General features: G+C 72.2%; 119 protein-coding genes, 1 tRNA gene and 3 pseudogenes (1 of these 123 running past the window's edge). 57 read left to right on the top strand and 66 right to left on the bottom strand.

Features of this window, described 5'->3' with window-relative positions:
* The first annotated feature begins 84 nt into the window (after positions 1-84).
* The 3 genes from AB0M93_RS28725 (at position 85) to AB0M93_RS28715 (ending at position 2614) form a co-directional block, all read left to right on the top strand.
* Complete coding sequence (locus tag AB0M93_RS28725) at positions 85-450, top strand: VOC family protein (protein ID WP_364278485.1); 366 nt, start codon at positions 85-87, stop codon at positions 448-450.
* A gap of 76 nt (positions 451-526) precedes the next feature.
* The gene (locus tag AB0M93_RS28720; protein ID WP_364278482.1) at positions 527-2197 is read left to right on the top strand and encodes a hypothetical protein; all 1671 of its coding nucleotides are present in this window, start codon (positions 527-529) and stop codon (positions 2195-2197) included.
* Positions 2198-2212: 15 nt separating this feature from the next.
* Complete coding sequence (locus AB0M93_RS28715) at positions 2213-2614, top strand: NUDIX hydrolase (protein WP_364278479.1); 402 nt, start codon at positions 2213-2215, stop codon at positions 2612-2614.
* Positions 2615-2813: 199 nt separating this feature from the next.
* On the opposite strand, the gene AB0M93_RS28710 is transcribed toward AB0M93_RS28715, so the two are convergent.
* The 3 genes from AB0M93_RS28710 to AB0M93_RS28700 all read right to left on the bottom strand — a co-directional run bounded on the left by AB0M93_RS28710 (position 2814) and on the right by AB0M93_RS28700 (position 4608).
* Positions 2814-3551, bottom strand: a complete 738-nt coding sequence (locus AB0M93_RS28710; protein WP_364278878.1) for a dihydrofolate reductase family protein — start codon at positions 3549-3551, stop codon at positions 2814-2816.
* Complete coding sequence (locus AB0M93_RS28705; protein ID WP_364278476.1) at positions 3548-4135, bottom strand: dihydropteroate synthase; 588 nt, start codon at positions 4133-4135, stop codon at positions 3548-3550. The genes AB0M93_RS28710 and AB0M93_RS28705 overlap by 4 nt, the downstream gene beginning before the upstream one ends.
* Before the next feature lie 173 nt (positions 4136-4308).
* Positions 4309-4608 (bottom strand): hypothetical protein, encoded by a 300-nt coding sequence (locus AB0M93_RS28700; RefSeq protein WP_364278473.1) that lies wholly within the window; start codon positions 4606-4608, stop codon positions 4309-4311.
* Between the two features lie 211 nt (positions 4609-4819).
* Between AB0M93_RS28700 and AB0M93_RS28695 the strand changes: the two genes are divergently transcribed.
* The 4 genes from AB0M93_RS28695 (at position 4820) to AB0M93_RS28680 (ending at position 8383) form a co-directional block, all read left to right on the top strand.
* Positions 4820-5728, top strand: coding sequence for a hypothetical protein (locus tag AB0M93_RS28695; protein ID WP_364278470.1), 909 nt, complete (start codon positions 4820-4822; stop codon positions 5726-5728).
* A gap of 128 nt (positions 5729-5856) precedes the next feature.
* On the top strand, positions 5857-6792 hold the full coding sequence (locus tag AB0M93_RS28690) for a phosphotransferase (protein ID WP_364278467.1): 936 nt from the start codon (positions 5857-5859) through the stop codon (positions 6790-6792).
* A gap of 20 nt (positions 6793-6812) precedes the next feature.
* Entirely contained in the window at positions 6813-7502 is a 690-nt protein-coding gene (locus AB0M93_RS28685) for a TetR/AcrR family transcriptional regulator (protein ID WP_364278464.1), read from the top strand.
* Between the two features lie 32 nt (positions 7503-7534).
* The gene (locus AB0M93_RS28680) at positions 7535-8383 is read left to right on the top strand and encodes an LLM class F420-dependent oxidoreductase (protein ID WP_364278461.1); all 849 of its coding nucleotides are present in this window, start codon (positions 7535-7537) and stop codon (positions 8381-8383) included.
* On the opposite strand, the pseudogene AB0M93_RS28675 reads toward AB0M93_RS28680, so the two are convergent.
* Together AB0M93_RS28675 and AB0M93_RS28670 are read right to left on the bottom strand one after the other, a co-directional pair.
* Positions 8384-9115, bottom strand: a pseudogene (locus AB0M93_RS28675) (nitroreductase/quinone reductase family protein); the annotation flags it as partial.
* 193 nt (positions 9116-9308) lie between these two features.
* On the bottom strand, positions 9309-10127 hold the full coding sequence (locus AB0M93_RS28670; protein WP_364278458.1) for a hypothetical protein: 819 nt from the start codon (positions 10125-10127) through the stop codon (positions 9309-9311).
* Between the two features lie 60 nt (positions 10128-10187).
* Here AB0M93_RS28670 and AB0M93_RS28665 point away from each other — a divergent pair, with 60 nt between their 5' ends.
* Positions 10188-11711: an AMP-binding protein gene (locus AB0M93_RS28665; protein WP_364278455.1), complete on the top strand. Its 1524-nt coding sequence runs from the start codon at positions 10188-10190 to the stop codon at positions 11709-11711.
* A gap of 1 nt (position 11712) precedes the next feature.
* On the top strand, positions 11713-12048 hold the full coding sequence (locus tag AB0M93_RS28660) for a hypothetical protein (protein WP_364278452.1): 336 nt from the start codon (positions 11713-11715) through the stop codon (positions 12046-12048).
* 14 nt (positions 12049-12062) lie between these two features.
* On the opposite strand, the gene AB0M93_RS28655 is transcribed toward AB0M93_RS28660, so the two are convergent.
* The 6 genes from AB0M93_RS28655 to AB0M93_RS28630 form a co-directional block, all read right to left on the bottom strand.
* Entirely contained in the window at positions 12063-12608 is a 546-nt protein-coding gene (locus AB0M93_RS28655; protein ID WP_364278449.1) for a dihydrofolate reductase family protein, read from the bottom strand.
* A 50-nt stretch (positions 12609-12658) separates the two neighbouring features.
* Entirely contained in the window at positions 12659-14971 is a 2313-nt protein-coding gene (locus AB0M93_RS28650) for a molybdopterin-dependent oxidoreductase (RefSeq protein WP_364278446.1), read from the bottom strand.
* 10 nt (positions 14972-14981) lie between these two features.
* On the bottom strand, positions 14982-16007 hold the full coding sequence (locus AB0M93_RS28645) for an LLM class flavin-dependent oxidoreductase (protein ID WP_364278443.1): 1026 nt from the start codon (positions 16005-16007) through the stop codon (positions 14982-14984).
* On the bottom strand, positions 16004-16495 hold the full coding sequence (locus AB0M93_RS28640; protein ID WP_364278875.1) for an SRPBCC family protein: 492 nt from the start codon (positions 16493-16495) through the stop codon (positions 16004-16006). Before AB0M93_RS28640 ends, AB0M93_RS28645 begins: the two co-directional genes overlap by 4 nt.
* A gap of 68 nt (positions 16496-16563) precedes the next feature.
* A complete protein-coding gene (locus AB0M93_RS28635; RefSeq protein WP_364278440.1) occupies positions 16564-17067 on the bottom strand; it encodes a helix-turn-helix domain-containing protein in 504 nt (167 codons plus the stop codon).
* A 39-nt stretch (positions 17068-17106) separates the two neighbouring features.
* Entirely contained in the window at positions 17107-17496 is a 390-nt protein-coding gene (locus tag AB0M93_RS28630; RefSeq protein WP_364278437.1) for a cupin domain-containing protein, read from the bottom strand.
* A gap of 43 nt (positions 17497-17539) precedes the next feature.
* Between AB0M93_RS28630 and AB0M93_RS28625 the strand changes: the two genes are divergently transcribed.
* The gene (locus AB0M93_RS28625) at positions 17540-18505 is read left to right on the top strand and encodes a helix-turn-helix domain-containing protein (RefSeq protein WP_364278434.1); all 966 of its coding nucleotides are present in this window, start codon (positions 17540-17542) and stop codon (positions 18503-18505) included.
* Here the strand turns inward: AB0M93_RS28625 and AB0M93_RS28620 are convergent.
* Together AB0M93_RS28620 and AB0M93_RS28615 are read right to left on the bottom strand one after the other, a co-directional pair.
* Positions 18462-23681: an NACHT domain-containing protein gene (locus tag AB0M93_RS28620; RefSeq protein WP_364278432.1), complete on the bottom strand. Its 5220-nt coding sequence runs from the start codon at positions 23679-23681 to the stop codon at positions 18462-18464. The two genes, AB0M93_RS28625 and AB0M93_RS28620, sit on opposite strands and share 44 nt — an antisense overlap.
* Before the next feature lie 36 nt (positions 23682-23717).
* Positions 23718-24311, bottom strand: coding sequence for a TetR/AcrR family transcriptional regulator (locus AB0M93_RS28615; protein WP_364278430.1), 594 nt, complete (start codon positions 24309-24311; stop codon positions 23718-23720).
* Between the two features lie 69 nt (positions 24312-24380).
* Here AB0M93_RS28615 and AB0M93_RS28610 point away from each other — a divergent pair, with 69 nt between their 5' ends.
* Complete coding sequence (locus AB0M93_RS28610; protein WP_364278427.1) at positions 24381-24845, top strand: GNAT family N-acetyltransferase; 465 nt, start codon at positions 24381-24383, stop codon at positions 24843-24845.
* Between the two features lie 7 nt (positions 24846-24852).
* Here the strand turns inward: AB0M93_RS28610 and AB0M93_RS28605 are convergent, their stop codons facing one another.
* Complete coding sequence (locus AB0M93_RS28605) at positions 24853-26004, bottom strand: hypothetical protein (protein ID WP_364278425.1); 1152 nt, start codon at positions 26002-26004, stop codon at positions 24853-24855.
* A gap of 215 nt (positions 26005-26219) precedes the next feature.
* Between AB0M93_RS28605 and AB0M93_RS28600 the strand changes: the two genes are divergently transcribed.
* The 4 genes from AB0M93_RS28600 (at position 26220) to AB0M93_RS28585 (ending at position 30292) form a co-directional block, all read left to right on the top strand.
* Entirely contained in the window at positions 26220-27116 is an 897-nt protein-coding gene (locus tag AB0M93_RS28600) for a hypothetical protein (RefSeq protein WP_364278422.1), read from the top strand.
* A gap of 239 nt (positions 27117-27355) precedes the next feature.
* On the top strand, positions 27356-27691 hold the full coding sequence (locus AB0M93_RS28595; RefSeq protein WP_364278419.1) for a hypothetical protein: 336 nt from the start codon (positions 27356-27358) through the stop codon (positions 27689-27691).
* A 179-nt stretch (positions 27692-27870) separates the two neighbouring features.
* Positions 27871-29361 carry an alpha/beta hydrolase gene (locus tag AB0M93_RS28590; RefSeq protein ID WP_364278416.1) on the top strand — a complete coding sequence of 497 codons (1491 nt, stop codon included), beginning with the start codon at positions 27871-27873 and terminating at the stop codon, positions 29359-29361.
* A 73-nt stretch (positions 29362-29434) separates the two neighbouring features.
* Positions 29435-30292 carry a GDSL-type esterase/lipase family protein gene (locus tag AB0M93_RS28585; protein WP_364278413.1) on the top strand — a complete coding sequence of 286 codons (858 nt, stop codon included), beginning with the start codon at positions 29435-29437 and terminating at the stop codon, positions 30290-30292.
* Positions 30293-30302: 10 nt separating this feature from the next.
* Here the strand turns inward: AB0M93_RS28585 and AB0M93_RS28580 are convergent, their stop codons facing one another.
* Complete coding sequence (locus tag AB0M93_RS28580) at positions 30303-30485, bottom strand: hypothetical protein (RefSeq protein WP_364278411.1); 183 nt, start codon at positions 30483-30485, stop codon at positions 30303-30305.
* 158 nt (positions 30486-30643) lie between these two features.
* Here AB0M93_RS28580 and AB0M93_RS28575 point away from each other — a divergent pair.
* Positions 30644-31084: pseudogene (locus AB0M93_RS28575) on the top strand (GNAT family N-acetyltransferase).
* Positions 31085-31088: 4 nt separating this feature from the next.
* Here AB0M93_RS28575 and AB0M93_RS28570 read toward each other — a convergent pair.
* Entirely contained in the window at positions 31089-31751 is a 663-nt protein-coding gene (locus tag AB0M93_RS28570) for a hypothetical protein (RefSeq protein WP_364278408.1), read from the bottom strand.
* Positions 31752-31851: 100 nt separating this feature from the next.
* Positions 31852-32547, bottom strand: a complete 696-nt coding sequence (locus AB0M93_RS28565; protein ID WP_364278406.1) for an SDR family oxidoreductase — start codon at positions 32545-32547, stop codon at positions 31852-31854.
* Positions 32548-32650: 103 nt separating this feature from the next.
* On the opposite strand from AB0M93_RS28565, the gene AB0M93_RS28560 reads away from it, so the two are divergent.
* The 3 genes from AB0M93_RS28560 (at position 32651) to AB0M93_RS28550 (ending at position 35184) form a co-directional block, all read left to right on the top strand.
* A complete protein-coding gene (locus tag AB0M93_RS28560) occupies positions 32651-33565 on the top strand; it encodes a LysR family transcriptional regulator (RefSeq protein WP_364278404.1) in 915 nt (304 codons plus the stop codon).
* Positions 33566-33760: 195 nt separating this feature from the next.
* Positions 33761-34927 (top strand): lytic murein transglycosylase, encoded by a 1167-nt coding sequence (locus tag AB0M93_RS28555; protein ID WP_364278401.1) that lies wholly within the window; start codon positions 33761-33763, stop codon positions 34925-34927.
* Positions 34928-34932: 5 nt separating this feature from the next.
* Positions 34933-35184, top strand: a complete 252-nt coding sequence (locus AB0M93_RS28550) for a hypothetical protein (protein ID WP_364278398.1) — start codon at positions 34933-34935, stop codon at positions 35182-35184.
* Positions 35185-35191: 7 nt separating this feature from the next.
* Here AB0M93_RS28550 and AB0M93_RS28545 read toward each other — a convergent pair whose 3' ends face one another.
* Positions 35192-35962, bottom strand: a complete 771-nt coding sequence (locus AB0M93_RS28545) for a TetR/AcrR family transcriptional regulator C-terminal domain-containing protein (RefSeq protein ID WP_364278395.1) — start codon at positions 35960-35962, stop codon at positions 35192-35194.
* Between the two features lie 59 nt (positions 35963-36021).
* On the opposite strand from AB0M93_RS28545, the gene AB0M93_RS28540 reads away from it, so the two are divergent.
* The gene (locus AB0M93_RS28540) at positions 36022-36435 is read left to right on the top strand and encodes a DUF1992 domain-containing protein (RefSeq protein ID WP_364278392.1); all 414 of its coding nucleotides are present in this window, start codon (positions 36022-36024) and stop codon (positions 36433-36435) included.
* Here the strand turns inward: AB0M93_RS28540 and yidC are convergent.
* Positions 36418-37062 carry a membrane protein insertase YidC gene (gene yidC / locus AB0M93_RS28535; RefSeq protein WP_364278389.1) on the bottom strand — a complete coding sequence of 215 codons (645 nt, stop codon included), beginning with the start codon at positions 37060-37062 and terminating at the stop codon, positions 36418-36420. The two genes, AB0M93_RS28540 and yidC, sit on opposite strands and share 18 nt — an antisense overlap.
* 61 nt (positions 37063-37123) lie before the next feature.
* Complete coding sequence (locus AB0M93_RS28530; protein WP_364278386.1) at positions 37124-37396, bottom strand: DUF6412 domain-containing protein; 273 nt, start codon at positions 37394-37396, stop codon at positions 37124-37126.
* A 69-nt stretch (positions 37397-37465) separates the two neighbouring features.
* Here AB0M93_RS28530 and AB0M93_RS28525 point away from each other — a divergent pair, with 69 nt between their 5' ends.
* The 4 genes from AB0M93_RS28525 to AB0M93_RS28510 all read left to right on the top strand — a co-directional run bounded on the left by AB0M93_RS28525 (position 37466) and on the right by AB0M93_RS28510 (position 40673).
* Positions 37466-38587: a metallophosphoesterase gene (locus AB0M93_RS28525; RefSeq protein WP_364278383.1), complete on the top strand. Its 1122-nt coding sequence runs from the start codon at positions 37466-37468 to the stop codon at positions 38585-38587.
* An 84-nt stretch (positions 38588-38671) separates the two neighbouring features.
* Positions 38672-39463 (top strand): alpha/beta hydrolase, encoded by a 792-nt coding sequence (locus tag AB0M93_RS28520; RefSeq protein ID WP_364278380.1) that lies wholly within the window; start codon positions 38672-38674, stop codon positions 39461-39463.
* A gap of 15 nt (positions 39464-39478) precedes the next feature.
* Positions 39479-39997: an O-acetyl-ADP-ribose deacetylase gene (locus AB0M93_RS28515; protein ID WP_364278377.1), complete on the top strand. Its 519-nt coding sequence runs from the start codon at positions 39479-39481 to the stop codon at positions 39995-39997.
* 28 nt (positions 39998-40025) lie between these two features.
* Positions 40026-40673: an HAD family hydrolase gene (locus AB0M93_RS28510; protein ID WP_364278374.1), complete on the top strand. Its 648-nt coding sequence runs from the start codon at positions 40026-40028 to the stop codon at positions 40671-40673.
* Here the strand turns inward: AB0M93_RS28510 and AB0M93_RS28505 are convergent.
* Positions 40663-41130, bottom strand: a complete 468-nt coding sequence (locus AB0M93_RS28505) for an NUDIX domain-containing protein (RefSeq protein ID WP_364278371.1) — start codon at positions 41128-41130, stop codon at positions 40663-40665. The two genes, AB0M93_RS28510 and AB0M93_RS28505, sit on opposite strands and share 11 nt — an antisense overlap.
* A 112-nt stretch (positions 41131-41242) precedes the next feature.
* Between AB0M93_RS28505 and AB0M93_RS28500 the strand changes: the two genes are divergently transcribed.
* On the top strand, positions 41243-41677 hold the full coding sequence (locus AB0M93_RS28500; RefSeq protein ID WP_364278368.1) for a DoxX family membrane protein: 435 nt from the start codon (positions 41243-41245) through the stop codon (positions 41675-41677).
* Positions 41678-41698: 21 nt separating this feature from the next.
* On the opposite strand, the gene AB0M93_RS28495 is transcribed toward AB0M93_RS28500, so the two are convergent.
* From AB0M93_RS28495 to AB0M93_RS28475, 5 genes are all read right to left on the bottom strand, one after another.
* The gene (locus AB0M93_RS28495) at positions 41699-42301 is read right to left on the bottom strand and encodes an ATP/GTP-binding protein (protein WP_004561734.1); all 603 of its coding nucleotides are present in this window, start codon (positions 42299-42301) and stop codon (positions 41699-41701) included.
* Positions 42282-42653: a DUF742 domain-containing protein gene (locus AB0M93_RS28490; RefSeq protein ID WP_308672787.1), complete on the bottom strand. Its 372-nt coding sequence runs from the start codon at positions 42651-42653 to the stop codon at positions 42282-42284. Before AB0M93_RS28490 ends, AB0M93_RS28495 begins: the two co-directional genes overlap by 20 nt.
* Complete coding sequence (locus tag AB0M93_RS28485; RefSeq protein WP_020640887.1) at positions 42650-43066, bottom strand: roadblock/LC7 domain-containing protein; 417 nt, start codon at positions 43064-43066, stop codon at positions 42650-42652. The genes AB0M93_RS28490 and AB0M93_RS28485 overlap by 4 nt, the downstream gene beginning before the upstream one ends.
* Positions 43066-45603: a nitrate- and nitrite sensing domain-containing protein gene (locus AB0M93_RS28480; protein WP_364278364.1), complete on the bottom strand. Its 2538-nt coding sequence runs from the start codon at positions 45601-45603 to the stop codon at positions 43066-43068. Before AB0M93_RS28480 ends, AB0M93_RS28485 begins: the two co-directional genes overlap by 1 nt.
* Positions 45604-46201: 598 nt before the next feature.
* Positions 46202-46858: a transcriptional regulator gene (locus AB0M93_RS28475; RefSeq protein WP_364278361.1), complete on the bottom strand. Its 657-nt coding sequence runs from the start codon at positions 46856-46858 to the stop codon at positions 46202-46204.
* A 197-nt stretch (positions 46859-47055) separates the two neighbouring features.
* On the opposite strand from AB0M93_RS28475, the gene AB0M93_RS28470 reads away from it, so the two are divergent.
* Complete coding sequence (locus AB0M93_RS28470) at positions 47056-48912, top strand: AMP-dependent synthetase/ligase (protein WP_364278358.1); 1857 nt, start codon at positions 47056-47058, stop codon at positions 48910-48912.
* On the opposite strand, the gene AB0M93_RS28465 is transcribed toward AB0M93_RS28470, so the two are convergent.
* Positions 48909-49808: an SDR family oxidoreductase gene (locus AB0M93_RS28465; RefSeq protein WP_364278355.1), complete on the bottom strand. Its 900-nt coding sequence runs from the start codon at positions 49806-49808 to the stop codon at positions 48909-48911. The two genes, AB0M93_RS28470 and AB0M93_RS28465, sit on opposite strands and share 4 nt — an antisense overlap.
* 336 nt (positions 49809-50144) lie before the next feature.
* Between AB0M93_RS28465 and AB0M93_RS28460 the strand changes: the two genes are divergently transcribed.
* Both AB0M93_RS28460 and AB0M93_RS28455 read left to right on the top strand, forming a co-directional pair.
* Positions 50145-51359, top strand: a complete 1215-nt coding sequence (locus AB0M93_RS28460) for an MFS transporter (RefSeq protein ID WP_364278353.1) — start codon at positions 50145-50147, stop codon at positions 51357-51359.
* 513 nt (positions 51360-51872) lie between these two features.
* Positions 51873-53090 (top strand): GGDEF domain-containing protein, encoded by a 1218-nt coding sequence (locus tag AB0M93_RS28455; protein WP_364278873.1) that lies wholly within the window; start codon positions 51873-51875, stop codon positions 53088-53090.
* Here AB0M93_RS28455 and AB0M93_RS28450 read toward each other — a convergent pair.
* Entirely contained in the window at positions 53068-54093 is a 1026-nt protein-coding gene (locus AB0M93_RS28450; RefSeq protein WP_364278350.1) for a hypothetical protein, read from the bottom strand. The genes AB0M93_RS28455 and AB0M93_RS28450 overlap by 23 nt on opposite strands.
* Positions 54094-54256: 163 nt before the next feature.
* Between AB0M93_RS28450 and AB0M93_RS28445 the strand changes: the two genes are divergently transcribed.
* The 3 genes from AB0M93_RS28445 (at position 54257) to AB0M93_RS28435 (ending at position 58877) form a co-directional block, all read left to right on the top strand.
* A complete protein-coding gene (locus AB0M93_RS28445; RefSeq protein WP_364278347.1) occupies positions 54257-56410 on the top strand; it encodes a phospholipase in 2154 nt (717 codons plus the stop codon).
* A 145-nt stretch (positions 56411-56555) separates the two neighbouring features.
* Complete coding sequence (locus tag AB0M93_RS28440) at positions 56556-58226, top strand: LCP family protein (RefSeq protein ID WP_364278345.1); 1671 nt, start codon at positions 56556-56558, stop codon at positions 58224-58226.
* Positions 58227-58406: 180 nt separating this feature from the next.
* Positions 58407-58877 (top strand): helix-turn-helix domain-containing protein, encoded by a 471-nt coding sequence (locus AB0M93_RS28435; protein WP_364278343.1) that lies wholly within the window; start codon positions 58407-58409, stop codon positions 58875-58877.
* A gap of 58 nt (positions 58878-58935) precedes the next feature.
* On the opposite strand, the gene AB0M93_RS28430 is transcribed toward AB0M93_RS28435, so the two are convergent.
* Complete coding sequence (locus AB0M93_RS28430; protein ID WP_364278340.1) at positions 58936-60393, bottom strand: NAD(P)/FAD-dependent oxidoreductase; 1458 nt, start codon at positions 60391-60393, stop codon at positions 58936-58938.
* A gap of 113 nt (positions 60394-60506) precedes the next feature.
* Between AB0M93_RS28430 and AB0M93_RS28425 the strand changes: the two genes are divergently transcribed.
* Positions 60507-61064 carry a TetR/AcrR family transcriptional regulator gene (locus tag AB0M93_RS28425; RefSeq protein ID WP_364278870.1) on the top strand — a complete coding sequence of 186 codons (558 nt, stop codon included), beginning with the start codon at positions 60507-60509 and terminating at the stop codon, positions 61062-61064.
* Between the two features lie 206 nt (positions 61065-61270).
* Positions 61271-61696 carry a hypothetical protein gene (locus AB0M93_RS28420; protein WP_364278867.1) on the top strand — a complete coding sequence of 142 codons (426 nt, stop codon included), beginning with the start codon at positions 61271-61273 and terminating at the stop codon, positions 61694-61696.
* Positions 61697-61699: 3 nt separating this feature from the next.
* Here AB0M93_RS28420 and AB0M93_RS28415 read toward each other — a convergent pair whose 3' ends face one another.
* Positions 61700-61921 (bottom strand): DUF3618 domain-containing protein, encoded by a 222-nt coding sequence (locus tag AB0M93_RS28415; RefSeq protein WP_004559246.1) that lies wholly within the window; start codon positions 61919-61921, stop codon positions 61700-61702.
* Between the two features lie 99 nt (positions 61922-62020).
* Between AB0M93_RS28415 and AB0M93_RS28410 the strand changes: the two genes are divergently transcribed.
* Positions 62021-62094: transfer RNA gene (locus AB0M93_RS28410), tRNA-Leu, on the top strand.
* A 115-nt stretch (positions 62095-62209) separates the two neighbouring features.
* Here AB0M93_RS28410 and AB0M93_RS28405 read toward each other — a convergent pair.
* Positions 62210-63049 (bottom strand): NAD(P)H-binding protein, encoded by an 840-nt coding sequence (locus AB0M93_RS28405; RefSeq protein ID WP_364278337.1) that lies wholly within the window; start codon positions 63047-63049, stop codon positions 62210-62212.
* An 84-nt stretch (positions 63050-63133) separates the two neighbouring features.
* Here AB0M93_RS28405 and AB0M93_RS28400 point away from each other — a divergent pair, with 84 nt between their 5' ends.
* A complete protein-coding gene (locus AB0M93_RS28400) occupies positions 63134-64060 on the top strand; it encodes an AraC family transcriptional regulator (protein WP_364278334.1) in 927 nt (308 codons plus the stop codon).
* Here AB0M93_RS28400 and AB0M93_RS28395 read toward each other — a convergent pair.
* Positions 64053-65000, bottom strand: a complete 948-nt coding sequence (locus AB0M93_RS28395) for a saccharopine dehydrogenase NADP-binding domain-containing protein (RefSeq protein WP_364278332.1) — start codon at positions 64998-65000, stop codon at positions 64053-64055. The two genes, AB0M93_RS28400 and AB0M93_RS28395, sit on opposite strands and share 8 nt — an antisense overlap.
* Before the next feature lie 71 nt (positions 65001-65071).
* On the opposite strand from AB0M93_RS28395, the gene AB0M93_RS28390 reads away from it, so the two are divergent.
* On the top strand, positions 65072-65989 hold the full coding sequence (locus AB0M93_RS28390; RefSeq protein ID WP_364278329.1) for a helix-turn-helix domain-containing protein: 918 nt from the start codon (positions 65072-65074) through the stop codon (positions 65987-65989).
* A 15-nt stretch (positions 65990-66004) separates the two neighbouring features.
* Here the strand turns inward: AB0M93_RS28390 and AB0M93_RS28385 are convergent, their stop codons facing one another.
* Positions 66005-67087 carry an aldo/keto reductase gene (locus tag AB0M93_RS28385; RefSeq protein ID WP_364278326.1) on the bottom strand — a complete coding sequence of 361 codons (1083 nt, stop codon included), beginning with the start codon at positions 67085-67087 and terminating at the stop codon, positions 66005-66007.
* A 118-nt stretch (positions 67088-67205) separates the two neighbouring features.
* Between AB0M93_RS28385 and AB0M93_RS28380 the strand changes: the two genes are divergently transcribed.
* From AB0M93_RS28380 to bcp, 5 genes are all read left to right on the top strand, one after another.
* Positions 67206-68084 carry an AraC family transcriptional regulator gene (locus AB0M93_RS28380; RefSeq protein WP_364278323.1) on the top strand — a complete coding sequence of 293 codons (879 nt, stop codon included), beginning with the start codon at positions 67206-67208 and terminating at the stop codon, positions 68082-68084.
* A 50-nt stretch (positions 68085-68134) separates the two neighbouring features.
* Complete coding sequence (locus AB0M93_RS28375; RefSeq protein WP_364278320.1) at positions 68135-69022, top strand: hypothetical protein; 888 nt, start codon at positions 68135-68137, stop codon at positions 69020-69022.
* A gap of 129 nt (positions 69023-69151) precedes the next feature.
* Complete coding sequence (locus AB0M93_RS28370) at positions 69152-69334, top strand: hypothetical protein (RefSeq protein WP_364278317.1); 183 nt, start codon at positions 69152-69154, stop codon at positions 69332-69334.
* 190 nt (positions 69335-69524) lie between these two features.
* Positions 69525-70070, top strand: a complete 546-nt coding sequence (locus tag AB0M93_RS28365; RefSeq protein ID WP_364278314.1) for a hypothetical protein — start codon at positions 69525-69527, stop codon at positions 70068-70070.
* Between the two features lie 23 nt (positions 70071-70093).
* Positions 70094-70567 carry a thioredoxin-dependent thiol peroxidase gene (bcp, locus tag AB0M93_RS28360; RefSeq protein WP_364278311.1) on the top strand — a complete coding sequence of 158 codons (474 nt, stop codon included), beginning with the start codon at positions 70094-70096 and terminating at the stop codon, positions 70565-70567.
* 67 nt (positions 70568-70634) lie between these two features.
* Here bcp and rdgB read toward each other — a convergent pair whose 3' ends face one another.
* The 5 genes from rdgB to AB0M93_RS28335 are packed head-to-tail and all read right to left on the bottom strand — an operon-like array spanning position 70635 to position 74283.
* Positions 70635-71237, bottom strand: coding sequence for an RdgB/HAM1 family non-canonical purine NTP pyrophosphatase (gene rdgB / locus AB0M93_RS28355; RefSeq protein WP_364278308.1), 603 nt, complete (start codon positions 71235-71237; stop codon positions 70635-70637).
* Entirely contained in the window at positions 71234-72010 is a 777-nt protein-coding gene (rph, locus tag AB0M93_RS28350; RefSeq protein ID WP_103348324.1) for a ribonuclease PH, read from the bottom strand. The genes rdgB and rph overlap by 4 nt, the downstream gene beginning before the upstream one ends.
* A 22-nt stretch (positions 72011-72032) precedes the next feature.
* Complete coding sequence (locus AB0M93_RS28345) at positions 72033-72800, bottom strand: MBL fold metallo-hydrolase (RefSeq protein ID WP_364278305.1); 768 nt, start codon at positions 72798-72800, stop codon at positions 72033-72035.
* 29 nt (positions 72801-72829) lie between these two features.
* On the bottom strand, positions 72830-73636 hold the full coding sequence (murI, locus tag AB0M93_RS28340; RefSeq protein WP_364278302.1) for a glutamate racemase: 807 nt from the start codon (positions 73634-73636) through the stop codon (positions 72830-72832).
* The gene (locus AB0M93_RS28335; RefSeq protein WP_364278300.1) at positions 73633-74283 is read right to left on the bottom strand and encodes a rhomboid family intramembrane serine protease; all 651 of its coding nucleotides are present in this window, start codon (positions 74281-74283) and stop codon (positions 73633-73635) included. The genes murI and AB0M93_RS28335 overlap by 4 nt, the downstream gene beginning before the upstream one ends.
* 93 nt (positions 74284-74376) lie before the next feature.
* Between AB0M93_RS28335 and AB0M93_RS28330 the strand changes: the two genes are divergently transcribed.
* Entirely contained in the window at positions 74377-75237 is an 861-nt protein-coding gene (locus AB0M93_RS28330) for an arylamine N-acetyltransferase (protein WP_364278297.1), read from the top strand.
* Here the strand turns inward: AB0M93_RS28330 and AB0M93_RS28325 are convergent.
* Positions 75195-75911: an aspartate/glutamate racemase family protein gene (locus tag AB0M93_RS28325; RefSeq protein ID WP_364278864.1), complete on the bottom strand. Its 717-nt coding sequence runs from the start codon at positions 75909-75911 to the stop codon at positions 75195-75197. The genes AB0M93_RS28330 and AB0M93_RS28325 overlap by 43 nt on opposite strands.
* Between AB0M93_RS28325 and AB0M93_RS28320 the strand changes: the two are divergent.
* Positions 75901-76305: pseudogene (locus tag AB0M93_RS28320) on the top strand (MBL fold metallo-hydrolase); the annotation flags it as partial. The gene AB0M93_RS28325 and the pseudogene AB0M93_RS28320 overlap by 11 nt on opposite strands.
* Before the next feature lie 300 nt (positions 76306-76605).
* Here AB0M93_RS28320 and AB0M93_RS28315 read toward each other — a convergent pair.
* The 3 genes from AB0M93_RS28315 to AB0M93_RS28305 all read right to left on the bottom strand — a co-directional run bounded on the left by AB0M93_RS28315 (position 76606) and on the right by AB0M93_RS28305 (position 78305).
* On the bottom strand, positions 76606-77556 hold the full coding sequence (locus AB0M93_RS28315) for a cysteine synthase (protein ID WP_364278294.1): 951 nt from the start codon (positions 77554-77556) through the stop codon (positions 76606-76608).
* A 3-nt stretch (positions 77557-77559) separates the two neighbouring features.
* On the bottom strand, positions 77560-77832 hold the full coding sequence (locus AB0M93_RS28310; RefSeq protein WP_004559268.1) for a MoaD/ThiS family protein: 273 nt from the start codon (positions 77830-77832) through the stop codon (positions 77560-77562).
* A 65-nt stretch (positions 77833-77897) separates the two neighbouring features.
* Entirely contained in the window at positions 77898-78305 is a 408-nt protein-coding gene (locus AB0M93_RS28305; protein WP_093948156.1) for a M67 family metallopeptidase, read from the bottom strand.
* A gap of 117 nt (positions 78306-78422) precedes the next feature.
* Between AB0M93_RS28305 and AB0M93_RS28300 the strand changes: the two genes are divergently transcribed.
* Entirely contained in the window at positions 78423-78767 is a 345-nt protein-coding gene (locus tag AB0M93_RS28300) for a hypothetical protein (RefSeq protein ID WP_364278290.1), read from the top strand.
* Positions 78768-78773: 6 nt separating this feature from the next.
* Here the strand turns inward: AB0M93_RS28300 and AB0M93_RS28295 are convergent, their stop codons facing one another.
* Genes AB0M93_RS28295 through clpS form a run of 5 tightly spaced genes read right to left on the bottom strand, consistent with a single transcriptional unit; the run spans position 78774 to position 81369 of the window.
* Complete coding sequence (locus tag AB0M93_RS28295) at positions 78774-79268, bottom strand: hypothetical protein (RefSeq protein WP_364278287.1); 495 nt, start codon at positions 79266-79268, stop codon at positions 78774-78776.
* Entirely contained in the window at positions 79265-79507 is a 243-nt protein-coding gene (locus AB0M93_RS28290) for an ATP-dependent Clp protease adaptor ClpS (RefSeq protein ID WP_364278284.1), read from the bottom strand. Before AB0M93_RS28290 ends, AB0M93_RS28295 begins: the two co-directional genes overlap by 4 nt.
* Positions 79508-79538: 31 nt before the next feature.
* Positions 79539-80519: a P1 family peptidase gene (locus tag AB0M93_RS28285; RefSeq protein ID WP_364278281.1), complete on the bottom strand. Its 981-nt coding sequence runs from the start codon at positions 80517-80519 to the stop codon at positions 79539-79541.
* Positions 80516-81073 (bottom strand): DUF2017 domain-containing protein, encoded by a 558-nt coding sequence (locus AB0M93_RS28280; RefSeq protein WP_004560463.1) that lies wholly within the window; start codon positions 81071-81073, stop codon positions 80516-80518. The genes AB0M93_RS28285 and AB0M93_RS28280 overlap by 4 nt, the downstream gene beginning before the upstream one ends.
* Positions 81070-81369 carry an ATP-dependent Clp protease adapter ClpS gene (gene clpS / locus AB0M93_RS28275; protein WP_004560461.1) on the bottom strand — a complete coding sequence of 100 codons (300 nt, stop codon included), beginning with the start codon at positions 81367-81369 and terminating at the stop codon, positions 81070-81072. Before clpS ends, AB0M93_RS28280 begins: the two co-directional genes overlap by 4 nt.
* 74 nt (positions 81370-81443) lie before the next feature.
* Here clpS and AB0M93_RS28270 point away from each other — a divergent pair, with 74 nt between their 5' ends.
* From AB0M93_RS28270 to AB0M93_RS28260, 3 genes are read left to right on the top strand one after another with little or no spacing between them, the layout of a single operon-like run.
* On the top strand, positions 81444-82745 hold the full coding sequence (locus AB0M93_RS28270) for a nicotinate phosphoribosyltransferase (protein WP_364278278.1): 1302 nt from the start codon (positions 81444-81446) through the stop codon (positions 82743-82745).
* A 15-nt stretch (positions 82746-82760) separates the two neighbouring features.
* The gene (locus tag AB0M93_RS28265) at positions 82761-83339 is read left to right on the top strand and encodes an isochorismatase family protein (RefSeq protein ID WP_364278275.1); all 579 of its coding nucleotides are present in this window, start codon (positions 82761-82763) and stop codon (positions 83337-83339) included.
* Entirely contained in the window at positions 83336-83980 is a 645-nt protein-coding gene (locus AB0M93_RS28260; protein WP_364278273.1) for a bifunctional 4-hydroxy-2-oxoglutarate aldolase/2-dehydro-3-deoxy-phosphogluconate aldolase, read from the top strand. The genes AB0M93_RS28265 and AB0M93_RS28260 overlap by 4 nt, the downstream gene beginning before the upstream one ends.
* Positions 83981-83989: 9 nt before the next feature.
* Here AB0M93_RS28260 and AB0M93_RS28255 read toward each other — a convergent pair whose 3' ends face one another.
* Positions 83990-84625, bottom strand: a complete 636-nt coding sequence (locus AB0M93_RS28255) for a choice-of-anchor P family protein (protein WP_364278861.1) — start codon at positions 84623-84625, stop codon at positions 83990-83992.
* 211 nt (positions 84626-84836) lie between these two features.
* On the opposite strand from AB0M93_RS28255, the gene AB0M93_RS28250 reads away from it, so the two are divergent.
* The 3 genes from AB0M93_RS28250 (at position 84837) to AB0M93_RS28240 (ending at position 88273) form a co-directional block, all read left to right on the top strand.
* Complete coding sequence (locus tag AB0M93_RS28250; RefSeq protein WP_364278270.1) at positions 84837-85424, top strand: biotin transporter BioY; 588 nt, start codon at positions 84837-84839, stop codon at positions 85422-85424.
* A 400-nt stretch (positions 85425-85824) separates the two neighbouring features.
* The gene (locus tag AB0M93_RS28245) at positions 85825-87873 is read left to right on the top strand and encodes an ATP-dependent DNA helicase (protein ID WP_364278267.1); all 2049 of its coding nucleotides are present in this window, start codon (positions 85825-85827) and stop codon (positions 87871-87873) included.
* Between the two features lie 58 nt (positions 87874-87931).
* A complete protein-coding gene (locus AB0M93_RS28240; protein ID WP_103348344.1) occupies positions 87932-88273 on the top strand; it encodes a hypothetical protein in 342 nt (113 codons plus the stop codon).
* Here AB0M93_RS28240 and AB0M93_RS28235 read toward each other — a convergent pair.
* The 4 genes from AB0M93_RS28235 to ctaD form a co-directional block, all read right to left on the bottom strand.
* Positions 88270-88674 carry an OsmC family protein gene (locus AB0M93_RS28235; protein ID WP_364278264.1) on the bottom strand — a complete coding sequence of 135 codons (405 nt, stop codon included), beginning with the start codon at positions 88672-88674 and terminating at the stop codon, positions 88270-88272. The two genes, AB0M93_RS28240 and AB0M93_RS28235, sit on opposite strands and share 4 nt — an antisense overlap.
* Before the next feature lie 16 nt (positions 88675-88690).
* The gene (locus AB0M93_RS28230) at positions 88691-89470 is read right to left on the bottom strand and encodes an aminoacyl-tRNA hydrolase (RefSeq protein WP_364278261.1); all 780 of its coding nucleotides are present in this window, start codon (positions 89468-89470) and stop codon (positions 88691-88693) included.
* Entirely contained in the window at positions 89467-90696 is a 1230-nt protein-coding gene (gene serB, locus AB0M93_RS28225; RefSeq protein ID WP_364278258.1) for a phosphoserine phosphatase SerB, read from the bottom strand. The genes AB0M93_RS28230 and serB overlap by 4 nt, the downstream gene beginning before the upstream one ends.
* A 117-nt stretch (positions 90697-90813) precedes the next feature.
* Positions 90814-92601 carry a cytochrome c oxidase subunit I gene (gene ctaD, locus AB0M93_RS28220; protein ID WP_364278256.1) on the bottom strand — a complete coding sequence of 596 codons (1788 nt, stop codon included), beginning with the start codon at positions 92599-92601 and terminating at the stop codon, positions 90814-90816.
* Positions 92602-92735: 134 nt separating this feature from the next.
* Between ctaD and AB0M93_RS28215 the strand changes: the two genes are divergently transcribed.
* On the top strand, positions 92736-93551 hold the full coding sequence (locus AB0M93_RS28215) for an aminoglycoside phosphotransferase family protein (protein WP_364278253.1): 816 nt from the start codon (positions 92736-92738) through the stop codon (positions 93549-93551).
* On the opposite strand, the gene AB0M93_RS28210 is transcribed toward AB0M93_RS28215, so the two are convergent.
* Positions 93539-94300, bottom strand: coding sequence for an alpha/beta hydrolase (locus tag AB0M93_RS28210; RefSeq protein WP_364278250.1), 762 nt, complete (start codon positions 94298-94300; stop codon positions 93539-93541). The genes AB0M93_RS28215 and AB0M93_RS28210 overlap by 13 nt on opposite strands.
* On the opposite strand from AB0M93_RS28210, the gene AB0M93_RS28205 reads away from it, so the two are divergent.
* A complete protein-coding gene (locus AB0M93_RS28205) occupies positions 94299-94838 on the top strand; it encodes a GNAT family N-acetyltransferase (RefSeq protein WP_364278247.1) in 540 nt (179 codons plus the stop codon). The genes AB0M93_RS28210 and AB0M93_RS28205 overlap by 2 nt on opposite strands.
* 163 nt (positions 94839-95001) lie before the next feature.
* On the opposite strand, the gene AB0M93_RS28200 is transcribed toward AB0M93_RS28205, so the two are convergent.
* The 3 genes from AB0M93_RS28200 to AB0M93_RS28190 all read right to left on the bottom strand — a co-directional run bounded on the left by AB0M93_RS28200 (position 95002) and on the right by AB0M93_RS28190 (position 97954).
* A complete protein-coding gene (locus AB0M93_RS28200) occupies positions 95002-95310 on the bottom strand; it encodes a hypothetical protein (RefSeq protein WP_364278243.1) in 309 nt (102 codons plus the stop codon).
* 325 nt (positions 95311-95635) lie between these two features.
* Positions 95636-96736 (bottom strand): NAD/NADP octopine/nopaline dehydrogenase family protein, encoded by a 1101-nt coding sequence (locus AB0M93_RS28195; protein WP_364278240.1) that lies wholly within the window; start codon positions 96734-96736, stop codon positions 95636-95638.
* Positions 96737-96829: 93 nt separating this feature from the next.
* The gene (locus AB0M93_RS28190; RefSeq protein ID WP_364278237.1) at positions 96830-97954 is read right to left on the bottom strand and encodes a nucleotide pyrophosphatase/phosphodiesterase family protein; all 1125 of its coding nucleotides are present in this window, start codon (positions 97952-97954) and stop codon (positions 96830-96832) included.
* Positions 97955-98041: 87 nt separating this feature from the next.
* Between AB0M93_RS28190 and AB0M93_RS28185 the strand changes: the two genes are divergently transcribed.
* Positions 98042-98254, top strand: a complete 213-nt coding sequence (locus tag AB0M93_RS28185) for a zinc ribbon domain-containing protein (RefSeq protein ID WP_310967078.1) — start codon at positions 98042-98044, stop codon at positions 98252-98254.
* Here AB0M93_RS28185 and AB0M93_RS28180 read toward each other — a convergent pair.
* Positions 98251-99369, bottom strand: coding sequence for a PLP-dependent transferase (locus tag AB0M93_RS28180; protein ID WP_364278234.1), 1119 nt, complete (start codon positions 99367-99369; stop codon positions 98251-98253). The genes AB0M93_RS28185 and AB0M93_RS28180 overlap by 4 nt on opposite strands.
* A gap of 58 nt (positions 99370-99427) precedes the next feature.
* On the opposite strand from AB0M93_RS28180, the gene AB0M93_RS28175 reads away from it, so the two are divergent.
* Positions 99428-99904 carry an Lrp/AsnC family transcriptional regulator gene (locus tag AB0M93_RS28175; RefSeq protein ID WP_364278231.1) on the top strand — a complete coding sequence of 159 codons (477 nt, stop codon included), beginning with the start codon at positions 99428-99430 and terminating at the stop codon, positions 99902-99904.
* Between the two features lie 2 nt (positions 99905-99906).
* Here AB0M93_RS28175 and AB0M93_RS28170 read toward each other — a convergent pair whose 3' ends face one another.
* Both AB0M93_RS28170 and AB0M93_RS28165 read right to left on the bottom strand, forming a co-directional pair.
* Positions 99907-100431 (bottom strand): adenylate kinase, encoded by a 525-nt coding sequence (locus tag AB0M93_RS28170; RefSeq protein WP_364278229.1) that lies wholly within the window; start codon positions 100429-100431, stop codon positions 99907-99909.
* Positions 100415-100879 carry an Lrp/AsnC family transcriptional regulator gene (locus AB0M93_RS28165; protein ID WP_364278226.1) on the bottom strand — a complete coding sequence of 155 codons (465 nt, stop codon included), beginning with the start codon at positions 100877-100879 and terminating at the stop codon, positions 100415-100417. The genes AB0M93_RS28170 and AB0M93_RS28165 overlap by 17 nt, the downstream gene beginning before the upstream one ends.
* 94 nt (positions 100880-100973) lie before the next feature.
* Between AB0M93_RS28165 and AB0M93_RS28160 the strand changes: the two genes are divergently transcribed.
* Genes AB0M93_RS28160 through tsaA form a run of 3 tightly spaced genes read left to right on the top strand, consistent with a single transcriptional unit; the run spans position 100974 to position 102645 of the window.
* Complete coding sequence (locus AB0M93_RS28160) at positions 100974-101813, top strand: LLM class flavin-dependent oxidoreductase (RefSeq protein ID WP_364278223.1); 840 nt, start codon at positions 100974-100976, stop codon at positions 101811-101813.
* Positions 101810-102238, top strand: coding sequence for a nucleoside deaminase (locus tag AB0M93_RS28155; RefSeq protein WP_364278220.1), 429 nt, complete (start codon positions 101810-101812; stop codon positions 102236-102238). Before AB0M93_RS28160 ends, AB0M93_RS28155 begins: the two co-directional genes overlap by 4 nt.
* Positions 102235-102645: a tRNA (N6-threonylcarbamoyladenosine(37)-N6)-methyltransferase TrmO gene (gene tsaA / locus AB0M93_RS28150; RefSeq protein ID WP_364278217.1), complete on the top strand. Its 411-nt coding sequence runs from the start codon at positions 102235-102237 to the stop codon at positions 102643-102645. The genes AB0M93_RS28155 and tsaA overlap by 4 nt, the downstream gene beginning before the upstream one ends.
* On the opposite strand, the gene AB0M93_RS28145 is transcribed toward tsaA, so the two are convergent.
* The 7 genes from AB0M93_RS28145 to AB0M93_RS28115 form a co-directional block, all read right to left on the bottom strand.
* Positions 102646-104415: a 3-hydroxybutyryl-CoA dehydrogenase gene (locus tag AB0M93_RS28145; RefSeq protein WP_364278214.1), complete on the bottom strand. Its 1770-nt coding sequence runs from the start codon at positions 104413-104415 to the stop codon at positions 102646-102648.
* 119 nt (positions 104416-104534) lie between these two features.
* Positions 104535-105206, bottom strand: a complete 672-nt coding sequence (gene dhaM, locus AB0M93_RS28140; protein ID WP_364278211.1) for a dihydroxyacetone kinase phosphoryl donor subunit DhaM — start codon at positions 105204-105206, stop codon at positions 104535-104537.
* Complete coding sequence (dhaL, locus tag AB0M93_RS28135; protein WP_364278208.1) at positions 105203-105832, bottom strand: dihydroxyacetone kinase subunit DhaL; 630 nt, start codon at positions 105830-105832, stop codon at positions 105203-105205. The genes dhaM and dhaL overlap by 4 nt, the downstream gene beginning before the upstream one ends.
* Positions 105832-106833: a dihydroxyacetone kinase subunit DhaK gene (dhaK, locus tag AB0M93_RS28130; protein ID WP_364278206.1), complete on the bottom strand. Its 1002-nt coding sequence runs from the start codon at positions 106831-106833 to the stop codon at positions 105832-105834. The genes dhaL and dhaK overlap by 1 nt, the downstream gene beginning before the upstream one ends.
* 67 nt (positions 106834-106900) lie before the next feature.
* Complete coding sequence (locus tag AB0M93_RS28125) at positions 106901-107893, bottom strand: DUF3558 domain-containing protein (protein WP_364278203.1); 993 nt, start codon at positions 107891-107893, stop codon at positions 106901-106903.
* A 47-nt stretch (positions 107894-107940) separates the two neighbouring features.
* The gene (locus AB0M93_RS28120; protein ID WP_364278201.1) at positions 107941-108225 is read right to left on the bottom strand and encodes a hypothetical protein; all 285 of its coding nucleotides are present in this window, start codon (positions 108223-108225) and stop codon (positions 107941-107943) included.
* A 9-nt stretch (positions 108226-108234) separates the two neighbouring features.
* Positions 108235-109146, bottom strand: the 3' portion of a protein-coding gene (locus AB0M93_RS28115; protein ID WP_364278198.1) for a sodium:solute symporter family protein. The gene runs 786 nt beyond the window's last position; 912 of the gene's 1698 nt are visible here — the last part of the coding sequence; the start codon falls outside the window, past its right edge — the gene reads right to left on this strand; its stop codon occupies positions 108235-108237.

Here is a 109146-nt window from a genome sequence, read left to right as displayed (position 1 = left end):
CCGCGCCGGCGCGGTCCTGGCCGTGATCACCTCCTCGCTCACGTGGCCGGGTAGAGGACCCGCCGCCCGGGTACCAGTCCGATCATGAAGCTGACCTCCACCGTGCTCGGCACGCCGGAACCCCGCGCGCTCGCCGAGTTCTACTCGAAGCTCCTCGGCTGGCCGATCCGCACCGACGAACCGGAGTGGGTGACGCTGCGCCCGGACGACGGCAGCGCGGGCCTGTCGTTCCAGCTCGAGACCGGGCACGTCCCGCCGGTGTGGCCGCCGGCCGACGGCGCCCAGCAGATGCAGCTGCACCTCGACATCGAGGTCGACGACCTCCAGGCGGCGACGGCGGCGGCGACCGCGGCGGGTGCGGTCGTCGCCGAGTTCCAGCCGCAGGACGACGTCCGGGTCTGCTTCGACCCGGCCGGGCATCCGTTCTGCCTCTGGACGCGCACAGGGTGACGCCCCGCGTTCGAACGGTCACAGGATCCGCTATGTTCGGCTGAGGTCCTGTTCCCGGCGAACGGAGTTGAGTCCTGTGGGGGTGCACCGGATCTGGCACCACGGACTGGTCCCCACCGAGGGGAAACGCCCCCTGGACGCGTTGCGCAGCAGGCTGATCAGCCGTCAGCGGCAGCACGACGACTACACGGTCAGCGATCTCGGCTCGTCCGACGACGGCGGTTCGCGCCGGTGCGATCTGAAATTCGCGTACGAGGGCGGCGAAGGCCGCTACTCCGTTCAGGTATTGCTTTCGCTGTGCTATCGCGCCGGCGAGGATCGGGTGACGTGGCTGCTGGCCGCGGCGTGCACGCGGCCGTGGCGCAGCTGCCACGACGCACCGGCCGAGCGGATCGGCCTGGAAGAGCTGGGTGCCAGCGGCAGCGACGAAATCCCGATCGAAACGCCGGTGCTGGCGATGCGCGGCTGGTCGCGCAAGGAATGCGACCACCTGGCCGACCTGCTGGGCGAGGCCCTGGTGGCGCCGTGGCGGTCTTCGGCCGTGCTGGTGCTCACCGAGCCACCGACGGTGCCGGTGGAGGGCTGGCCCGGGCTGGTCAACGTCTTCGACGTCGACGACCGCTTCCGCCACACGCTCAACCGCCACCTGCCACTGGGCTGCGCGCTGCCGCAGGGCGCGCGGCTGTACGTGCCACCGTGCGACCAGCTCCCGGATTTCGTCGAGACCGCCAGCCCGGTGTCCGGCGAGGCGCTCGAAGACGCGATCACCCGGCTCATCCAGGCGCGCAGCCGGACGCCGCTGCCCGAGGAGTGGACCGAGGTGCCGAGCGTGCGGGCCTGGTACGAAACGGATCCCTTCGCGTCGCCCGAGCGGGAACCCGACGCGGAACTGGTCGAGAAACTCGGCCGCGCCGAACGGGAACTGGCCGAGGCGCGCGGCGTGATCACGATCCTGCGGAAGAAGGCCAAGGCCCACGCCGAGGAACGGGATCGGCACGCCGGCGAGGTCAAGACCCTCCGCCGGCGCCTCGAGGACGTGTGCGCGACCGACGTCGCCTGCCTGCGGGAGCAGCTCGCGCACCTGCAGGCGGAGGTGGACGACTACGCCCGCGCGTTCGAGGAGACCGAGGCCGAGCGCGACGAGCTCAGACGCGTCAACGGCCTGCTGGCCGGCCGGCTCGCCCGCCACCACGACGCGGACGACGAGGTCGCCGACGCCGAGCGCCCGCCGGAGGATTTCCCCAGTTTCGGCGAGCTGATCGGCGCCGCGGCGACGTCGCTCAAGCACCTGGCCATCACGGCCGAACCGGCGCCGGCCGCGATCCTCGACCACCACCCGAAAGCCGCCGCCTGGCGCCGGAAGGCGTGGGACGCGCTGCGCACCCTCGACGCCTACGCGGGCGCCCGCACGTCGCTGCTGGAGGCCGGTCAGGATCCCGGCCCCGAGCTTTCGGACGTGCTCGCGTTCGCCCGCACCGGCCAGCCGGGTTCGCTGATCAGCGCCAACATCATCGCCCTGGCCGAGTCGGACACGGTGACGACGAACGAGCGCCTCCGCCAGGCCCGCACCTTCCGCGTCGATCCCCGGACCAACCCGGCGGGCCGCGACTACTTCGGCGCCCACATCGCCCTGGAGCGGTTCAAGTCGCCGGCACCGCGCCTGCACTTCCTCGACGACACCGACCGGACGGGCACCGTGTACGTCGGGTACCTCGGTGCCCACCTGCCGACGTCGAAGACCAACTGAGCGAGAATCGCGCGCATGACGGAGATCGCGCAGAAGCACCTGGCCTACTGCTGGATCGCCCGCGGTGACCGGGTGCTGTTCCTGCGCCGCGGGCCCGGCGTGTTCCTCGCGGGCCGCTGGGAACTGCCCGGCGGGACGGCCGAGCCGGGCGAGCCGTTCGAAGCCACAGCGGTGCGCGAAGCGGCGGAGGAGACCGGGCTGACGGTCCGCGTCACGGGCGAGCTGGCTCGCGACGCGTGGCCGGACGTCGCGGGCCGCGCGCTGCGGATCCACGCTTTCGTTTACACGGTGGAAGAAGACGGAGCGGGCGAGGTCGTGCTCAACTCTGAGGAGCACGACGACTTCGCCTGGCTGACGCGGGCGGAGGCTCGGGAGCTGTCGCTGCCGGGCCACTTCCGGCGGCTGCTCGATCGGTAGGCGGTTTCCTTGGCGCAGCACCGGTTTCCGGTGCTGCCGGGGTCTTCGGGCGGTGATCATGTCTTCGACGGTACCCGAACAGAAGTTCGAACATCATCGCTGAACCGGGTGAACTGCGGGCAGGGTTTTTGCTTGCCGCGCAAAGCGAATCGCGCGAGGGAGCCCCCGATTTCCACGCTACCGGAAGGGACCGACAAAACTAGCGCGGAACCAGGTAGCGCAGCAAAACGCTGGCGCCGTCGGTGAGAACCGAAGCCAGCTCCAGCTCGGCCGGATCCACCGCGGCACCGACCGCCGCCCGGCTGGACGTCCCCGCCACGAGAAACGGCGCCACCGTCAACCGGAACTCGTCGACGACGCCCGCCGCGATCAGCGAGCCGAACAACCGCGGGCCGCCCTCGCAGTCGATGCGGCCGAGTCCCTCCGCCACCAGCGTCGACACCACCCCCTCGGCCGACACCTCCGCCTCGCCCACGACGAACACCCGGGCGCCGTTCGACGCCCACGCCTCGCGCAACGCCGGAGGCGCCGCCGCGCACGTGAACACCAGCGTCGGGACCGCCGCCTTCGTGATCACCGGGGCGTCCGCCGGCAGGGAACGGCCCGTCGTCACCACCGCCACCGGGGCGATCGGGGCCAGGCCGAACCGGCGGCGGCGGTCGGCCGTCGCGGCGTCCGGGCGCATGCCCTCGAAACCCTCCGCGATCGCCGTGCCCGCGCCCACCAGGACCACGTCGGCCAGGTCGTTGCCGAGTCGGTAGACGATGCGGTCCGCCGGGGTCGACAGGCCACCCGAGAGGCCGTCGACCGTGATCGCGCCGTCCGTGCTCGACACGAAGTTCACCGCCAGCCAGCGGGGGTCCGCCGGGAAGCGGTACAGCTGCTCCAGGTCGTCGTCGCCGAGGTCGCGCGGCTGCGGCCAGACCTGCCGGATCACTCCCACCGGACCGCCTTCGCCGGCGGGCGGGTGCCCGCGATGCTCGCCGCCATCTCGGCCACGTGCCGCACCTCGCGCACGTGCTTCGTGCGGATGATCGCCACCCCCGCCGACGCCGCGAGCGCCGCCCGCGCCAGGCCACCGGGCGTTCCGTCGCCGGCCACCCCGGCGAGCACGGGGACGCCGGCCGGCACCGGCAGCCGGAACTCCCCGACGTCCAGGACGACGCCCGAAGCGGGCAAACCGGAAGGCACCGACGCAGCGGCGTAACCGGCGCCGAACCGGGCCGCGACCTCGGCCAGGTCCGCGCGGGCCACGATCAGGTCGGCGCCCGCCTCACAGCAGGCCGCAGCGACTGAAGCGTCCTCGGTTTCGACTCCCACGACGAGGCCGGGAAACGTCTCACGCGCCCACTCGACCAGGGGTTCGACGCCGGTCCCGCCGAAACTCACGAGATCGGCACCGTCGGCGACGGCGGCGCGGGTGGCGTCCCTAGCCGACGGGAGCGCCTCGACCGCGGCCAGCACCAGCGCGCGGTCACTGCTCAACCGGCGGCCCCGGAAGACGAGGTCGGGGGTTTTCATCGCACTCTCCCTGCTGGACGTCCTTCGCGATCATAAGCGAGGCGCAGCGGGCGAGTGTTCTTCGCCGTCAGGTGGCGGGGCGTCGTCGCCGGGCCACCCGACTCGGACGGCGGTGACATTCCGGGCTCTGCCCAGGACGGGGCTCCGTCACCCGGATCCCCGAGAACTTCTGCTCAGGAGGCGATGGCCTCGTTGATCGCCAGCAGCTCCTGCGCGGTGCGCGTGGCGGTGAACTCGATGACGTCGTAACGGGCGAGCCTGCGGACCACGAACGGGTCGCTGGCGAGCACGGCGTCGAGCTTGCCGCGCAGCATCGACCGCGTCAGGATCACCTGGTCGGCCGCGCCGTCGCCCTTTCCGGAAACGAGGAAAAGTCCCTTCGTGAATTGTTTGCGCAACCAGTCCGAATGGTCCGGGAGTGCGTAGTCGACTTCGGTTTCGGGCGCCGTGTAGGTCAAGAGTGCGATGTACATGATTGCAGAGTAGAACGCGGCCGACCGGACCGCATCCGCCTGGCGAGTGGCTCCCGACACCCGCCCCGCCAAAATTTCGTCAAGAAAATTCTTATTCCTTTACGCGCGCTTTTTCGACATACTCGCCGATTGCCGTACGCCCGTCGTCGTACGTCGTGGTGTCGCCGCCGGGCCGACGCGGCAGGCCCGCCGCGGGACGAAACTGCGGGGTATGAACGCACTGACCCGGATCTGGCACGACGGCCGGCGAGCCGAGCGAATCGCCTACGCCGTCGGCGCGGTCCTGTTCCTCAGCGGCCTCGTGCACGCGCTCGCGCTCGTCGCGACCGGCGGCTCGTGGCTCGGTCCGCTGTCGCTGCGCAAGGCCGTCACCTTCGGCCTCTCGTTCGGGCTGACGCTCGCGTCGGTCGCCTGGGCGACGTCGTTCCTCACCGTCCGCCCGCGGGTGCGCAGCGCTCTGCTCGGCGCGTTCACCGCGGCGAGCGTCGTCGAAGTCGTGCTGGTCAGCATGCAGGCGTGGCGCGGGGTGCCGTCGCACTTCGACTTCGAGACACCGTTCGACTCCGCCGTCTCGATGACGCTCGCCGGGGGCGGTGCGGTGATCATCGTGACCGTCATCGGCTTCACCGCGGCCGCGCTCGTGGAGCCCGGCCCGGACGCGCCGAGCCTGCGCCTGGCCATCCGCGCGGGCCTGTTCGTGCTGCTGGTCGCGCTGGCGACGGGCGCGGTGATGATCGGCCGCGGCGTCGTCGCCTCCCGTGGCGGAAACCCGGAGCCGGCCTACACGACAGCGGGCTCGCTCAAGCCGCTGCACGCGGTCGCCATGCACGCGATCCTGGTCCTGCCGGCGCTGGCCTGGCTCCTGCGGTTCAGCCGCTGGCCCGAAGCGCACCGGATGCGCGTCGTCGGAGCCGCCGTCGCCGCCGACGCCGTGCTCACCGCCGTCATCGGCTTCGAATCCTTCCGCGGCATCGATCCGCTGGCCGCGCCGCTGCCGCTGACGGCGTTGTCCGCACTCGCCGCCGTCGCGCTGGCGGGTACCGGGCTCTACGCGTTGTCCGGCATTGAACCGGCCGTCCGATTCGCACGTGTCCCCCACGGGAAGGCAGGGGGCCGGTGATGCGGCGGACGGAGACCACGCGTGCGGCACGGTATGACCACGGACTTCTGCGTTCCCGGCGACCCGAACTTCCACCGGAGTGACGCCGCCCGCGAGCCGGAACGGCCGATCAGCTGAGCACCTGGGCGATGGCCGACTTCCAGGCGAACACCCGGCCGTTCGCCGAACTGGACCGCGCCGGCCGCACGCGACGCCTGCGCCGGCTCGCCGAAGCGGCGTTGACCGCCTACGCCGTGCCGGTGGCCCGCCTGACCCCGCTGGCGCACGGGCTCAACACGTCGTTCCGCGTCGACGGCGCGGACGGCCACCGGTACGTGCTGCGGGTGCAGCGGCCGGACGGCCCCGGAGTCGCGCAGGTGCGCGCCGAGATGGCCTGGCTCGCCACCCTGAGCCGCGAGACCGACCTCGTCGTCCCGCGTCCCGTGCCGACGCGCGCGCGGGAGCTGGCCACCGTGGTCGCCGACCCGGCCGTGCCCGAACCGCGCACCTGCGTGCTCTGCCACTGGGTCGACGGCCGGTTCGCCGACGAGCGGCTCGGCGCCCCGCAGCTGTACGCGGTGGGCGCGTTCACCGCGCGGCTGCACCTGCACGGCGCTCGGATGAACGGCCTCGACCGCGGCCGCGTCGACGACCTGACCGAGTTCGGGCGCACGCAGGTGGACGGCTTCTCCGCGGCGGTCGTCGAGCGGGCCGTCGCCTCGGCCGGCGGCGACGAAACCATCCGCGAGGCGGTGGCGCGGGTCCGCGCGGTGCGGGCCGGGCTGGGGTTCGGCGCGGACGTCTTCGGCCTGGTGCACGGCGACCTGCGCCAGGACAACTACCTGTTCGACCGCGGCCGGGTGCGGGCGATCGACTTCGACGGCTGCGGGTACGGGCACTACGCGTACGACCTCGCCGTGACCCAGGCCGCGCTGGCGCACCTGCCGCAGCGCGACGAGCTGCGGGAGGCGCTCGTCGACGGCTACCGGTCGGTCCGCCCGGACGCGGCCACGACGGATCCGGAGGTGCTGGCCGCCTTCGCCGGGCTCCGGCGCGTCCAGCTGCGGCTGCGCCGGGCGCTATAGCCCGACGTTACAATTGCTACATGGCCGGACGATCGAGCAACGCCACCAGTACCCGCGACCGCCTGCTGCTGGCCGCCGGACAGCTCCTGCACGAGGCCGGCGACGGCCCGGTCTCGACGCGGGCGATCTGCGAGCGCGCCGGCGTCCAGGCTCCCACGCTGTACCACCACTTCGGCAGCAAGCAGGGCCTGCTCGACGCCGTCGTCAACTACGGCTTCACCCAGTACGTCCAGGCCCCGTCGCCGGACGGCAATCCGGTCGACCGCATCAGGGCGGGGTGGGACCGGCACGTCGAATACGGTCTCGAACACCCTGCGTTCTACGTGCTGCTCTACGGCCAGATCGAGCCGGGCGTGCCGTGCAACCTCACCTCGAGCGCCGAAGCGATGCTGCTGGAGCTGTTCACGCCGCTGGCGCGCGACGGCCGCCTCCGCGTCGAGGCGGCGGAGGCCGCGCGCCAGTTCGCGGCGGCCAACAGCGGCGTGACGCTCAGCCTGATCGCCCAGCCCGAAGCCGAGCGCGACCTGGCGATGTCCACGCAGGTCAGGGAATCCGTGCTGGCCGGGCTGCTCACCGACCGGCCCGCCGAGGAGTCGTCCGTGAGCGCGCTCGCTGTCGCTTTGTCGACTGCCCTCGAAGACGACACGGAGGCCCTGACCACCACCGAGCGCCAGATGCTGCGCGAGTGGCTGCACCGCCTCGCCGCCTGACACCGATCGCTACATTTGCTACATTGACCTCTATGACAAATGTAGTGAGTCAGTACGGCCTGTTCCTCGCCCCGCACCGCGACGACGCGGCACGGAAGGAGCAGGCGGTCGCGGCGGACGCGCTCGGCTACGGCGCAGTCTGGCTCGGCACCGGCCGCAACTCCGTCGGCGACCTCGCGTTCGCCGAAGACATCCTCGCCTCGACCGAGCGGATCACCGTGGCGACGGCGATCGTCAACATGTGGGTCGACGAGCCGGAAACCCTCGCCGCGTCCTACCACCGGCTCGCGGACCGGTACGGAAAGCGCTTGCTGCTCGGCATCGGCGTCGGGCACCCCGAATCCGTCACCGGATACCGCAGCCCGTACGCCAAGATCGTCGACTACCTCGACCGGCTCGACGCGGCCGGCGTCCCGGCCGGAGCCCGGATCCTCGCCGCGCTCGGCGACCGCGTGCTGGAACTGGCCGCCGAGCGCACGGCGGGCGCGCACCCGTACCTGGTGCCGGCCGGGCACACGCGGCACGCCCGATCGGTCCTGGGCGCGGGCAAACTGCTGGCGCCGGAACAGAAGGTGGTCGTCGACGACGACCCGGCGGCCGCGCGCGCCATCGGCCGCCCGTACGTGCAGCACCCGTACCTGGGCCTGCGCAACTACGTGAACAACCTGCTGCGCCACGGGTACACCGAGGCCGACGTCGCCGGCGGCGGCAGCGACCGCCTGATCGACGACCTCGTCCTGCACGGCACGCCCGAAACCGTGGCCAAGGGCCTGCGGTCCCATGTGGACGCCGGTGCCGACCACGTGGCCGTGCAGGTGCTCGGCCCGTCCCCCGCGGTGGAGCTGGAAAACCAACGGCGGCTGGCCGGAATCCTGTTCTGATCAGCCGGGTGCGGGCAGCAGGGCGTTCAGCGCGGCGACGAGAGTGCGTTCCTCGTAGTCGAAGTGACTGTCCAGTTCGGACCTGAGCCGGTCGAACTCCGCGCGGAGCGCGACCGGGTCGGTCTCCTCGTCGACGAGCCGCTGGATGTCCTCCTGCAGCCGGGCCACGACGACGTGCTCTTCGTCGAGCTTCGCCAGCGTCGGGGCCAGGGCGGGGAACCGCTCGGCCAGCAGGGGGAAGAGGTTCGCGCCCTCCCCGGTGTGGTGCCTGGTGAGCGCCGTGCAGAACCCGGCGCACCGCGTGCTCAGCCGCCGCGGGGTGCCGCAGTCGAGCTCGGCGCGCATCTCCTTCAGTTCGGCGCGCAGCCAGTCGTGCACCTCGACGATCCAGTCGCCCATGCGGCGCGCGGGGTCGAACCGGTGCAGCTCGACGACGGGCAGGACCCGGGTCGTTCGCGCCTGGTAGTCCGCGAACCCCGGTTCCTGCGCGACGACCTTGGCGAACAGCTCGTCGCGGTCGGGCGGGAGGGCGGCCATCGCGTCGAACGTCTCGCTCTCGGTTTCCACCGTGACCAGGGGGTTCTGCCGGATGTTGTGGTACCAGGCCGGGTGCTTCGGCGCGCCCATCGCCGACGCGACGACGACCAGCCGGCCGTCGATGTCCAAAGCGCCCAACGGCACCCGGTGCTTCCGGCCCGTGCGGGCGCCGGTCGTGGTGAGCGTGATCAAGCTGGGTGATCCTTTCCGATGACGGAATCACCGGAGGCCGAGAGCCGACACGAAGGCACAGCTCCGCCCGGGGAAGGCGGAACGTGTCGATCTCAAGGGGGCTGGTTAGCCACTACCTCCGTGTGTCGGCCCATCCGGGGCGCACTGGCACGTTACCAACCCGGACCGGAAGCAGGCCATCCCTCAACCGAATAGCTCAGCCGGCGGCGTCGGCGGCTTTCCGGGCGGCGGCGTCGGCTTCGTCGAAGGCCGCCTTCGCCGTCTCGAACTCCGCCGTCGCCCGCTCCGCGCGTTCCTCGGCTTCGGCCAGCCGCTCGCGCAGGTCTTCGACGCGGGCGGTGGCCTGCTCGGCCGCACGCTCGGTGCGGACGAGGTCGCGCTCGGCCGTCGCGCGCTCTTTCGCCCGTTCGGCGGCTTCCTTGCGCAGGCGGTCGCGTTCCGCACGGGCCTTCGCCCGTTCCTCCTCCTCGCGCCGGTGGTCGCGCTTCGGCTTGGCCGGTTCGGCCTTGTCCACCAGCTTCGCCGGGCGCTTCCCGGTGGCGGGCGGGACGCTCGCGGCGAGGCTGAACCACTGGTCGGTGTCCTGGTGCGCCACCGACGTCAGCCGCCCGGCCAGCGCGAGCGCGGCGGTGTCCGGGTCGGCCGCGACGGCTTCCAGGGTCGCCTCGACCTCGCGGGACACCGAGTCACTCATCGACGACAGCCCGTGCAGGATCCGCCGCACCAGCTCGCCGCGGCGGCGGGTCAGCGCCCGCAGCTCGTCGCCGGCCAGGCGCGTGTGCGCGTCACGCAGCTCGTCCCCGACTTCGGCCAGTTCACGCAGCTGGTCCGGGTCCTCCTGGGACAGGGTGTTGACGATCGCCGCCGCCGTGGTCGGCTTGCGAAGCTGCTGGATCCGCTTCGCGAGCTCGGCGTCCCCTTCGGCCTTCGCCGTCTTCGCGGCCGCGTTGCGCGCGCTGACGAACTCCGCGAGGTCGCCCCCGTAGAGCTCGCCGGCCACCGTGTCGAAGTCCATCGTGGTCCAGCGAACCACATCGGACTGGTGCGAGCACCTGGGAAGAGTCATCATCGGGGGATGTTCTTCGATCTGGGTGTGCGGGACTTCCTCGACCGCGCGGAAACGGTGTACCCGGACCGCGTCGCGGTGGTCGACGAGCCGGCCCAGCCGGCGCCGAGCTGGGGCTCGCTCACCTACCGCGAGGTGGCGCGCCGGGCCCGCGCGCAGGCCGCCAACCTCGACGCGCTCGGCGTGCCGGCCGGCGGCCGGGTCGCGATGGTGTCGCACAACGCCGCGCGGCTGCTCGTGTCGTTCTTCGGCGTGTCCGGCTGGGGCCGGATCCTGGTGCCGGTGAACTTCCGGCTGGCACCGGCCGAGGTCAAGTACATAGTGGAGCATTCGGGCGCGGAGGTGCTGATCGTCGACCCGGAGCTGGCGCACCTGCTGGACACCGTGACGGCGAAGCACGTCTTCGTCCTCGGCCGTGACGACGAGGCCGTCTGGGGCGGCGACGGCACGCCCCGGCCCTGGGCGGGGGACGAGTCGGCCACCGCGACCATCAACTACACGTCCGGGACGACGGCCCGGCCGAAGGGCGTGCAGCTCACCCACCGCAACATCTGGCTGAACGCCGCCGTGTTCGGCCTGCACACGACGTTGAGCGACAACGACGTCCTGCTGCACACCCTGCCGATGTTCCACTGCAACGGCTGGGGCATGCCGTACGCCGTGACCGGCCTCGGCGGCCGGCACATCGTGCTGCGGAAGGTCGACGGCACGGAGATCCTGCGACGCATCGACGAGCACGGCGTCACGATCCTGTGCGCGGCGCCCGCGGTGGTCACGGCGGCGCTGGACGGCGCCGCGAGCTGGGACGGCGAGATCCCCGGCCGCGACCGCGTCCGGATCGTGGTGGCCGGCGCACCGCCGCCGACGCGCACGATCGAGCGCGTCCGGGCCGAGCTGGGCTGGGAGTTCATCCAGATCTACGGGCTCACCGAGACCGCGCCGCTGCTGACGGTGAACCGGATGCGCAGCGAGTGGGCGGACCTCGACCCGCACGAGCAGGCGCGGCTGCTGGGCCGCGCGGGGACCCCGGCACTGGGCGTCCGGATCGCCGTGGACACCGACGGCGAGGTGCTCGCGCAGTCCAACCACAACCTCGACGGCTACTGGGAGAACCCGGCGGAGACGGCGCGGGTCCAGGAAGGCGGCTGGTTCCACACCGGCGACGGCGGATCGTTCGAGGACGGCTACCTCACGATCGCGGACCGCAAGAAGGACGTGATCATTTCCGGCGGCGAGAACGTGTCGTCGATCGAGGTGGAGGACGCGCTGAACTCCCACCCGGCGATCCGGGAGGCCGCGGTGATCGGCATCCCGGACCGGAAGTGGGGCGAGCTCGTGACGGCGCTGGTCGTGGTGGAGGGGGAGGTCACGGCGGAGGAGCTGATCCAGCACTGCCGGGGTTACCTGGCGGGGTACAAGTGCCCGAAGCGGGTCGAGTTCCTGGCCGAGCTCCCGCGGACGGCGACCGGGAAGATCCAGAAGTTCAAGCTGCGGGAGCCGTTCTGGAAGGACCAGTCCCGGCAGGTGAATTGAAGTGCGGTTCTTCTTCGACGCCGGCTCCGGCGCGGCGCTGTGGGCGGAACTCGGCCCGGCGAACCTCGGCGAGCTGCCGATCAGCGCGCAGCTGCGGGCCGAGCTGGAGAGCCTCGCGACGCAGTACGACGAGTCGCTGAACTGGGACTACCCGCCGGACCCCGGTCCGTGGCGGGAGGCGCGGTGCGTCCGGTTCAACGCCGACGCGCGGGCGGCGCTGGCCCGGTTGCGGGCGGAACTGGGCCCGGAGCGGGTCGTCGAGGACGAGTTCGACGAACTGCACGAGGATCCGGACCTGGACCGGTGGCTCGCCGATCCGAAGGGCTTCCGGCGCTAGCCGACCCGGCGTGCTCACGCCGGCGCGTAGGTCAGCTGGACGACGCCGTTGCCGAACGTCGCCGACTTCTGCAGCTCCAGCGGGAACGACGGCCCGTCGGCGGGGAACAGCCGCTTCCCGCGGCCGACGACGACCGGGTACAGCACCAGGTTCAGCTCGTCGACCAAGCCCTCGGCCAGCAGCCACCGCACCGCCGTCGGGCTGCCGCTGGTCATGATGTCCCCGCCGGGCTCGGCTTTCAGCGTCCGGACCGCTTCGGCCGGGTCGCCGGTCAGCAGCGTCGAGTTGTTCCAGGCGACTTCCGGCAACGTCGACGAAAGCACGTACTTGCGGACGTTGTTCATGAACTCGGCGCCTTCGTCGCCTTCGACGGTCCGGCCGGGCCACGCCTCGGCGAACCCTTCGTAGGTGACGCGCCCGAGCAGCATCGCGTCGGCGGCGGCCATCCCGCTGCCGACCGCCTGGCCGATTTCGTCGCTCCAGTACCGCAACGACCACTTGTCCGGTGCTTCGACGACGCCGTCCAGCGAAATGAACAGGTTCGAAACGATCTTGCGCATGGGCTCCCTCCGGTTCGGGGTCCCACTATGGCCGAAAACCGCACCGAGCGCTAAGACCGTCCACTCGCGACAGTCTCCCGCACCCGCGTGCTGGCCGCCTCGGCCGAGGCGGCTTCCGCTTCCGTCGCGGGTTCCAGCCGCGCCGGGACGTCCTTGTGGTGCGGGGTGCCCGCGATCGGGTCGCGGTCCAGGGGGTCGGTCAGGAGGTTGATCCGCGGGCCGCTCACCACGCGACGGCCGTGGGCGTCCGGGTGCGCCATGCCGTAGCCGTGCGGCAGCGCGAGCTGGCCCGGCCGCAGCCCGGGGTCGGCCTCGGCGCGCACGACCACCCGCCCCGACGCCGTCACGACGGCCACCCAGTCGCCCGGGGCGGCGCCGATCGACGCCAGTTCTTCGGGACGCGCACGCAAGGCGCCGTCCGGGTCGGTGCGGCGCCAGCGCGGGTCACGCAGGATCTGGTTCGCGTTGTGCGCCCGCCGCTGCCCGTTGAGCAGCGAATACGGGTACGCCGGGTCCGGCTGTTCGGCCGCCGGGTCCAGCGCGGCCAGCCAGTCCAGCAGTTCCGGCACGGCCAGCCGGACGCGCTCGCGCCGCAGCAGGCTCCACACCTCGTCCTGCTCGTGCGCCGAAAACGGCGTCGGGCCGGCCAGGACCCGTTCGAAGAGCTCTTCGCCGAGCTGCGGACCGGTCGCCGAGCTGCCCAGCGCGCGCTGCACCGGCACGGTCATCGCCTTCGCCGCGCGGTGACACCCCGCCCACAGCGGCGCGATCGACGCCGCGCCGTCCGGCAGCGACGCGCCCAGGGTGCGGTACAGCAGCACCGGCAGGATCGCCGCGCGCTCCGGCATCGCCTGGACGAGGGCACCCAACCCCGCCTGCAGCTCCGAACGCGGCCCCGCGGCCAGCGCGGCGAGGTCGCCGGACGGCGGCAGCACGCCGAGCGCGTCGAACAGGCGCGCGTAGATCTCGGCTTCGACGAGCGTGCCCGGCAGCGGGTCCAGCAGCGGCCGCCGCAGCTGGAAGTAGTTCGTCGGCCATTCGAAGGTGAAGAGCGTGAACTCCCACTTCTCGTGCTGGGACGCCGCCGGCAGCACGTAGTCGGCCAGTGCCGCGGTCTCGGTGTAGGCGACGTCGACGACCACGGACAGCTCCGCGGCCCGCAGAGCGCGTTCGACCTCCCGCGTCCCCGCGAAGGTGTTGGCGGGGTTCGACGACTCCACCCACACCGCGCGGACGTGGTTCGGGTGGTCGCTGAGGACCTCCTCGGCGAGGGTGTTCGCCGGGAGCAGGCCGCCGATGTACTCGAAGCCGGTGATCTCCGAGCGCTGCCCGGTCGCGGCGCCCCACAGCGGCAGCAGCCACGAGTGCAGGTTGTTCGTGCCGCGGCGGCCGAAGTGGCCGGTGAGCAGGTACAGCAGCTTTTCGAGGTAGCTGTTGAGCGTCGAGTGCCGTCCCTGCTGGATGCCCAGCTCGACGCGCACGGTCATGGCGCGGGCCGAAAGGATCAGCCCGGCCGCCCGCTCGACGTCCACACGGGACAGTCCGGCGTGCGCGATCCACTCGTCCACCGGCACTTTCGCGAGCGCCGCGGCCACCTCGTCGAAGCCTTCGGTGCGCTCGGCCAGGAACTCCTCGTCGGCGCCGCCGCGTTCGAGCAGCAGCGCCAGTAGCGCGCCCAGCAGGTAGGCGTCGGTACCCGGGCGCAGCGGCAGGTGCAGGTCGGCCAGCTCGGCGGTCTCGGTGCGCCGCGGATCGATCACGATCATCCGGCGGTCCGGGTCGTTCTTGAGCGTGTTGAGCGCGTGCCGGGCGTTGCTGAACCCGTGGGCCTGCCAGGGGTTGCAGCCGAGCACGACCAGCAGGTCGCAGTGCTCGACGTCCTCGGCGGTGTGCACGATCGTCGAACCGAACAGGTGCCCGTTGACCCAGAAGTCGCCGGTCTTCTCCTGGGACAGCGCGTTGAAGTGCCGCGTCGAGTTCATCCACTTCAGCAGCGAAGTGCCGTACGCGCCGCCGGAGTGGTTGCCCTGGCCACCGCCGCCGACGTAGGCGAACGAGCCGGGCCGCCCGGCCGCGGTGTCGGCGTCCCGGATCTCGCGCAGCTTGGCGGCGATTTCGGTGAGCGCGGTGTCCCAGCCGATCGGCTCGTGGGTCCCGTCCGGCCGGCGGCGCAGCGGAGTCGTCAGGCGGTCTTCGTGGTCGCCGTACCAGGTCAGGCGCTGGGCCTTCTGGCAGAGGTAACCGCCGGAGCGCGGGTGCGCCTTGTCGCCGCGGACGCGGGTGATCTTCCGGCCGTCGAGCTGCACCTCCAGCCCGCAGTTGAGGTAGCAGAGGCTGCACGCGGTGCGCTGCCACTCGCCCATGGCGTTCCCTTCACAGCAGGTCGAGGGCGCGGCCCAAGGTCGTGAGCCGCGCTTCGAGCGTTTCGCCGGCCGGGTACAGCCGGACCGTGTCGATGCCGGTGTCGCGCCAGACGCGCAGGCGGTCACGCACCATCTCTTCGGTGCCGATCAGCGTCGTGCCGAGCACCATTTCGTCGGTGACGAGCGCGGCGGCGCCGTCGCGGTCCCCGCCCTGCCAGCGTTCGCGGACCTCGGCGGCGACGTCGGCCCAGCCCTGGCGGCTGTAGGCGTTGTTGTAGAAGTTCGTGGTGGCCGAGCCCATCCCGCCGAGGCTGAACGCCAGCTCCTTCTTGCGGCTGCCGACCAGGGTGCGCAGTTCGTCTTCGTTGTCCGCGAAGGCGACTTCGGCTCCCTGGCAGACGTCGATGTCCTCGCGCTTGCGGCCCGCCTTCGCGAGTCCCGCGTCGAGGTGCGCGAAGTACGCGTCGGCGCCTTCGGGGACGAAGCTGGTGCCCAGCCAGCCGTCCGCGACTTCGCCGGTGAGCTCCAGCAGCTTCGGCGAGAGTGTGGCGAGGTAGATCGGGATGTCCGGGTTCGGGGCGGTGGACAGCCGCATCGGACGCGCTTCGCCCGGCAGCGGGATCTCGAACGCCCGGCCCGAGAAGGCGATCTTCTCCCCCGCGAACGCCTGGCGGATGATCTCGACGGTTTCGCGCATCCGCGTCAGCGGCTTCGCGAACGGGACGCCGTGCAGCCCCTCGATGACCTGCGGCCCGGACGGCCCGAGCCCGAGCGCGAACCGGCCGCCGGACAGGTCGGCGAGGGTGAGCGCGGCCTGCGCGATCGCGACCGGCGTGCGCGTGCCGAGCTGGATGATGCCGGAGCCGAGCCGGATCCGGCCGGTGCGGGCGGCGAGGTAGCCGAGCGCGGACGGCGCGTCCGAGCCCCACGCCTCGGCCACCCAGCAGACGTCGAGGCCGAGCTTTTCCGCCTCCAGCACGAAGTCGAGCGTCGTGCGGGTGTCCGTGGAGAACTCGACGGTGGTCGCGGTCTTCATCGGCTTTCGATCCGGGCCTTGATCGCGGCGAGGTTGTGCTCCATCGCCGTCTCGAACTCCCGCATGCGGACGAAGACGATCTTCTGTTCCTTCTCCGGCATCCGGTCGATGGCGAACGACAGCCCCGACCGGCCGGGCCCCATCCGCATCCACTGGCTCAGGCGGGTGCCGCCGTCGTCCGGCGCGAGGGTGAACTTCCAGACGGCGCTGGGCTCCTCGGGGTCCTGCACGGCCCACGCGAACACCCGTGGCGCTTCGCACTCCACGACGTAGGAGGTGGTCTCCCACTCGCCGAACGCGTCGTGCTTGCTGCGGCCGAGGAACTTGCGGCCCACTTCGCACCACTCGACGGACTGGAGTTCCGCGCTCAGCTCGGGCATCAGCGAGATGTCCGAAACGACCGGCCAGACGTCCTCGGGCGCGGCGTGGATCCAGGTCGACACCTCGGCCGTCGGCAGGTCGGCGTATCGCGCGCCGGTCCACTCCATCGTGGTCACACCCCTCTCTGAGAGCGCCTGACCACGATAGTTGCGTAGATAGACCTACGCTGTCAACGTCACTCCTGCCGGGCGAAGCGCTCCTCGACGTCCGGGCGCTGCGCCAGCCGGGGCGGGAAGCCGGGGCCGCGGCGCATCCGCGTGTCGTCCGGCGTCATCGGCTCCCGGCACTGCGCGCAGACGATTTCGGCGTGCGTGTCGTGCCCGCAGGCGAGGTGGTGCACGGTGATCGGCGGGCCGGCCTCGGTCGCGAGCCACTTGTCGCCCCAGCGGGTCATCGCGAGCAGCACGGGGTAGAAGTCGCGGCCCTTCTCGGTGAGCACGTAGTCGTGGCGCACCGGCTCGGTCTGGTAGGGCACCTTTTCGAGGAGCCCCTCGTCGACCAGCCGCTTCAGCCGGTCGGCGAGGGTGTTGCGCGCGATGCCGAGCGCCTGCTGGAACTCGTCGAAGCGGCGCACGCCGTAGAAGGCGTCCCGCAGCACCAGCGGGGTCCACCAGTCACCGAGCAGATCCATGGTGCGCGCGATCGAGCACGGCCACTGCGCGAACGATGTCCGTTTCATGCGCCGAGCGTACGCCGTTCCGGAGAAGGACTCAGCAGGTCAGACCAGGTGGCCCGTCGTGACGTCGACGTGGGCGGGGACCTCGTCGTGCTCGTCGCCGACGCTCAGCGTCCCGGCCGGCTCGACCAGCAGCACGCTCGCGCCCGCCTTCGACGACGGCTTGTGGAAGGTGCCCTTGGGGACCACGAAGACCTGCCCGCGGCCGAGCGTGACGACGCGTTCGCCGGGGTCCCGCAGGCCGATCTCGATCTCGCCGTCCAGGACGAGGAAGAACTCGTCGGTGTGTTCGTGGACGTGCCAGACGTGCTCGCCGTCGAACCGGGCGAGCCGGATGTCGTAGTCGTTGACGCGGGTGACGATGCGCGGGCTCCAGGCGGCGTCGAAGCTCGCCAGGACTTCGTTCAGGTCGATCGGGTTCATGCGTCCCATCCTCGACCTGGTGTTTTGCGGACGCGAGTGCTAGGAATCGCACATGCCGCAAGAATTCTCGCACCGGGTGGTCGCGATCGTCACCGAGCAGTCGAACCCGTTCGAGATGGGCGTGGCGACCGAGCTGTTCGGCTTGCGCCGTCCCGAGCTGGACCGCCCGTGGTACGACTTCACGCTCTGCGCGGCGACGCCTTCGGTCGGGATGAACCTGGGCATGTTCACGCTGTCCGACGTTCCCGGCCTCGAGGCGGCGGACACGGCGGACACCCTGATCGTCCCGGCCCGCCCGGACACGAACGTCCCGACGCACCCGGCGATCATCGAGGCGATCCGCCGTGCAGCCGACCGCGGCGCCCGCCTGGTCAGCTTCTGCACGGGAGCACTGGCCCTGGCAGAGGCGGGCGTCCTCGACGGCCGCCGCGCAACAACCCACTGGCAATGGGCAGCTTCGCTGGCGGCCCGGTTCCCGCGGGTGCACTGGGAGCCGGACGTGCTGTTCATCGACGAGGGCGATGTCCTGACGGCGGCTGGCAGTGCGGCTTCCCTGGACCTGGGCTTGCACATCATCCACCGCGACCACGGAGCCGAGGTGGTCAACGCGGTGAGCCGCCGCTTGGTGTTCACCGGCCACCGCGACGGCGGCCAGCGGCAGTTCATCGCGCGCCCGGTTCCGGCGGTCCCCGAGACGTCGTTGGCGCCGGTCCTGGCGTGGGCGTTGGAGCGACTGGACACGCCGCTGACGGTGACGGACTTGGCGACCCGCGCGTCGACGAGCCCGGCGACGTTGCACCGGAAGTTCCGCGCGGAGCTGGGGACGACACCGTTGGCGTGGCTGACGACGGAGCGGGTGACGCTGGCGTGCCGCTTGATCGAGCGAGGCGAGCTGCGGCTGGACCGGGTGGCAGCGTTGAGCGGCTTCGGGACGGCGGCGAACCTGCGGCTGCAGTTACGGCGTCACACGGGACTCAGTCCGAGCGCTTATCGCCGCCGGTTCGGGCCGGCTGCGTGAGGCGGGTTATCACTTCGCGGGCTTCGGCGCGGCAGAGGTCACTGGCCTGGGCGAGCAGTCGGGCGGCAGAAACGCGGATGTGGGTGGGGGCGTGGTCGTCGTGCGCAATTTCGCGGGCGACGATGGCGGCGGCTTCGCGGTGACTGCGGTGCAGGCGAGCGGCGGCCCACGCGGCACGGCAGCGGGCCACTGGGCCGAGGGTCCGGTCGCGGGCCATGTCGAGCAGGCCGAGGGCGGCTTCTTCGGGGCGGAAGTCGCCGATCGCCCGCCAGACCAGGACTCTGCCGTGCGGGTTCGGCTCGGTCAGGAAGCCGCGCAGTACTTGGAGGACCTCACTTCGCAAGTCCGGTCGGTGCATACCCAGCCGGGCGGCCGACTCGCGGCGCGCGGCGGACTGGAGCGTTCCGTCGTTCATGAGCGACTCCAGCGCGGCCGTCCCGAGTTCGTGCCCTCGCGTTCCCAGCTCGGCGAGATCGTCGGCGGCCCACCAGCGCAGCCTCGGGGGGCAGTCCGGGCCGACGGCCATCGCGTGGAGGAGCCCGGCCGCGGCGGCACGGTCTTCCCGGCTGTAGCCGGACAGCGTGAGCGCCGCGGTCCGGCGCAGCGCGGGCGGCTGCCGCTGGTCGTCGCGGACCGCTCGGAGGTCGTCCAGCCGCCGCAGTTCGGACAGGATGCGCAGCCGGAGCGGACTGGCGAGGCGTTCGTCGTCCAACAGGTCCTCCAGGTGCTTCCGGCACGGCCGGGGCAGCTCGGAGACGAGGGCGATCAGAAGCGAGCCGGCCTCGGCCCGCTCGCGGCTGGGCCGCTCGGCATCCGCCAGCACCGCCCGGGCGTCGGCGACCACCCGCCGGTGCCGGCGAGGATCCAGTGCGGCCAGTTCGCGTCGCGCGCGACCGACGGCGATCCGGCCTCGTGCCACCTTCTCGAGTTCTTCGGCTGCTTTCAGTTCCCACGACGGCGAGAGCTTTCCCAGGGCCACCGCCGCATCGATCCGGTTCGCCGGCAGCGATTCCGGGCCGGCCAGCCGGTCGAGCAGTGCTCGTTCGGCGGCCGCGGCCAGTGGTCCTTCCTTCCACCGAGTCACCTCGGCCGACCAGGTCGCGGGCCGGGCCAGGCGATCCGACACCAGCGCGCGTCCGATGGATCGGCGGTCGTCGCCGTCGAGTTCGTTGAGCACCCGCGCACGGACCTTGCCGGAAACCGTCGCCGGGTCGTGGGCCAACGCCAGCAGCAACCGGGTCAGCTGACCGTCGTCGCGGAAATCGCTCAACAGCCATTGCGCCGTACCCCGTTCTTCCGGCGTCAGTCCCGGATCCCCGAGGAACCGCACCAAAGTCCGGCGAGCGTACTGTCCTTCCGATCGGTCGACGGACGCAAGCATGTAAGCGGCGTAGCTGCGCTCCTCGACCGGCAGCCGCTCGTCCTCCATCGTCGCGCGAAGCCGGGCGACGGAGGCGGGTGCGGTGCGCGGATCCGCGGTGGCCAGCCGCTTCATCGCGATGTCCCGCCAGCCGAGGTACAGGAATGTGTCTTCCGTCTGCGAACGCAGTTCGGTGACGACCTCCGGCGCAAGAGCCTGCTGCACCTCCGCGGCGAGAACAGCCGCTTGCTGCCGGCACCGGAAGCCGGTGTCGCGATCGGACATCAAGGCCCGCAGGTCTTCCCCGGGATCCACGCCCAGCAGCACGACGAGGCGGACGCGATCGGCCCAATCGGATTCGTCCACTTCGGCCCGGAGCCCGAGGACGATCCCGGTGGCGTCCGAAAGCGGCACCGCACCGTTTCTCGCCAGCAGGATCACCGCTTGGCACCGCGACAGCGCGTCGGCCGTGCAGTCGATGGCGATCTTGCGCAGCACCGAAAGCACGTCTTCGTCATCGATCGCGTCCAGGGCGTCCATCGCCTCCGCGGCCGCGCAGGCCCGGCCGGGACGGCTTGCCGGGCAGAGCACCACAGCCCGCAGCGCGTCGGCGATCAGGCGCCGCGGTCCGGCGCCGAGCCGGCTGGCCGACCGGCTCACGGGAGCGAGCTCACCGTCCGGGACGACCTCGTCCCGGATCAGCTCGGCGACACCCCGTGCGGCCGTGAGGTGGTAGCGGTGATGCCTCCACGTCAGCAGCGAAGTCGCGTCGGACCGGTGGCGAGCACTGAGCGCACGGTCGGCCATCGTCCGTTCGAGCACGCCGGCGAGCTCGTCGGGATCGGTGACTTCCCAACGGTAGACGGGAAAACCGTCGCCCTGCCCGAGCAACCCGATGAGCGCGGCGGAAGCCTGCTGGTCCAGTTCCGGCTCCAGCCGTCTGACCTGCCGCCAAGCCTCGGCCCGGATCTTCGGGGGGAACGAGGGAGCCGTGAGCCGGATCATCTGCCGGAGCACTTCGGGATGCAGCTCCGGGCCGAGGTAGGCGAGTTCGGCCGCCGCCCGGCACCGCAGCTCCACGGTCGACTCCGGGCTGTTCATCGCCGAACGCAGCTGCGCCACGGCCTGCGCTTTGTGGGGTTCGCCCGTCGTGGCGAGAGACCCGAGAGCGCTCATGGCGAGGGCGTCGGTTCCCAGCGGGTGGCCGGCCGCGTCGAGGAGCACCTGCGCGGCATCCGGCCAGTGGTCCGGACCCAGGCCGGCCAGTTTGGTCCCCGCCGTGAGCCGGTAGCCCGCACCCGCGGCCGGATCGCCCAGCACCGAGCGGACGATTTCCACGACGGGCCCGTGGAAATCGGGCCCGCAGTCGGCGAGCACCGACGCGACGTAGGCCCGGTCGACGGTGCCCCCGGCCGGCCCGGTCGCGAACTCGACGATGAGAGCGCCTGCCCTGGTCCGGTACTGCGGACCCAGCCGGGTCAGCATGCGAGCGCTCTGCAGCCGGTCGGAGTAGTGCAGCCGGGGGTCCGCGAACCGGTGTTCGAGGGCCTGAACGGTTTCCCGGAGGTATTCCGGCCCCAGCGACGCGAGGGCGACCGCGGCCTCCTCGACTCCCTCGACCGACCACGAACGACGGCCCAGCACGCCTCGAAACACCGTCGCACAACGTTCGTGGAGCCGGACGTCGATCTCCAGGAGGCTCACCGCGGCCGCGACGAGGTCCTCGTCCGGCGCGGCGGGATCGTCCAGCAACCCGGTCAGCGCGCCGATCGCGTGCGCGCGAGGCCCGGCGCCCAGCCCGGCGAGGACGACCGCGGCGTCACCGCGCTGCGACGCCGTGACGGACGGGCTGTCCAGCACGGAGATCAGCCCGGACGCCGCTGCCTCGCGCTCGCCGTCACCGCCCTGCGAGAGTGCGTCGGCGGCGTCGAGCCGGGGCTGCACGCCGATGCCAGCATCCCCCACGATCGTCCGGAGCGTCCCCACGGCCTCCGCCCGCGCCTCGTTGTGGAGCCGCGTGCCCAACGCCACCGCTGCTTCGACCCGCGACGACCACGGCATCCCGGCGTCCCGCATGAGCTCCTGCAACCAGCCGACCAGGCCCGGGTGGTGTGCGGCCCGGCTGACCTCGGCGAGGATTTCGCCACCGGGGTACTGCGTGGTCGCGGCCCAGGCACGCGCGGTCGCGAGGAAGGCGGTCACGATTTCCGCGCCCGCCGGCACGTGCCACGCCAGCAACCGCGCGGCCAGCAGGTGCTGCTGCGGCCCGCCCTCGTGGAGGTGCCGGATCAGCCGATCCGCCTCCACCGGGTGCAACCGCGTGTAATGCAGCAACACCCGCCGCGCGTACCGGCCCCGCTCCTCCGGTTCGGCCGTGTGCAGCAGCTCCACGAACTCCGGGTGCGGCGGAGCGAAGGCCTCCGGCAGGAACCGAGCTTTCGCCGTGGCCGCCAGGTGTTCCGCGAAACTGTGGTGCAGGAATCCGAGATCACCCGCCCGGAAGAGGAACGGCCCCACCGCGGCCAGGTACCCGACGAGCTGCTCCCGCCAAAGAGCCTCCGGCCCGAGGCCGGGCAGCCGCTCGCCTACCCACCGGCAAGCGGCGGTGCTCAACGACGTGTCCTCCTCGAGCCGGACCCGGCCGAGGTACTCCAGCAGCTCCCCACCGCATGTGTCGAATGGTCCTGGAGGCAGCGAATGTCCCGACCGCAGATACTCCAGGTACGTCTCGTAAAGCTCGTACTGATTATCCGGCAACGGCCGATCGGCATATCGCTCGAAGATGATCGCCGCGATCGTCGCCAGCAGCGGTACCCGGACCAGCTCGTCCAAATGTGCGTCCCGGATCTGACGCACGAACCGCTGCGCGTCCCCCGCGCTCTCCGAAAACCAGTGCTCGGCGAACAGCCGGAAAGCCTCCTCGTCGAACGGCAGCAGCTCGTACCGCGCCGCACCGATGCGCTGAAACGGCGCGAGCGTCGCCCCCTCGATCGGGCGTGTTGTGAGCACCACCCGGTACGCCGGGTCCGCTGCCCACGTCGCCAGGACCGTCACCAGGCGGTCCCGGACCACCGTGTCCGCTACCTCGTCCAGGCCGTCCACCAGCAGCAACCAGCGGCAGCCCGCCACCCGCCCTGTCAGGTCCTCCGGCCGCAACGGGTGGGCCAGCATCGCGCCGTACTCGGCGCGGATCGTCTCGGCCAGCGCCTCGAAGAACGGCAGCTCCAGCCGCGTTGCCAGCTCGCGGGCCGTCAAGCGCAACGGCACCACCGGCTCGCTCAACGGCGGAGATGCGCCCGCGACCTGCCAGCAGTCCGCCGCCTCGGCCGCCAGACGCAGGGACAACGTCGATTTCCCCTGGCCCGGTCCGCCCGTCACCAGCAGGTGCTCGCCGCCGTCGAGGGCCTCGCGCATGCTCCGGGACGGGGGCCGCACCGTCAGCCTTGCCGCCGGTGGGTGGGGGACGTCGATCAGCCTGCCCTTGCTGTCGAGCACCGGGAGGGGCCGCGCCCCATCGGACGGCTGGAGGTCCGTTCCCGTCGTCACGTCCTGGCGGACGTAGACCGTCGCCAGCGACGGCCTGCGGGCGCCGCGCAGGCGGTACGGCAGCTTCTCCGCGCTCCGGATCTGGGCCCACAGCAGGGAAACGATCTTCGGCGGCAGTTCGGGGAGCGACGACCAGTCCGTGGGCGGCTCAACGAAAACCGGCTCGGCAGGGGGCGCGATGCCGACGTACATGTCGCCGTGGAGCGCGCCGACCTGGACCGCCGATCCGGCCACGTCTCCGGTGATGCGGTTGGCCGGTTGCTCCGTCACGCACTCTCCTCCCGCCGGACCGGCAATCCTAGCGGCTCACCGCGCACATTCGGAGATGACGGACAGCGCCGCCCGCAACGCCGCCTGCTGCAGGTCGGCCGGGTACGTCTGCGGGTCGGCCGCGGCCAGTACGTTCAGGCCCTCCACCAACGCCACCAGGCTCTTCGTCGTCCGCTCGAGGTCCTCGCCCGTCCACTTCGGACAGCAGGCCGCCACCAGGCGGTGGACGCGGGCCAGGAACGAGCGGTTCGCCGCGCGGTGGCGGCCGGCCAGGTCGTCGTCGGCCAGGGCCGCCGCCAGGAAGCCGACCCACACTCGGGACTCGTCGTGGTGGCCGTGTGGGAGGTCGATGGCCTGGCCGAGCACCGCCGCGAGCGCCCCGAACGCGTCGGTGCTCGCCGCTTCGGCCGCGTCTGCGCGGACGGCCGTGCGTTCGTAGAGCAGGTCGCGGGCGTGCAGCAGCAGCGCCTTCTTCGTCGGGAACGCGTGCATGACCAGCCCGGTGGTGCAGCCGGCGCGCTCGGCCACCGCGCGCAGCGTCAACCCCGGCAGGCCGTGCTCCGCCAGCACCTGCCAGGTCGCGTTCGACAGCAGGTCGCGCTGGGCCTCGACGTCACGCTGCTTCGGCATCGCACCTCCTTTCCGGGAAGCGTAACAGCTGCTACGGTAACGGCCGTTACGGAAAGGGAGTGTGGCCTGATGCTCGACTGCACGCTGACGATCACCCCGGTGACCTGGGACGATCCCGACGCCGTCCGGCTGCGCGAAGCCCAGCGGACCGAGCTCGACGCCCGCTACGGCACCGACGACCACGAGCCCGGCGCGGTCCCGACCGCCGACACCGTCGCCGTGTTCCTCGTGGCCCGTGACGCCGGCGGCACCGCCGTGGGCTGCGGCGGCCTGCGGCTGCTCGGCCCCGGGTCGGGCGAGGTCAAGCGCATGTACGTCGAACCGCCGGCGCGTGGCACCGGCGTCGCGGCCGCGCTGCTGCGTGCGCTCGAAGACCACGCCCGGGAGCTCGGCATCGGGCGGCTGCTTCTGGAGACCGGCACCGGCCAGCCGGACGCGATCCGCTTCTACCAGCGCGAAGGCTACGAGCCGATCGAGGCCTACGGGCCTTATCGCGGCGAACCGCTCTCCCGCTGCTTCGCCCGCGACTTGTGAGCCGGCGTCACAGGAGCTTGTAGCGGCTGCCCCGGCAGGGCTTTTCCTGCGGGTTCTTGTGAGCGTGAAGCCTGCCGGTTTTGTTGACCGTCACCCTCTTGCCGCAGTCCTCGCAGATCGCCTCGGCCTTCGCCGCCTTTTTGATGGCCGGCGCCGGGCCGCCGCCCTTGAAGACCGGGGCCGCCGGCTTCTTCGTGAGAACCGCGGGTGCGTTGGTCCCGGTCAGCCACGAGTCCAGCGTGCCCGGCCGCACCGGCGCGGCAGGCACGACCGGCTGTTGAACAGGACCAGCGGGCACCACCGGCTGCTGAACAGGACCGGCAGGCACCACCGGCTGCTGAACAGGACCGGCGAGCACCGGCGGCACGTTCACCGGCACAGGCGGGCGCACCACATCCCGCGCGGCAACAACCTGCCGCCGCCAATCGGCATCGATGTTCGTCGCCGCTTCCATGGCTTTTTTCTCCCCGCCGTGCCGCTCCCACTCGCTGACCGACAGCACCACACTCACGATCGACGACCGCGCTTGACTGACGGCGGCCACCGCATCCGGTGTGGCTGCTTGCCGCCGCAGGGCGTAGAGCTCGGCAAGCAGGATGACTCTGGTGCGCCACAGCGCGTTGGGTATGAACGCCTGCCACCGGGTCGCGCTGTGCGGCGGGGCGGTCCACTGCACGACGACGCCTTCGTGCAGCCGCTCGTACAGCCAATTGGAGCAGGGACCGCACGGCTCCAGTTCGGTGTAAACCCGGACGATCCGCTTCGCCTCGTCGTCCCGCGGGTGGTATTCGAGCCGGGCCCCACCCGCCTGCGCCTGCCGGACGGCGATGCGCTCGGCGTGCACCTCGGGGTCCCGGGTACCACTGCTCCACACCGGCGTTTCCGCTTTCGCCTCCTGCGATCCCTGCTCCGCCACGTACGCGACGGCCAAGTTCTTCTCCGACAATGCATCGTCACCGCCGTGCCGCGTCTGCTCGGCGACGTCGTCGGCAGGCACGTTCTGCGAGCGGTAGCGCTGGATGGGGAGCATCCCGGTGACCGCCCGGTTGCCCGCGGCGCGCTGCAGCCTCAGGACGGCGGCGGGCATCGCGGCGATCGACGTATCCGGTGCCGGTCCCGCCTCGCGCTCCGGACGGCTCGGCTGCATCCGCTTTCGCACGCACTCAGCGTGACAGCACTATCGCAGCCGGTCGAGACGCGCGGCGGGCACACCCGCCTGCACCCGTCGCCGCCCGAAAGGGCAGCCATCGGATTTCCGATGCCGCCGCCAAACCAAATTATTGGCCGCGGCGTGCGCACCGGGCCTACGGTCGAAGGCACGGCGATCTGGGGTTCTTTTCGCCGTTCCCTGTCCCGAACCGAACCGGAGTTCCCTTGCGTATCAAGCAGATCGGCGTCGCGCTGGCCGCGGCCGCCGTCTTCGCCCTGCCGGCCGTGCCCGCCCAGGCGGCGCCGAGGATCGTCCCGCTCGACCTCGCCGCCGGGCAGCAGCCGGAGAACATCGCCCTGGAGCCCGACGGCTCCGCCGACCTCACTTTCGCCTACACCGGCGAAATCGGGCGGGTCACCCCCGGCGGCCGGGTGAGCGTCATCGGCCGGATCCCGGTGCCCGCCGACGGCGACGTGCCGGTCGTGCACAAGAAGCTGTTCCTCGGCGGGATCGTGCGCGCGCCCGGCGGCGACCTGTACGTCGCCGTTTCGACCGGCACCGCGGCGACCGGCGTCTACCGCGTGCGGCCCGGCAGCCCGCCGGTGCAGGTGGCCGCGCTGCCGCCGGCCGGCTTCCAGAACGGCGTCGCCCGCGATCCCGCCAGCGGTGACCTCTTCGTCGCCGACTCGTTCGGCTCGGCCGTCCGGCGCGTCTCCCCGCGCACCGGGCAGGTCACCGACTGGGCCACCGGCGAACTGCTCGCCCCGGTGAGCGGGTTCGGCGCGAACGGCGTCAAGGTCCACGACGGCGCGGTGTGGGTGTCCAATCTGGATCGCGGCACGCTGGTCCGGCTCCCGCTCACCGGCGCACCCGGCCGGGTCGCCGCGTCCGGGCTCGGGCCGGTCGACGACTTCGCGTTCCACGGCGAGACCGTCGTGGCGGCCGTCAACCAGGAAAACCGGGTCATCACGGTCGGCCGCGACGGCACGCGGACGATCCTGTCCACTTCGGATGGTCTGGCCAACCCGACGTCGGTCGCCGTCCGCGGTGACACGCTGTACGTCGCCGACAGCGCGTACTTCGGCGGATCGCCCAACCTGCTGCGCACCCGCCTGCGGTGATCGGCACGTGCATCCGCACACCGGTTGTGCACGCGCTTTCCGGCGTTACCGGAGAACGGTTGCTGTGAACCGAAACCACCGGTAGGTTGGCAAAACCCCGGTGCTCAGCCATCGGTCACCGGGGTTCGCGCTGCTCGGCGGGAGCGGGGAGGCCCCCGCCGGGGAAGCGCTTTCCGGCGGTCAGGGGTCGCCGCCGGGAGGCAGGAGGGAAGAGTGCCTTGGTGTCCCGGGGAACGGTCATGGCCGACCGTGTGACCGAGCCGTACCTGGTCGGGCTGGAAGCCATCGCGGGTGAGCTGTTGCGCGGCAAGTGGTGCGTCTACCTGCACGAATGGCTCGGCGACGACGACGATCTCCCCAGCTGGCAGGCCCGGGTGGCCGAGCACGCCGAACGCGCCGGCGTAGAGGTGTGCTTCGTCGAGATCCCGCGCAAGGACATGACGCTGGTGGCCAACGTGCGCGCGCTGCCGAGTTTCGAGCAGGTGACCGAATCTGTGGCGGCGCTGGAGCACTACCGCGGCCTGGCCGCGGGACGCGGGTGGCGGGGCGCGGCGGTCCGCCGGTCGGCCGGGTGACACCCGCCGGCCGCGGCGCTGTCTCGCTCACCGGGACACCCCGGCGGCGCGATGGCCCAGCCCGGCACGCCCGTCCACAGTGGACGAGAGAGCCCCCTTCACCTGGGAAGCTGGCGCACTCACCGGATCGGTGATTTATTGGAGCCGATCGTGCACTCTCGGTGAGGGGAAGGGCTGGCATGTCGGGGGTCGGCAAACGATGGGTGACGGCCGCGGCCGCCACGGCGGTACTGGGCAGCCTGCTGACGGCCACTCCGGCGTCGGCCGCGGGCAGCATCGACTGGCAGCCCTGCGCCGATGCGCCCGGCGTCGACTGCGGCACGGTGACCGTGCCGATCGACTGGGCCCACCCGGACCGGGGCACCACGACCATCGCGCTCGCCCGGCGCAAGGCCACCGATCCGCAGGCCCGGATCGGTTCGGTCCTGATGGACCCGGGCGGCCCCGGCGGCGCGGGCGCCGGCGAGGTCAAGTCCGGCTGGTCGCTCTCGGCCGAGATCACGAAACGCTTCGACACCGTCGGGTTCGACCCGCGCGGCGTCGGCGACAGCACGCAGATCAGGTGCGGGCTCGCCGAGCTGATCGCCGACCACCCGCAGGTACCGCGCAACCAGGCCGAATTCGAGCAGCTCGCGCAGTACAACCGCAAGCTCGGCGAGAGCTGCGACCGGATCACCGGGCCGCTGGCGCAGTTCGGCGACACGAAGAGCGTCGCGCGGGACATGGACGCCATCCGCGCCGCCCTCGGCGAAGCGAAGCTGACCTACTACGGCGTCTCCTACGGCACGCTGATGGGCCAGCAGTACGCGGAGCTGTTCCCGGACAAGGTCCGCGCGCTCGTGCTGGACAGCAACATGGACCATTCGCAGTTCACGGCGTGGGAGTTCCTCCAGAGCGAGACCCAGTCGGTGCAGGCGGAGTTCCGCGAGTTCGCCGCCTGGTGCGACCGGACGGCGAGCTGCGCGCTGCACGGCCGGGACGTCTCCGAGCTGACGCGTGACCTGCAGAACAAGGCCGCGCGCGGCGAACTGAAGGACGAGGGCGGCGAAGTGGTCACCCCGCTCGCTCTCGCGTCGATCATCCGGGGCAACTTCTACGGCCCGGACTGGGACAGGCTCGCGACGGCGCTCAAGTCCCTGGCGGACGGCACGGCAGCCGCCTCGGCGAAGCTGCGCGACGACATCGGGGTCAACGTCGTCTTCCAGAGCGTGTTCTGCGACGACTGGCGCCTGCCCGTGCACGGTTTCGCCGAGCTCGAGACCTACCGCCGGGCGGCCGCGGCCTTCGCGCCGGACGTCAAGGTGAACCCGCTGGGCTGGGCGGCGATCACCGGCTGCATCGGCTGGCCGGAGCCCGCGAGCAACCCGCAGCACCCGCTGCGGGTGCACGGCGCGCCGCCGCTGCTGATGCTGAGCAGCCGCTACGACCCGGCGACGCCGTACGCGTGGTCGCAGGCCGCCGCCCGGCAGAGCGGCAGCACGCTGCTCACCTACGACGGCTGGGGCCACGGCGCGTACTTCAAGAACAGCCCGTGCGTGACCAAGGCGACCGACGACTACCTGATCACCGGCACGCTCCCGGCCCGGGGCACGCACTGCGCCGCGGTCGAGCCGGGTTCGGCGCAGGCCCGGCTCGCCGGGCCGAAACCGCCGTCGGCGATCGGCTTCTGACGCTTCCGTCGCGTGGCCGGAACAGGGCAGAATCGGTTCCGGCCACGCAAGGGTGCGCGGAAGGGAGCCGGTCATGGCGTTCGGGAGCAGGATTTTCCGCCGGTCCTTCGCCGCCGCGGCGGCCGTTCTCGCGCTGACATCGCTGACGACGGCGCCCGCGGAAGCGACCGGCTACCACGGCCGGTACCTGGCGCTCGGCGATTCCGTCGCGTTCGGTTACCGGCCCGGCGCCGTCACCCCGCCCTCGGACTACCTCAACCCGGCCAACTTCCGCGGCTACGCGGAGAAGTACGCGGCCCTTCGCGGGCTCCGGCTCGCCAACGCGTCCTGCCCCGGTGAGACGACGGCGAGCATGCTGACGGCCGGCGCGCAGAGCAACGGCTGCGAGAACTCCCTCGGCTCCCCGGCCGGCTACCGGACGGCCTTTCCGCTGCACGTCGCCTATCCCGGCACCCAGATCGACTACGCCGTGGCGTTCCTGCGTGCCCACCGGGACACCCGGCTGGTGACGCTGACCATCGGCGCCAACGACCTGTTCCTCTGCCGGGACACCACCCCGGACCACTGCACGAGTTCCCTCCCCGCCGCGCTCGACCGGCTGGGCCGCAACCTCGCGGCGATCCTCGGTGCCGTGCGGGCGAACTACCACGGCGACCTGGTGCTCGTGTCCTACTACTCGCTCGACTACCGGGACGCGGCGCAGGTCAGGCAGGTGAAGGCGCTCGACGCGCTGTTGAGCCAGGTGACCCGGCGCTACCACGGCGCGGTGGCCGACGGCTTCACCGCGTTCCGGCTGGCTTCGCTGCGGTCCGGCGGCGATCCCTGCGCGGCCGGGCTGCTGATCGCGCTGCCCGGCGGCGGCTGTGACGTCCACCCGACCGCGGCCGGGCACCGGGTGCTGGCCGCGGCGCTCGCGGTGGCGGCTCGCTGAACCCGGCCGGCTACCGCGGCTTGCGCCGCCACAGGCCGGTCACGGCGGCCAGCGCGCGGGCGCCGGGCGAGGGCGCCCGGACGACGGGCTCCGGGCCGATCCGGCGGCGCATGCGGTAGGCGAGTTCGAGCACTTCGAGGTCTTCGGGGCGGCGCCGGCCGTGGACGTCCGGCCGCAGCATCAGCTCCCCCACCGTGACGGGTCTGCCACTGGCACGGTGCGCCGTGCGCGCCATCAGGAACCTCCGCTGCATTTCGCCGACCGGGCCCCGATTCTATGAATTCGTTTCGGGTTCGTCACCTTACTGACGAGTTGTGTCCGGCGCGTGTCCCCTCGCGTTAGCCTCGCGCCATGATCACCATCGGGGGCCTCACCGCCGAAGACCGCCCGGCCTGGGAAAACCTGTTCGCCGGCTACAACAGGTTCTACGGCCGGACGCTCGCGCCGGAGCTGATGGACCGAGCCTGGCGCGAACTGGCGAGCGGCGAGCGGATGCACGCCCTCGGCGCGCGGCTCGACGGCGAACTCGTCGGCATCGTCCACTTCCTGACGCACGCCAGCACGACCTCGGCCGACGTCTGCTACCTGCAGGATCTCTTCACCGACGAGAAAGCGCGCGGCCGCGGCGCGGGCCGCGCGCTGATCGAAGCCGTCGCCGGCTGGGCGCGGGCGCAGGGGTGAGTCCGCGTCTACTGGCACACGCAGACGTCGAACACGACCGCCCGGCGGCTCTACGACCAGGTCGCGCTCGACAAGGGGTTCATGCAGTACCAGATCCCGCTCGGCAGCTGAGGTTCTAGCGGCGGTGCCGGCCGCCGCCGCAGCCGTGGTAGCCGCCGCCCGGGAAACCCGCGGGACGGCGGCCGCCCGTCATCATCGCCTGCCAGTCCGGGGTGCCGGGACGGCCGCGCGACCAGAGCGGGACGTCCGGGATTTCGTGGCGCACCGGAGCCGCCTGCGGCGGCAGCTTCGGTTTCGGCGTTTCCTTCACCTTGTCCACGATCTTGACCGCGCGCGCCAGCCTTCCGCGGTGCGCGGCCGGCACCACCGCGGAATTCGACTCCGGCTCGGGCGCCGGAGCCACGTTCCCGCCTGGTTCGACCACCGGCGCCACGGATTTCGGAGCGGGCTTGGCCGGCGGCACGACGACGTCCGCCGGCAGGGGAACCAGGGCCACCGCCGGGGGTTCCAGGCCGACGGGCGGCCAGGCCGCGCCTGCCGCGTGCTCCGGCGGCATCGACACCGCCGCGCTGACCCCGCCGGTCAGCGCCAGCGCCCCGGCGACCACGGAGAACACCCGCAACCGCGTCACCGATCGCAGGACCTGCGGTTTTTCCCGGTGACGCGCCCGCGGGAGGACGAGGGTGTCCTCGTCGCGGTAGCCGTCACGCGGTGCGCCCGACCGGCCCAGCAGCTCGGCGACGGTCACCCGCTCGGGACGTGGAGTCCTCCGTGCCATCAAACCCTCCACCTGGGCCGTCCGGACGGGCGGCAACGCGTCCGGACGGCCGATCATAGGAATCGCCTCCCTTCGTGTAAAGGCTTGTTCACCCACGGTTTCAAGCGAGCCGGCCGCCACCGTCCACATGCAGCACCGAACCCGTGACGAACGGGTTCGCCAGCAGCTGCAGCGCGGCCGCCGAGATGTCCGCGGGCCGGCCCACCCGGCGGGCGGGGTTCGTTTCGGCGGTCCGGCGGAAGAACTCGTCCTTCGCCTCGCCGAGCCGGTCCCACGCGCCCGAGTCGACGATGCCCGGCGAGATCGCGTTGACCCGGACCGGGGTGAGCTCCACCGCAAGCGCTTCCGCGAGGAACGCGACCGCGCCGTTCGTCGTCGCCATGACCGTCCGCCCGGGCACCGGGCGCCACGCGGCGACGCCGGAGAACAGCAGCATGGCGCCGCCCTCCCGGAACCGCGGCGCGAAGTGCTTGGCCAGCAGCAACGGCCCGACCACCTTGGCGTCGAAGGCCCGCGTGACGGCGTCCCGGTCCAGAGTCGCGACCGGCCCGTTCGCCGGCGCGGCCGCCAGCGTGACCAGGAAGTCGATTTCCCCGAGCTGTTCGGCAAGCGCTTTCAGCGACGATTCTTCCCCCAGATCTGCGAATGCGGCCCGGACACCGGGCTCGGCCGGCTGCGCCGGATTCCGGGCCGCCCAGGTGACGTCGGCTCCGGCCGCGTGCGCGTCCGCCACTATCCGCCGGGCGATCCCCGAACCCCCGCCCACGACGACCAGGCGCTTTCCCTCGAACGACATTTCCGTGCTCCTTTCGTCTCGCACACCGGGTTCAGCGCCGGCCGGGCGGCGAACAATCCCGTCGTGATCCGAAGGTTTTCGATGACTGCGATAGAATCGGCGAATGCCTACGCTGCGCGCGCTCGAGTGCCTGGTGGCGGTGGCCGACGCCGGGTCGATCACCGAGGCGGCCGCGCGGCTGCACCTGTCCCAGCCCGCGCTGTCGCACCAGATCGGGGCGCTCGAACGGGAACTGGGAACGCCGGTGCTGGAACGGCTGCCGCGCGGGGTCCGCCCGACCGCCGCGGGGCGGGCGGTGCTCGCGGACGCGCGGGCGGCGCTGGCCGCCGCCGAACGGGTCGTCCGGACCGGCCGCGCGGTGGCCGGCGGCGGCGAAGGCACCCTCCGGATCGCGTGCGCGGAGAGCATGACCGCCGGGCTGCTGGCCCCGGTGCTGCGCGCCTGGCACCGCCACCGCCCGGCGGTGCTGATCACGCTGACCGAGACCACCAGCGCGGACGCGCTGGTCCAGGCCCTGGAGTCGGGCGAATCGGACGTCGCCGCCGGGCCGCGGCCGAGCCACTGGACCGGGCCGGCCGAGCTGGTGGGGCGCGAGGAGATCGTCGTGGCGCTGGCCGCGGACCACCCGCTCGCCGCCCGGGCGGCGGTCCCGATGACCGCCCTCGCGGGCATCCCGGTGGTGCACTACCACCCCGACAATGGTCTCGGCGGCTGGCTCGACCAGGAGGCGGCGCGACGGGGGACGGCGCTGGAGGCGGTGATGCGGACGAAGCAGGCGGCGACGGCGGCCCAGCTGGCCGCGGCCGGGCTCGGCGTGGCGCTGGTCCCGACCACCGCGCTCACGCGGACCTTCGCGGGCGCGCTGCGGCGGCTGAAGCCCGCGCTGCACCGGGACGTCGTGACGTTCACCGCGACCCCGTCGGACCCGCTCGTCCGGCGGTTTTCTGCGGACGTGCGGCACCGCGGGCTCACCGTCCCCGGTGTCCTGCTCGACAAACTGTCCGGAGAGGCACGTTAAGTTTCGGTGAATCTGACAGATTCCCTCCTAACGTTTTGTGCCATCCGGACGAACTTCTTCGTGAGGACCGGTTTTTGCTGCGCCATTCGCCAAAGTTCGGTTCGATCGGATAGCTTGCTCCTACCGGTCAGTACCGGTGGGTGAGGCCGATCGGGTGAGGCGATCAGCGACAGATCGAGGGAAGCGGGGACGACCATGCCCAAGCACCGGCCACGTCGCAGGAGCACGAGCTCGGTCCGCCGGACCGCCGCCGCGCTCGCGGGTGGGGCGCTCGTCGTGCTGCCCACCCTGACCACCGGCCTGCCCGCGCCGGTCGTGGTCGCCGACGCCGGCAACGGCGGTGTCCTCCCGGACCGGGCCGCCCCTGCGCAGCAGCCGAACATCGTGATGCCGCCGATCGCCGTCGACGGCAGCCTGCCCCAGCCCCCGCTGCCCGAGCCCCTGGTCGTGCCGGGCGGGCGCGCCGGGTCCGCGGGTATCTCCGGGTCGCTCGGCATCCCGGCGAGCATGCTCAAGGCGTACCAGAACGCCGCGGAGATCCTGGCCAAGGAGCAGCCGAACTGCCACCTCGACTGGGCGCTGATCGCGAGCATCGGCCGGATCGAGTCGAACCACGCGCGCGGCGGGTACGTCAACGCGGCGGGCGACACGCTCGAACCGATCCTCGGCCCGGTGCTCAACGGCGCCGGCGCGTTCGCCGCGATCCCGGACACCGACGGCGGCAAGTACGACGGCGACACCCAGTGGGACCGCGCGGTCGGCCCGACGCAGTTCATCCCCTCGACGTGGCGCGGGTACGCCTCGGACGGCAACGGCGACGGCGTGTCCAACCCGAACAACATCTACGACGAGGCCCTGGCCACCGCGCGCTACCTGTGCTCGGGCGGGCTGGACCTCTCGACGGACGCGGGACAGCGGATCGCCGTGCGCCGCTACAACAACTCGCAGTCCTATGTGGACACTGTGATGGCGTGGGCCGCGGCCTACCGCGGCGGGGTGGCCAAGCTGCCCGACAGCCAGGTGCCGATCGGCGCGCCGGACGCCCCGGACGCGGCCGCGGCCGGCGCCCCGGTCGGCGTCCCGGCCCCGCCGGCCCCGCCGGTCGTCGCCCAGCCGCCGGGTTCGCTGCCGGCCACGACGACGACACCGTCTTCCCCGGCCTCGAGCTCCACCCCGACGTCCACCACGCCCACGTCGACGACGCCGACGACCTCGGCCTCCTCGACCCCGCCATCGACGCCGACCACGCCCCCGTCGACGACCAGCACCACCCCGACGACGTCGACCACCCCGGCGGCCAACACCCCGGCCGACTCGGCGGGCACCCCGACCGGGACGACCTCGACCAGCGCGCCGGGGTGAGCCGGGTGGAACCGTTCCTGGTGCACATCCGCTGCGACACCGACGGCTACACGCACGCGATCACCGAGGACGAGTTCGCGACGGGCCGTCACGAGGGACGGTTCCGCGCGGTCTGCGGGCACGTGGTGCTGGCGGCCCCGATGATCGAGGAGCCCGGCCGCTTCGACCCGGAGTGCCGGGAGGCGCTGCGCGGCGAAGCGGCGCTGGAGGTGCCGAGGCAGGAACGGCGCCGGTCGCGGTGGCGCAGCCGGCGGTAGCCCGGCGCTAGTCCACCAGCGCCTGGATCCCGTCGAGCATCCGGTTCAGCCCGAACTCGTACGCCGTGTCCCCCTGCGCCTTCGCCCCCTGGTCGAAGCCGCCGCCGAGCCAGATGCGGTTCATCGCCGGGTGGGCGTCCACCACGAAGTAGTTCTCCCAGAACACCGACCGCTGGTGCCACCACGCCTCGGTCGACTGGCCGGTGCTGCGCTCCAGCCGGGTGTTCTCCGCGTCGAGCGCCGCGTTCGCGTCGATGTAGGTGCCGATTCCGTTGGCCGCCGCCACCGCCTGGCGGGGCGGCAAGCCCAGCGCGTCCACGATCGACAGCAGGTACTCCTGGCCCGCCAGCTGACCGGGCCCGAGCGGTGGCCGGACGCGCGAGACCTCGCACAGCCACGGGTGCTCCCGGTACACCTGCCGGGTCCGCTCCGCGTAGAGCGCCACCTGCTCGCGCCAGTCGCCGGGGCGCGGCTCGCCCGGCCCGGGCAGCCGCCGCCCGACGAGCACGTCGTCGACCATCAGGTCCACCAGCTCGGCCTTGCCCGGCACGTACGTGTACAGCGTCATGGTGCCCGCGCCCAGCTCCTTCGCGACGCGGTGCATCGACGCGGCGGCGAGCCCGTCGGCGTCCGCGACCGCGATCGCCGCGGCGACGATCCGCTCGATCGTCAGCGTCGGGCGGCGGCCCCTGGTCGGTTCGCCGGTGCCGCCGCGGCTGCGCCACAGCAGCGCGAGCGTCCGGTCGATGTCCTCGCCACCACTGCGTTCGACGGTCATGCGGTCCCCTCGCTGTCCGTCGGAGATTACCCTGGACGGGGACGGAGGGGGTGTCACCGATGACCGCACGCAAGCCGCCCAAGGTGTCCTTCCGCTGGTGGGTCGACCGGCAGATCGACGAAGCCCGGGAGCGCGGCGAGTTCGACGACCTGCCCGGCACCGGGCAGCCGCTGCCGAAGCCCACCGGCAACGACGCGGCGACCGACTGGGTGCTCCGCGAAGTCCGCCGGGGCGGGCACGACGTGAAGGCGCTGCTGCCGCCGGCCCTCGCGCTCAAACGCGAAGTCCAGGACCTGCCGGCGCGGCTCGCCGCGGAGCGGACCGAGCGGCAGGTGCGGGAGCTCGTCGAGGACCTCAACACCCGGATCCGCCAGGCCTACCTGAACCACCATTCCGGCCCGCCGCTCACGGTGGCGCTGGTGGACGTCGAAGAGGCGGTCGAGGACTGGCGGCGCTCACGAGCCGCGTCGTAGCAGCGCCCGCTCCGCCGCGCTCCACGCGGTGGTGGTGAGCAGGTAGATCCCGGCGGCCTGCGGCACGACCAGCGTCGCCAGCACGGTGCCGTAGGGCAGCAGCCGCAGCAGCTTCCCGCCCGGGACGCCGTCCGCGGCGGGCTGCCGGCGCACCGAGAACCACGCCACGGCGGCGAGCCCGGCCGCGATCACGAACACGAGCGGGCTGCCGGCCAGGCCGTGCGCGCCCAGCGGCGTCCCGAGCAGGGTCGCGCCGAGCAGCGAGTTGGGCTCGCCGCCGATCGAGGCCGTGGTGAACAGCCGGTACATGACCGTGAAGAACGGCAGCTGCAGCAGCATCGGCAGGCAGCCGACGAACAGCGACGTCCCGGACTCCTGCTGCAGCTTCGTCATGTCCGCGGCCAGCCGCTCCCGGTCACGGCCGTGCTTCTCCTGCAGCGCCCGGATCTCCGGCAGCAGGGCGGCCCGGGCACGTTCGCCGCGCGCGGCCGAGCGGGCGAGCGGGTGCAGCAGCAGCCGCACGCCGAGGGTGAAGACGACGATCGCCAAGGCCGGCGACAGCGGGCCGGTGAGCCAGTGGATCAGGTGGTACGCGCCTTCGACGGGCACGTCGAGAAAGCCGAACATGGGCAGCACTCCGCATGAGTGGAAGGAATGGGGTGAGCGGAATGGCTGCGCTGAAGGGTTCCTACGCAGCCGTGCTGCGGGAACCGGGTGCTCGGGGACGGCTTCGGCCCGGTCTGCCCGGGTCGCGGAGCCGGATCGACTCGGCGCGCCGGGCGCGGCGGCGCAACGCCGTGGTGCGGCTGCGCACCGGCGACGACCACAACGCGAGCTCGGCGCGCTGCGTGCTGCCGGCCAGCAGGACGACCAAGAGGCTCGCGGCGGCGAGGGAGGCGAAGGCGACCAGCGCGGTCGGGCTGGTCAGCGCGGGGAACGCCAGCTCCAGCAACGTGTGCACGGCGCCCCCCTCCTTCCACCACCAGCTTAGCGGAAACGCTAAGAGCCCGATGGGCTGTAACCTGGTTCGATGAGAGGGCAACTCGTCGTCGTGCCGATCCTGGCCATGCTCCTGCTGTTCGGCGTGCCGTGGTGGACGCTCGTCCTGGCGCCGGAGTGGGGCCTCGCCGGCACGATCGCCGGCACAGCCGTGCTGGCGTTGGGCCTGGTCACGATGCCGTTCGCGATGTTCCGCGGCCATTCCCGGCACCAGAGCGACGCCGCCGCCCGCCTCGGCGACTCCCTGCTCGCCGTGATCTGGGTGCTGTTCAGCTGGTCGATCCTGAGCCTGGTGCTGCGGGTCGCGCTGCTCGGCGTCGACGACCCGGCGCGGTCGCGGATCGTCGCGGGCGCCACCGTGCTGATCGCCACCGGACTGCTGGTGCACGGCAACCGCGTCGCCATGCGCGTGCCGCCGGTGAAGGCGGTCGACGTCGTCATCCCGCGGCTCGGGCCGGGGCTCGACGGCCTGCGCGTCGCCGTGCTGACCGACACCCACTTCGGCCCGATCGACCGGACGAAGTGGTCGGAGCGGGTCGTCGCGGCGGTCAACGCACTGGAGGCGGACGTCGTCTGCCACGCCGGCGACCTGGCCGACGGCGCGGTGGCCAAGCGCCGCAAGCAGGTCGACCCGCTCGGCGGCGTCCAAGCGGCGCTCGGGCGGTTCTACATCACCGGCAACCACGAATACTTCGGCGAAGCCCAGGCGTGGCTCGACCACATGGAGGGGCTCGGCTGGGACACGCTGCACAACCGCTCGACGCTGCTCGAGCGCGGCGGCGACCGGATCCTGTTCGCCGGCATCGACGACCCGACGGGCGCCGCATCCGGCCTGCCCGGCCACGGCCCCGACCTGCCCGCGGCGCTGGCCGGCCGGCCAGCGGACGTCCCGGTGGTGCTGCTGGCCCACCAGCCGAAGCAGGTCCGCGAGGCCCGCGAGGCCGGCGTCGACCTGCAGATCTCCGGGCACACGCACGGCGGGCAGATCTGGCCGTTCCACCTCCTGGTGCGGTTCGACCAGCCGACGCTGTCCGGCCTGACCCGGCACGGGCCGACCCAGCTGTACAACAGCCGCGGCACGGGCTTCTGGGGTCCGCCGTTCCGGATCTTCGCGCCCAGCGAGATCACGCTCCTCACCCTGCGTTCAGCCTGATTCCCGCCTCGGCCCGCTTCGGCGGCCACCACCGACAACTTTTTTTGTCTTGACAGCTTACCCCTTCGGGTTCAGGCTGTCCGCATGACGACGACAACCTCGGCCGACGGCACGAAGATCGCCTATACCCGCACCGGCTCCGGGCCGGCGCTGGTCCTCGTCGACGGCGCGATGTGCTACCGCGGCTCCTCCCCCAACGACGCGCTGGCGAAGGAACTGGCCGCGCACTTCACGGTGTACACGTACGACCGCCGCGGCCGGGGCGAGAGCACCGACACGGGGCCGTACACGGTCGCCCGCGAGGTCGAGGACCTGGCCGCACTGGTCAAGGAGGCGGGCGGCGAGGCATTCCTGTTCGGCATTTCCTCCGGAGCGGCCCTCGCCCTCGAAGCGGCCCGCAGTCTCGCCGTGTCGAAGCTGGCGCTGTACGAGCCACCGTTCGTGGTGGACAGCTCCCGCCCCCGCGTCCCGGCGGACTACGCGACCCGGCTCGAAGAAGCGCTGAAGCAGGGGAAGCGCGGCAAGGCGGTGAAGATGTTCATGACCGAAGGCGTCGGCCTGAGCGGCGTGACGGTGGCGTTGATGCGGATCATGCCGTTCTGGGGAAAGCTGAAGAGGGTGGCCCACACGATCCCGTACGACACGGCGGTGGTGGGCGACCACCAGTCGGGCCGGCCGCTGCCGGAAGCTTGGCCGGAGGTGAAGGTCCCGACGCTGGCGATCGACGGCGGCCGCAGCCCGGAGTGGATGCGCAACGGAGTGGCGTCGCTGGCGAAGGTCCTGCCGTCGGCGGAGTACCGGACGCTGCCGGGCCAGACGCACATCGTGAAGGCGCCGGCCCTGGCCCCGGTGCTGACGGAGTTCTTCCTGAGCTGAGGAAAGATGACTCCCATGCGCATCCGGATCCTCGACGCCGACATCACCACGCTCGAAGTCGACGTCGTCGTCAACGCCGCCAACTCCTCGCTGCTCGGCGGCGGCGGGGTCGACGGTGCCATCCACCGCCGGGGTGGTCCCGAAATCCTGGCCGCGTGCCGGAAGCTGCGGGCCGGGCACTACGGCAAGGGGCTGAAGACCGGGCAGGCCGTCGCCACCACCGCCGGCAACCTGCCCGCGAAGTGGGTCGTGCACACCGTCGGCCCGGTGTGGTCGGCCACTGAAGACCGTTCCGGGCTCCTCGCCGACTGCCACCGCAACGCCCTCCGAGTGGCGCGGGACCTGGGCGCCCGGACCGTCGCGTTCCCCGCGATCTCCACCGGCGTCTACCGCTGGCCCCTCGAGTCGGCCGCGGAGATCGCGCTCACCGCCGTCTCCGAAGCCGAACCGGGACCCATCGACGAAGTCGTCTTCGCGCTGCGCGGGGAAGCGGCGATGCTCGCCTTTCGGGCTCGTCACAACTCCCTTGCCTGAACGATCACCCACCGGGCATCGTGCAGGCGTGCCCACCCGCGCCCTGGTCTTCGACTTCGACGGCACGCTCGCCGACACCGAGTCCGCCGTTCTGCAGTCCTGGCAGGAGGTCTTCCGGGAGCACGGCACCGAACTGCCGCTCGAGGCCTGGTACGCCGTCATCGGTACCCAGCACACCACGCCCGCCATGTTCGCCCTGCTCGCCGAACACGCTCCCGGCATCGATCCCGAGGCACTGCGGCCGGTCACCAAAGCCCGCGTGCACGCCCTCCTCGAGACCCTCGGCCCGCGCGAAGGCGTCCACGCCTACCTGGAGACGGCCAAGGAACACGGGCTCAAGCTCGCCGTCGCCTCCAGTTCGTCCGGGGGCTGGGTGAACCCGCACCTCGAACGGCTCGGGCTCGCCGGTTACTTCGACGCCGTCCTCACCGGGGACCTCCACAAGGCCAAGCCCGATCCCGACCTCTACCTCGCCGCCCTCGACGCGCTCGGGGCCGGGGCCACCGAGACCATCGCCTTCGAGGACACCCCGCACGGCGTCACCTCGGCCAAGGCCGCCGGGCTGACCTGCGTCGCCGTGCCGAACGCGATCACCGAACGGCTCGACTTCGGGCAGGCCGACGTCGTGCTGCCGTCGTTCACCGCCAAGCCGCTGGAAGCGCTGCTCAGCCGCTGACCAGCGCCAGCAGCCGGTCCAGGAACGGCAGCTGGCCCTTCACCAGCTTCTCCCGGGCGACCGCCAGCGAAAACCACGCCACCCGGTCGACCTCGGGGAACTCCTGCTGACGGCCCGAGCGCGGTGGCCACTCCATGGTGAACGTCCCGGGCACCACCGCCGCCGGGTCGAGGTCGGCTTCCACCGCCCACGCCGTCACGACCTTGCCGCCCGACTGCTTCACCTCGCCCAGCGGGACGTACTCCCCGGACGGCGCGGGTAGCCCCAGCTCCTCCTCGAACTCCCGCCGCGCCGCCGCCTCCGGCAGCTCGTCCGGGTCGAGCTCGCCCTTCGGCAACGACCACGCCGCCGCGTCCTTCTTCGCCCAGAACGGCCCGCCCATGTGCCCGAGCAGCACTTCGACGTCGTCGCCGCGGCCGCGGTGGAGCAGGAGCCCGGCACTCTGTTTGCCCGCCATCGACCCAGTCTGCCGAAACCCGCCGAAGTTTTTTCCGCGGGGTTGTCGATCCGGGGAGAAGTCACTCGACGCGTAGGCAGAAGGCAAGCAAGCCCCCAGGGAGGAACCCGCAATGACCACCACCATCGCCCGCGAAGCCCGCACCACCGCCGCCCCGGCCAAGACCCAGGTCACCGGTCTCGTGATCGGCGCGAGCCGGATCGTGCTCTCGTTCCTGTTCGGCTTCCACGGCCTGCAGGGATTCGGCTTCTTCGGCGGCATCGACGGCCACGGCGGCGGCGTCCCGTTCGGCAGCTTCCCCGGCTGGTGGGGCAGCGTGCTGGAACTCGCCGGCGCGCTGCTGCTGCTCGTCGGGCTCGCCAGCAGGCCGGCCGCGCTCCTGCTCTCCGGCGTGATGGCCTACGCCTACTTCACCGTGCACGCGCCGATGGGCCTGCTGCCGCTGCAGAACATGGGCGAGCCCGCCGCGGTCTACTCGTGGGTCTTCCTGCTGTTCGCCGCGATCGGCCCGGGCCGCCTCGCGCTCGACAACCTCATCAAGCGCTGAGCGGCACAGGGCGCGGTCCGGCTAGTAGCCGCCCTGGGCGGCCGCGAGGTCGGACCGCGCCATCACGTGTTCCATCAGGCTGGTCAGCACCTGCTTCGTCGACTCCCGCTCGCGGGCGTCGCACAGCAGCAGCGGGACGTCCATGCCGACGTCGAGCGCCTGCCGGACCTCCTCGGTGCCGTAGCGGTACGCGCCGTCGAAGCAGTTCACGCCGACCACGAACGGCAGGTTGCGGCGCTCGAAGAAGTCCACCGCGGCGAAGCAGCTGTCGAGCCGCCGCGTGTCGGCCAGCACGACGGCGCCGAGCGCGCCCTCGGCCAGCTCGTCCCACATGAACCAGAACCGGTCCTGCCCGGGCGTGCCGAACAGGTACAGGATCAGGTCGGGGTTGATCGTGATGCGGCCGAAGTCGAGCGCGACCGTCGTGGTGGTCTTCTGCTCGACGCCGGACAGGTCGTCGACACCCTCGGACGCGGTGGTGATGACCTCCTCGGTCCGCAGTGGCGGCACTTCGCTCACCGAACCGACCATCGTGGTCTTGCCGACCCCGAACCCGCCGGCGATGAGTACCTTGACCGCGGTCGCGGTCAGGTTCCGCCGGGGGTCAGAGTTTCCGGATGCCATCAAGAACCGCCTGCAATACGTGTCGGTTGGGGGTTTCCTGTGCCGGTGCCGCGGTACGGAACAGCACCAGGTTCTGCTCGATGAGGTCGCTCAGCATCACCTTCACCACGGGCAGCGGGAGATCGACCCGGGCGGCCACCTCGGCCACCGAGACCGGCCGCTGGCACAAGGCGATGATGCGCGCGTACTCGGGTTCGAGCATGCCCGCTTCGTGCGCGGTGCGCAGGGCGACCACGAGCGTGATGAGGTCGAGCCCGAGCGTGTCCGACCGGGTGCGGCCGCCCGTGACCGCGTAGGACCGGACCAGCGGGCCGGCCTCGTCGTCGAACCAGGCTTCGTGCCGTGCGCTCATGGCGTGGGCTGGACGCCGGCGCCGGTGCGGGGCGCGGAGGTGAGGACCTGACCGACTCGCTTCACCATCAGGTTCATCTCGTACGCGACCAGCCCCATGTCGGCGTCTTCGCGGGCCAGCAGGGCGAGGCAGGCGCCCCGCCCCGCCGCCGTCACGAACAGGAACGCGTGGTCCATCTCGACCATCGTCTGGCGGACGTTGCCACCGCCGAAGTGCCGCCCGGTGCCGCGGGCCAGGCTCTGGAACGCCGAAGCCACCGCGGACAGGTGTTCGGCGTCCTCCTCGGAAAGGTTGCCCGACCGCCCGATGAGCAGGCCGTCCGAGGACAGCACCACCGCCCGGTCCGCCCCGGCGACCCGCTTGACGAGGTCGTCCAGCAGCCAGTCGAGCTCGTGGGCGCCTGAGTTGACCATTACTCGCGCTCTCCGTACCTGTCGTCGTTCTCGGGAAACTCTTCGTCACGGGCCCGCCGGGTGCCCTGCTGGAAGGCGGACAGCCTGCTGCGGGCGACCTCGGGCGAGTCCAGCCGGACCTCTTCCCGTTCCTGTGCGGGCTTATCTTCCCGCAGCTGGGGGACGAGGTTCTGCTGGCGTCGCCGTTGCGGCAGCGGCGGCCGGCCGGGCGCCTCCGGGCGGCGCGGCTGCTGCGGCCGGCCTTCCGGCGTCGCGGACCGCGGCTCCTGCGGCGGCCACACCGGCTGCTGCGCCGCCGGGCGGGCCGGACGCGAGGTCCGGGCGGGCGGGGCGGGCGGCCGGACCGGGACCACCGGCTGGGCCTGGGTCGGCTGGCTGACCGGCTCCGACACGGACCCGGCCGAGACCGGGATCGGCGCCGACGGCGGCTGCGCCGGGGCCGGCGGCGGCACGGTGACCGGCGGGACGGCCGCGGGCGGCGGCGGGGTCACGGCGGCGGGCGCCGTGACGGGCGGCTCGGTGCGGGCGGGCGGCTCGGTGCGGTGCCGGGCCGGGCGGCGGACCGGCCGCTTGAGCGGCGCGACCTCGTCGTGGGCCGTGGTCTCCGGCTCCACCGGGTTCGGGACGAGCTCCGGCTTCGGCGGGGTGATCGGCTGCTCCGGCTCGGACTCCGCCAGCGGGGCCAGCAGGTCGGTGCGCACCAGCACGATGGCCCGGGTGCCGCCGTAGGCCGACTCCCGCAGGTGCACCTGGATGCCGTGCCGCGCGGCCAGCCGCGCGACCACGAACAGGCCGAGGCGGGGCTCGTCCGACAGCGCCATGATCCCGAAGTCCGGCGGGGCGGCCAGCATCGCGTTGATCTCTTCGGTCTGGTCCGGCTCGAGCCCGAGGCCCTGGTCCTCGACCTCGATCACGACACCCTTGCCGACCACGTTGCCGCGGATCTCGACCCGCGACTGCGGCGGCGAGAACGACGTCGCGTTGTCGATCAGCTCGGCGAGCAGGTGCACGAGGTCGCCGACGACCGGGCCGCGGATGGCGATCTGCGGCAGCACCGCCGTCTTGACCCGGGCGAAGTCCTCGGTCTCGGCGGACGCGCCGCGGACCAGCTCGGCCAGCCCGACCGGGTTGCGCCACTGCCGGCCCGGCTGCCCGCCGCCGAGGATGATCAGGTTCTCCGCGTTCCGGCGGGCGCGGGTGGAGAGGTGGTCGAGCTGGAACAGCGTGTCCAGCTGGTCCGGGTCCTCCTGCTTGCGCTCGGCCTGGTCGAGCACCTTGAGCTGGCGGTGCACGATGACCTGGCTGCGGTGGGCGATGTTGAGGAACACCGCCTTGGTGCCCTCCTTGGTCTTCGCCTCGTCGATGGCGGCCGCGATGGCGGTCTGCTGCGCCTTGTTGAACGCGTCGGCGACCTGGCCGATCTCGTCGGTGCCGTGGTCGAGGAAGTGCCCGCCCTCTTCCAGGTCGACGGGCTCGCCCGCCTGGACCCGGGCGACCAGTTCGGGCAGCCGCACCTCGGCCGCGTCGAGGGTGTCCTCGCGCAGCCGGTGCAGCCGGCCGATGAGCCGGTTCGACAGCCGGACGGCGACGAAGACCACGAAGACCGCGAACAGGACGGCGATCACACCGGCGATCAGCGACTCGGTGAACGTCGAGTCCGCGTCGTTGATCGCGGCCTGGCTCGCGTTCGAGCTCTGCGTGACGAAGATGAGCATCAGCGCGTCGCCGACCTGGCGGGCGGCCGCGCGCCACTGGTCCTGCGCCACCGGCAGCTTCGACAGGTCGCCGCGCAGGAACGCCGTCTCGACCTGGTTCACCGTCTGCCACGGCTGGCTGGCCAGCAGCTGGTCGTACTTCGCCTTGACGTCGGGGATCATCTTCGGCGCCGACGCGTCGAGCTGGGCGTGGTAGGCACCGACCTGGCTGACGTAGGCGCGGAAGTCGTCGTTCGTGAGGCCGCCCGCGGCGAGCCCGGCGGCGGCGAGCGCGTCACTGCGCTGCATCGCGTCGGCCGCGGTGAACAGCGGGATGGCGGTCAGCCGGTCGAACGCGTTCTGGGCGCCGCGCGCGTTCTGCGCGAGCCCGGCCACGCCGTCGGTGAACTGGTCGAACAGCTTGTTGTAGTAGCTGAACGCCTGGCTGATCTGCATCTGGCCGCTGTCGACCGCCTGCCGGGTCTGCGGCAGCTGCTGGAACAGCCCGAAGAACGTGGCGATGTTCTTCTGCACGCTCGCCGGGGTGTTGTCGTAATCGGCGAAGTTGTCGCGGAGGTTCTCGATCTCCTTCGCGGCGGTCGCGTCCGTCTTGGGGCGGACGGCCGCGAGCACGGCACGCTGGTTGCTCTGCCCGGCGAGCAGGCTCAGCGTCGCCTGGCGCTCCTGCTGGAGCGCGGCGAAGAACGGGATCGCGGGGGCTTCCGAGTTCCGGATCCGGCTGGTGTAATCGCGAGCGGTGACCGCGTCGTAGATGAGGTAGCCCGCCAGGGCCACCCCGACCAGCAGAAGGGCCACACTGGGGATGAGCGCGATCGTGAGCACGCGCTTCCGAATCGAGGATCCCCGGTTGCGTCGAAGAGAAATCTGCTTCACCTGGGTCCGTTTTCCTTCCGGCAGTACATGGTTTCGGGTCGCCCGAGGTGGTCTGCACCCGGATTCCGACCAGCCGGATCAACATCACCGTGGTCTGCTTCGCCCGCGACGACGTTAGGCAGCCCTCCAGGGCGCGTCAAGTCCGTGGCGAGAACGTGATCTTGGAACCGTGATCCGTCCACAGTCACTGCCTGCGCTTGGAAAGTCCACCACCGCAAGTCGTGACTTTCGTCGCAGGGCGGCTTTCGTTCCCATCCGGATGTGAGCATTGGAAGCGCTCCCGGTTCCGGCGAGGGCGCCGGCCGGCCCCCGCTACGTACGACAGCGCCGGATCGTTCGGTGACAAACATCACGGCCCAGTGTGGACACCCCCGAAGCCCGGCTTCGTCCGGAGTGGACAGCCCCGGAAAAGCGGAATGGGCAAGATTTCCACACCGGGCCACGGATTCACCGGGGAGAAGGTCGGAAATCCCGGTATTCCGCAACCGCAGCCGGTGGATCACGCTGCGTCCGCTCCGGTACCGGTTCCGCGGGACCGGCGGGCGCGTCAGCCCGGGAACTCGTCGGCCAGCGTGTTCCAGAACAGCAGCTCGTAGCTCTGGAACAGCCGGGCGCAGCGGCGCGCCTCGCGCTCGTCGAGCCGGCGCGCGTCGAGCCCGGCCTGGATCGCGGCGAGCGCTTGTTCTTCTATTTCCGGCACGTCCGCAGCAAAGAAGTCGAAGAACGCGCACTGCTCGTCCGTGAAGCCGTAGTGCGCGCGCATGCCCGCCGCGACGTCCCGGCAATACCGGCCGAAGGCGGAGAAGTTGGCGAAGATCCCGGCCGCGGTCGCCGACGACTCCCCGTTGAGCGCCAGCCAGGCGACGTACGCCGGGTACGCCTGGCAGCCCGCGCGCGGGCGTTCCTTCCCATGGTCCGGACCAGTCGCCGCCAGCAAGCTGTCGAGCATCCCGTTCGCCTGCTGCTCGCCCGGGGCGAGCCCGCCGAAGAAGGTGCGCGCGTGCGGTTCGTCGGCCCGCGCGGCCAAGGCGTGGAAGCTCCGCCAGTCGCTGAGCGTGATCAGCTTCTCCTCGGCGGCGAGCGCGGCGAACACCGCGCGCGGCGCCCGGCCCGCGGTGATCAGCGGCACGAGCCGGTTGTCGCCGTCGCGCGGCGCGAGCCGGGCCTGGATCTCTTCGAGCAGCTCGCGCGCCGACCGCGTCATCGGTTCCCCCTGGCGTCCCGTGGTCCCTCCATTGAAGCGCGGTTCCCGCCCGGACGCCCGTGTACACAGTGGACAGTCGTGGGGACCTGACCGGGATGTCCGGTTCGACGGGGGCACCTGACGTGGCCGCGATTCTCTATCCCCCTGCGTCGGGAGCCCCTACAGTGTGGCCATCCGGAGCTCCGAGGAGGCCAGCGTTGACCACCCCGTCCGTCGCCGAGCAGACCGAAGGCCAGACGATCCCGCGGCTGCTGCACCGCAACGCGGTCGACTACCCGGACCTGCCGGCGATCACCTCGCTCGACATCGAAGGCCAACCGACGCTGAGCTGGCTGGAGTTCCGCACGGCCATCGCCGAGGTCTCCCGCGGGCTGGCCGGGCTCGGGCTCGCCCCGCGCGACCGGGTGCTGATCATGGCGCCCGGCTGCCCGGACCACATCATCGCCGACCTCGCCGCGGCGCACCTGTCCACGATCCCGTGCACCGCCTACGCCACCCTCAGCCCGGACCAGATCCGGTTCGTCGCGCGGCACAGCGCGGCGCCGGTCGTGGTGCTCGGCGGGGAGGACGAGCTGGCGCGCTGGCGGCCGGTGCTCGGCGACCTCCCGGCGCTGCGGCACATCGTCGTGCTGGACGCGGCCGCGATCCCCGAGGGCGACGACCGCTTCCTCTCCTTCGCCGACCTGCGCGCCCGGGGCCGGGAAGCGCTTGCCGCCGACCCGGAGGCGTTCGAACGGTCGTGGCGGGAGATCAAGCCGGACGACCCGCTGTCGATGATCTACACCTCCGGCACCACCGGCGACCCGAAGGGCGTCGTGCTTTCGCACCGCAACGCGATCCACCAGGCGTACGCGGTCACCGAGCTGCACCACCCGCCGATGCACGCGACGAACATCGCGTACCTGCCGCTCGCGCACATCGCCGAGCGCGAGCTGTCGATCTACCTGCCGATCGTCTGGGCCGGGCACGTCCACACCCTCGCCGACCCCTCCGGCGTCGTCGGGGCGCTCGGCAAGGTGCACCCGCAGAGCTTCTTCGGCGTCCCGCGCGTCTGGGAGAAGATGGTCGCCGGGCTCAAGAACATGCTCGCCGGCGTCCCGGAGGACCGGCGCACCGCGCTGCTGCAGGCGAACGAACTGCTGCAGCAGGGCTACAAGCTGCGCAGCGCCGGGAAGCCGGTGCCCGCCGAGCTGGCCGAGAAGATCCGGCAGACCGACGAGGCCGCGCTCGCGCCGGTGCGCGCGCTGCTCGGGCTCGACAAGGTGCTCGTCGCCTCCAGCGGCGCGGCCGCCCTCCCGGTGGAGATCATCTACTTCATCGCCGGCCTCGGCATCGAGATCTGCGAGGTCTGGGGCCTGTCGGAGACGACCGGCGCGGCGACGTCCAACTCCGGCTCGGACTTCCGCGCGGGCACCGTCGGCAAGCCGCTCGAAGGCGTCGAGGTGAAGGTCGCCGAGGACGGCGAGCTGCTGGTCCGCGGCCCGATCGTGTTCCTGGGCTACCTCCAGGAGGACGGCACGATCGCCGACGCCACCGACGCCGACGGCTGGTACGCCACCGGCGACATCGGCACGATCGACGAAGACGGCTTCGTGACGATCACCGACCGCAAGAAGGAACTGATCATCACCTCGAGCGGCAAGAACATCGCGCCGACCCGGATCGAGGGCCTGCTCAAGGAGCACCCGCTGATCGGCCAGGCGGTCGCGATCGGCGACGACCGCCCGTACGTGACGGCCCTGATCGTCATCGACGACGAGATCGCCCCCGGCTGGGCCGCGGCGAACGGCGTCGAGGCGGCACCGGAGGAGCTCGCCGACCACCCGGCCGTGCGCGCCGAGCTGGAACGGGCGGTCGAGTCGGCCAACAGCAGGCTGGCCCGGATCGAGCAGATCAAGCGCTACCACGTGCTCCCGAAGACGTGGACGCCCGAATCCGGCGAGCTGACCCCGACGCTCAAGCTCAAGCGCCGGGTCATCAACGACCGCTACTCGGCCGACATCGAAGCCCTCTACGCGGCCACCCGCGACCCGGAGCCGGCCGCCGGTTCCTAAGCCGTGCGGGGCGAGGTCGACTCCGTCCACTTGCGAAGCCGCGGCGGGACGCGCTTCTCCAGGCCGTAGTTCTCCAGGTGGGCGGAGAACACTTCGTCGAACGCCTTCTGCACGGTCTCGGTGTCCCACACCGGCCGCTCGAGGATCGGCTGCTTGAGGAACGGCTGGCCCATGACGTGCAGCTGCGGGCCGTTGCACCGGATCATCTGCCCGGTGATGCCGTGCGAGCCCGCGCCGAGCAGGAACAGCACGACCGGCGCGATCCGCGCCGGCGTGCGGTCCGGCGGGCAGGCGCGCAGGGAGCGTTCGGACTTCCACACCATGCGCGTGTGCGCGAGCGGGCAGACGGCGTTGACGCGGATCCCGACGTCTTCGAGGTCGAGCGCCCAGGAGTAGGTCAGCGACGCGACCGCGCCCTTGCTCGCCGCGTACACGCCGAGCTTGCGCTGCCCGAGCGAAGCGCCCGAGGAGATGTTGACGATCGAGCCGCCGGTGCCCGCGTCGACCATCGCCTTGATCGCGGCCAGCCCCGTGTTCACCACGCCGAGGACGTTGACCTGGACGAGTTCCCGCGCCTGCTCGGCGTCGTCCTCCCAGGGCAGCGCCTCGTAGTTCAGCCCCGCGTTGTTGACGAGCCCGTCGATCCCGCCGAACTCCTTGACGCACAGGTCGACGATCTCCTGCGCCTCGCCCGCCTCGGCCACGCTGTGCCCGCTGGCGACGGCGCGCCCGCCGTGCGCCCGGATGTGCTCCGCCGTCCGCTCCGCCAGCTCCGCGTCGACGTCGTTGACCACCACCGCCCCGCCCGCCCGCGCGACGTGCACCGCGAACGCCTCGCCCAGTCCCCGCCCGGCCCCGGTCACCACGACCGCCTTGCCCTGCATCAACCCGTCCATCGTTCTCCCCGATCTACGGCGCCGGCGGCGCGCGGTCCGTCCACCCCGGCCGGCTCTGTGTCCAGTCTTCGCCCATTCGGTCCAACCCGGCATCGGCGCCACGACGAGCGGCCGCCGCCTTGCGCCGAGCGAGCCTGGTTCGATCAGCCCGGAGGTACTCGCGGGCCGGTCACGAGGGGGTGACTGGCGGCCGTTCCGGTGACACCGCGGCGTGACCGGCGGCATACTGTCAGTGCTTTCCGGTGGTGGACCGTGACTCCGCCGGACGGGGTCGTCACTGGCGAGGCACAATGCGCACGGTCCATCTTCACTCGATCGGGGGACGGCGGTGACGAGGTGACGACGCACGCGACACCCCGGCTCCGGGCCGTCCTGGCCAACCACGAGTTCCGCGCGCTGTGGTTCGCCGAGACGCAGTCGATGCTCGGCGACCAGCTCACGATCGTCGCGCTGGCCATCCTGATCTTCGACCGGACCGGGTCGCCGCTGCTGTCGGCGGTCGTCTACTCCCTGACGTTCCTGCCCGCGCTCGCCGGCGGGCTCGGGCTGTCCCAGCTCGCCGACCGGTACCCGCGGCGCGCGGTGCTCGCGACCGGCTCGTTCGCGCAGGCCGTCCTGATCGGACTGATGGCCGTGCCCGGGATGCCGATGGGCTGGCTGTTCGTCCTCTTCGTCTTCGCCCGGCTGGCGAACGCGCCGTGCAACGCGGCGCAGAACGCGCTCGGCCGCGAGATCTTCGCCGACGACGACGTCTACCTGCAGAGCCAGGACCTGCGCGGGATCACGAACAACACCGCGATGCTGGCCGGCCTGGCCGCCGGCGGCCTGCTCGTGACGGGCATCGGCACGTCGTGGGCGCTGGCGATCGACGCGCTGACGTTCGTGATCGCCACCGTCGCCGTGCGGCTGCTGGTGCTGCGGCGGCCGGCCGCCGGGGCGGGCGGCGCCCCGTGGTTCGGCGCCGTCCGGCAGGTTTTCGGCGACGAACGGCTGCGGGTGCTGCTCTACCTGTCCTGGCTGGTCGGCCTCGCGGTGATCCCGGAGGGCCTGGCCGCGCCGCTCGCGGCGCAGCTGGGCGCGGGTGAGCAGGCGGTCGGCTGGCTGCTGGCCGCCGACCCGCTGGGCTTCGTCGTCGGGACGTTCCTGCTCTCGCGGTTCGTCTCGACGGAACACCGGCGCAAGCTGCTGGGTGTGCTGGCCGCCCTGCCGCTGGCCGCGCTCGCGGCCTTCGCGCTGAAGCCCAACCTGGCGGTCGCGCTGGTCCTGCTGGCGCTGGCCGGGGCGACCGGCGCGTACGTCATCACGGTGACGGCCACGTTCATCACGTGGGTGCCCAACGACATCCGGGGCAGCGCCGGCGGGCTCTACCGGACGGGGCTGCGGGTCGCGCAGGGCGTGGGGGTGGGGATCGGCGGGCTGGTCGCGCAGGGCCTGGGATCGGCGAACGCGACCATTGCGCTCGCGGGGGCGGTGGGACTGCTCGTGGCCGTCCCGGTCGCGTTGTCCTGGCGCCGGGTCGGGAGTGCGGAACCGGGGCCGGGGCCGTCATGAACGGGTTTTCGCGCGGGATTCAGCAGTCACGGTTCGACATCGGTCGCCACCTCTCCGTGCAGGGCAAGATCATGAATGACATTCAGCTGGGGACGGCGAGCAATTCGCGTCCGAGTCAGCCGTCGCGGTTCGACATCGGGTCGCCACCTCCGTCAAGCGAAGCACGAACAAGCGATTGAGCCGCGTTCGACGGTCAGTTCGACCACGAACGCGGGGTTCTGTTGGTGAAGGATGATACCCGGCCACGGAATGCGTCAACACTCTGGCAGGTACCGATGAGATTACTCAAGACCGGAGCTAGGCTGGAAAGGAGGTGACCAATTGCATCCCGGACCAGACGACGACCCGGCCGCCGCCGACGGCGGGGCGGCCGCCCCGCGGGCGCGGGGCCCGGCCGCGCACCCGCCGGTGACCGCGCACGCCGAAGCGGCAGGCCGCCCGGCCGGGCGCGACCACCCGTACCGGCCGCGCAACTGGGCGCTCTGGCGCCGCCCGCCGGTGCTGATCGCGTTCATGCTCGGCCTCGAAGTGCTCGCGATCGCCGTCCTCGCGATTTCCTTCGTCCATTCCGGGGTGCCCGGTAATCGCGACTGGATCAATTTCGGGATCCTCGCGGGCGGCGCGACCGTCCACATCCAACTGACCCAGCGGCAGGAAGAGCGGCGGCGCAACCGGACCAAAAAAGTCCTGATCGACCTGACCGCCGTCTGGACGTTTTCCGCCGCGTTGATCCTGCCGGTACCGCTCACTCTGCTCGTCGTTTTCCTGATCCGGTTGCAGCACTGGTTCATCGCCCGCAGGCCGGCCCACAACTTCATTTTCTCGTCGATCACCCACGGCCTGGCGGGCGCGGTCGCGCACCTGACGTACGGGGCACTCGGGCCGCACCTGCTCGGGCAGCCCGGCTGGGGCGGTTTCTGGCACGAGGCGGGCACCATCGTGCTCACCGGTGTCGTCTACGAAGCGATCCAGATCCTCTACGTCGGTGGCGCACTGGCGCTCGGGCTCTCGTCCGAGCCGACCCTCCGTAACGTCCTGGGCAGCCCGGCCGACAACCTCCTCGAAGCGGTCACCGTCGGCCTCGGCGCGGTGACCGCGATCCTGCTCGCCGTCGTCCCGCCGATGGTCGTCGTGATGGCGGTGGCCACCGTGGTCTTCAATCGCCTCGCGGAACTCGATCAGCTCCAGAACGACGTCCGGACGGACCCGAAAACGGGCATTCTCAACATGCGCGGCTGGTCGGAGTCGGCGGAGCGGGCGCTCGAACGGACCGCCCGATCGGGTGATCAGCTGGCCCTGCTGATGGTCGATCTCGACCACTTCAAGTGGATTAACGACACCTATGGACATCCGGCGGGCGACGACGTGCTCCGCACCGTTGCGCAAACCCTCGACGAAGTGACGAGACCGACCGACTTGGTGGGCCGTTTCGGCGGTGAGGAATTCCTCGTTCTGTTGCCGGACATCGACGAAGAAGCGACGTGGGACGCGGCCGAGCGCATCCGCTCGGCGATCGCCAAGCTGCACATCGTGACCACGGACAAGCGCGGCGACCCGGCGACGATCGCCGACCGCACGACGTCGATCGGCGTGGCCCGCCACCCGCGGCACGGCGACAACCTGGACCGCCTGCTCCAGTCGGCCGACGCGGCGGTCTACCTGGCGAAGGAGAACGGCCGCGACCAGGTCTGCTTCGCCCCGGACAGCCTCACGCCCCCAGCCGGACGGTGAGTTCGAGCTTGACGAGCACCTCGGCGCACGACCCGGCCGAGGACCGGTCGAGCCGCAGCCGCTCCCCGCGGTAGCCGGCGGACTCCAGCCGCAGCACGCGCGCACCGGGCGCGGGCCGGGGATGGCACCAGTGCCGCACGGTCCCGGCGCCGTCGGCGTCCTTGGCGAGGAGGAGGTATTCGTGGCCGAGGTCGTCGGCGACCCGCCCGAGGCCGTTCCACCAGAGGGCCCGGAGGGTGAGGCCGGCGCTGTCGCGCAGGAGCTCGACGGGCGGATCGGCGTGGACGTCGACGCGGAACCCGCGCCGGCCGACGCGGACCGAGCGGACGTCGAGGAAGGCGCTGGAGCCGCCGGCCTCCGAGCGCGGAAGCAGGCCGGCCGGGTCGTCGGTCCGGCCCTCATCGCGGCCAGGACGCCCGGCCGCCCCCGGCGGCGAGCCGGCCCGATCGACGTCTCCGGCGTGCTCGGGCGAACCGCCCGCGCCGGGGGCGTCATCTACCCCCAGCAGCAAGACCTCCCGCCCGCCGTCCCCGGCGTCGGCCGACGGCAGCAGCGCCGCCACGGCCAGCTCCGCCGCCACCCGCCCGTCTTCTTCCCCCGGCGCCACCGGCACCCCGCCCAGCTCACCGGCCAGCATGCGGTGACCGCCGACCTTCGCCCAGCTCAGCGCCGCCGCCCGCAGTCCCGGCTCGCCGCGCAGCCGCTCGCGCACCGGCCCCGCGCCGAAACCGGCCGCCCGGACCAGCCGGGCCGCCGCCGGGCCCGCGGTTCCGAAGAACCCCGTCATCGCCCGCCGCAGCGCCCGCAGCTCCGCGCCCAGCACCACCCGGGCCACCGCCTCGGGATGCCGCGAAGCCAGCGAGGCCGGCGAACAGTCCCGCAACGCCGCCGCCAGCAGCCGCAGCTCCGGCGTCGCCGGCTCGCGCAGGGAGGCGCCGGGCGCGAGCCGCCGCAGGGCGTGCACGGTGTCCTCCACCGGGACCGCCGATCCGCTCGAGCGCACTGCAGCCTCCTGGTCGCCGTGCCCCCTGCGCCAGTCTCGTCCGGGCGTCCGGGCGGCACCAGGGAGAAACGGGCAGCCGTCCGGGCAGCGTGCGGGAAACCGCCGCGCACTCCGGTGGCTATCCCCATGCCGGCCCGGCGGCGGGGCTGGCACCCTTGAACCCATGCCAGCCCCGTCCGAGCCGCCGCGTGTCCGCCGACCCTGGTCGACGTCCGGGTGGCTGCTGCTGGTCCTGCTGGTCGTCTTCGCGTTCGGCCTGATCGCCTCGCGGCCGCCGTCGCCCCCGGACCAGGGGCCGCCCACCGGGGACGTGCTCGCCGCGCAGAACGCCATCGACGCCCTGGTCCACCCCGGCCCGCACCCCGACGCGCTCGCCCGGCTGCCGAAGGACTTCACCGCGCTCAGCGGCGTCACCCCGGGCGCGATGCCGGCCCGCGACGGCACCGTCCGCGCGGTGCACGTCGACGGCGGCTGCTCGACACCCTGGGGCGACGACAACACGAAGTGGGACTACGCCGTGCCGTGCAAGGCGCACGACCTCGGCTACGACCTGCTCCGGTACGCCGACCGCAAGGGGCACCCGCTCGGCCCGGAGGTCCGGGAAGCCCTGGACAGCCGGCTGTCCTACGACATGCACCACGCGTGCGACCTCAACCCGATGAACTCGGCCCTCACCTGCCGGGTCGTCGCCTCCCTCTACTCGGCCGGGCTGGTCGTCAACTCGTGGCACCAGCGCTGGGGGCCGCCGGTCGGCGACCCGATCGGCCCGATGGTCGCCGGCGTGCTCGTCATCGGCTGCCTGCTGGTCTTCCGGCTGCGCGGCTGGCTGCGGGCCCGCCGCGAACCACGCCCGCCCGCGCCCGCCGTCGCACCCGCCGAGGTCAGCCGCTGGGCGCTGCTCGGCGCCGGCGGCGTCGTGGTCCTGCTGCTCGGTGAGTCCGTGACGGCGCTCGCGCACTGGGCCGGGGCGGACGAGACGGCGTGGTGGCCGCTGACCTGGCTCACCCAGCTGGCCCCGCTGATCTTCTTCGCCGGCGGCCACGCCAACGCGGCCGGCTGGCGCGCCGAGCAGGCCGCGGGCGGCGGCTACCGGCACTACCTGGCCGAACGCGCCAGCCCGCTGCTGCGCCCGGCGCTGATCTTCGCGGTCGTCGCGCTGCTGACGCCGCTCGCGCTCGAGCTGCTCGGGATTCCGGCCGGAACGACGGCCACCGTCATGCGGATCGCGTTGCACCCGCTCTGGCTGCTCGGGGTCTACCTGCTGACGATCGTCTGCGCGCCGCCGCTGCTGGCCCTGCACCGCCGGGCCCCGGTCGGCGCGGCCGTGGGACTGTTCGCGCTGGTCGTCGGCGGCGAAGTGACCGCCGACGCCGCCGGCTCGCCGCTGCCCCGCTACGCCGCGACGTTCGCCCTCGCGCTCCTCGCCCAGCAGCTCGCCTTCGCGCACGCGGACGGTGTACGCCCGTCACGACGTCTGCTCGCCGCGGCCGCCGCGACCGGGGTCGCGGGCCTCGCCGTGGCGAGTGTCCTGAAAGGCGGGCCGCCTGTCCTGCTCGGCAGCCCGGGCGCGCCGGCGGCGTTGTCCGCGCCGCCGTGGGGCGTGCTGCTGCTCGGCCTGGTCCAGCTCGGCGTGCTGGGGCTGCTGGCCGTCCCGCTGGCCCGGGCCGGCAGCCGGCCCGGCGTCGCCGCCGCCTCCCGGTTCGTCCTGCGCGCGCCGATGAGCCTGTACCTGGCGTTCCTCGCCGCGATGCTGCTGCTGGTCGCCGTCGTCTACCTGCCGGGCCGGATCGCCGACGGGCTCAGCTGGCTGATCCGGCCCCGCACGCTGGTCGCGGTCGGGCTGCTCGCGGTGCCGGCGACGCTGGTCTTCTGGTGGTTCGAGCGGCACACCCACGGCGTCCGGGAGCCGCGCGCGGCCGACCACCCCGGCCGCCGGACGGCGGTGCTGACCCGCGCCGCGGCCGGGCTCGGGATCGGCTACGCGACGCTCGGCGTGTTCGGCTTCGCGCTGACCCGCTTCGGCGGGGTGGCCGCCGACGCCGACCTGCTGGGCCTGCGGCTGGACCCGATCCAGAGCCTGGTGCACCTGCTGCTCGGGGTGTTCCTGCTGCACACGATCCGGATCGGGGCCGGCGCGGCGACCGGCACCTGGCTGACCACGGCGCTCGCCTGCGCACCTTCGCTGCTGTTCGCCGCCGACGGCAACACCCCCGGGTTCCTCGGCGTCACCCTCCACGCCGTGACGGCCGGCTTCGCCCTGCTCGCCGCCGCGGGGACGCTCCTGCCCGCCCGGCCACCGGCCAATGTGCCGTCCTGACCAGGCGAAACCGTGGGACCTGCGGGAAACTGGGTGGTGCATGACACATTCGTGGGGGGATGTGTAACGCTACGGCAACCCGGGGCAGGCACCATGCGTCCCATTCCGTAGCACCACCCGATCGATGCAGTGAGGAGTCGCCCGCGTGGATCACCCGCCTCGGAACGGGCAAGGCGGCCGCCGCCCCGCCCGGCCCTGGCAGGACGAGCCAGGCCGGGACGCTCCACGGCGCGGCACCCCGCCGTCGCGCCGCCCCGCACCCCGCCGCGACCCGGCGGACGCCCGCCGCCCGTCGCCGGCGCCCCGCCCGCAGCCGCGCCCGGCCCCGCGCGCCCGCCGCAACTCCTTCCGCGGCGCGAAGATCGCGCTGACCGTCGTCTCCCTGCTGGTGATAGGCCTGACCGGGTACGCGTGGGCGGCCATGCAGGGCCTGGTCAACGGGCTCAACTACACGAACGTGCTCAGCGACGGCGGCGGTGGCGACAAGCCCGCCGACGGCGCCCGCGACATCCTCCTGGTCGGCCTCGACAGCCGCACCGACGCCCAGGGCAACCCGCTGCCGCGCGAGGTGCTCGACGAGCTGCGCGCCGGCGACGCCGACGGCGAGCTCAACACCGACTCGCTGATCTTCGTGCACATCCCGAACGACGGCAGCAAGGCCGTCGCGATGTCCCTGCCGCGCGACTCCTACGTCGACATCCCCGGCTACGGCAAGCACAAGATCAACTCGGCCTACGCGCGGGCGATGCTGCAGGCCCGCAAGGACCTGCAGAAGCAGGGCGTCACCGACCCGAAGGAGCTCGACGTCAAGGCCAACCAGGCCGGGGCGCAGGAGCTCATCAAGACCATCGAGAGACTCACCGGGTCGACCATCGACAACTACGCCGCGGTCAACCTGCTCGGCTTCAGCGAGATCACCAAGGCCATCGGCGGCGTCGACGTCTGCCTGAAGAACAACGTCAAGGACGACTACTCCGGCGCGGACTTCACCAAGGGCCAGCACACCATCTCCGGCGTCGAGGCCCTGGAGTTCGTGCGGCAGCGCCACGGCCTGCCCAACGGCGACCTCGACCGGGTCGTCCGCCAGCAGGTGTTCATGGCCGGCATGGCGCGCAAGGTGCTGTCGGCCGGCACACTGACCAACCCGAGCAAGCTGTCGGACCTGATCGACGCCATCAAGAAGTCGGTCGTGCTCAACCAGAACTGGGACATCTTCGGCTTCGCCCAGCAGATGAAGGGCCTGACCGGCGGCCAGCTCGAGTTCCGCACCATCCCGGTGAAGAACATCGAGTACAAGACCCCCGAGGACGGCGTCGCCATCCAGGTCGACCCGGCCGAGGTGAAGCAGTTCGTCCAGAGCCTCGCCGGTCCGCAGCCGGGCCAGTCGGCGCCGCCGGCGGAGCAGGCCGACCCGGCGAACAAGGCGACCACGGTCGACGTCCGCAACGCCTCCGGCAAGACCGGCCTGGCCGCGAGCGTCGCCAAGACCCTCGACGCCAAGGGCTTCACCTCCGGCGACACGGCGAACGCGACCGCGCGCAAGACGACGGTCATCTGGGTACCGCGGGGCGGCAAGGCCAAGGGCCAGGCCGTCGCGGACGCGCTCGGCGCCTCGCCGACCATCCAGGAAGACAAGAGCGTCCAGGCCGGGCACGTGATGGTGTTCCTCGGCGCCGACTACGAGGCCACGACCTCCGCTTCGAGCTCGGGCGCCGGTTCCGCGGGGGCGACGTCGCAGGCCACCGCGCCGCCGCCGGCCGCCGCCGCCGACGAGGACAAGCCGATCACCGCCGAAGGCGTTCCCTGCGTCAACTGACCCGGTAGGCGAGCTGTCGTTCACCCGTTCGGCCTAACTCGCGCAATCGGTATCAAAGACATGCCGGAATTCGCGTAAGGGCCGGGCTCCAGCGCACTTACATACATGTGAGGGTGCACCTGCACGGGAATTATCACGGCCGTGCGGGTGCCGTGGGAGCGCACGGCAGGGGACATTGATGTGCTGATCGACGGTGAGGAGTACCAGCGGATCCTCGGAGACGAGCTCCGCAAGCTCCGGCGCAGCCGAGGCTGGACGCGCAAGGAGCTGAACCAGCACCTGCAGAGCGAGATCTCGCTGCAGACGCTGGCCACCTACGAGCTGGGCACCAGACAGTGCTCCGTCGTGCGCCTGGTCGAGCTGTGCGTCGCGATGGACGAACTGCCCCAGGACCTGCTGGCCAAGGTGCACCGCCGGGTGTTCTTCGACGAGCCGGGCCGCGTCCGCGTCGACCTGCGCAAGGTCCTCGCCGACGCCCCGCCCGACCTGCTGCCGCTGCGCCGCTGGGCCGAGGACCGGCTGCGGCAGACCGGCGAGCACGCCGGCGGCGAGGTCGCCCTCGACCTGCCGGCGCTGGAGCGGATGGCCGAGCTGTGCCGGCTGCCGACCGTCGACCTGATCGCCCGCCTCCGCCGCTACACCTCCCGCTAGCCCACCCGGGTCGTGAGTGTTCGGACGAGTTGGAACTCGTCCGAACACTCACGACCACTCAGCCGACCAGGAAGTCCTCGCGCCGCACCTTCCTCGTGTCGAGCCAGTAGCGCCAGGTGAAGCCGGGCCAGATCGTCCGGTTGACGCCCTTCGCGTCCAGGTACCAGCTCTTGCAGCCACCGCGCGTCCAGATGCCCTTGGCCAGCTTGCGCTGGATCCGCGCGTTGAACCGCTCCTGCACCTCGGGCTTCGGCTCGATCGCCCGGCCGCCGGCCAGCCGCAGCGCTTCGGCGACGTAGGAGATCTGGGCCTCGATCATGAACACGACCGAGTTGTGCCCGAGACCGGTGTTGGGGCCGAGCAGGAAGAACAGGTTCGGGAAGCCGGCGACGGTGATGCCCAGGTGCGTCCGCATGCCTTCGGTCGCCCACTCCTTGCCGAGGTTGCGCCCGTCCCGGCCGACGATCTCGAGGTCGTCGAAGGCGTCGGTGACGTGGAAGCCGGTGCCGTAGACGATGACGTCGGCCTCGTGCTCGACACCCGCGGCGTCGACGACGCTGTGCTCGCGGACCTCCCGGACGCCTTCGGTCACGACGTCGACGTTGTCGCGCGCCAGCGCCGGGTAGTAGTCGTTCGAGATGAGCACCCGCTTGCAGCCCATCGTGTAGTCCGGGGTGACCTTGCGCCGCAGCTGCGGGTCCGTGATCGCGCGGTCGATGTGGCGCTTGGCGATCCGCTGGCCGAGCTTCATCACCCACGACTGGCCGTTGAAGCCGACGGCGCGGGCTTCGAGCAGCCAGTAGAGCAGGGTGCGGTAGGCGCGCTGGACCGGCGGGATCGCCCGGAACAACGCACGGGTGCGCCCGGACATCTCGTGGTCGGCCTTCGGCATGATCCACGGCGGCGTCCGCTGGAACAGCGTCAGCTCCTCGACGTCCGGTGCGATCTTCGGCACGAACTGGACCGCGCTGGCGCCGGTGCCGATCACGGCGACCTTCTTGCCCGTGAGGTCGACGTCGTGGCGCCACTGCGCGGAGTGGAACGCCGGGCCGCCGAACGTCTCGATGCCGGGCAGGTCCGGGATCATCGGCAGGTGCAGCGCGCCGACCCCGGCGACCAGCGCGTGCGCCACGAACTCGTCGCCGCCGCTGGTGGCGACGTGCCAGCGGTTCTCCTCGGCGTCCCAGCGGGCGCCGGTCATCTCCTGGCCGAACCGGACGAACCGGCGCAGGTCGTGCTTGTCGGCGACCTCGCGCAGGTAGCGCCAGATCTCCGGCTGCGGCGAGTAGGCCCGCGACCAGCCCGGGTTCTGCTCGAAGGAGAACGAGTACATGTGCGACGGGATGTCGCAGGCGCACCCGGGGTAGCTGTTGTCGCGCCACGTGCCGCCGACGTCGTGCGCCTTCTCGAGGATGACGAAGTCGTCGCGGCCCTCCTTGCGCAGCTGGACCGCCATGCCGAGACCGGAGAACCCGGTCCCGACGATGACGACCCCGGTCTCCGTGCGGTTGCCCATGACGCCTCCCGGTTCCTGTTACCCGTCGTCCATCTTACTCAGAGTAGGTTACTAGCGGTAGAGTGTGCGGTGTGACCACCGCCAAGCGCAAGCGCATGCCACGGGCCGACCGGATGCGGCAGATGATCGAGGTCGCCGAGCAGGTCTTTTCGGAGCGCGGCTACGCGGCGGCGTCGATGGACGAGATCGCCGAGCTGGTGGGCGTCTCGAAGCCGATGCTCTACGAGTACTTCAACTCCAAGGAAGGCCTGCTGCTGGCCTGCATCCGGGAGTCACGGACGGTGCTGCGCGAGGTCACCGAGCAGGCCACGGTCGGCGCGGCGGACGCCGAGGACGCGCTGCGGCGCGGCCTGCTGGCCTTCTTCGTGTTCATCCGCGAGCGACGCCAGGCGTGGTCGCTGCTGCGGCACGAGATGGCGCTGATCGGCACGCCGGCCGCGGACGAGGTCGAGGAGACCCGCCGCCAGCAGACCGACCTCATCGCCGCGTTGATGAGCGGCTACTTCGACAGCGGCGACGACTTGCGGGCCGAAGCCGCCGCGGAATTCGTGGTCGGAGCGTGCGAACGGCTCGCGATCTGGTGCGAGCGGCACGAGGAAGTGAACCCGGAGACGGCGACCGAATACGCCATGGACGTGCTGTGGACCGGCCTGCGGCAGCGTGCACGTTAGCCTGCGCGTGCACTGGGCCATTTGGTGGTTACTCAGCGCTGTCGTGTCCTGTGACACAGAGTTGCTCTACGGTATCGATGACACGGTAGAAAGTGTGCTGGACTCTCACGACCGGAGGAGGGGCGCCCCACCCGCGTCATGGGAATGCGGTGGCCGCGTCACGGTTGTGTAAAGCATGCTGGTGTGAGGAGAGGGGCGTGAGGCAGATGGTGGAAACGATCACGGCGACGTACGTCCAGGAGGACGCGGACTGGGCGATCACGGTCAGCGGCCGCGGCAAGGAGCTGACCGCACGGGCGCCCGGCATCATCGCCGCCCGCGACCGGGCCGACCAGCTGGTCGAGGAGCTCGCCGGCGACGGCAAGGCGACGGTGGTGCACCTGCTCAACGGCAGCGCACTGGACTTCACCAGCGCCTACATGACCGCGAGGCTGACGCTCCCGAAGCTCCCCCCGCTCGAGGTCCCGCCGCCGGGCAGCGTCCCGAAGCAGCCGACCCCGGCATCGGCGTCGGCGGACATGAAGCCCCAGCTGCCGCCGAGCAAGCAGCTCCCGAAGGCGGTCGAGGACCGCAAGGCCCCGGCCGAGCCGGCGCCCGCCCCGGAGAGCAAGGCGCCGGCGAAGCAGGCCTGAGCGTTACTTGAGGAGCTTGCGCACCAGCAGGACGAGCACGAGGACGCCCGCACCGATCAGCGGGAACTTGACCTTGGGGTTGTCCAGCTTGGCGCGCACGCCGTCCTTGGCCGCGTCGGCGAGCTTCTTCGGGTCGGCCTTGACGGTGAGCTGGTCGAGCGTCGCCGCCAGAGCGGTCCTAGCCTGCTCGATCTCACGCTCGATCGTCTCGGGATCGCGGGCCACGTGTCCTCCTCGCCGCATGGGACTTCCGCGCCCCAACTTAGTCGACCGCCCCGCGGCCGCCGCACGGGCCACGCCGCACGCTAGGCTGCCGAGTGCTGCGGGCCCGTAGCCCAATTGGCAGAGGCACATGGTTTAGGTCCATGCCAGTGAGAGTTCGAGTCTCTCCGGGCCCACGAGCGAGCCGGGCGAGTCCTGCTCGGCGCTTCGCGGGACTCGCTCTTCGTGTTTCCGGGGGTGCCACCCCCGGACGTCGCCCGGCGGGCTTCGCCCCCGGAACCCCCACCGTGGTCACGGCCGCCACACCTCCCGGGCGTACGCCGCCGGCGTGCGCGGCGCCTTCCCGGTCAGCCGCCGGAAATCCTCGGTCACCGGAGCGAACACCCCGGCCCGCACCAGCGCGAACAGGTGCAGCATGTGGTCCACCCACGCCTCGGGGCGGCCCGACCTCGCGAAGTGCGCCCGGTGCTCGTCGATCGTCGCGTCCCGGTGCCGGATCGGGCGGCCCGAAGCCTCGGCCAGCAACGCGGCCATCTCCCCGAACGTCAGCGCCTCCGGCCCGGTGACGGTGTAGCCGCGGCCGTCGTGCCCGTCCTCGGTCAGGACCGTGACAGCGGCGTCGGCCAGATCGCGGGTGTCGGTGAACCCGACCGGGCTGTCGCCACTGCCCGCGTACAGTTCGCCGGTCTCGCGCAGCGCCCGCGCGAACACCCACTCGTCCTCGTCGAAGTTCTGCAGGAACCAGCTCGGCCGCAGGACGGTCCAGCGCTTGCCGGACTCCTGGACCGCCCGTTCGACGGCCCGCCGCGGCGCGTCGTCCGGCGCCCGGTCCACCCCCACCGCGGACATCAGCACGACCCGGCGCGCGGCTGGTGCCGAGCCGATCAGCCGGGCGACGGTCTTCGCGGCGTCGTCGTCGCTGTCCAATCCCTTGACGAACAACGCCTCGGCGTCGCCGAGGGCCGGGGCCCAGGTCCGCTCGTCGGCCCAGTCGAACCGCACCGGCGTCACGGAACCGTGCGCTTCGCCGGGGTGACGGCTCGCCGCCCGCACCGGCACCCCCGCCGCCGTCAACGCGTCCACCACGCGGCGCCCGGCCTTGCCGGTCGCGCCTTCCACCCAAACAGTCATCTCCCCAAGCTAGGCACCACGAGCGAGACGGTGAATGGCTCAAAAGCGCGTTGTATTGTCCAGGCGTCTCGCTAGGCTGAGCCGATGGACGTGCTCGCGGACGTACTGACGGCCCTGCGCGCCGGCACCCCGGTCGCGGCCCACACCGAAGCGCACGCGCCGTGGGGCCTGCGCTTCGACCACACCACCGGGGCCGCGTTCCACGTCGTGCTGGCCGGCACGGCGTGGCTGACCCCGCTGCCCGACGGGCCCGGCTTCGAGCCGGTCGAGCTCGGCCAGGGTGACGTCGTGCTGCTCGGCCGCGGTGTCCCGCACGCGATGACGTCCGAGCCCGGCACGCCGCTCGTCGCCTTCCGGCCCACCCGCCCTTCGGCGGCCACGCCGTTCGGCCGCGTCTCGCTGCCCGGCCCCGGCGCCCGCGCGACGATCGTCTGCGGCGCGTACCGGCTGCGGCGGCACCGGCCGCACCCGCTCCTGCGCGACCTGCCCGAGGTGGCCCACCTGCCCGCCGTGCCGGGACGCCACCCCGGGCTGCGCGCGATGGTCGGGCTCCTCGGCGAGGAGCTCGCGGCGCACCCGCCCGGAGCCGCCGTCGTCGCGCCCTCGCTCGTCGACGCCCTGCTCGTGTACATGCTCCGGGCCTGGCTGGGCGAGACGGCCGGGACAGCCGGGTGGCCGGCGGCACTCGCCGACCCCGTCACGGCCCGGGCGCTGGCCGCCATCCACGGCGATCCCGCGCGGGCGTGGACGGTCGAGCGGCTCGGCGCCGCGGCCGGGCTGTCGCGGGCCGCGTTCGCCCGGCGGTTCACCACCCTCGTCGGCGAACCGCCGCTGACCTACCTGACCCGCTGGCGGATGACGACGGCCGCGCGGCTGCTGCGCGAGACCGACCGGCCGCTGGCGCAGGTGGCTTCGGCCGTCGGCTACGGATCGGCGTTCGCCTTCGCCAAGGCGTTCCGGCGCGAGTACGCGACCACCCCGGGCGGCTACCGCAGCGCCACGCTCAGCTGAACTCGACCGTGATGTGCGGCGCCAGCGCCCGCAGGAAATCGGCCGCGTCGAACATCTCCCCCGCCGCCGCCACGCCCTTCGCGCGGACCCGGCCGGTGAGGATCCGCTCCACCGCTTCGACCGCCAGCGGCGCGCTCACCGCGTAGATGTCCTCGCCGCGCGCCACGATCCGGCGCTCCTCGGCCCCGGCGCGGACGACCACCTCCACCACGAACGTCTCGGCCGAGTCGCGTTCACCCGCCGCCGCCAATCCCTGCGCCGCGTCCACCGTCATGTACGACGTCACCGACGAGACCTTCAGGTGCCGCGGGATGGTGACGATGTCCGCCATCGAGAACTCGCCGAGGACCGGCCGGGTGCCGAGCGGCTCGGGGAACGCCCACTCCAGCGCCGGCAGGGCGTCGTCGCGGTACTCCAGCCGGCCGTTCGCGTACCGGATGCGCCGGCCGTCGCGGCGTTCGCGGGACACCCGGCCCGCCGCCAAGGTCCCGGGCGTCGGGTGCCAGCCGCTGAGGCCGTAGGCGACGTGCACCTCGTCGGCCGCTGCCCAGTCCCCCATGGCCGCCGTGGCCAGGAGGTCGGCCAGGCCGCCGAAGAACGCCATCGCGGGCACCACCGCCGTGTCGGCGGCCAGCGCGAAGGTGTCGAGGTTGGCCTCGATCTCCGCGGCGACGTCCACGTACGGGACGCCGGCGCGGATCGCCGCCTCGGCCACCGGGCGCGCCGTCACCGCGAACGGGCCCGCGCAGTTGATCACGGCCGCCACGCCGTCCAGGGCGCGGTCGAGCGAGGCCGGATCGTCGACCGACGCCGCCCGCCCGCCCGGCAGCCGGGCCGCGTCCCGTCCGGAAAGGACCGGCTCGAAGCCGCGTTTTTCCAGCTCAGCTACCACGAAGCGGCCGGTGTGTCCGTAAGCGCCGTAAACGAGTACCGAAGTCATGCCGATCATCCTGACGACGGCTCGCCGAGGTCACCAGTGTCCGGAACGACGTGCTGCGTACAGTTTCGGACATGCACGCAGTCGCGCTCGCCGCCACCGACGGGATGCTGTCGTTCGAGCTGACCATCGCCACCGAGGTGTTCGGCGACGATCCCCGCTACGGCTTCGCGGTCTGCGGCTCGCACGCGGTGCGGGTCGGCCGGTTCCTGCTGGAACCGGACCACGGCCTCGGCCGGCTGGCGAGCGCGGACACGGTGCTCGTGCCGGGCTGGGCCGACGTCGACGCGGACCCGCCCGCGGACCTGGTCGACGCCGTCCGCGCGGCCCATGCGCGCGGCGCCCGGGTGGCGTCGCTGTGCACGGGCGCGTTCGTGCTGGCGGCCGCCGGTCTGCTGGACGGCCTGCGCGCGACGACGCACTGGGCGCACACCGACGTCCTCGCCGCCCGCTACCCGCGCGTGACGGTGGACCCGGACGTGCTCTACGTCGACAACGGCCAGGTCCTCACCTCGGCGGGCAAGGCGGCGGCGATGGACCTGTGCCTGCACCTGGTCCGCGCCGACCACGGCCCGGCGGCGGCCAACACGATCGCCCGCCGCCTGGTCGTCCCCCCGCACCGGGCGGGCGGCCAGGCCCAGTTCGTCCCGGCCCCGGTCCCCACCCGCGACGACCACCCCCTGGCGGCGCTGCTCCCGTGGATCACGGCCCGCCTCGACCACCCGCTGACGGTGGAAGACCTGGCCCGCCGGGCGAACATGAGTTCCCGCCACCTGGCCCGCCACTTCCGCGCGGCAACGGGCACGACACCGTTGCAGTGGTTGCTGACCCAGCGCATCCGCCGCGCACAGGAGCTGCTGGAGAACACGGACGCGAGCATCGACGCGGTGGCGTCATCGGTCGGCATGGGCACGGCGACGACGTTGCGGCGGCACTTCAACCGGACGGTCGGCGTGCCCCCGGACACCTACCGCCGGACGTTCCGCAGCTGAGTCGCGCGGCTGAGCTCAATAGCGGAAGGCACTCTGCAGCAACGGCGGGTACATAGTGGACGGTTCACCGTCGACGGTCGCGCCCGCGAACTGCAGCATCGCCCGCTGGGCACCGTGCATCGGGGCCGGGTAGTCCAGCGTGGGCGCCGACACCTCGTCCAGCCTCGCCAGCTGCGCGGCCGTGAGCGTCACGTCGAGGCCGGCGAGGTTACCGGTCAGGTGCTCCAGCCGCCGCGCGCCGATGATCGGGACCACCGTTCCGCGCCGGGCCCGCAGCCACGCCAGCGACACCGCCGCGGACGTCGTGCCGGCCTTCTCCGCGATCGCGGCGACCGCGTCGATCACCGCGAACTCCGCTTCGGACGGACCGCCGACGAAGGCCGCGCGGGCGGAATCCGCCACCGGAGCGCCCCGCCGGTACTTGCCGGACAGGAAACCGTTCTTCAGCGGGCTCCACGGCACCAGTGCCAGCCCCTGGTCCAGCGCGAAGGGCGCCAGCTCGCCCTCGACCGTGCGCGCCAGCAGCGAATACTCGACCTGCAGCGCCACCAACGGCGTCCAGCCCCGCAGCAGCGCCGTCGTCTGCGCCTGCGCGGTGACCCACGCCGGGGTGTTCGAGAAGCCGACGTACCGGATCTTGCCCGCGCGCACCAGGTCGTCGAGCGCCCGCAGCGTCTCCTCGACCGGCGTGCTGCGGTCCCAGTTGTGCAGCCAGTACAGGTCGAGGTAGTCCGTCTGCAGCCGCCGGAGGGTCTCGTCGAGCTGGGCGATGACCGACGCGCGGCCGGCGCCGCCGCCGTTGGGGTCGCCGGGGAACATGTTGCCGAAGAACTTCGATGCGAGCACCACCCGCGCCCGCCGGCCCGGGCGGGCGGCGAAGAAGTCGCCGAGGATCTTCTCCGAATGGCCGTTGGTGTAGAAGTTCGCCGTGTCGACGAAGTTCCCGCCGAGGTCGAGGTAGGTCGCGAGGATCTTTTCGGACTCCGGGACGTCGCAGCCGGCGCCACCGGGGTCCTCCCCGAAGGTCATCGCGCCGAGCGCGAACGGGCTGACGCGGAGGCCGGACCGGCCCAGGGTGACGTAGTGGTCGAGTGGCACGAAACTCTCCTTGCCTGACGAGGGGAAGGAACCCAGCAAACCGCGAACACCCAGCTCAGCGGTAGACCGATCATGGCCACCTCTTGCCCAATCCTCTCGATGCCGGTTTCCTGGACGCGTGCTCGCAGAACTCCGCGACCTCATCGCCCGCCACGCGCGGGCCGACCTGCACACCCCGGTGCCCGGCCTCCTGTTGTCCAAAGTGGACACGAGCGAGCCGCACCACTCGCTCGCCGAGCCGCTGCTGGTCGTCATGGCCCAGGGCGGCAAGCGGCTGCTGCTCGGCGAGCAGGTGCACGAGTACCGCGCCGGGCAGTACCTGCTGGTCGGCACCGACCTGCCGGTGACCGGCCACTTCGACGGCGCCACCCCGCGGACGCCCGCGCTGGGCATCGGCCTCGCGCTGCGCCCCGCGGCGATCGCACCGCTGCTGTTCGAAGCGCCGACGCGCACGCCACCGGCGTCCCCCATCGCCATCGGCGACGCCGGCCCGGAGCTGCTCGACGCGGTGCTGCGGTTGCTGCGGCTGCTCGACCACCCGTCCGACGTGCCCGTCCTCGCGCCGCTGATCGAGCGGGAGATCCTCTGGCGGCTGCTGACCGGCCCGCACGGCGGCCTGGTCCGCCGGCTCGGCCTGACCGACAGCGGGGCCGCCCACGTCGGCCGCGCGATCCGGTGGATCCGGCGCAACTACGCCGAACCGGTGCGGATCGAGGAGCTCGCCCGGCTGAGCGGGCTGAGCGCGTCGGCGTTCCACCGCCACTTCCGGGCGACGACCGCGATGAGCCCGCTGCAGTTCCAGAAGCGCATCCGCCTGCAGGAGGCCCGTTCGCTGCTGCTGGCCGACGCGGGCGACGTCGCCGGCGTCGGGCACCTCGTCGGCTACGACAGCCCGTCGCAGTTCAACCGGGAGTACCGCCGCCTGTTCGGCGCGCCGCCCGGCCAGGACGCGGTGCGGCTGCGCGAAGCCGCCACCGCCGGGCCGCAGCTGCCCTGAGGGTCCGATCCGTTCAAGACGGCCGGGGGCACGGGTGCGACGCTGACCGCATGTCCGTGAACCTGTCCGCGGCAGCGTCCTTCATGGCGACGCACGCCCGCCTCCTCGACCGCCGCCGCTTCGAACTGCTCGCCGGCGCGGCGAACGCCGACGCCGTGCTCGCCGCGGTCGACGGCTACCGCAATCCCGACGGCGGCTACGGCTGGGGCCTCGAACCCGACCTGCGGGCCCCGGAAAGCCAGCCCGGCGGGGCCCTGCACGCCTTCGAGGTGTTCGAGGAGATCGCCCCGGACACGACGCCGCACGCGGCGAAGCTCTGCGACTGGCTGGCGACGGCGTCCCGACCGGACGGTGGCCTGCCGTTCGCCCTGCCGGTGGCCGACCCGGCCGGCTGCGCGCCCTTCTGGGTCCAGGCCGATCCGGCCGTGGCCACCCTGCAGAGCACCGCCTTCGCCGCCGGCACGGCCCTGCGCGTCGCCCGCCACGACGCGGCCGTGCGCGAACACCCGTGGCTGGCCGCGGCGACGCAGTACTGCTTCCGCGCGATCCGGGAGCTTTCCTCGGCACCGCACGCGATCGCGTTGTCCTTCGCGGTGCAGTTCGCCGACGCCGCGCACGAACTCCACGCGGAGGCGCCGGCGCTGCTGGAGCACCTGGCCGCGTTCGTCCCGGCCGACGGTCTGGCCCCGGTGGACGGCGGCTCGGACGGCGAAACCCTGCGGGCCCTGGACTTCGCGCCGCTGCCGGACCGTCCGGCCCGCGCGTTGTTCGACGGCGACGTCATCGACGCCGAACTGCGGCGGCTCGCGGACCGGCAGCAGGACGACGGCGGCTGGCGGGTCGACTTCGCGAGTTACTCACCCGCCGCGGCGCTCGAGTGGCGCGGTTACGCGACTGTCCGAGCGGTGTCGGTGCTGCGGCGTCACGGCCTCGTCTGATCTTCTACAGGGGAGTCACCGAGGTTCACCCGACCGTGGGGTGTCGGGTGTGGACGGCCGCCGGTGCCTTCCGGGACACCCGGCCGAACCCGTACTGTAACCGGCGGAACCGGTTTCCGGAGGTGCAGCATGTCGTCGCGCAACCCGTTGCACTGGTTCGCCCGCTGGGCGGACTGGTTCGAGGAGCGCGGCGTCTACGTGCCCGGCGAAGAGAGCCGCGCGGTCGACCCGGTCCGGGATTTCGGCTGGCTGATGGCCGCGTGGGTGGCCGGCGTCGCGATCTTCATCCTGTTGTTCGCGCTCGCGGTTTAAGTGGCATGTGGGCAAAGATTGTCACGAGCCGTGCCGTTCCGGTCACGGATTGGCCACGGGGCGGCACCAGGTGCGCGACAACCCCCGGTCGCGCCTCGTAACCACACGCGATCACGGCCAGAGTGGAGCGGGTTCGCCCGGCATCCCCGTTGCCGAACGGCACCCCGACCCGCCGACTGGAGTACCCGCGATGGCGCTCGCGCGCACGTGCAAGATCATGTTCACCTCAGGACTGCTCGGCCTGGCGGTGGCGTGCGGGGTCCCTTCGACGCACGACGGCACCGCGGCCCTCGGCGCGGGCGGCTCCCCGGCAGGCGCCGGCGCATCGGCCTCGCAGGCGGGCAACGACCTCAAGTTCGGCGCCGACCACCGGTTCCCCAGCGGCCTCACGATCTCGGTCGGCGCGCCGACGTCGTTCCGGCCCAGCCCGTCGGCGTACCCGCAGAGCCCGCGCGGCGCGGCCTTCGACGTCGAGCTGACCAACGGCGGTTCGACGACGTACAAGCTGTCGGGGCTCACGGTGACCGCCACCGCGGCGGGCACCCCGGTCAAGCAGGTCGTGGACACGACGCAGGGCTTCACCGGCATCACCGACGCGGGCAAGGACGTCCTGCCGGGCCGTTCGGTGCACCTCACGCTGGCGTTCGCGGTGCCGCAGGACCAGACGCAGCTGCGCCTCCAGCTCCGCCCGAGCGCGACGGAACCCACGGCGGTCACCTATTGTGGCCCGGCCTGACGGTCCGCCGTTAGGCTCGGGGCATGACCGAGCGCCTTTCCCCCGGTGACGAAGCCCCGGACTTCACCCTGCCCGACAGCACGGGCAAGGAGGTCTCGCTGAGCGACTTCCGCGGCCGGTCCGTGGTCGTGTACTTCTACCCGGCGGCGAGCACCCCGGGCTGCACGAAGCAGGCTTGCGACTTCCGCGACAACCTCGCCGAGCTGAACGGCGCGGGCTACCAGGTCGTCGGCATCTCGCCGGACACGCAGGCAAAGCTGGCGAAGTTCGCGGACACCGAAGAGCTGACGTTCCCCCTGCTGGGCGACCCGGAGAAGTCCGTGATCGAAGCATGGGGCGCGTACGGCGAGAAGAAGAACTACGGCAAGACGTACCTGGGCGTGATCCGCTCGACGTTCGTGGTGGACCCGGAGGGCAAGATCGCCAACGCCTGGTACAACGTCCGGGCGACCGGCCACGTGGCCAAGCTGATCCGGGACCTCGGCCTGGCCTCCTGACGCCCAGAGCTGCTTCCCCCGGGTCGGCGACCTCCACGATGGAGGTCGCCGACCCGTGGGAGCAGAGCTAAGCCAGATCCCGCAAAGCCGGCAGCAGCGCCCGCAAAGCCAGCCCCCGGTGCGAAGCGGCATCCTTCTCCGCCGGCTCCATCTCCGCCGACGTCCGGCTCTCCCCATCGGGCTGGAAGATCGGGTCGTACCCGAACCCGTTGACCCCACGCCGCTCGCGAACCAGCGTCCCCCGCCACTCGCCGCGAACCACCGTCTCCTCCCCGGACGGCAGCACCAAGGCAGCAGCACAAACGAACTGCGCCCCCCGCCGCTCATCCGGCACGTCAGACAGCTGGCCCAGCACGAGATCCAGGTTCGCTTCGTCATCCCCGTGACGTCCGGACCACCGCGCCGAAAGCACCCCGGGCATCCCGTTCAACGCATCGACAGCCAGCCCCGAGTCATCGGCAATCGCCGCCAACCCGGTCGCAGCAACAGCATCACGAGCCTTCGCCACGGCGTTGCCCTCGAAGTCCGGCGCCGTCTCGGGCGCCTCGGGGAACGAAGGCACATCCGCAAGACCGACGACCTCAATGCCGGAAAGACCTTCAGCAGCAACGATCCGCCGCAGCTCGCCGAGCTTCTTCGCGTTGCGCGTGGCCAGGAGCAGCTTCGTCACTTCGCGCCCTTCTTCTTGTCCGGGCGCGGCTCCGGCAGCTCGCCCGGGTACGGCAGCGCCAGCGCCTCGTTCTGCAGGCGGGTCAGTTCCGCGCAGCCCGCCAGTGCCATGTCCAGCATCGTGTCCAAAGTGGACCGGGCGAAGGTCGCGCCCTCGCCCGTGCCCTGGACCTCGATCAGCGTGCCCGCGTCCGTGGCCACCACGTTCATGTCGACCTCCGCGCGGGAGTCCTCCTCGTACGGCAGGTCCAGCCTGACCCGGCCGTCGACCACGCCGACGCTCACCGCCGCCACCGAGGACGACAGCGGCTGCGGGTCGTTGAGGCGGTTCGCCGCGCCCAGCCACGTGATCGCGTCCGCCAGAGCCACGTAACCGCCCGTCACCGCCGCCGTGCGGGTGCCGCCGTCGGCCTGGATCACGTCGCAGTCGATGACGATCGTGTTCTCGCCCAGGGCCGCCAGGTCGATGCACGCCCGCAGGGACCGGCCGATCAGGCGGGAGATCTCGTGCGTGCGGCCGCCGATGCGGCCCTTCACCGACTCGCGGTCGCCGCGGGTGTTGGTCGCCGACGGCAGCATCGCGTACTCGGCCGTCACCCAGCCGAGGCCGGAACCGGCGCGCCAGCGCGGCACCCCTTCGGTCACGCTCGCCGCGCACAGCACCCGCGTGTTGCCGAATTCGATCAGCACCGACCCGGCCGGCCACTGCTGGAACCCCCGGGTGATCTTGATGTCGCGGAGCTGGTCGTCGGTCCTGCCATCTTTACGAGCCACCAGTGCACTCTATGACCGGCGCTCAGACGTCGTAGACGGCACCCTGCTTGACGACCTCGGCCCCCGGGAACCCGGCCGACGCCTCGGCCAGGACCGCGCCGGCGTCGGTCCACGGCGCGATGTGCGTCAGCAGCAGCCGGCCGACACCGGCGTCGCGCGCCAGCTCGCCCGCCTGCTTGCCCGACAGGTGCACCCCGGCCGGCCGCTCCGCCGAGTCCGTCCAGGACGCTTCCGCGAGCAGCAGGTCGACACCGTCGGCGAGCTCGTTCAGCGCCGCGCAGGGCCCGGTGTCGCCGGTGAACGCCAGGATCCGGCCGCCGTAGGAAATCCGGAGGCCGTACGCCGGCGTCGGGTGGTGGACCTCGACCGCGACCACCTCGAACGGCCCGATGCGGAACGGCTCGGACCGCAGCGGGTGGAAGGCGTAGACGTCGGAGAGGTCCGTCGTGGCCCGCTCCTCCTCGTTGGGCGCGTACGCGTTCGCCAGCCGCACCGGGGCGTCCGGCGGGGCGTACAGCGGCAGCAGCCGCGGCCGCGCCGGGTACGGCGGCGCCGGGTGGTAGCGCCGCAAGACGGTGAGCGCGCTGACGTCGGCGCAGTGGTCCGGGTGCAGGTGGGTGAGGACGAGGGCGTCGAGGTCGAACGGGTCGGCCACGGCCTGCAGCTGCGCGAGCGTGCCGTTGCCGAGTTCGAGGCCGAGCAGGAAGCCCTCCGCCTCGATCAGGTAACCGGACGCGGCGGCGTTCGGCCCGGGGATGCTGCCGGAGCACCCGAGGATGGTCAGTCGCACGACGACACCCTAAGCGTCCGCACGGCGGTTCACGCGGAGGTGGGAGCGAGGACACCCGGGGCGAAGCCCATGAAGCGCTGCGCGAGCCGGGTGAACGGCTCCGCCGAGCCGGTGGCGAGGAACTCGTGCCGCGGCGCGGTCTCCCGCGTGGCCAGCAGGTCCCGCTCGGTGAGCACGCGGACGAGATCCTTGGCGGTCTCCTCCGCGCTGCTCACCAGGGTGACCTCCTGGCCCATCACGATCTGCAGCACACCCTGCAGGAGCGGGTAGTGGGTGCAGCCGAGCACGAGCGTGTCCACCTCGGCGTCGAGCAGCGGCTGCAGGTAGCCCTGCGCGAGCCCGAGCACCTGCCGCCCGGTCGTGATGCCCCGCTCGACGAAGTCCACGAACCGCGGGCAGGCGACGCTGGTCAGGGTGATGCCGGGCGCCGCGGCGAAGGCGTCTTCGTAGGCTCGCGACCGCACGGTGCCTTCGGTGCCGATCACGCCGACGCGGCCGGTGTGGGTCGCGACGACGGCGCGGCGCGCGGCGGGCAGGACGACCTCGATCACCGGGACGTCGTAGCGCTCGCGCGCGTCGCGCAAGCAGGCCGCGGACGCCGTGTTGCAGGCGATCACCAGTGCCTTCACGCCGCTTTCCACCAGCTCGTCGAGCGCCGCGAGCGCGTAGCTGCGGGCGGTGGCGATCGGGAGCGGGCCGTACGGGTTGTGCGCCGTGTCACCGACGTAGCGGAGCTGCTCGGCGGGGAGCTGCTCGAGGATCGCGCGGGCGACCGTCAGCCCGCCGACGCCGGAATCGAACACGCCGATCGGGGCATCAGCGGGCGAAGGTGTCACCCTTCGAGGTTACCTGCAGGCGCCGGGACGGCCTTGCCGGACCGGCGGGTGGTCAGCCAGGCCGCGAGGACGCCGGCCAGCGCGCCGAAGAGGTGTCCCTGCCAGGAGACGCCGGGGTTGCCCGGCAGCAGCCCGGCCAGCATGCCGCTCCACACGCCGAGCAGCACGACGGCGACCAGGATCTGCCCCGCCGCGCGGTTGAAGAGGCCGCGGACCAGCAGGTAGGCGAGCCAGCCGAAGGCCAGCCCGGACGCGCCGACGGTGACGCCGTCCGACGGCCCGATCAGCCACACGCCGAGCCCGGAGACCACCCAGATGATGGCCGTGACCAGCGCGAACCGGCCGAACCCGGCAGCCATCGCGAGGAAGGACAGCACGAGCACGGGGACGGTGTTCGCGAACAGGTGCGACCAGCCGGCGTGCAGCACCGGCGCGAACAGCACGCCGTCGAGGCCGGACAGCGCGCGGGAGTGGATGCCGCCCTGGTCCAGGTCGCCGGGCAGGATCACGTCCACCAGCTCGACCAGGTAGAGCAGCAGGGTGAACGACAGCGCGACGATCGCGGCCGCCATCGGTTTCGGCGGCAGCACGCGCTTGGCGGCGTCGGTGGCGGCGCCGGCTTCCGGGGCGGGGTTCAGTGTGTTCACGTCTTCGAGGCTACGACGGGTCCCGGGCCGTCCACCTCGGGTGAAATCCCTGATCCGGCGGTTTTGTCGGTGGTGGCCGCTAGCGTGCCGGGCATGGGGAACTTCGACGTCACCGGATACCTGCAGCGGCTCGGCCTCGGCGCGGAACCGCCGAGCCTGGCCGCGCTGCGGCGCCTGCACGCGGCCCACGTGGAGCGCGTGCCGTACGAGCCGCTGGAGATCCAGCTCGGGCGGCCGACGCCGCTCGAGCCATCGGCGTCGCTGGCGCGGATCCTGCGCGGCCGCGGCGGGTACTGCTACCACCTCAACGGCGCTTTTTCGGCTCTGCTGCACGAACTCGGCTACCAGGTCACGCGGCACCTCGGCGGGGTGCAGGGCGGCGCGGCGGACGCGCCGAACGTCGACCGCAACCACCTCGCGCTGACCGTCACCGGCCTGCCCGAAGACCCGTCGGCGAGCTGGGTGGTGGACGTCGGGCTGGGTGACGGCATCCACGAGCCGCTCCCCCTCCGGGAAGGCACCTACGTGCAAGGCCCGCACACATACCGGCTGCGGCCATCGGAGGTGGCGCCGGGCGGCTGGCGGTTCGACCACGACCCGTCGGGCAGCTTCGCGGGCTTCGACTTCGCGCCCGGTCCCGCGCGGATGGCCGACTTCGCCGAAAAGCACGCGTGGCTGTCGACCTCGCCGGAGTCCGGGTTCGTACGGGTCTGCGTGCTGCAGCGGCGGGACGCGACCGGCGTCGACACCCTGCGGGCGCGGACGCTGAACCGCCACGGCGTGAAGGAGCTGCTCGGGTCATCGGCGGACTGGTGGACGGCGGCTGCGGACGTGTTCGGCATCGTGCCGGCGCAGTTCACCGCCGAGGAGCGCGAACGGCTGTGGGGGAAGGTCGTCGCGCAGCACGAGGCTCACGTCGGCGGCAAGGGCAAGGAGGCGGTGCCCAGCGCGTAGTCCACCGCCGCGCCGGCGTGCAGGCTGGTGGTCGGGAACGTCGGCACCGGGCTGTCCCCGGGCCCGACGAGCAGCTCGATCTCGGTGCAGCCGTAGATGACACCCTCGGCGCCCGCGTCGACGAGCCGCGCGATCACGCCGCGGTAGGCCTCGCGCGACCCGGGTTCGACGACGCCGAGCACCAGCTCGTCGTAGATGACCCGGTGCACGAGGTCGCGGTCGGCTTCGCCGGGTACGAGCACGTCGAGGCCGTGCGCGGCCAGCCGGTCGCGGTAGAAGGGCTGCCCCATGGTGAAGCCGGTGCCGAGCAGCCCGACGCGGCGGATCCCGGCGGCCTTGATGGCCGCGGCGGTGGCGTCGCCGAGGTGCAGCAGCGGGATGCCCAGGCCGGCTTCGAGCCGGTCGGCGACCTTGTGCATGGTGTTGGTGCAGAGCACGACGAAGTCCGCGCCGGCCGCCTCCAGGGCCTTGGCGGCGCGGTTGAGCTCGGCACCGGCGTCGTCCCAGCGGCCCTCGGCCTGCATGGCTTCGATGGCGGCGAAGTCGACGGAGTAGAGCACCGTGTGCGCGGAGTGGAAGCCGCCGAGCACGGCCTTCACCCGTTCGTTGACGAGCCGGTAGTACTCGATCGAGGATTCCCAGCTCATCCCGCCCAGCAGCCCGATGACCTTCATGGTGGTCAGCATGCCCGAACTGCGCACGGCTTTCGCCGGGGTGTCGAACGTCCTGGTCACCGACGGGACCTCGGCCGTCCTGGTCGACGGCTTCTTCTCGCGGCCGTCCCTGCTGAAGCCGGCGATGGCGCGCATGGCGCCGGACCGCGCCCGGATCGACGACGCCTTGCGGCGCCTCGGGGTCACGGAGCCGGCCGCCGTGCTGGTCGCGCATTCGCACGTCGACCACGTGCTCGACGCACCGGTCGTCGCCGGGCTGACCGGCGCCACGCTGGCCGGCTCGCCGTCGACCCGGCAGGTCCAGGAGGGCTACGGCCTGGCCGCCGGGCCGTTCGAGGAGCTGGTGCCGGGCAAGCCCGTCGAATTCGGCGCCTTCACGGTGACACCGGTCGAGGCCGCGCACACCGCCGGCGACCGGGTGCCGGGAGATCACCGAACCGGTCCGGCTGCCGGCCAAGGCGAAGGCCTTCAAGACCGGGCGGTGCTATTCGTTCCACATCGCGCACACGGCGGGGAACGTGCTGGTCCACGCGTCGGCGAACTTCGTGGCGGGAGCAGTACTGGCGGGAGACCGTCGGCGCGCTGCTGCCGAAGCCGTTCGACGCCCTGGGGACGACCATGGCCACCTTCGAGCGGCCGGCGGCGGCCGACGGTGTCGACCTCGCCCTGCCGGAACTCTGGAAGCCCGACTAGGTCAGGCCCAGAGCTGCCCGTCGAGCCGTTCGGCGGCTTCGTCCAGCGACCCCGCGTAAGCCCCGGTCGACAGGTACTTCCACCCGGCGTCCGCGACGACGAACGCGACGTCCGCCCGCTCGCCCCGGGCCGCGGCCTTCTCGGCCACCGCCAGCGCCGCGTGCAGCACCGCGCCCGTCGAGATGCCCGCGAAGATGCCTTCGTGCTCCAGCAGCTCGCGGGTGCGTCGCAAAGCGTCGTAAGCGCCCACGGAGAACCGCCCGTTGAGCACCGAAGGGTCGTACAGCTCCGGGACGAACCCCTCGTCGAGGTTGCGCAGGCCGTACACCAGCTCGCCGTAGCGCGGCTCGGCCGCGATGATCTGGACGTCCGGCTTCGCCTCGTGCAGGTACCGCCCGACCCCCACCAGGGTCCCGGTCGTGCCGAGGCCGCCGACGAAGTGCGTCAGCGTCGGCAGGTCCTTGAGCAGCTCCGGGCCGGTGCCGCGGTAGTGCGCGTCGGCGTTGGCCGGGTTGCCGTACTGGTAGAGCATCACCCAGTCCGGGTTCGCCGCGGCCAGTTCCTTCGCCCGCCGGACGGCCTCGTTCGAGCCGCCCGCGGCCGGGGAGAAGACGATCCGCGCGCCGTACGCCTGCAGCAGCTGCTTGCGCTCGGTGGAGGTGTTCTCCGGCATCACGCAGACCAGCCCGTAGCCCTTGAGCTTGGCGGCCATGGCCAGCGAGATGCCGGTGTTGCCCGACGTCGGCTCCAGGATCGTGGAGCCGCGCCGCAGCTTGCCTTCACGCTCGGCGGCTTCGATCATGGCCAGCGCGGGCCGGTCCTTGATCGAGCCGGTCGGGTTGCGGTCCTCCAGCTTCGCCCACAGGCGCACGTCGTGCGTCGGGGAGAGCCGGGGCAGCCCGACCAGCGGGGTGCCGCCGAGCGCGTCGAGCAGGGACTCGAAGCGAGCCATCGATCAGCCACCGGCCACGGCGGGGAGGATGGTCAGGGTGTCGCCGTCCTTGACCTCGGCCTCGAGCCCGCCGGCGAAGCGCACGTCCTCGTCGTTGACGTAGACGTTGATGAAGCGGTGCAGCTTCTCCTCCTTGACCAGGCGCGCCTTGATGCCGGCGTGCCGGGCCTCGACGTCGTCGATGACCTCGAGGACGGTCGCGCCCTTCGCCTCGACGGACTTCTCGCCGCCGGTGTGGGTGCGCAGGATCGTCGGGATGGAGACGGTCACGGCCATGGGTTCTTACCTCCGGTGGGTTCTTACACGCAGACGCCGGTGGCGCGGCGGTTTATTCCGTGGGCTCAGCCGACGATCTCGACCGGCTCCTCGGTGATCTCGGCGTCCACGATCCGGTACGACCGGAACTCGTGCACTTCGGGGTCGCGGGTGGACACGAGCACGTAGTGCGCGTCCGGCTCGGCCGCGATGTTCGCGTCGGTCCGCGACGGGTACGCCTCGGTCGCGGTGTGCGAGTGGTAGATGACCACCGGCACCTCGTCGTTGGCGGCCATCTCGCGGTAGAGCTTCAGCAGGTCGCCGGAGTCGAACTCGTAGAACGTCGGCGAGCGGGCCGCGTTCAGCATCGGGATGAACCGCTCGGGGGAATCCGAGCCTTCGGGCCCGGCGATCACCCCGCACGCCTCGTCGGGGTGGTCACGGCGGGCGTGGGCGACGATCTCGTCGACGAGTTCACGGCGGATCCGGAGCACACCGACATCTTAGGTGGTGGACAAAGCGCGTCCAGATGATGAGACATACCGCTCACCAGCGGTTCTCGGGATACTGGCGGGGTGCCGTTGTCGTCGAAAGTACGGGACCGGTGCCGGATGTACCTCGGTACCGACGAGCGGATCCAGTACCTGATCCCGGGGATGTCGCTGTCGATCGACCGGATGGTCGCGCACGTCGAGTTCCTGGTCATGGTCACCGACCGGCACGTGACGCTGCTGGCGTGCAGCCGGTGGCGCCGGCACCGGCCCAAGCAGATCTGGGAGCGCCTGCCCCGCGCCACCGAACTCGGCCCGGTGCGCATCCACCCGTCGCTCGGGCCCGTGCTCACCGTGTCCGGGCTCGAGCTGGAGATCGACGAGGAGTACGTCCCGGCGGTCCGCGCGGCCAACCTGGAGATCGGCGGCGACGCCCTGCCCGAGGACCCCTACCCGGGCGGCTGAGGCGCCTCAGAGCTCCAGGAACACCGGCACGTCGGCCCGGGCGAGCGCCGCCGTGGCGACGTGCCCTTCCAGCTCCTGGAGCCAGGCCACCGTCCGTTCGGCACCCCAGCGCGTCGAGAACAGCTCGTCGAGCTGCACCTCCCAGCGCGGCTTCCGCAGGTACGCCGACTGGGCGTGGACGAGCGCGAGCCGCAGGTCACGGGCGCCCGTCAGGTCGAGCTCCAGCTCGGCCCCGCCGGACCACCCCGCGAGCACGCGGGCGAACGCGGCCACCACCTCGGCGCGCATCGCGGCGCCGTGCCGGTCCCGGAAGGCCGCGCTCGGCTTGCCGCGCCGGTAGGCGTCGGGGAACAGCATGGTGTCGGCGACGCCCTTCCGCCCGCCGACGGCCAGCCGGGCCGCGGCGTCGGTGAGGGTCTTGTGCAGCGCCGACGCGGTGTTGGGCGCGAACGCGAGCCGGACGCACCCGGACCACGCGGTGACGTGCGCGAAGTCCGTCACGACGCCGGCTCGAGGGTCGCGTACAGGCCGCGGACCTGCAGGGCGGCGACGAAGTCCTCCGCCGGGCCGGCCAGGAGGGGGTCGAGCGTGGCCGAGCCGGTGGTGTGGATCCGCTCCGCGGCGGTCCAGGACTCTTCGGCCGGCAGGCCGAGCAGCTCCGCCAGCACGAGCGCCACCCCGGCAGAGCTGTTCACGTTGTCGTCGTGGATCCGGACGACCCACTTTTCGTCGAGCTGCACCTCGGGATGATCCCCGCGGGGGACACCGGCGTTACGCGAACGCCTCCGGCCAGACGTCCCGGTAGGCGGGCACCCCGCCGGCCGTGGTCGCCGCGAGCAGGCCGTGCACCATCGCCCGCGCGAACACCCGCGCGGCCGCGGAGCACAGCGCGTCCAGTGCCGCCGGCCGCGCGGCCGCGCCGAACGGGCCGCTCGCGTCCGGCAGCTCGCGCGCGCCCGTGGCCAGCGCGAACACCGTGTCGCCGTCGAACATCGTGTGCGCCGGGCGCACCGCGCGCGCCAGCCCGTCCTGCGCCGCGACCGCGATCCGCCGCGCTTCGGCCTTCGACAGCGCCGCGTCGACCGCGACCACGCCGATGGTCGTGTTGAGGTCCGTCCGGCGAGAAGGCAGGTCAGCGGGCCGCGAAGGCCACGTCACGCCGAAGTCGCCGTGGTCGGCCGCGTACGCCCGGCCCGTCGTCAGGTCCACGGCCTCGCCGGCCGCGTTGACCGCCGCCAGCGCCCCGACCGTGAACTCGCCGACGGCTTCGCTCGCCGAGCCGATCCCGCCCTTCAACGACCCCACGGCCGCCCCCGCGCCCGCGCCGACCGTTCCCTGCACGAAGGAGCCCGAAGCCGCTTCGCAGGCCGCGTAGCCGAAGGACGCGTCGGGCCGGTTGCCCCACTCGCTGCGCGGCAGGTCGAACAGCACCGCCGCGGGCACGATCGGCACGACCTCGTGCGGCTGCGTCCCGACCGGGAAGCCCAGGTTCCGCTCCGCCAGCCACCGCATCACGCCGTCGGCCGCGGCCAGGCCGTACGCCGATCCGCCCGAGAGGCACACGGCGTTGACCCGCTGCACGAGGTTCTCCGGTTCCAGCAGGTTCGTCTCCCGCGTGCCGGGTGCGCCGCCGCGCTGGTCGACCGCGCCGACCGCACCCTCGGGCACCAGGACGACCGTCGTCCCGGTCGCCCAGCCGCCGCTGACCCGCTCGTGGTGCCCGACCAGGACACCAGGGACGTCGGTGATCATCCCGTCAGCGCCTGGATCAGCGTCTCCTGCACCCAGGTCAGCCAGTGGTAGACGCCCAGGTGCGGCGCCCGCGGGTCGTCCTCGGGCAGCTCGTCGGGCATGTCCTCGGTGACGTCGAGCGCGGTGCCCAGCGCCAGCCGGACGTCATTGAGCGCGCCCAGCCAGGCGTCGGCCTGCTCCTCGGTCAGCCGGACGTGGCCGCCGTCGCGGGGCAGCGTGTCGAGCACGATCTTCGCCACGCCGACCTTGATGTCGAGCAGCTCCGGCTCGTGCAGCGACCGCATCGCCGCGGAGGAGTCGATGTCCTCCCGCGACGGGTTGTCCGGGTCGAGCTTGTGGAAGTCCGGGAGCAGCCGCGAGAGCACCGGGTCGTCCGGGGACTCGGTCGGCCCGGTCCGGATGCCGGTGAGCTCGGCGAGCTCGTCCTGCGGGGCCTCTTCGGCGCGCGCGGTGAGCATGTCCTCGAGCTGGCTGACCAGGCCGCGCAGAACGGCCGCTTCCTGCTGCTCGAACCCCGCGTGGATCACCGCGCCCTTGCGCCGCCAACCGTTCACGAGGGCTGCTCCATGGTGGCCCAGAGGCCCGCCGCGTGGAGTTTCGCCACGTCCGTTTCCACCTTTTCCTTGCTGCCGGACGACACGATCGCCTTGCCCTTGTGGTGCACGTCCAGCATCAGCTTGGTGGCGTGGTCACGGCTGTAGCCGAACAGCTTCTGGAAGACGTACGTCACGTACGACATCAGGTTGACCGGGTCGTTCCACACCACGGTCCGCCACGGTGTGTCCGACTCGGCGACTTCGGCACCGGCCGGTTCGACCTGCGTCTGTTCGGATGCGACAGGCGTGGACATGCACCCCATGGTGTCACGGGGGTCACCGGGTACGCCGCGCCAGGTCGGGCCATGTGGGTGAATAGGCTTACCCCATGGGCTCACCGGAACCGGCCACGGCCAGCACTGCGCTGCTCACCGACCACTACGAGCTGACCATGCTGGGCAGCGCGCTCGCCGACGGGACGCACGCGCGGCCCTGCGTGTTCGAAGTTTTCGCCAGGCGCCTGCCGGACGGCCGCCGCTACGGCGTCGTCGCGGGCACCGCCCGGGTGCTCGACGCGATCGCGGACTTCCGCTTCACCGACGCGGAGCTCGCCCAGCTGGAGGCCACCGCCGTCGTGGACGACGCGACGCTGGCCTGGCTGGCGGACTACGAGTTCTCCGGTGACATCGACGGCTACCCCGAGGGCGAGCTGTACTTCCCCGGCTCGCCGATCCTCACCGTCACCGGCTCGTTCGCCGAGTGCGTGCTGCTGGAGACGCTGGTGCTGTCGATCCTGAACCACGACAGCGCGATCGCGTCGGCGGCGGCCCGGATGTCCGGCGCCGCGCACGGCCGCCCGATCATCGAGATGGGCGGCCGCCGCACGCACGAGTACGCCGCGGTCGCGGCCGCGCGCGCCGCCTACCTGGCCGGCTTCGCGACGACGTCCAACCTGGAAGCCGGGCGCCGCTACGGCATCCCTACCCGCGGCACCGTCGCGCACGCCTTCATGCTGCTGCACGACAGCGAGGAAGCGGCCTTCCGCGCCCAGGTGGACAAGATGGGCGCGGACACGACGCTGCTGGTCGACACCTACGACATCACCGCCGGCATCGAGACCGCCGTCCGCGTCGCCGGGCCCGAGCTCGGCGCGATCCGGATCGACTCCGGCGACGTCGGCCCGCTGGCCCGCCGCGCCCGCGAGCAGCTGGATTCCCTCGGTGCGAAGGACACCCGGATCGTGGTCTCCGGCGACCTCGACGAGCACGCCATCGCGGCGCTGCGCGCGGAGCCGGTGGACGCCTACGGCGTGGGCACGTCGGTGGTCACCGGGTCCGGCGCGCCGACCGCCGGCATGGTCTACAAGCTGGTCGAGGTGGACGGCAAGCCGGTCGCCAAGCGCAGCGCGCACAAGGAGTCCCGCGGCGGCCGCAAGTCGGCGCTGCGGCGCCACCGCGGCACCGGCACGGCGGTCGAGGAGGTCGTCTGGGCGTCCGGGTCGAGCGCGCCGGAGCCGGACGCGAACGACCGGCCGCTGCAGATCCCGCTGTTGCGCGCTGGCCGCCCGGAGCCGGATCTGCCTACGCTCGACGACGCGAGGCAGCGGCTGCGCCGCGGCCTGGTCAGCCTGCCGTGGGAGGGCCTCAAGCTTTCGCACGGCGAGCCTGCGATCCCGACGCTGTTTCTCTGAGAGGGAGTTCGACCGATGGGTACCGCGCTGATCGTGGTGGACGTGCAGAACGACTTCTGCGAAGGGGGTTCGCTCGGCCTGCCGGGCGGGGCCGCGGCGGCCGCCGGCATCTCCAAGCAGGCCGTCGAAGGCGGGTACAGCTACGTCGTAGCCACCCGCGACAACCACATCGACCCCGGTGCCCACTTCAGCGAGACGCCGGACTTCAAGGACAGCTGGCCGGTGCACTGCGTCGCCGGCACGGCGGGCGCGTCGTTCCACGCCGCGCTCGACGTCGTCCCGATCGGCGAGGTGTTCTCCAAGGGCGAGTACAGCGCCGCGTACTCCGGCTTCGAGGGCGCGGCCCGCGACGGGAAGTCCCTGGAAGCCTGGCTGCGCGAGCACGACGTGACCGACGTCGACGTCGTCGGCATCGCGACGGACTTCTGCGTGCGCGCGACGGCGCTCGACGCGGCGAAGGCCGGCTTCGGCGTGCGGGTGCTGCTGGACCTGACCGTCGGCGGCTCGCAGCCGACCGTGGAGGCGACGCTGAAGGACTTCGACGAGGCAGGTGTCGCGTACACCGGCACCGCCGTCGTCGGCCCGGCCGCGTGAAGGACGTCCAGGCCGCGCTGGCCGAACACCGGCTGGTCGCGATCCTGCGCGCGTCCGACGCGTCGCGGTTCGCCGACGCGGCGATGGTGCTGCACGCGGCGGGCGTCCGCCTGCTCGAAGCGACGCTGACGACGCCGGGCGCCCCCGCGGCCATCACCGCGCTGCGCCTGGCGCTCGGCGAGGACGCGCTGGTCGGCGCGGGCAGCGTCCGCGAACCGTCCGATGTGGACGTCGCGGTCGACGCGGGTGCCGCGTACCTGATCACGCCGACGGTCAACCCGGCGGTCCTCGAGCGCGCCGCGGCCCTGGACACCCCGGTGATCTGCGGCGCGCTGACGCCGACGGAGATCGACCAGGCCTGGCGGCTCGGCGCGGCCGCGGTCAAGGTGTTCCCGGTCGCGGCCGTCGGCGGGATCGCGTACCTGCGCGCGGTGCGGGCGCCGATGCCCGACGTCCCGCTCGTGCCGACCGGCGGCGTCCACCTGGCCGACGTCGAGGGCTACCTGCGCGCGGGCGCGATCGCGGTCGCCGCCGCGACGCCGTTGCTGGGCGACGCGCTCTCCTCCGGCGGCAGCCTGCCGGACCTGGCCGCGAGGGCGGGCGAGTTCGTCGCCGCCACCTCCCGCTTCACAACCGCCTGAGGGGCAATTTCACGAGAAAGTGCCCTGCTGCTTCTTCCCGAAGGGGTCGCAGGCGGCCGTGCCCAGGTAGATGTCCCCGCTCGCCGGGCCGCCCTGCGGGAACAGCTTGATGTGCACCGCGTGCGTCACCAGGCTGCCGTCCGGCGGCTGGGGCGTCACGGTCTCGTTGAGGGTCACCGTGGCCAGGGCGGTGCCCGCGGCGCCGCCGGGGATGACGATCCGGTGGTTCGGCGGGATCTGTTCCGGCACGGTGACGCCCTCGACGGCGCCGACCGTCACCTCGCCGAGGCTGCCGGTCGCCGTCGTCGAGCACTTCACGGAGTACGTGCGCACGGTGAGCACCGGACCGCCGTAGCGCTGGAGCACGGTCGCCCGGAAGCGGCGGCCGGACGCCATCGCGATCGACGAGTCCTCCGACCGCCCGCACCCGCTGTCGCCGCTGCCGAACACCGCGATGTCGCCCGTCGCACCGCCCTGCGTGAAGCCCCGGTACGGCCCGTCGGCGGTGCATTTCGCCAGGTCACCGGTGACGACGTGCTCGTTGTCGATCGTCACGTCCACCGAACCGGAAGCCGCCCATCCGGTGGACGTCACGGGGGCCGCGGCGCCCAGGACCGGAACGGCCAGTGTCGTCACAGCCAGCAACCGGAATGTCCTCTTCCTGGCGTTTCGCATGCAGCGGCCTCCTCGGTTCCGTGACGATTCGCAGTTCTGCCCTTTCGTCATCGGCCGGTCCGGCGCCGGCCCTGATCGGGTCCACCCGGACGAGTGGCCGGTGAGGAACGCAACTCGGCGGGTCCGCGGGACGGTAACGAGCGTTAACCTCGGTCGTCGCCTGTTCACCCTGGGAGGTTTCGTGTCTTCGCTGTCCTTCGCCGGCAAGCGGCCCGTGCTGGCCGACCTCGTGCCCGGTTCGCTCGTGCGGGACATCGCGCTGGTCGCCGGCGGTGCCGTGCTCACCGGCGCCGCCGCGCAGCTGACGATCCCGGTGCCGGGCAGCCCGGTGCCGATGACCGGCCAGACGTTCGCCGCGCTGCTGGTCGGCGCGTCGCTCGGCATGTCGCGCGGTGCCGCGTCGATGCTGGTGTACCTGCTGGTCGGTGCGGTGGGCGTGCCGTGGTTCCAGCACGGCACCGCGGGCCTGTCCGGCGCGAGCGCCGGTTACATCGTCGGGTTCGTCTTCGCCGGCGCCCTGGTCGGCGCGCTCGCCGGCCGCGGCGGCGACCGGACACCGGTGCGCACCGCGGGCACCATGGTGCTCGGCAACGTGGTGATCTACGCGTTCGGCGTGCCGTGGCTGATGGCGTCGACCGGCTTCGACCTGTCCACGGCGTTCGCCAAGGGCGTGACGCCGTTCCTGATCGGGGACGCGATCAAGATCGTAGTGGCCGCCGGGCTGCTGCCGCTGACCTGGAAGCTGGTCTCCGGCCGCAGCGAGGACTGAGCGCCGGGCGCAGCTGCCCGCTGATCGCCCGGAGGGGGCTTGCCCGCGAGGTTCGCGGGCAAGCCCCCTTCCGGGCGTCCGGCCGCAGCCGCCGCGCGACGCGAGTGGCCTGTTCGCGATGGAGCCCAGCCCGCCGAGCCTCCGTCGCACCGAGCCCCCTGCGCCCTCGCCCAGCCACGGTCGCTGCGCCTCATCCCGCCGCAGCCCCAACCCGTCGCTCCCATGCCGCCGCGCCCATCCACCGTCGCCCCCGGCACGTTCACCGAGCCCTTCCCGCCGAATCCGGCCACGTTCGCCACGCCCGGTCGTCTCCGCTCCCAGCCGCTCCGCCGCGACGCGAGTGGCCCGTTCGCGACGGAGCGCCGATCTCTGTCGGTGGTGGCGGCTAATGTGTGTCGCTGTGCCCGCCCGAACCGATTTCCCCGGCGTCCTCGAACTCCTCACCCACGCGGTGGAGTCCGTCGGCGGTGCCGAGCGCCCGGGGCAGGTCCAGATGGCCGACGCCGTCGGCCGCGCCATCCGCACCGGTGAGCACCTGGCCGTGCAGGCCGGCACCGGCACCGGCAAGTCACTGGCCTACCTCGTGCCCGCGATCCGCCACGCCGTCGAAAAGGAGGCCACCGTCGTGGTCTCCACGGCCACGATCGCGCTGCAGCGCCAGCTCGTCGACCGTGACCTCCCGCGGCTGGCGAAGGCGCTGAAGAAGCCGCTGGGCCGCGAACCGACCTTCGCGATCCTCAAGGGCCGCCGCAACTACATGTGCCTGCACCGGCTGGATTCCGGCGCGCCGGACGAGCCGGAGGACGCGCAGCTGTTCGACCCGTTCGCGGTGTCCCGGCTGGGCAAGGAGGTCACGCGGCTGCGGGAGTGGGCCTCGGACACCGAAACCGGCGACCGCGACGAGCTCGTGCCCGGCGTCACCGACCAGGCGTGGCGTCAGGTTTCCGTGACGGCGAAGGAATGTCTCGGCGCTTCACGCTGTCCGATCGGCACGGACTGCTTCGCCGAGAAGGCCCGCGCCGAGGCCGGCCGAGCCGACGTCATCGTCACGAACCACGCGCTGCTGGCGATCGACGCGCTGCAGGGCTACCAGGTGCTGCCGGACCACGACGTGGTGATCATCGACGAGGCCCACGACCTGGTCGACCGGGTCACGTCGGTCGCCACCGGCGAGCTGACCAGCGCGATGTGCGCGGCCGCCGCGCGCCGCTGCGGCAAGCTCATCGACGCCGACGTCGCCGACGGCCTGCTGGAGGCGGGTGACGGGCTGGCGCTGATCGTCGACGACCTGCCCGCCGGCCGGATGGACGAGCTGCCGCGGCCGCTGAAGGGCGCGATCCCGGCGATCCGCGACGCGGCACACCGGTGCATCACGGCGCTGGGCTCCGACCGCAAGGAGGACGTCGAAGGGGCCACCGCGCGCAAGCTGGCGCGGTCGCTGCTCGACGAGGTGCACGACACCGCGGTCCGGCTGCTGGAGGCGTTCGACGAAGACCAGGCGCACCAGCGCGACGTCGTCTGGCTCTCCGGCGACAAGTACGCGGCGAACCCGCGGCCGCCGGCGCTGAAGGTGGCGCCGCTGGGCGTCGCCGGCCTGCTGCGGGAGCGCGTCTTCAACCAGCACACGACGATCCTCACGTCGGCGACGCTCACGCTGGGCGGCACGTTCGACACGATGGCGCGGCAGTGGGGCCTCCCGCCCGGCGCGGCCAAGGTGGAGCAAGCACCCGGCGCCGCGACGGAGAAGGAAGCGCCGTCGGACGACTCGGGCCCGAAGTGGACCGGTCTGGACGTCGGTTCGCCGTTCGACCACCGGCGCAACGGCATCCTGTACCTGGCCAAGCACCTGCCACCGCCGGGCCGCGACGGCCTGACATCGTCCACAATGGACGAATTGGCCGAGCTGATCGAGGCCGCGGGCGGGCGCACGCTCGGGTTGTTCTCCTCGATGCGGGCGGCCAAGCAGGCCACCGAGGAGATGCGGGAGCGGCTGGACTTCCCGATCCTGTGCCAGGGCGACGACGCGACGTCGCTGCTGGTCCAGAAGTTCTCCGAGGACGTCCGCACCTGCCTGTTCGGCACGCTGAGCCTGTGGCAGGGCGTGGACGTCCCCGGGCCGTCGCTGCAGCTGGTGGTGGTCGACCGGATCCCGTTCCCGCGCCCGGACGACCCGGTGTCCTCGGCGCGGCAGCGCGCGGTGGAAGCCCGCGGCGGCAACGGGTTCCTCACCGTCGCGGCCACGCACGCGGCACTGCTGCTGGCGCAGGGCACCGGCCGGCTGCACCGGTCGGTCACCGACCGCGGGGTGGTGGCGGTGCTGGATTCGCGGCTGGCGAACGCCCGCTACGGCGGCTTCCTGCGCGCGTCACTGCCGCCGTTCTGGCCGACGATGGACCCGAAGGTGGTGCGGGAGGCGCTGCGCCGGCTGGACGCAGCCGCGCCCGCGTGACGCGGTGCACAGCCGCGCCCGGTACGGTGAAGACACCGAAGCAACAAGGGAGCACCGGTTGACCCAGGATTCGTCCAGCGCCCAGTCCCGGACCGTCAGCGTCGACGACACCGGAGTGCGGCGGCGGCTCGCGGACGGCAGCGAAGAGGCCGTCACGTGGGCCGGCCTGTCGTCGGTGATGGTGCGGGTCATCCCCGACGGCCCGTGGAACGAAGACGTGTTCTTCATGCTGGTGGGCACCGACGGCAAGGGAACGGCGGTCCCCAGCGGCGACCCGGCGGCGGACGCGCTCATCGAGCGCCTGCAAGCCCTGCCGGGCTTCGACAACGAGAAGTTCATCGAGGCCATGACGACCGACGCCGACCAGGCCTACGTCGTCTGGGAATCCGCCCAGAACTAGACCTGCGGGAACGTCTCCGTCACCGGGATCCCCTTCTTGAGCGTCCGGCTCACCGTGCAGAGCCGCTCGATGGCCCGGTCCACCGCGCCGGCCAGCGCGTCCCGCTGATCCGCCGTCAAAGTCGACACGTCGACATCGAACGCGACGTGGACGGCGTCCAGCTCCGAAGCCCCTTCACGCCGATCCGCGGTGACGGCGACGCGGAACTTCGCGTCTTCGCCGATCCGCCGCGTGATGAGCTCCTCCGCCGTCACCGCGCTGCAGCCCGCGGCCGCGATCTGCAGCAGTTCGGCGGGCGAGAACGCCCCTTCGGCGCCCTTGCGGCCCAGCCGCACCTCCGCGCCGCGCTCGTTGCGCCCGACGAACGCGTGCTCGCCCGTGCGTTCCACTTCCAGTGCCATGCCCGCTCCAACCGGGTCAGGAAGCCGGTTGTTCCGGCTCCCACTGGGCAAGAACGGTGATCGTGCCCGGGTCGACCTCGGTGAACCCGGCGTCCCGGACGGCGATCACCCGGTCGCGCCGCCACGCGCCCTCGGGGTCGTCGCCCGGATGCAGTTCCTTCCACTGCACGGCGCTCGCCGCGCGCACCGCCGTCCGGTAGCCCTGCTCGGCCCAGGCCGCGCGCTGCCCGTCGTCGAGCAGCGCGGCCAGGATCATCGTCGCGTGGCCGACCTGCGCGGCGGCCTTGCCGACGGTCATCGGCACGTGCGGGTTGAGCAGCAGCAGCGGCACACCCGCCGGGATCGGGCCCGGCTCGTCGGGCGGCAGTTCGCTGCCCGAGATCTGCAGCCGCGCGACCTCCTTGGGCGTCTCGGTGACCAGGCCCGGCACGAGGGCCCGCGCCTCGGCCCCGCCGACCTCGACGGTGATGCCCGGCAGGTCCTGGACGGCCGCCCAGTGCGCGCCCCGCGCCCGCCGCGCGACCTTCCGGATCCGGTTGTCGAGCCACGCGTGCACCGGCTCGGCCCACTCGCCGCCGGGCTGGGAACGCTCGTCCAGGCAGACGGCCAGCGCGGCCGTCGCGGCGGCCTCCAGCAGCGGGGTTCGGCCGGGCGGCTCGGCCCGCTCGATGCGGAGGATCACCGGCATCGCCCGGACTTCGCCGGGAAGCTCGTCGGAGGTGTCCGAGGTGTCTTCGGCCGGAAGGCCCAGCCAGAAGGCGTAGCGGGCGCCCAGGGGGTCGAGAACGCTGCTCACGGACGCATCAGCTCGAGCCCGTCGGCGGCGTCGGCCGCTTCGACCTCGCCGCGGGTGAGGCCGAGCACGAACAGCACGGCGTCGAGGTACGGGTGCGACAGCGCGGTGTCGGCCACCTCGCGCAGCGCAGGCTTCGCGTTGAACGCGACACCCATGCCCGCGGCCGAAAGCATGTCGATGTCGTTGGCGCCGTCCCCGACCGCGACGCACTGTTCGAGCGGGATGTCGTACTCGGCGGCGTAGCGGCGAAGCACCTTCGCCTTGCCTGCCCGGTCGACGACGTCGCCGATCACCTTGCCGGTGAGCTTGCCGTCCCGGATTTCGAGCTCGTTCGCCACCGCGAAGTCGAGCCCGAGTTCCGCCACCAGACCGTCGATGACCTGGGTGAACCCGCCCGAGACCACGCCGGTCCGGAAGCCCATCCGCTTGAGCGTCCGGATCGTCGTGCGCGCGCCCGGGGTCAGCTCGATCGACGCGGCGACCTCGTCGATCGCCGTCGCCGGCAGCCCGGCCAGCAGCGAGACCCGCCGTTCCAGCGACTCGGTGAAGTTCAGCTCGCCGCGCATGGCCGCCTCGGTGATCCGGCGGATCTCCGGCTCGACGCCGGCGTGCGCGCCCAGCATCTCGATGACCTCACCCTGGATCAGGGTCGAGTCCACGTCGAACACGACGAGCCGCTTGGCCCGGCGCGTGATGCCCGCCCGCTCCACGGCGATGTCGACGCCCGCCTCGACCGCGGCGTCGGCGAGCTCCGAGCGCAGGGCGGCGTCGGCCTCCGGGGTGTCCCGGTCGACCGAGACGTACAGCTCGAGGCCGGTCACGGGGTAGTCGGCGACGCTGCGGATCGCGTCGATGTTGGCGCCCAGCGAGGCCAGCCGGCGCGCGACCTCCGAGAAGCCCCGCGCGGTGACCGGGCGGCCCAGCACCACCAGGACGTGGGTCGAGTCGCGGCGGCCGAGCGCGAACGGGTCGTCCCCGATGGCCGCGCCGATCTTGACGTCGACCTGCATGCCGACGGACGCCATCGCCTGCTCGACCGTTTCCTGCAGCCCCTCCGGGTCGCGGTAGACCCCGGCGAGCACCCCGAGCACGAGCTGCCCGCGGATGACGACCTGCTCGACGTCGAGCACGTCGACGTCGTGCCGGGTCAGCACGGCGAACAGCACGGACGAGACACCCGGCTTGTCAGGGCCGGTCGTCGTGATCAGGACGGGCGTCTGGGTCACTCTCGTCATCCCTCGTTCGGCAACGCTGCAGGGTCAGTCTGCCGGTCCGGGGTCGAACATAAGTAGAGCGCGTGCCCGGCTTCACATAAGCCGGGCACGCGCTCACTCGATCAGGTGTTACTTGTCGCCCTGCTCGCTCGCGTTGTCGTTGGAGTGGTCTCCGGGGATCACCGCTTCGGTGAGCAGCTGCGACGGCGCCGCGTGGCTGTTGACCTTCTGCTTCCCGAAGAAACCGATCTCACCCTCGTTGTGGATGCGCTCGATCATGTGCGGGTAGTGCAGCTCGAACGCGGGCCGCTCGGAGCGGATCCGGGGCAGCTCGGTGAAGTTGTGCCGCGGCGGCGGGCAGGAGGTCGCCCACTCGAGCGAGTTGCCGTAGCCCCACGGGTCGTCCACCGTGACGATCTCGCCGTACCGGTAGCTCTTGAAGACGTTCCAGATGAACGGCAGCGTCGAGGCACCGAGGATGTACGCGCCGATCGTGGAGATCGTGTTCAGCGTGGTGAACCCGTCGCTGGACAGGTAGTCCGCGTACCGGCGCGGCATGCCCTCGGCACCCAGCCAGTGCTGGACGAGGAACGTGCCGTGGAAGCCGATGAACGTGGTCCAGAAGTGCCACTTGCCGAGCTTCTCGTCCATCATCCGGCCGGTGATCTTCGGGAACCAGAAGTAGATGCCGGCGAAGGTGGCGAACACGATCGTGCCGTAGAGCACGTAGTGGAAGTGCGCGACGACGAAGTAGCTGTCCGACACGTGGAAGTCGATCGCCGGCGCGGCCAGCAGGATGCCGGTCAGGCCGCCGAAGAGGAACGTGACGATGAAGCCCATCGAGAAGATCATCGGCGTCTCGAAGGACAGCTGGCCCTTCCACATCGTGCCGATCCAGTTGAAGAACTTGATGCCGGTCGGGACGGCGATCAGGAACGTCATGAAGGAGAAGAACGGCAGCAGCACGGCGCCGGTGGCGTACATGTGGTGCGCCCACACCGCGACCGACAGCGCCGCGATGGCCAGCGTCGCCCAGACCAGGCTCTTGTAGCCGAACAGCGGCTTGCGGCTGAACACCGGGAAGATCTCCGACACGATGCCGAAGAACGGCAGCGCGACGATGTACACCTCGGGATGGCCGAAGAACCAGAACAGGTGCTGCCAGAGGATCACGCCGCCGTTTTCGGGGTCGAACACGTGCGCCCCGAGGTGCCGGTCCGCCAGCAGGCCCATCAGGGCCGCGGTCAGGATCGGGAAGGCGAGCAGGATCAGGATGCTGGTGACCAGGATGTTCCAGGTGAAGATCGGCATCCGGTACATCGTCATGCCCGGCGCGCGCAGGCAGACCACGGTGGTGATCATGTTGACCGCGCCGAGGATGGTGCCGAGACCGGACACCACCAGGCCGGAGATCCACAGGTCCGCGCCGACGCCCGGCGAGTGGATGGCGTCCGACAGCGGGGTGTAGGCGAACCAGCCGAAGTCGGCGGCGCCACCCGGGGTCAGGAAGCCCGAGATCACGATCAGGCCGCCGAAGAGGTACAGCCAGTACGAGAACGCGTTCAGCCGCGGGAACGCCACGTCCGGCGAGCCGATCTGCAGCGGCAGCACGAAGTTCGCGAAGCCGAAGAGGATCGGGGTCGCGTACAGCAGCAGCATGATCGTGCCGTGCATGGTGAACAGCTGGTTGTACTGCTCCTGCGACAGGAACTGCTGCCCGGGCCGCGCCAGCTCGGTGCGGATCAGCATGGCCATCGCGCCGCCCGCCATGAAGAAGGCGAACGACGTGACCAGGTACATGATCCCGATCTGCTTGTGGTCCGTCGTGCGGAACAACCGCAGCAGGTACGAACCCTTGACCGACTCGCGCGCGGGATACGGGCGCGTCGCGATCGGCTTGGGGGCTACGGCCGTCACTCCTGCCTCCAACACTGAAACCTTGTGGTGGTCATCGTCGCGCCACCGGGCCCGGGAGACCCCGATCCGGCGGCTTAGGGGGATCGTAGCCCTCGCTACCGACAGTCGCGCGCACCGGCTGGCAAGATCGGGGCGTGGCCGACGACTACACCCGCGCGGCGGTGCGCGCGGCCCGCGCCGTGACCGCCCGGCTCGGCCTGCCCGGCCACGACCCCGAAGTACTGCACGAGCGGTCGAACGTGCTGGTGAGACTGGGTCCGCTGGTCGCCAGGGTGCCCGCGACGACCCGGCTGCTCCGGCCGGAACCGGCGCCCTGGCTGGCGCGCGACGTCGCCCTTTCGCGGTTCCTCACCGACCGTGGTGTGCTCGTCGTCTCACCCACGACGGATCCCCCGGCCGGCCCGCATTTCGCCGACGGCCTGCCGGTCACGCTCTGGCACCACACCCCGCACGATCCGGCCCACCGGTACGCCCCGGACGTCGTCGCGCGCTCCCTCGCCGAGGTGCACGCGGCCCTGCGCGAATACCCGGGCGAGCTACCCCGCCGCGGGCCGCTGGACGACCTGGAGCGGGTCCTCGGCCGGTACGACCTCGACCCCCGCCTGCGTGCGGAAGCCGCGCGGATCGAAGCCGGGCTGCCGGACGGCGCCGTCCAGCCCCTGCACGGCGACGCCCACCCCGGCAACCTCATCGCGACCGCGGCCGGACCGTGCTGGCTGGACTTCGAGGACGCCTGGCGCGGGCCGCTCGCCTGGGACCTCGGCATCCTGGCCCGGCAGGGCGGCCCGGAGTACCTGGCCGCCTACCCGGGCTCCGTGTCCGAGGAGTCCCTGCGCGCGTACACGCGGTTGCGAGAACTCTTCGCCGTCGCATGGCGCTTCGTGATCGCCCAGCGCTTCCCGCAACGGCTTTCCGAAGCCCGCTCCGCGCTCGCTGCCTACTTCTCGTGAGTCGCCGGGTACCAGGACAGGATCGCCTCGACCACGCCCGCGGGGTCTTCGAGCGGGGTCAGGTGACCGGACCCCGGCAGCACCACGAGCGTCGCACCGTCCATGACCTCGACGATCGCGCCGGCCGCGGCCACCGGGGTGATCGGGTCCTCCTCCCCGACGATGACCAAGGCGGGAACGCCGGATTCCCGCAGCAAGTCGCGCGAATCGGGCCGGGTGCGCAGGGCGAGCGCCGTCCACGAGATCCCGGCGGGCGGCTGGGACTCGATGATCTCGCGGACCGTCTCGACGAGCTCAGGACGCTGCTCCCGCGTGGATTTCGCCAGCAGGTTCGGCAGGTTCTCGTCGGCGAGCCAGGTCTTGATGCCTTCGTTCCCGACGCGCGCCGCGACGTCCAGCCGCGTCTGCGCGGCCTCGGGCGTGTCGGGCGTGGCCTTGGTGTCGATGAGCACGAGCCCGCCGATGCGCTCCGGCGCGAGCCGCAGCACGGCCATCGCGAGGTAGCCGCCCATCGAGCAGCCGCCGAGCACGACGCGGTCGAGGTCCAGCCGGTCGAGCAGGGCGACGACGTCCCGCGCGGCGTCTTCCAGGTTCGGTTCGCGATCGGTCTCCGGCAGCGGCGAGCGGCCGAGCCCGCGCTGGTCCGGGGTGATCACCCGAAGGTGTGAAGCGAGGGGCTCGCGCACCGCGTTCCACATGCGGGAATCCAGGGGGAAGGCGTGGAGGAGGACCAGCGGCAGTTCGGTCATGCGCGTCATTTTGTCGGACCCCCTCGCTAGCTTCGCCGATGTGTTCACCGACATCGAAACCGGCCGGCTGCTGCTGCGTCCGCCCCACGAGGCGGACCGGCAGGCGATGGTCGACATCCACACCGACCCGCGCACCAACCGCTTCCACCCCGACCCGCCCGACGTCCCGCGCGCGTCGGCGATGTTCTCGGAGTGGCTGGCGCACTGGGCCGAGCACGGCTTCGGCTACCCCGCGGTCCTGGAACGCGGCGGCACCGAAGTGATCGGCATGTGCGGCGTGCGATGGCGCGAGTTCCACGGCGAGAAGGTGCTCAACCTCGGCTATCGGTTCCGGCCGTCGGCGTGGGGCAAGGGATACGCGGCCGAGGCCGGGCAGGCGGTCCTCGAGTGGTGCGCCCGCGAACTGCCGTCGGTACCGGTGCTGGCGAGCGTGAGCATCGCGAACAAGCCATCCCTGCGGGTAGCCGAGCGCCTCGGCTTCACGGAGTACACGGAGGAGATGTACGACGGCGCGATGTCACGGCACTACCGGCGCTGAGCCAGCCGTTGTTTGACAACTCCAGAGCGAATCGCCCACCAGCCCCGGGGCCGGCCCGAGGTGCGCCCGGCCGGAGGGGCCGCCGGGGCGGGGAATGGCTGGCGGCGCAGCGGCCGGCGTGGACCGGACTCACCGGCGTCGGCTGGTCTGTCTGGAACCAGACCTACCAGCGGCGGTGCGGCCGCCGCCGTGCCCGCGCTTCCCAGCAGGCCCGGTGCCAGTGCCGGCGGTCGGCGACCGAACCGGTCTCGTCGGCCGGCCAGACGACGAGGTGCGGCGTTCCCGGCCGGATCTCGTGGTCGCAGCCGGGACAGCGGTAGACCTTGGTGGCCTGGCTTCCGGGCACCGTCCGCACGAGCCAGTCCCCGTCGGTGCCGGACTCGGCCCGGGCCCACCCGGTGGCGGCCCCGAGCTCCCGCTCGGGCGGCGGCCCGCCGTCCGAGCGGCGGCCGGGACGGTTACGTCGTGGCACACCCGAACGGTAACGGCCCCCGCTCACCCGCCCGCCTCCCGCCAGCCCCTCCACCCCGCAAACCGCCCCCGGACACGCGAACCAACCCCCTCGGCACGCAAGTCGTCCACCCAGGCACGCGAACCGACCGCCTGGGTACGCAAACCGACCCTCCCGGTACGCGAGCCGACCCGCCAATCACCCGTGATGCCCCTCCAGTCACGTGTGATGCCCCTCCAATCACGCGAGATGTCCCTCCAATCACGCGAGATGTCCCGCCAATCACACGTGATGCCCGCCCGATCACGTGTGATGCCTTCCCCATCACACGAGAACCCGCGGGAACTCAAGCCGCGCGGCCGGTCACCCGCTCCCCGGACCGCAGCCGGCCCAGGATGGCGTCGTGGGCGAGGCCGTCCCAGCCGAGCCGGCGCAGGGTCCGGCCGGTCCGGCGGAAGTCCTCGCCGCCGAGCACCGACATGATCGTGATCGCCGCGTCGACCATCGGCGTCGCCACGCCCGCGCACCGCGCCAGTGCCTGCAGCGGCACCAGCGTGGAGCGGATGTCCTCGGTGAGAAAACGGTGGTCGAGGCTGGTCGGCGCCGCGATCGTCCGGTACGGCTCCACGGTCCGCAGCGCGTCGAGCAACGTCGTGGCCGGGCAGCCGTAGTAGCGGTCGAGGACCTCCGTCATGGGCAGCAGCCGGGCCCCGTAGGCGTGCGCGACGGCGGCGAACTCGGCCTCGGTGCGCTCGAGCAAGGCGATCGTGCGCGACGAAACGCCTTCGACGTAGAAGAGCAGCTCCTCCGCCCGGTCGATGGTGCCGAGGTTGGCCAGCGCGATCGGCACGTGCGCGACCGCGCCGAAGTCGTGCAGGCCGCGTTCCACCGGGTTGCGCGCGACCTCCAGCATCGGAAACCAGTCGCGCAGCAGCCCCGCGTGCCGGGCGACGGCGGCCGCCGTGCTGCCGGAGATCAGGTTCCAGCCCTTGACGCCCAGCACCGTGACACCGCCGGTCCCGGACGGCCGCGCGGCGAACAGCGCGTCGGTCTCGACGACGTCGACGTCCGGCGCTCCGGCGGCAGCGAGCCCGTGGGCGAACTCGACACTCCCGCAGAGCTTGCTGGAAAACAGCACCACCACCTGCCCCGGACGCAGGAACGGTGCCAGCCGGGCGGCGACCTCCGGATAGGCCGTGGTCACGGTGGCGACCAGGACGACGGCCCGCCGCGCCAGCCCGGCCGGGTCCGACGTCACCTCCCGGAGCGGGAACCGCCCGTCGAGCACGCCGTGCGCGACGATCTCCCGGCGGCGCGCGATCTCCCCCACAGCCGAAAGATCCCGCGTGTAGAGGTGCACAGGCAGCTCCCGCGCGGCGAGGTAGGCCGCCACGGCCCGTCCCTCGCCGCCCGCCCCGACGACCCCGATCCCGTCCAGCACGCTCATTCCGCCCACTCCCGTCAGTCCGGTACGCAGTGGACAGGTCGGCACGGGGACGGTGAAAGTTCCCGCCGGAGCACGTTCCCGGAAACCGGCGGGTCAGCCCTGGGCGAGCCCCAGCGGAACCAGCTGTTCGGCGGTGGTCAGCGAGCCGTGCTGCCCGATCAACGACGTCTCGACGGCTTCCGCGAGCCCGCGCACCATCCCGAACCGGCCGCGGGCCGCGGCGACGACGTCCCCGATGCGCGGCAGCACCCGGTCGCTGACCGTGTGCCCGAACCAGCCCTCGGCGACGGCCTCCTCCCGCGAACGCACCCAGGCCCGCTCGCCCAGCACCGCCCGCCAGGCCGCGAGGACGTCCGCGGCCGCGCCCGGCTCGGTGTAGACGTGCCGGGCCCGGACCTCGCCCCCGAACGTCCGGACCCCGGACAGCAGCTCGGGCACGTCCTCGAGGTCGAGCTTGTCGTCGACGGCCACCATCCCGTGGTCGGCCACCACCGCGAGCAGCGCGCCCGGCGGCAGACCGTCCACAAGGGACTCGACGAGCCGGTCGACCTGCCGCAGCTGCATCCGCCAGGCGGCCGAACCGGGGCCGTAGACGTGGCCGAGCAGGTCGAGTTCGCTGTGGTAGGCGTAGCAGAACGCCCGCCCGTCCAGCATCGACAACGTCCGCGCGGCGAGGTCGCCCAGCGCGTGCACCCCGGCGTACTGCGCGCCGCTCTGGGTGGCCAGGGTCAGGGCCGTGTCGCGGAACTTGGCCGACGACACCACGGCGGCGTCGATGCCGGCCGCGGCGGCCCGCTCGAACGTCGTCGGCAGGGGCTGCACTTCGCGGGGCGGGAGGGCGCCGCGCAGATCGGTGCCGTCTTCGTGGCTGCACCAGCGCAACGCGTTGAGCACGCCCGTGCCGGGCATCTCGAACGTGTAGCCGACCATGCCGTGCTCGCCCGACGCGAGCCCGGTGCCGATGGCCGCGACGCCGGCGGCAGTCGTCGAGGGGAAGCCGACGCGCAGCGGCTCGCGGGCGAGCTCGGCCAGCACCGGGGCGTCCGCGGCGTGCTCGGCGAGCAGCTCCCAGCCGAGCCCGTCGACGAGCAGGACGCCGGCACTGCGCACCTCCGGCAGCGCCAGCGTGTTCGCGCAGCCGGGCACCCCGAGCGCGGCGAGCAGGGACGGGACGACCTGGCCGAGGTGCGGGACGTCGGCGAGCGGAGGCGGCTGCACGCGCTCAGCTTCCCACCGATCGGCGCCGGCGGGAGCCTGGGACGGCCGGGGATGGCCACGGCGGGCGCCTCCGGCGATAATCACGGCATGCCGACCTACGCCTACCGCTGCCGCGAGTGCACCGAGACGTTCGAGCTCCTGCGCCCGATGAGCGAATCCGGCGCGCCGGCCACCTGCCCGGAGGGCCACGCCGACACCGTCAAGCTGCTCACCACCGTCGCCCTCACCGGGGCCGCGAGCGGTCCCGCGGCCCCGGCCGGTGGCGGCGGTGGCTGCTGTGGCGGCGGCTGCTGCGGCTAGAGCGCCTTCAGCGCCTGCTCCAGGTCGGCCCACAGGTCCTCGACGTCTTCGAGGCCGGCAGAGAGCCGGATCAGCTGGTCGGAGACGCCGGCGTCGTGGCGGTCGCCCTCGTCGACGATCCGGTGGCTGATCGAACCCGGGTGCTGGATCAGCGTGTCGACGCTGCCGAGGCTGACCGCCGGCGTGATCAGCCGGACCGCGCCGATCAGGGCGTGCGGGTCGCCGTCGACCTCGAACGCCACCAGCGGCCCGCCGATCCGCGGGTAGTGGACGGCGGTCACGGCCGGGTGCTCGCCGAGGCGCGCGGCCAGCGTCGCCGCCGTCGCGGAAGCGGCGTTGACGCGCAACGGGAGCGTCGATAGTCCGCGTAGCAACAGATATCCGGCGAGCGGGTGCAGCACGCCGCCGGTGGCGAAGCGGATCTGGCGCAACCGTGCGGCTTCTTCGGCGTCGCACGCGACGATCCCGCCCATCACGTCGCCGTGGCCGCCGAGGAACTTCGTCGCGCTGTGCAGGACGATCCGGGCGCCGTGGTGCCCGGGGCGCTGCAGGATTGGGGTGGCGAACGTGTTGTCCACCAAGAGCGGCACGTCGCCGCAGGCGAGAGCCAGCTCGGCGATGTCGGCCTCGGCCAGCGTCGGGTTCGCCGGCGTCTCGACGAACACCAGCCCGGTGTCCGGCCGGACCGCGGCGGCGACGGCGTCCGGTGCGGCCCAGGTGACCTCGGTGCCGAGCAGGCCGGACTCGAGCAGGTGGTCGCTGCAGCCGTACAGCGGCCGGACGGCGACGACGTGCCGCTTTCCCTGCGCCACCGCGGAAAGCAGGCAGGCCGAGACGGCGGCCATCCCGCTGGCGAACGCGACGCCGTGCTCGAAGCCCTCGAGTTCGGCCAGCGCGCGCTCGAACCGTTCGACGGTCGGGTTGCCCACCCGGCCGTAGATCGGCGGGCCGTCGAGCTCGGCGCCGGCGGCGAAGGCGTCGATCCGGGAGGCTTCGGCGGCGCTGTCCCGGGACGGGTAGGTCGTGGACAGGTCGAGCGGAGCGGCGTGCACGCCGAGATCCGTGAGGTCGTCACGGCCGGCGTGGACGGCTCGCGTGCGCAGCGAGGAAGTCATGCCAGCATGGTCGAGCTTTCGCCGGATCAAGGGCAACAGTCTCGGATATCATTCGGCGATGTCCGCTTCCGTCGAACTGAGCCCGGTCGATCTCCAGATCCTGCGGCTGCTGCAGAACGATGCCCGGATCACGAACAAGGACCTGGCGGCCGCGGTCGGCATCGCGCCGTCGACGTGCCTGGACCGCGTCGCCCGGCTGCGGGACAGCGGCGTGATCACCGGCCAGCACGCGTCGGTCGACGCGGCCAAGCTGGGCCGTCCGCTGGAGGCGTTCCTGTTCGTCCAGGTCCGCCCGCACCGGCGGCCGCTGGTGGACCCGTTCATCGAGCACCTGCTGTCCCTGCCGGAGGTGCGCGCGGTCTACCACCTGACCGGGCCGGACGACTTCCTCGCGCACGTCGCGACCAGCTCGGCCGGCGAGCTGCAGCGGCTGGTCCTCGACGAGCTGACCGCACGGGACGAGGTCGCCCGCGTCCACACGAACCTGGTGTTCCAGCACTGGAGCGGCGGCCCGCTGCTGCCGCCGGGGGCCTGACGTCAGAGGGTCTCGAGCCAGCGGCGGGTCTGGCGCGGGGACGTCAGCCGGACGACGGCCGGGCCGGGTGGCTCGGCGGCCCAGGCGCGGATGCGCGCCCGCTTGCTCGCGAACGACTTGAAGTGCCAGCGGATGATCGAGTCGGCGGAAAAGACCTGGCGGAACGACTCGACGTTCCCGTTGCAGATCCGCTTGCGCGTCACCGCCCGTACCAGCGTCCGGCGCACCAGGCGGCCCAGCGAAAGCCAGCGCGGGTAGTCGAGGCCGACGATCAGCTGCGCGCGCGGCAGCACGAGGTCCTGCCACTTGCGGTAGACGGCGTCGAGGATCCAGCGTTCCTGCGCGCACACCTCGGCGACCCGGCGGCGCTGCTCGTCGTCGGGGGTCCCGACCCAGCCCGGCTGCCAGCCGATGTCGTCCGCGGCGTGGTAGGGCAGACCCGTCCGCTCGGCGATCCGGGCCGCGAGCGTCGACTTGCCCGAGCCCGTCACGCCGATGATGACGATGCGGTCAGGCATCGAGGTCACGGGCGGCCTCGCGTGGTCCGCGGTAGGGCAGGACCTGGCTGTAGACGAGGTTGGTGGTCGTGCTGCCGAACTGGGCCAGCTCGTCCACCGTCCGCTCGAGGTGGGCCATGGAGGCCGCGGCGATCTTGAGCGTGTAGCAGTCGTCGCCGGTGGTGCGCAGGCATTCGAGGATCTCGGAGCGCTCGCCGAGCAGCTTGTGCAACGGCTCGTGCCGGCTGCCCGGGTACTTGAGCCGGACCACGGCGAGCACGGAGTAGCCGACCTTGCCGAGGTCGATCTCCGCGCGGTAGCCGGTGATCACCCCGGTCGCTTCGAGCCGCCGGAGCCGTTCGGTCGCCGCGGACGCGCTGAGGTTCACCCGCCGGCCCAGTTCGGTGAGCGGCAACCGGGCGTCGCCCTGGAGCTCGGCCAGGATGGCCCAGTCCGTCTGATCGAGACTCTCGGTCATGGGCCGAAGATACCGTGGGATCCACGGCCGGAGCGGCCGAACGCCGTGATCGCTCCCTTCCGGATCCGGGCAAAACGTCGATAGCCTTTGCGGCGTGAAGATCGGCGTGAACGTCCCCAACTTCGGGCCCGGCACGGACCCGGGCGTGCTGCGGGCCTGGGCGCAGACGGTCGAGGGGCTCGGCTTCGACCTGCTGATGGTGTCCGACCACGTCGCCATCACGCCGGACGTCGCCGGGCAGTACCCGGCGCCGTTCTACGAGCCGTTCACGACGTTGTCCTGGCTGGCCGGGGTGACGCGGCGGGTGCGGCTGGGCACCACCGTGCTGGTGGTGCCGTACCGGCATCCGCTGCTGGTGGCGCGGATGGCGGCGAACCTCGACGCGCTCAGCGGCGGCCGGCTCGTGCTCGGCGCCGGGATCGGCTGGGCGAAGCAGGAGTTCGACGCGCTGGGCGTGCCTTTCGAGCAGCGCGGGAAACTCACCACGGAACACCTGCGGGCGATCCGCGCCGCATGGGCCGAGCGTGACGACTACCGGGCGGGGCCGATCCCGCTCTGGCTCGGCGGGCACAGCGACGCCGGGCTGCGTCGCGCGGTGGAGCTCGGCGACGCGTGGCACCCGCTGCGGCTGACGGTGGCCGGGTTCCGGGACGGCTTGGCGCGCCTGGAAAAGCTGGCCGGCGACCGGCCGGTGCCGGCCTTCGCGCCCCGGATCCTGCTGCGGGTGACCGGCACCCCGGTGACCGGGCCGGACCGGCGCGCCGGGGAAGGCACGCTCGACCAGGTCCTCGACGATCTGGCGCAGCTGCGGGCGCTGGGCGCGGACACCGTCGTGCTCGACCCGTTCGACTCGGACCCGGCCGAGACCCTCCGCCCGGAGGTGGCGTGGCGGGACCTCGCGGCGGTGGCCGCATCCTGGAAGGAGAACCGGTGAAGGACACCGAAGAAGCCCTGCTGCGGCGGGCGATCGAGCTGGCCCGCGAGGCGCGCGAGGAACACGGCAACCCGCCGTTCGGCTCCCTGCTGGCCGACGCCGACGGGAAAATCCTGGCCGAGGACCGCAACACGTCGCTGACCGACGACGACATCACGGCCCACCCGGAGCTGAAGCTCGCCCGCTGGGCGGCGCAGCACCTGGACCCGGAAACCGCGGCGGCCACGACGATGTTCACCAGCACCCAGCCGTGCGGCATGTGCGCCGGCGCGATCCAGCGGTCCGGGCTGGGGCGCGTCGTGTACGCGCTGTCGACGGAACAGTTCATGACGCTGCGCCCGCCGCTCACGTGGGGCGGCCCCGAGCTGGAGGGCCCGGCGCTGTTCGACGAGGCCCGCGTACCGGTCGAGGGCTACTACCGGTGACGGGCTACGAGGTGCGCCCGGTCGCCCGGGTGGAGTCGGCCCTGACCGACCTCGCCACCGCCCCGAAGCAGGGTGACGAGGGCGCGCCGCCGGCCCGCGTGGTGTTCGACCCGCAGTTCCACGCCGCGGCCGCCGACCTCCGGCCGGGCGATCGCCTGGTGCTGCTGACCTGGCTGCACGCAGCCGACCGCGAAGTCCAGGCGGTCCACCCGCGCAGCGACCCGGACCGGCCGCTGCAGGGCGTGTTTTCGACGCGGTCCCCGGACCGCCCGAACCCGATCGGCCTCCACACGGTCACGGTGACGGCCGCGGAGCACGGCACGCTCACGGTGACCGGCCTGGAAGCGATCGACGGCACGCCGGTCCTGGACGTGAAGCCGGTCCTCGGTGCGGTGACCGGGCGCTGATCAGTAGTCCTTGAAGCCCTTCCCGGTCTTGCGGCCGAGCCGGCCGGCCGTCACGAGGTGTTCGAGCAGCGGCGCCGGCGCGAAGCCTTCTTCGCGGAACTCGTTGTACAAAGTCCGCTGGATGGCCAGGGAAACGTCCAGGCCGACGACGTCCAGCAGCTCGAACGGGCCCATCGGCAGGCCGCAGCCGACCTTCATGGCGGTGTCGATGTCGTCCGCGCCCGCGTAGTGGGCTTCCAGCATCTTCACCGCGTCGTTGAGGTACGGGAACAGCAGCGCGTTGACGATGAAGCCCGCGCGGTCGCCGCAGTGCACCGCGTGCTTGCCGACCGTGGCGCAGACCGCGCTCGCCGTCGCCACCACGTCCGGGGCAGTCGCGATCGTCGACACCACTTCGACCAGCTTCATCACCGGGGCGGGGTTGAAGAAGTGGAGACCGACCACATCGGACGGCCGCGAAGTCGAGGCCGCGCACTCGATGACCGGCAACGAGGACGTCGTCGTGGCCAAGACCGCGCCCGGGCGGACCACCTCGTCGAGCGCCGCGAACACCGCCTGCTTCACCGAGAGTTCCTCGGCCACCGCCTCGACGACCAGGTCGACGTCGGCCAGCGCCTCGAAGTCGGTCACCGGGGTGATGCGGGCCAGCGCGGCCGCAGCGTCCTCTTCGGACAGCTTGCCCTTGACCACGGCCTTGTCGAGCGACTTCTTCACCTTCGCGACGGACGCCTGCGCCTTCTCCAGGCTCCGGGCCCGCAGCACGACGTCGAGGCCGCGCTTGGCGAACACCTCCGCGATCCCGGTGGCCATCGTGCCCGTCCCGACCACGCCGACCCGCGTCACCGGCCGCGGCGGCACCGAGTCCACAGTGGACGAAACGGCCGCGTCCGAGACCACGTTGGGCGAGTCCGGGCCGTCGTAGGTGTAGAAGCCCCGGCCGGTCTTGCGGCCGAGCAGGCCCGCGGTGATCATCTGCTTGAGCAGCGGCGCAGGCGCGTGCAACCGGTTGCGGGACTGGTGGTACATCGTGTCGAGGATTTCGTTCGCGGTGTCCAGCCCGATCAGGTCGAGCAGCGCGAGCGGGCCCATCGGGTAGCCGCAGCCGAAGCGCATCGCGGCGTCGAGATCCTCGCGCGTGGCGTAACGCTGCTCGTACATCCGCACCGCGTGGTTGAGGTAGCCGAACAGCAGCGCGTTGGCGATGAACCCGGCCCGGTCGCCGATCACCACCGGCACCTTGCCCAGCCGTTCGGCGAACTCGACGACTTCGGCGACCACGTCCGGCTCGGTCACCACGGTCTTCACGATCTCGACGAGCTTCTGCACCGGCGCCGGGTTGAAGAAGTGCATCCCGACGACCTTGCCGGGACGCGTGGTGTGCACGCCGATCTCGGTGATCGACAGCGACGACGTGTTGGACGCGAAGACGACCTCGGGCCGGGTGATCTTGTCCAGCTCGGTGAAGACGTCGGCCTTCGCCGTCAGGTTCTCCGGGATCGCCTCGATCACCAAGTCCACTTCGGACAGATCCGACAGCGACGTGCCGTAGCGGATCCGGCCCAGCAGCGCGGTCCGTCCGGCAGCGTCCAGCTTGCCGCCGGAGAGCGCGCGTTCGGTGGAGTGCTCGAGGTGCCCGCGGCCGCGGGCGATCCCGGCCTCGTCGAGTTCGACCGTGACGACGTCGAGCCCGCTGCGCGCGAGCACTTCGGTGATTCCGGAGCCCATGGTGCCCAGGCCCACCACACCGACCGTCGAGATGTCCCGCGCCATCGAGGCCTCCAGAGATGTTACTCGCTGGTAATTGGCCCCGATACTGCCACGCGGCACCACTGATGCCCAGACGGAATCGAGTCAGTACGGCTCAAGTCACCCGGTCGGCGACGGCGGTTTCATTCGCCGAAATCGCCGTCGACCAGCTCCTTCACCTTCTCCAGCGCGGCGGAAGCCTGCGGCCCGCGCGCTCGCACGCGGATCCGGTCGCCCTGCCGCGCGCCGAGCGACATGAGGGCGAGCACGCTTTTGCCGTCGGCCTCCTGGTCGCCCAGCCGCACGGTGACGTCGGCGTCGAACGCGCTCAGCGTGCGCACCAGCAACCCGGCCGGCCGCGCGTGCAAGCCGACCTCGTTGTGCAGCTCCAGCTCGATTTCGGCGCTGTCGGCGGCGGCCTCGGCCGGGGCCAGGTCCTCGGGGATCCCGGCCGTCGCGGCCGCCTCCGCCACCGCCTTGCGGTCCCGGCCGGCCTGCGCCGCGACCGCGGCCGCGATCGCGCCCTCGACCAGCGGGCCGTCCGCGACGATCGCGGCCGAGGGGTCGGCCAGCGACTCGACCGCGAGCTCGGCGGTCATCTGCGCGCTGCCGAGGTCGTAGAGCAGCACCACGCCGTCACCGTGGTCGGCTCGCTGGGTGGCCGCGACGACCTCGTCGTAGTCCGTGCCGATCGAGCCGTCGGTGAGGCCGCCCGTCGGCACGATGGTGACGTCCGGCGCCATCTGGGCGGCCAGCTCGGCCAGCCCTTCGGCGAGCTTCGCGCTGTGCGAAACGAGTACGATTCCCACGCTCACCGGGCGGCCTCCGCGAACGCCCGCAGCAGCAGCGCCGAGGAGCGGGCGCCGGGATCCATGTGCCCGACGGCGCGCTCGCCGAGGTAGGACGCCCGGCCCTTCCGCGGCACCAGGTCCACAGTGGATTCCGCGCCGGTGTCGGCCGCGTCGGCCGCCGCGGTCAGCACCGCGGTGACGTCCCCGCCGTCCGCGGCCGCCTTTTCCGCCGCCGACACCGCCGGGATCAGGGCGTCGACCATGGTCGCGTCGCCGCTTACGGCCTTGCCGCGGGCCTGGACGCCTTCGAGGCCGGCCCGCAACGCGTCCAGCAGCGCCGGGACGTCGAGGTCGGCCGCCGAGGCGAGCTTGGCCGAAGCGCGCAGGAAAGCCGTGCCGTACAGCGGCCCCGCGGCCCCGCCGACCTTGGAGATCAGCGTCGTGGCGACGAGCTTCAGCACGCCGCCGGGGGTGTCCGGTACGGCCGAGCCGAGCGCCGCCACGACGGCCGTGAAGCCGCGGTTGAGGTTCTCGCCGTGGTCGCCGTCGCCGATGGCCCGGTCGAGGTCGATCAGCTCCACGCGGTGCTCGGCGACCACCGCCGCGGCGGCACGCACCGCCGCCGCGACCCCCTCGGCCGTGCAGGCCATCAGAGCCCCCACCGCAGCGCCGCGGTGTTGACCGGGGCGTCCCACAGCTCGGTCAGTTCGTCGTCCAGTTTGAGCAACGTCAGACTCATCCCCTGCATCTCGAGGCTGGTGATGTACGGGCCGACCAGCCGGCGCTCGACCACGATCCCACGGTCGGCCAGCAGCCGCTCGGCGATGCCGTGGGCCAGGTAGAGCTCGACGAGCGGGGTGCCGCCCATCGAGTTGGTGAACAGGAGCACGCGGTCGCCCGAGGCGAACGGCAGGTCCGAGACGACCGCCTCGACCATCCGTGCCACCAGGGCGTCGGCCGGCTCGGCCGGGATCCGCTCGCGGCCGGGCTCGCCGTGGATGCCGATGCCGAACTCGATCTCGCTCTCGGCGAGGTCGAAGCTCGGGGTGCCGGCGTGCGGCACGGTCGGCGCGGTGAGCGCGACGCCGATCGACCGGACCTGGCCGATCACCTTCTGCGCCAGCGCGGTGACGGCGTCGAGCGAGTCGCCGCGCTCGGCGGCGGCGCCGGTGATCTTCTCCAGCAGCACCGTCCCGCCGACCCCGCGGCGGCCCGCGGTGTAGGTCGAGTCCTTGACCGCGACGTCGTCGTCGATCACGACGCTGCGCACCTCGAGGCCCTCGGCCGCGGCGAGCTCGGCGGCCGTCTCGAAGTTCAGCACGTCACCGGTGTAGTTCTTCACGATGAGCAGCGCGCCCGCGTCCCCGGTGGTCGCGGTGACCGCGGCCTGCACCGCGTCCGGGGTCGGCGAGGTGAACACCGCGCCTGGCACGGCGGCGGCGAGCATGCCCGGACCGACGAAGCCGCCGTGCAGCGGCTCGTGCCCGGACCCGCCGCCGGAGATGACGGCGACCTTGCCCGCGACCGGCGCGTCGGCTCTGATCACGACGTCCGGGTCGTACTGGACGCGGAGGACGTCGGCGTGCGCGGCGGCGATGCCCCGCAGCGACTCGGCGACCACGTTCGCCGGATCGTTGATGATCTTCTTCACGGCAGCCTCCGGCACATCGGCGGGTGGGGTGTCCCCTTCCTACCTCTCCGCGCGGCCGACCGCCAGATCAGGGTTTGGGCAGCTTGGTGACCACGTTCTTCGCAACGGTCACCGCCTTGCCGCACGGATCGGCGGTGCTGTCGTCGTAGCCCTGGTAGTCCACCTGGGCCAGTTCGACGTCGTCGCCCTGCCACGGCCGGTGCTGCCACTGCACCTTGCACCGCGCCGAATCCCCGGGCGGCGGCCGCTGGAAACCGGACACCCCGTTGCCGAGGTCCACCTTGGAGTAACCGTCGCCGACGATCGGCGGCAGCCCCGGCAGGAACCCGACCGTCACCGACGGGCCTCGGTCCCGCCACTCGCACGAGTGCAGACCCGTGGGTGCCGCCTTCGCCGCCGGCACGACGGAGGTCACCGCTGCCGCGTCGGCCATCGCGCACGGATCGGCGGTCAGCACGGTCCCCGGCGGCGTCGCGTACTTCTCCGGCGAATTGTGCAGCTTCTGGACGACGGCCTCGGCGAACGTCTGCCCGGGACGGCAGGGATCACCGGCGTAGGTGACCGTCACCTCGAGCGCCAGGTCCGGGTTCAACGCCGTCATCACCGCCACGCTGCAGTCGGTGTCGCCGGTCTTGTTCACCCGCAGCGGCAGCCCGCCGACCGCTCCGGTCGTCTTGTCGGCCCGCGGGGCCGTCGTGCTGCCGATCTCGAGCTGGAGCCGGATCTCCTTGCCGCCCGGGTCCTTCACCTTGTTGCGGCAGGAGTCGAAGGCGATCGAGGACGGCGACGGGTCGTCCTCGACCGTGCCGAGGCCCAGCGCCCCGAGGGCGTCCTTGGTCAGGAACTGGCACGGCTGGATCATGCGGAGCACGTCGGCCGCCACGGCGGCGTCGGTGATCGGGCCGTCGGCGACCTGGCCGGTGGCGGCCGCCGCGGGCACCGTCGTCCGGGCGAAGTTGGACTTGCCGAGGTCCGGCCCGCACGCCGTCAGCGGCAGCGCGAGCGCGGTGACCAGCAGGAACAGCTTCGGGAGACGGCGGCGCCGAACATCTGGGAACACGCCGAGCACGGTAGCTGCCGGTGCGCGCCGGTGTCCGGACAACCCGGTTATTCGCCGGCGACGGCCGTTGTGTCGTCGGTCTCGGGCTCCGCCGGCACGACGAGCGGCCGGACCAGGGCCCAGGTGGCGAACAGCGCGGCGACCACCAGCATGCCGATCCCGGCCCACAGGTTGATGTTGACGTCGGCCGCCTTCTTGATGTCGTCATCGGAGGTGAAGCCGATGCCCATGACGGTGAGGATGACGCCGTAGACGCCGATCAGCAGGGCGATGATCAGCCGGATGTCGAAGGCGCCGGCCTTGTGGGCGCGCGGCTGCGATTCGGTAGCCATTCCGGCCTCCTAGAAGATGGCGTTCAGGGCGATGGTCAGGACGAGCACGATGCCCGCGAGCAGGCCCGGCTTGCGGTACCAGCCCGCGTTCTCGCCGGTCGAGTCGTGCTGACGGGTTTCCTTCGGCGTGAGCGAGTAGACCAGGCCGACCAGCTCCTCGTCCGGCTTCGGCCGGGTGGCCAGCGAGACGATGACGCTCACCACGATGTCGACGACGAACGCGGTCCCGGCGGCGACGAAGCTGATGCCCTGGCCGGTCAGGCCCAGCACCCCGGCCTTCGACAGGCCCCAGACGGTGATCGCGGACGCCGTCCCGAGCACCAGGCCGCTCCAGCCGGCGTGCGGGGTCATCCGCTTCCAGAACATGCCGAGGATGAAGGTCGCGAACAGCGGGGCGTTGAAGAAGGAGAACAGGTCCTGCAGGTAGTCCAGGATGTTGCTGGACTGCGAGGCGATGAACGCCGTGCCGATCGCGAGGATCGTGCCGGCCGACGTCACGATCCGGCCCAGGTTCAGGTAGTAGTGGTCCGGCTTGTCCTTCTGGACGTAGGTCTGCCAGATGTCGTAGGTGAAGACCGTGTTGAACGAGCTCAGGTTGGCCGCCATGCCGGCCATGAACGACGCGAGCAGGCCGGCGATGGCGATGCCGAGCATGCCGTTCGGGAGCAGGTCGCGCATCAGCAGCAGAAGCGCGTTGTTGAACGTGACGCCGCTTTCGGCGGTGCCGCCGTCGAGCAGCACCTGCTTGTCCTTCACGTACTCGGACACGGTGACCGCGGCGATCATGCCGGGGATGATCACGATGAACGGGACCAGCATCTTCGGGAACGCGCCGATGATCGGGGTGCGCCGCGCGGCCGACATGCTCTTCGACGCCATCGCGCGCTGGACCTCGACGAAGTTCGTCGTCCAGTACCCGAA

Origin of the sequence: Amycolatopsis sp. NPDC051102, assembly GCF_040682815.1 — a bacterium.
GTDB lineage: Bacteria > Actinomycetota > Actinomycetes > Mycobacteriales > Pseudonocardiaceae > Amycolatopsis.
This window is presented reverse-complemented; position numbering and strand designations above follow the sequence as displayed.

Excerpts from the sequence above, each read along its gene's own strand:
- AB0M93_RS28270 (WP_364278278.1), top strand. The coding sequence starts at position 81,444 with ATGGGCTCACCGGAACCGGCCACGGCCAGCACTGCGCTGCTCACCGAC.
- yidC (WP_364278389.1), bottom strand. The coding sequence starts at position 37,062 with ATGTTCGGCTTTCTCGACGTGCCCGTCGAAGGCGCGTACCACCTGATC.
- AB0M93_RS28680 (WP_364278461.1), top strand. The coding sequence starts at position 7,535 with ATGACAAATGTAGTGAGTCAGTACGGCCTGTTCCTCGCCCCGCACCGC.
- AB0M93_RS28390 (WP_364278329.1), top strand. The coding sequence starts at position 65,072 with ATGCACGCAGTCGCGCTCGCCGCCACCGACGGGATGCTGTCGTTCGAG.
- AB0M93_RS28690 (WP_364278467.1), top strand. The coding sequence starts at position 5,857 with ATGGCCGACTTCCAGGCGAACACCCGGCCGTTCGCCGAACTGGACCGC.
- AB0M93_RS28505 (WP_364278371.1), bottom strand. The coding sequence starts at position 41,130 with ATGGCGGGCAAACAGAGTGCCGGGCTCCTGCTCCACCGCGGCCGCGGC.
- AB0M93_RS28540 (WP_364278392.1), top strand. The coding sequence starts at position 36,022 with ATGACCGCACGCAAGCCGCCCAAGGTGTCCTTCCGCTGGTGGGTCGAC.
- AB0M93_RS28560 (WP_364278404.1), top strand. The coding sequence starts at position 32,651 with ATGCCTACGCTGCGCGCGCTCGAGTGCCTGGTGGCGGTGGCCGACGCC.
- AB0M93_RS28210 (WP_364278250.1), bottom strand. The coding sequence starts at position 94,300 with ATGACCGAACTGCCGCTGGTCCTCCTCCACGCCTTCCCCCTGGATTCC.
- AB0M93_RS28525 (WP_364278383.1), top strand. The coding sequence starts at position 37,466 with ATGAGAGGGCAACTCGTCGTCGTGCCGATCCTGGCCATGCTCCTGCTG.
- AB0M93_RS28420 (WP_364278867.1), top strand. The coding sequence starts at position 61,271 with ATGGTGGAAACGATCACGGCGACGTACGTCCAGGAGGACGCGGACTGG.
- AB0M93_RS28545 (WP_364278395.1), bottom strand. The coding sequence starts at position 35,962 with ATGACCGTCGAACGCAGTGGTGGCGAGGACATCGACCGGACGCTCGCG.
- AB0M93_RS28570 (WP_364278408.1), bottom strand. The coding sequence starts at position 31,751 with ATGGCACGGAGGACTCCACGTCCCGAGCGGGTGACCGTCGCCGAGCTG.
- AB0M93_RS28145 (WP_364278214.1), bottom strand. The coding sequence starts at position 104,415 with ATGGCGCGGGACATCTCGACGGTCGGTGTGGTGGGCCTGGGCACCATG.
- AB0M93_RS28395 (WP_364278332.1), bottom strand. The coding sequence starts at position 65,000 with ATGACTTCGGTACTCGTTTACGGCGCTTACGGACACACCGGCCGCTTC.
- AB0M93_RS28370 (WP_364278317.1), top strand. The coding sequence starts at position 69,152 with ATGTCGTCGCGCAACCCGTTGCACTGGTTCGCCCGCTGGGCGGACTGG.
- AB0M93_RS28515 (WP_364278377.1), top strand. The coding sequence starts at position 39,479 with ATGCGCATCCGGATCCTCGACGCCGACATCACCACGCTCGAAGTCGAC.
- AB0M93_RS28120 (WP_364278201.1), bottom strand. The coding sequence starts at position 108,225 with ATGGCTACCGAATCGCAGCCGCGCGCCCACAAGGCCGGCGCCTTCGAC.
- AB0M93_RS28205 (WP_364278247.1), top strand. The coding sequence starts at position 94,299 with ATGCGCGTCATTTTGTCGGACCCCCTCGCTAGCTTCGCCGATGTGTTC.
- AB0M93_RS28685 (WP_364278464.1), top strand. The coding sequence starts at position 6,813 with ATGGCCGGACGATCGAGCAACGCCACCAGTACCCGCGACCGCCTGCTG.
- AB0M93_RS28495 (WP_004561734.1), bottom strand. The coding sequence starts at position 42,301 with ATGGCATCCGGAAACTCTGACCCCCGGCGGAACCTGACCGCGACCGCG.
- AB0M93_RS28670 (WP_364278458.1), bottom strand. The coding sequence starts at position 10,127 with ATGGACTTCGACACGGTGGCCGGCGAGCTCTACGGGGGCGACCTCGCG.
- AB0M93_RS28520 (WP_364278380.1), top strand. The coding sequence starts at position 38,672 with ATGACGACGACAACCTCGGCCGACGGCACGAAGATCGCCTATACCCGC.
- AB0M93_RS28585 (WP_364278413.1), top strand. The coding sequence starts at position 29,435 with ATGGCGTTCGGGAGCAGGATTTTCCGCCGGTCCTTCGCCGCCGCGGCG.
- AB0M93_RS28315 (WP_364278294.1), bottom strand. The coding sequence starts at position 77,556 with ATGGCTCGCTTCGAGTCCCTGCTCGACGCGCTCGGCGGCACCCCGCTG.
- AB0M93_RS28375 (WP_364278320.1), top strand. The coding sequence starts at position 68,135 with ATGTCCGTGAACCTGTCCGCGGCAGCGTCCTTCATGGCGACGCACGCC.
- AB0M93_RS28285 (WP_364278281.1), bottom strand. The coding sequence starts at position 80,519 with ATGATCACCGACGTCCCTGGTGTCCTGGTCGGGCACCACGAGCGGGTC.
- AB0M93_RS28725 (WP_364278485.1), top strand. The coding sequence starts at position 85 with ATGAAGCTGACCTCCACCGTGCTCGGCACGCCGGAACCCCGCGCGCTC.
- AB0M93_RS28650 (WP_364278446.1), bottom strand. The coding sequence starts at position 14,971 with ATGGGCGAGTGGCAGCGCACCGCGTGCAGCCTCTGCTACCTCAACTGC.
- AB0M93_RS28700 (WP_364278473.1), bottom strand. The coding sequence starts at position 4,608 with ATGTACATCGCACTCTTGACCTACACGGCGCCCGAAACCGAAGTCGAC.
- clpS (WP_004560461.1), bottom strand. The coding sequence starts at position 81,369 with ATGTCCACGCCTGTCGCATCCGAACAGACGCAGGTCGAACCGGCCGGT.
- AB0M93_RS28165 (WP_364278226.1), bottom strand. The coding sequence starts at position 100,879 with ATGACCGAGAGTCTCGATCAGACGGACTGGGCCATCCTGGCCGAGCTC.
- AB0M93_RS28655 (WP_364278449.1), bottom strand. The coding sequence starts at position 12,608 with ATGCGCAAGATCGTTTCGAACCTGTTCATTTCGCTGGACGGCGTCGTC.
- AB0M93_RS28695 (WP_364278470.1), top strand. The coding sequence starts at position 4,820 with ATGAACGCACTGACCCGGATCTGGCACGACGGCCGGCGAGCCGAGCGA.
- AB0M93_RS28625 (WP_364278434.1), top strand. The coding sequence starts at position 17,540 with ATGCCGCAAGAATTCTCGCACCGGGTGGTCGCGATCGTCACCGAGCAG.
- AB0M93_RS28180 (WP_364278234.1), bottom strand. The coding sequence starts at position 99,369 with ATGACTTCCTCGCTGCGCACGCGAGCCGTCCACGCCGGCCGTGACGAC.
- AB0M93_RS28405 (WP_364278337.1), bottom strand. The coding sequence starts at position 63,049 with ATGACTGTTTGGGTGGAAGGCGCGACCGGCAAGGCCGGGCGCCGCGTG.
- AB0M93_RS28590 (WP_364278416.1), top strand. The coding sequence starts at position 27,871 with ATGTCGGGGGTCGGCAAACGATGGGTGACGGCCGCGGCCGCCACGGCG.
- bcp (WP_364278311.1), top strand. The coding sequence starts at position 70,094 with ATGACCGAGCGCCTTTCCCCCGGTGACGAAGCCCCGGACTTCACCCTG.
- AB0M93_RS28635 (WP_364278440.1), bottom strand. The coding sequence starts at position 17,067 with ATGAAACGGACATCGTTCGCGCAGTGGCCGTGCTCGATCGCGCGCACC.
- AB0M93_RS28485 (WP_020640887.1), bottom strand. The coding sequence starts at position 43,066 with ATGGTCAACTCAGGCGCCCACGAGCTCGACTGGCTGCTGGACGACCTC.
- AB0M93_RS28430 (WP_364278340.1), bottom strand. The coding sequence starts at position 60,393 with ATGGGCAACCGCACGGAGACCGGGGTCGTCATCGTCGGGACCGGGTTC.
- AB0M93_RS28195 (WP_364278240.1), bottom strand. The coding sequence starts at position 96,736 with ATGAGCGTGCTGGACGGGATCGGGGTCGTCGGGGCGGGCGGCGAGGGA.
- AB0M93_RS28265 (WP_364278275.1), top strand. The coding sequence starts at position 82,761 with ATGGGTACCGCGCTGATCGTGGTGGACGTGCAGAACGACTTCTGCGAA.
- AB0M93_RS28500 (WP_364278368.1), top strand. The coding sequence starts at position 41,243 with ATGACCACCACCATCGCCCGCGAAGCCCGCACCACCGCCGCCCCGGCC.
- AB0M93_RS28425 (WP_364278870.1), top strand. The coding sequence starts at position 60,507 with ATGCGGCAGATGATCGAGGTCGCCGAGCAGGTCTTTTCGGAGCGCGGC.
- dhaL (WP_364278208.1), bottom strand. The coding sequence starts at position 105,832 with ATGGCCTGCACGGCCGAGGGGGTCGCGGCGGCGGTGCGTGCCGCCGCG.
- AB0M93_RS28665 (WP_364278455.1), top strand. The coding sequence starts at position 10,188 with ATGTTCTTCGATCTGGGTGTGCGGGACTTCCTCGACCGCGCGGAAACG.
- AB0M93_RS28185 (WP_310967078.1), top strand. The coding sequence starts at position 98,042 with ATGCCGACCTACGCCTACCGCTGCCGCGAGTGCACCGAGACGTTCGAG.
- AB0M93_RS28645 (WP_364278443.1), bottom strand. The coding sequence starts at position 16,007 with ATGAAGACCGCGACCACCGTCGAGTTCTCCACGGACACCCGCACGACG.
- AB0M93_RS28445 (WP_364278347.1), top strand. The coding sequence starts at position 54,257 with ATGCCAGCCCCGTCCGAGCCGCCGCGTGTCCGCCGACCCTGGTCGACG.
- AB0M93_RS28400 (WP_364278334.1), top strand. The coding sequence starts at position 63,134 with ATGGACGTGCTCGCGGACGTACTGACGGCCCTGCGCGCCGGCACCCCG.
- AB0M93_RS28235 (WP_364278264.1), bottom strand. The coding sequence starts at position 88,674 with ATGGCACTGGAAGTGGAACGCACGGGCGAGCACGCGTTCGTCGGGCGC.
- AB0M93_RS28615 (WP_364278430.1), bottom strand. The coding sequence starts at position 24,311 with ATGCCGAAGCAGCGTGACGTCGAGGCCCAGCGCGACCTGCTGTCGAAC.
- AB0M93_RS28705 (WP_364278476.1), bottom strand. The coding sequence starts at position 4,135 with ATGAAAACCCCCGACCTCGTCTTCCGGGGCCGCCGGTTGAGCAGTGAC.
- AB0M93_RS28455 (WP_364278873.1), top strand. The coding sequence starts at position 51,873 with ATGCTCGGCCTCGAAGTGCTCGCGATCGCCGTCCTCGCGATTTCCTTC.
- AB0M93_RS28630 (WP_364278437.1), bottom strand. The coding sequence starts at position 17,496 with ATGGGACGCATGAACCCGATCGACCTGAACGAAGTCCTGGCGAGCTTC.
- AB0M93_RS28465 (WP_364278355.1), bottom strand. The coding sequence starts at position 49,808 with ATGGACGGGTTGATGCAGGGCAAGGCGGTCGTGGTGACCGGGGCCGGG.
- AB0M93_RS28175 (WP_364278231.1), top strand. The coding sequence starts at position 99,428 with ATGTCCGCTTCCGTCGAACTGAGCCCGGTCGATCTCCAGATCCTGCGG.
- AB0M93_RS28475 (WP_364278361.1), bottom strand. The coding sequence starts at position 46,858 with ATGACGCGGTCGGCGCGCGAGCTGCTCGAAGAGATCCAGGCCCGGCTC.
- AB0M93_RS28555 (WP_364278401.1), top strand. The coding sequence starts at position 33,761 with ATGCCCAAGCACCGGCCACGTCGCAGGAGCACGAGCTCGGTCCGCCGG.
- AB0M93_RS28610 (WP_364278427.1), top strand. The coding sequence starts at position 24,381 with ATGCTCGACTGCACGCTGACGATCACCCCGGTGACCTGGGACGATCCC.
- AB0M93_RS28365 (WP_364278314.1), top strand. The coding sequence starts at position 69,525 with ATGGCGCTCGCGCGCACGTGCAAGATCATGTTCACCTCAGGACTGCTC.
- AB0M93_RS28565 (WP_364278406.1), bottom strand. The coding sequence starts at position 32,547 with ATGTCGTTCGAGGGAAAGCGCCTGGTCGTCGTGGGCGGGGGTTCGGGG.
- AB0M93_RS28310 (WP_004559268.1), bottom strand. The coding sequence starts at position 77,832 with ATGGCCGTGACCGTCTCCATCCCGACGATCCTGCGCACCCACACCGGC.
- AB0M93_RS28640 (WP_364278875.1), bottom strand. The coding sequence starts at position 16,495 with ATGGAGTGGACCGGCGCGCGATACGCCGACCTGCCGACGGCCGAGGTG.
- AB0M93_RS28715 (WP_364278479.1), top strand. The coding sequence starts at position 2,213 with ATGACGGAGATCGCGCAGAAGCACCTGGCCTACTGCTGGATCGCCCGC.
- AB0M93_RS28325 (WP_364278864.1), bottom strand. The coding sequence starts at position 75,911 with ATGAAGGTCATCGGGCTGCTGGGCGGGATGAGCTGGGAATCCTCGATC.
- AB0M93_RS28490 (WP_308672787.1), bottom strand. The coding sequence starts at position 42,653 with ATGAGCGCACGGCACGAAGCCTGGTTCGACGACGAGGCCGGCCCGCTG.
- AB0M93_RS28330 (WP_364278297.1), top strand. The coding sequence starts at position 74,377 with ATGGGGAACTTCGACGTCACCGGATACCTGCAGCGGCTCGGCCTCGGC.
- AB0M93_RS28300 (WP_364278290.1), top strand. The coding sequence starts at position 78,423 with ATGTACCTCGGTACCGACGAGCGGATCCAGTACCTGATCCCGGGGATG.
- AB0M93_RS28595 (WP_364278419.1), top strand. The coding sequence starts at position 27,356 with ATGGCCGACCGTGTGACCGAGCCGTACCTGGTCGGGCTGGAAGCCATC.